Genomic DNA, 113,132 nt, shown 5'->3' with positions numbered 1-113,132 from the left:
GCGTTTGGCCATCTCGACGAGGGGCTGCAAGAAGATGCCGTCGACCTCTTCGAGCGCATTTCGGTGAATGTACTCGTGCCCGCGGTGCAGCGGGTTCGCACCCGTGATGAAGCCTGCAACCGAGTTGAAGCCCTTCTCTTCGTAAAACAGCTTCCACGTATCTTTCGGCTCTTGCCGCAGCCGCTCAAATGGGCCCCAGTCGACCCGGTTGATGAGGGTGAGCGTGCCGCCGAGCGCCGTCTCGCCCATGCGCCGGTAGATCGAGTCGACCCCCGGGTGGTTGCGGTCGGTGGTGCCGAAGAGCTTCTGCGACCGATGCTCCCGGTCGTAGGCAAAGATGTCTTCGATCGCGAGGATCGCGACGGGCTCGCCCTGGTCATCAGAGAGGCAGATCTCGTCGCCCTCGCTGAGCCCCTCAATGATCGTGGCGTTCGTCTTGCCAATCGGTGCGAAGCTCAACGGCACGGGCCACACCACTCCGTTTGCGAGCCTGCCGTTCTCGAGCACCGAGAGGTAGTCAGCCTCGTTCATGAAGCCCTTGTTGGGCGATAGCACCCCAGTCGCGATCATCTCGATCGTAATGATCGCTTCAAGATCAACGCGGATCGTTGCCAGCCCCCGAGCTCGCTCGGTGTACGCGGCACGATCGGCCGCCGCGATGGTCTGGTCAACGAGCACCCCGCCGTGAGGCGTTTGCGGGTAGGTCGAAACGTGCTCAGAACTCATGTCTTGCTCACACTCCCTCGTGTGGTGTCGTACGGTGTGAGCCCATGGTACCCCGCACCTCTGACGCTCGCTGTGCTGGCTGCCTGGAGCCCCCGCACAGGCTCACGCCGAATGCGGCTCCCGAAGACACAAAAACACCCGGTCGAGATGGTCTCGACCGGGTGTTACTGGTGGCGGATGCGTGATTCGAACACGCGAAGCTTACGCGTCTGATTTACAGTCAGATCCCTTTGGCCGCTCGGGCAATCCGCCATTGATTGCGACAACACAACCAAGCAATGATCATACCTGCTCTTGCGGCGCTTCTGCAATTCCTCACGGGGCGATTCGCCGAGGTTGCAGCAAAACATCGTCGAGAACCAGTGCAAAAAGGGGCGCGGATCACTGCCCCTTCAGCTCGTCGAGCCACTCCTCAAGTTCGTCTATGGGCGCTTGAAAACCGTGTCGCGTTCGTTCAATCGAGACAGCTTGCTCCTTCACGAACCCGAGCAGTTCGATGGGCCCAGCCATCGTCACCGGCCTCGCCCACACGCTCACATCGTTTCGAGAACTCAGCCACTCGGTCACGCGAGTTGCCTCACCGCCGATGAGCCGAATACGGGCCGCAGGAACCTCGCCCACGCCAGAAACGGCGGCTCCCTCGAGACTTGCGCGCTCGATCCACGTCTCATCGCCCTCGTACACGTATGAGATCTGGTGCAATTCAAGCAGCGCGACCAATTCTTTTGGCAGGGTGAGACCTGACGAGACCGTGAGCGCCGACGAACTGAGGAGGCCCGCAATGAGCAACCTGATGAGCGCACCAGTGTCACCCGTGGTTGCGAGCCGCAGGTGCACAGCGACCCTCCGATAACGAAGCAAGTTGTGTTCGGTTGAAAGGCCCGAGGCATCGTGCACCGTGCCAAACTGCGTACGCCAAGCAAGCTCATCGGCCAGCGCCGCTCGCCTCAGCACGTCGAACTGCGTGTAGCTCAAGAGCGGCTGCACCGTCTCGATGACGTGCTGAATCACGGGGTCGAGCCCACGCAGGTGCAGGGTATCGCTCTGCGTGCCGCGACGTAGCGTCCATTCACCGAGAGGAATAAGCCGATGGGGGCCGCCCGCGAGGGGCTGCCAGGTGCTCTGGGCGTTATGCCACACCCCAGAGGGAAACCGCTCGACCCGCGCACCGGTCGTGCCACGGTTAACGGCGAGCGCCGCCGCCTTGGTGCTCTCGAGCCAAGAAACGATCTCTTCGCCGTCCAGTGACCAGAGGGCTGCGGTCGCTCTGCCGCCAATTTCACCCTGCTTCACGAGTGCGTCATGCATACTGACGGCACGCACAACGCCAATCACCGGAACCCCAACCGAGTCAGCCCAGAACTCGGCATCTGGGCGCACTCCAACTCGCACGCCGGGCGACCAGAGCAGGCCCTCGCGATCGAGCTGTCGCGGTTGCACGAGCCAGCTCTCACCCTGCGCGAGTGTCGTGAGCGCTCTCAGTCCAGCTGGGCTCGGCGGAGCAGGCAACGGGCCCATCGTGAGTTCCATTGCCGAAGCCTCTGATGCTCCACTGTGCCCGACGACCACCGCATTCACGGCATCGGCAAGCGTGTCGAGAAACGCGTCTGAACGAGCAAGCGTTCCCACGAGCACGATGGCACGCGCCGAGCGGTGGTGGCCACCAGCACCGGCGAACGCCGAGCGCACGATCGTTGGCACTGCGGCGAGCGCGTCGGCGCTCTGCGTCACCGTCACCGTTGCGTGCGAACGCACGCGAATGTCGCGGCGCAACGAAGGTGCACGACGCTGAACCGCCCTCGCGAGTTCACTCGAAACCACATACATGCCCTGCACGAACTCTGACCGCTCGGTCACGCGCAACACGAATTCGTCAAAAGTCTCGCCTGGCCCAGGCGTCATCAGCGTCGTCGTCGCCTCGGGAAGCCCCGCGTGGCTCAGCTCTTCAAGCAGCACGCTCACGGTTCTCGCGAGCGTCGGGTGGGCGGCAATCACGACCCCCGAACCGGCGCTCAACACTGCGAAAACCATCTCTGCGAGCTCACCAAATGCAGTGTGCTCGTCGACTGCAATGAGCGAGAGCCGTTGAGGCGCGAATGTCGCCCCGCGCACAGTGCGCAACCCCTCTGCCCGGCTCGCGAGATACCTCGCACTGTCGATCGCGTACCCAACCTCGCCGTCAATCTCAGGCAACGGGCTGCCGCGCTCAGCGACGAGCACTTCAATGAGACGATCTCTCGCGGCGACGAGCGCGAGCGATCCGCGTCTCACCGTTGTCGCACGGTCAGCGTGTGCCCAGCCAGCCCAGAGCGCTCCCGCCTTCGCGGCGCGCTCGATTACCGTGTCAAGGGCCCAGGCTCCGGTTTGGGCTGCTTCAGCCGCCGCAACGCCAATCTCGCTGTGCTTTGCCCGCGCCACCTGAGCAAGCACCCAGCCGCGGTTGCGCTTCTGAGCCACATCTGTATCTGGTTCGCAGGCAAACCCGGTGTCAGAGGTAAGCGGAACTCGCTGGGGCGCATCGGTGTGCACCCTCGGGCGGGCACCCGCATCACGGTGCAACTGCATGACCTGAGCGGTAAGGCCTCCAGTGTCGAAGCGATGCGCGTCAGCGGGCGGGCGGTACATGAGTGGCGAATCACGCTCACTCGGTTCCCACTCACGTGACCGGTCTTGCAGACGGTGGCTTGCGGGTGCTTCGCCCCCCGCAAGTTCTTGCAGTGTCTCGATGCGCTGCCGCACCTCGGGTGAGATACCCTGCCCTGCTTCGTTCCAGACCCGTTCGGTCGTCGCGAGCGGCGAGTGGTCTGAGGCAACGAGCGAGAGGGTTTCAAGAACCTCAGGCAAAGCGTGAGCAAACTCGGCCGGGGTGACCACCGGGGTCATGACCCGCACGTTGGAGCCGCTTGCTTGAAGCACGGCCTCGAGCTCTGGCACCCTACCCCGGTAGACGGCCACCTGCAGGGTCGATCCAGCGCGGTGCTGTTGGGTGAGCACCTGGGCGACGGCAAGCAGCGCGGCATCTTCGCTCGCGAATACCGGCAAGAGCGCCCCGTCACCAGCTGACGATAAGAGCTCGTCAACCGCACGAAGCCAAGCAGCATCTCGCTCTTCAGGCTCGCTAATGACGGGAACCGCGAGGCCACGCTCAAGGGAGTCAATCGTTGCTTCTCGTGCAATGCTTCGAGTGGTGAGCCTCACCTCGAGCGGTCTTGTAGCCTCGGCCACCTCGGCGAGCTCTCGAATGATGCCAACGCTCTCTGGCAGTTCGGCGAGCACCTCTACCCCAATGAGAGGCGTGCCACAACGCGCGTCAAGGTGCACTGCCCGCACGATACCGGGCATGGCGAGCGCCTCAGCGTAGCTACGAGCGACGAAGGTGACCGCGACGCCATGGTCATCGCACTCGGCAAGGAATGTGTGCAGCGCATCACTAATCGCAGTGGGCAGTTCGTCGAGCAGCCACTCGGCGTTGCCCGTTATAAACCGTGCAGGCGAAACGCTCAATCGCTTCACACCACCGAGTCGCACGAGCGCTCTCAAGCGTTCGACCTCTCGCTGCACGCCGGCGGGGCCCGCGATTGGGGCACCGTGCAGTTCAAGGTCGGCGTTCTCTGGGAGGCCCTTCAGCCCAGCTGGCGCTTTCACCGGCGCACCCGTTTCACCGCTCGCCTCAGGGCCTCCGGGAAGCCCAGGAAGCTCGCTCGCGAGCAATATCTCGTCAAGGTGAGCGTGAAAGCGCTTCTTCACCACCGGAAGGATGCCCCATGGCAGCCCAAACGAAGCGATACCGCCGACACGCAACGCGAGCCGTAACCTCGCGGGCAGCGATTCCGGCGCCTCCTGCGAGAGTTCGTGCAAGCCCAACGCCGCCGCAAAGGCGTCTTGAGGCAGCTCGACATAGTCGAAAATGTCGCGCACGAAGTCGAAGGCACCGGGGTCTTCCCTCACTCCGCTCAAGAGTGTCTTGGGAGCGCCGCCACCCGCCTTCTGGCGTGCAGCGATAACTCTGCCTCGCCAAGATTCGAGGCAGAGCATCGCCGATTCTGTCACCTGCATGGTTCCACTGTATTTCGCGGGCCTCTCGAAACCGCGGTAACACCCTGAAAGAGAGCTTCGGGTTTCATGCAGGCCCGGTGTTAGTCGCCCTGGTACTCACCGGTAGCAACAATGACCGCGCGGGCCAGTGTCACATCACGCATCGTGAACCCCAGAGCCGCGGGAGTTGCTTGAGGGTCGATGTCGATGTGCGGTACCGAGAGTGCGTGCACCGCGAACCAGTAGTGGTGCACGCCAGTGCCCTCCGGAGGCGCGGCACCCGTGAATGCGGGTTCACGCATCTCGTTCGGTAGCGTAATGGCGCCCTCAGGCAGGAGGGTGCTGTCGGGCGCCCCAGCCCCGCTCGGCAGCGAGGTCGTTGTAGCGGGAATATTGGCGACGGCCCAGTGCCAGAAGCCAGAGCCCGTAGGGGCATCAGGATCGTAACAGGTCACCGCAAAGCTCTGTGTCTCGGCGGGAAAGTCGGCCCAGCTCAGCTGAGGTGACGCGTTATCGAAGGCGCCGTACGTCTCTTTAGGCAGGGGCTCACCGTGCTGAATATCGGTGCTTGTGAGCGTAAAACTCGGCACTGCCCGCATGAGGGCATAGGGGTTGATGAGGCCGTGTGCTTTCGGGTCAAAAGTCATCGCTTCTCCTTACACTCGTCGATCGGGGCGGCACCGCCCCTTCAGCAATCACCATAGCGCGAGCAGCTGACACGCCACTCGCAGAGCACGTAGCGTAAAATGTGCACTATGGCCCACTCAAAGATTCTGCTGTACTACGCGTTTGCCCCCGTGGCTGACCCCGAGGCGATGCGCCTGTGGCAACGCGAGCTCTGCGAGCGGCTCGGGCTTCGAGGCCGCATCATCATCTCACGCCACGGCATCAATGGAACCGTTGGCGGCGAGCTCGATGCCTGCAAGATCTACCTTCGCAAAACGCAGGAGCACCCAGCATTCGCTGGCATCGACGTCAAGTGGAGTGACGGCACGGGCTTTGAAGAGCCAGAGCCCGATATTTTTAAGGGCGTCGACCGAAGCGTTCCGTGGCTCACCTCACGCGACTTCCCGAAGCTCAGCGTCAAGGTGCGCGACGAACTCGTCGCCTTCGGCATTCCCGCAGAGACGGTTGTTGACGAGCGTGGTGTCGTTGGCGGCGGATCACGACTGACGCCTCAGGCCGTCAACGATCTCGTCGAGGCCCGTGGCGATGACGTCGTCTTCTTTGACGGCCGCAATGCGTGGGAGGCCGAGATCGGCAAGTTTAAGGGTGCAATCGTGCCCGACGTGCGCACGACGCACGACTTCATTGCCGAGATCGAAAGTGGCGTGTACGACGACATTAAAGATCGCCCAGTGGTGACGTATTGCACCGGAGGGATCCGCTGCGAAATTCTTTCGGCAGCAATGGCCGAGCGCGGTTTCTCAGAGGTGTATCAGATCGACGGCGGCATCGTTCGCTACGGCGAAGCCTTTGGCAACGATGGCCTGTGGGAGGGATCGCTCGCCGTGTTTGACGGGCGGGAGACCATGGATTTCGCGCCCGGTGCTGCCGTCATTGGCGCGTGCCAGGAGTGTGGCACGCCGTCGAAGACCGTCGCAAACTGCACCGATCGTTCATGCCGCACTCGCTTCGTCGTGTGCGAGAAGCACCTTGACGCTTCGTGCCCCGAGCACGCCCGCGTCGCTTAACACCTCACACAGCTGAGAACCTGACGGGGTTCAGGCGTTAGGTCGCTTAGATCGTTACGGGGCTCAGATCGTTACGGGCTCAGAGCCTCACGTCGCTCATCGCCCGATCGCGACGTGCTCTTTGAGCCTTGCGACTGCGCGCAAACATGAATGCCGAGTAGAGCACAACCGCTGCAAGTGCCGCGAGGTAGGGAACAAGCCGCCAGGGTGAACTACTCTCGAGATCCATCACTTTGACGGCGATAAGCGCGAGTGTGAAGAGCCCCAGCAACACGAGAACGTACTGTGTAACGGCTGCGTTCATGAAGCGAGACCCAACCTTCCTGTCTATTCAGCGTCTCAAAGAGGGCAAACGCTCAGGCGCCGCGTGTTTCGCGGTGGTTGCCCTCGCATCGCGACCCCTCTCGTCAGTTTCAACCAAGGCTATGACGGGGTGGCTGCTGATCGAATCACTCGTTTCGGTGATCTTGCCAACGCACCGCCGCGAGGGCGGTAGCAAAGCTCGGCTGTACACTGTCCCTAACGGCCAAAATCACGATGTGCAGGGAGAAGAGTGGCGCTAGGCAAAACGGGCCTGCCCCAACCGAGCTCGTTCTCGCTCGACCCGGGGCGTATCAGAAGAGCGGCTATGAACGATCAAGGCACCTCTGGGCGGATCATGCGTGCCCTACTTGGCAACCGCATCGTCGATATTCCTCTGCGCGCTTTTGCGCTCCTCTTCTTCATCATTGATCTCTTCGGCAGCCCCGAGAGCACCGAGCCGGTGGCACTCATTCTTTTTTATCTCTCGGCCGTACTACTCGCGGTAGCCCCGTTCTTTCCCGTCAGCGTAACCGCGGTCGCGCTCGGTCTGTATGCGGCTCACATGCTGCTCTACCCCGACCTGATCAATCCTTTTCAACTCTCGATCCTGCTGCCCATCACGGTGCTCGTGGCCCACGGCCGCCCGTGGCCAGCGCTGCTGTACACAGGCCTCTTTTTTACTCTCGCGATCGGTGAAGAGTTTTTGCAAGCGAGTCTCGCAACGCCCCTCGCCGAGCTCGCACTCGTGACGGGTGCAGCGTGGATACTCGGCGTTTCGGCTTACTTTCTCGAAAACCGCATTAACCTCGCGATTCATGAGCGTGAGCGACTGGCGATCGCGCACGAACAAGAATTGCAGCGGCTCAGGGTCGCCTTCATCATTGACACGCACGACACCGTCTCGCACAGTCTCGCAACACAGTCTGCGGCCATTCGCGTGATCTCGCACGAAAATACCGACACCAAAGTGGCAAGCATGCTCGATGAGCTCAGTGCTATCAACGAACAGAGTCAGCTTGAACTGCGCTCGCTGCTACTCGGGCTCCGCGAGGGCGCACTCGACCTTTCAACCGAACACCACACGACGCTCAGTCTCGAAGAGGCACTCGCATCAATGATCGCGTCGGCCAAGGCCGGAGGGTACGAGATAGATCTCACCGTCGTGGGCTCCCTGCCCCGATACAGTGCAGCTACCGACCGCCAGCTCCTCTTCATTGCTCGCGAGCTCGTCACGAACATTGTGAAGCACTCGAGCGAGCGTACTGGTTGTTCTATTACGCTCAGCGAAAATCGCGAGGAGCACGGCACTTTCGTTCAGGCGGTCGCAACAAATCCAATTTCGACCCAAAGCCTCGCAAAACCGCAGAGCCTCGCGCGTCGAGCGCAAGAGTTCGGGGGAACCTGCGAGGCGTCAAGCACCGACCGCATCTTTACCGTGACCGTGCGCATTCCCGTCACAAGAAAGCGCCCAACATCGCTTGAATCGGGTATGGCCGGCGGCTCAGCTGTGTGATGAGATACCACTATGAAGATCTTGACGTCGCTCGCCTTGCTCTTGCTGCCCCTCTCGGGGGCACCGTTCTCTTCGGCCGAGGCAGAACCCCTCTCTGACACATCGCAAACAGAGGTACTCGCCGGTGTAGCTGGTGTACTCGCCGCGGAGCCTGTACTGCGGGCGAAGCCTTCTCAGTGCATCGTGTGGCGCATCACTGACGTCAAGAAGTACCGAAAGTACTGTCTGTAATGCTGAAATATGTGCCCACCCTCGACGAGCTGTCGATCTTGATCGTTGACGACGATCACTGGACAACGAGAGGCTTACAGCTGGCTTTTCAGGATGCCAGTTCGGTTGCTATCGCCCATTCAGGCGAGCACGCCGTTACGCTCCACAGCGAGCTCAAGCCCGACATCACGCTCATGGACATCAATTTAGGCCCCGGCATCAGCGGCATCGAAACGATCTACCGAATTCGGGAGACCACCCCAGAGGCCCGAATCGTCGTACTCACGACCATTGCTCCAGGACCGGGTCTCGGGCGCGCGCTCGAAGCAGGAGCGGTCGCGGTGGTGCGCAAGACGACACAGGAGGAGGCGCTGCGTTCAGTCGTGGTGAGCGCCGTCACCTCTGATGATCCACGCTGGCTCAAAACGCTCGCGCAAGACATTGTCATTAGTGGTGACCGACTGCCTGACGCTCCCGTGAAGAACCCCGAACTCACGCGAGCCGAGCTCGATACGCTCATTCTCGTCACTCAGGGCTTCACATACGCCGAGATCGCAATGCAACAGCACGTTTCGGCATGGACCGTGCAGACCCACGTTAAGCACCTGCGCGAAAAACTGCACGCGAGCAACCTTGCACAGCTCGTCGTACGCGCGCTGCAGTACCACTACATTTAAAAGCGGTACAACGACAAGTGGCCGTGACCCACCTCGCAAGAGGAAAGGGGCACGGCCACTTGTCGTTGCTGCGTGCGGTCACCGAGGCGACCGCACCCAGCGGGTACGAACTACACGTCGCTGCGCTGCGTCTTGCGGCGCATCAGCCAGAAACCGGCCCCCAGCGCGGCAGCCGCGGCAAGCACGATCCCTGCGACGTTCAACGCAGAGCCAGTCATAGCAAGACCCTTTGAGTCGGGACCCTTCGGGTCAGAAACGGTCGCGTCGGGACCCTTCGGCTTCTTTGAACCTTCGTCGGTCTTATCGACGGGAACAACAGGCTCGTCCTGCTCAATCGTGTTGGTGAGCGTGAGATCAGCGTTCGCGCCGGCTTCGCCGGTCACGAGAACCGTTGCCTCGGCATTTTCGCCGGCAACAAGCTCCACTTCGTCTTGCTCACTTGCCCACGTTGCACCCTTCCAGTGAAGGTCGCTCGCAAGCTCGGTTTCGCCCTCGACGAGGGTGACGACCGTTCCGAGTGAAACACCATCGATAACGGTGGTTTTGCCGTTCACAACCTCGAGGTCGCGCACCTGCTCTTCACCCATGATGTCGATCCAGGTCGCAGTAACCGGGAAGGCCACGGTGTCAGCAACCGTCTCTGCTCCCGAGCCCTCGAGCTGCTTGGTGATCGAAACCGAGCCGAGCAGCGGGGTCGCGGTGTTGGTGAGCGAGACCTCTGCATGACCAGCTGCCTGCACGACGACAACAGCGTTGCCCTCGTCGTTCACCGTCACGTCACCGCTCCACACCGGTGCCGCCCAGGTCAGACGATCGGTGTTCTCAGGCATGACCTCGGTGAGGGTCACGACGGTGCCGTGTGGCAAGTCGAGCCCAAGCGCGACGTTCGTACCGTCGGTCGGCAGGGTGAGCTCTGAGATCCACTGCTCAAGCTGGTCATCGAACCAGGTTGCCTGCACGGTAACGGTTTCAGGAATGTCAGCGTGATCAGCCGCGATACCGGTGACGGTCTTCGCAATCCCGAACGTTCCTGGAGCCCAGGTTGCCTCGTTGACCACGGTCACGAGAGTCGCGTCGCTCTGCTGAGTCGAAGCGGTCACGGTTGCCGAACCGTCGCCAGCGTCAACGACATCGGTTCCCGAGATGACAATCTCGCCCCAGATCACGGTGTCAAACGCTGGCTGATCGCCCTCGCGAATCGTGACCACGGTGCCAGCGGGCAGCTCCTCGCCAAGCTCGGTCGGAGTGACCGCGTTGATCGTGAGCTCTTTCGACTGAGTGTTACCTGCGGCGTCGATCCACGTCGCGGTGATTGGGAACTCGGTTTCGGGCGCAACCTCGGTCGCTGCCTCGCCGGCGATTCCCTTGATGATGCTGAGACCAGCGGTCGATGTTGCCGCATGGTTCTCGAGTGCGACCTGAGCGTCGGCATCACGAGTCACCGTAACCTTTGCCGATGCACCATCGACCGTGACGCCGGTACCCGACCAGGTCGGTGCACCCCAGGCGATGCTGTCGCCATCGGTGAGTGGTGTCTCGGTGAGGGTGACCTCGGTTCCGACGTAGAGCTCTTCGCCAAACGAAACTGCGGTGCCATCGGTGGGCAGCTGCAACGTCTTCTCATGATCTGCGCCGTCCTGTGACCAGGTCGCAGTCACCGTAACCTCGGCTGGCACAGCAGGATTATCGGCTTGATCGCCCGTCACGCTCTTCGAGAGCGAGAAGGTACCAACCGTGCGCTCGACGTAGTTGGTGATCGAGACCTTGGCGGGAGTAGCCACGTGCTCTGCAGTCACCTCGACGGTTTGCGGATCAATCGTGGGGTCAGCCGACCAGGTCAGCAGGTCGCTGTCGGCGGGTACTGCCTCGCTGAAGGTCACGACCGAGCCGATTGGCAAGTCGCCGAGAGTCACCGGGGTGCCAGCGACGAGCTCGATAGTGCGGTCATCCTGTGCAGGGAAGTCTTCGCCGAGCGCCGACGTGTCAATCTTGGCGGTGACCTGGTACGTCTGTTCGTCCTTCACGAGGCTTGCCGCCCCGCCTTCAACGGCCTTTTCAACCGTGATCTGCCCGAGCTCCGCAGTGTTCACGAGCTCGACCGAGATGTTCGATGCTGGCGTCAGCTCGACGACGGCCTTCGTGCCCTCATCGGTAACGGTCACACCGGTGCTCTCAACAAACTTCGGTGCGGCAAAGACCACACCCGGGTACGAGGGCATGTTGACCTCTGAGAGCTCAATCTTCCAGCCGTTGCCGCGCGGGTTCAGACCACTCACGGCCGAGCCGTCGATGGGCAGCGTGAGGTCATACTCGCTCACAACCCTGTCAGATGGGTCGATCTCTTTCGCGTGAACCGTGAAGGTCGCGTCACTGGGCACGAACGCTGCACCGGGTGTTGATGCAAGCTTCTTGGTAATTGACGCGGTACCGCGAGCAACGCCCTTACCGGTGCCGCTTCCAACACTGTTTTGCGTGATCGAGCGCTCGTACTTCTTTCCGGCTACCGTTGCGCTGTTGCCGTACTTGGTTCCGGGCGTATCCATGCCACCCGTTGCGGTGCACGTCTTGTAATCAAACACGTACTGGTACTCGTGGCTAAAGCCCTCTACATCGCCGCCTTGGGGCGCGGGCAAGGTCGGCACCGGAACACGCATCGTAATAACGTTGCCGTCCAGTTCGGCTGTGACCGTGTCGCTCAGGTCAACCGTTTTCAGGCCGCCCTCGTTTACCTGGTCAACCGCACGCACGCGCAGATCGAGACGCTTCGCGATTTCTTCGCTCGTGCCAAGGCACACGGCCTGTGAATCGCTCAGAGTATCGGTCACAACAAGGTCGCTGTCAACGTCTTTGAGTCGTTCACCCGGTACGGTGATCTTCCATCCGAGGGTGGTCTGCGGCAGGTGCTCGACGCCATCGATGACGACGGGCTTGTCGCCGCCGTTGATCCACCCCTCTTTTTCGTCTTTGTAGCCGGGGGCCTTGACCTCACGCTCGGTATTGAAACCAGCGATGTTTGCTCTGTTCGAGAAGCTTGTTCCTGCCGCGGGCAGGCCATCGGTCGTCGAGAAGCTCGCGTATTCCACCTGGTAGACGTACGGGTGGGCTTTGAATGCAAATTCTGAACCGGCCTTGATCGCAAGGTTCAGATCAAGCTTTGTCGAGCCCTTCACGGTGTTGCCGTTGTCGGTTACCGTGAGTTTGTCGGTAATCTCAGAGCGCTTTGTACCGCTCGGCCCGTATTGCTCGAACACGCGGATGCTGCTCACCGTGTCGTCAGCAAAAGCATGTTCACCTGAAAGCTCGTCGACGAGCGCAAACGAGTCTTTACCAGCGAAGAGATCACCGTCAGCTTCGACAAGCCAGGTCATTTTGCCGTTGCGATCGGCACCGCCACGCACGTGTCCACTCTTGTGGGCCTGGGCCTTAAAGTTCCAGTCTTGAGTCACACCGATAACGCCTGAGGTCTCGCCCCAAACATCAACCGATGCCTCGTTGCCGTATTCGGTGCCTTCTGGATCGATCTGACCGTCGGGCGTACAAGTCGTGTAGGTGATGTAGTAGCTCGACTTCTCGTCCCAGCCGCCCGTGGGTTCGGTGAGCACAAAGGTGAACTCATCATCAGTCGCACCAGGTTCGTGCGCAATTGAAGCCGCCTGATTGGTTGCTGCGTCGCCACGGTATTGCGTAAAACCAACAGATACAGGCTCGCACAGAGCGTGGTTACCCGTAAGCGCCTCGTGAACCTTGACCGTGTCGTGACCTGCAAGGCGATCACCCGGCAGTTCAATCTGCCAACTCATAGACCAGTGGTCCTGGTTCATCTGGCCCCGCTTGCTCCATGGCTCAAGGGGCTTCAGGCCATCATCGATACCGCCACCACCGGGCAAGGCAACGGCTACTTCGACGCCATTAAGCGTGAAGGTAAGGTCTTTTTCTGTGGTCGCCTCAACCGCGGTGATCTCGAAGGTAAAATCGCCCGAGACATCATAGGGCAGCCCCGAGACAACATCGGTCATGGCGCACGTCACGAGTTGCTTTTCAGAATCGACGGTACAGATCGCCCAGTCTGCTTCGTTCCCGGCAGCGTCTTCGCCTTTCAGCGGGAATGAAGTGAGGCCGGTAGCCTTCAGCTGACGCGGCAGAGCGATCGTAAACGTATCGCCTTCTTGAGGGTTTGCATCGGTTGCATCCCATTTTCCAGAAACGATGAGCTTATCGTTCACAACGATCTGCTCCTGGTCTGGGGTGAACTTCAAATCACTCACCTTGATGCCCAGATTGGGCCCCGCCGCCATCGCGACGCTCGGGGCTGAAACCAGACCTGCCCCAATGATTCCTACTATGCCGAGGGTCGCAACGACCCGCCGCACAATGCGGTTGCCAAACTTCACTTTGATAATCCCCTACCCAATATCATTCAGTTGTGAGCAGGCGTGAGTACCTCAATGAACCGACGCTTGATAAACGCAGCGCGGCGCTCAATACGCACCCAAACGCGTATTGAGGGGGTGTTGCACCCCCAGAGAGCAAGAAAAAGTGGCCCCAATGCCGCCTGCCAAGCAGCTAGTCTTGCACGGCACATACTAGAACGCAATTCGAGAACCGCGAGACCCAAACACTCCGCGAAACGATCGACATTTTTGGCCCGACTCAACAAGAGGCCATCACCTGTCTCGTAGGCGGGGGGAGCGCTTTCAGCTTCAGTGCATTCATCTGACTAAGATAAGGATAGCCTTACTTGTGAGGCCCGCCCTATCGATCGAGGTGATGATGACTCTTCTCGCACTACGCGAACCCCGCCCGGCCAAACAGCCTCCGAGCGGCCCACATCCCCTCACCCCTACCCACTCGCGCATCACTCCCACCGACGAGCGCTACGTTAACCCACCCTTCTTACTGACCACCGGCGTATACGAGCCCGACGCGGCGATCGAGTGGCCCAGGCACAGCCACGCCGAGCACGAACTCCTCTGGTCTGATCGCGGAGTCGTCACCATGCACGCGGGCGGCAAGCAGTGGACGGTGACACCGGGAGTTGGCCTGTGGATCCCTGCGGGGTTCGAACACGAGGGCAAGACTCGTGACAATACCGACGTGCGCGCAACCTACTTTGACCCCAACGGCTGGCCAGGCGCGTGGAGCGAGCCCGTCGCCGTGCGGGTCGTTCCCGCGGTGCGTGAGCTACTCATTCACATTAAGCGCGCACGCATGACCGTCGATCAGCGCATCAGGGCACAGCAGGTGTGCATCGACATGCTCGAGGTCACCGAAACGGTGCAACTCGATCTGCCAATTCCCCAGGATTGGCGGCTTTCACGCCTCGTCGAGCAGGTGCTCCGTGACCCCGCCGACGACCGCTCGCTTGAACAGTGGGCAGCGCTTCTCAACATCACGTCGCGCACCCTCACTCGCATTTTTACCGCCGATATCGCCATGAGTTTCGTGCAGTGGCGCAGGCTCGTGCGCATGCGCGCTGCCCTCGGCGAGCTTGCCGAGGGGGCGAGCGTGAAGACGGTCGCCCGCCGCGTCGGCTACAGCACCACCAGCTCCTTCGTGACCGCCTTTCGCAAAACCGTGGGGTGCACCCCGGGCGAGCTTGCCGAAACCTTCTAAGCCTCCTGTCTGAAACGCACAACACCGTGTCTGCCCGCCCCGCCAAAACCTCCGTAGCCTCGTGCCTGTGGTGCGCCCTCTGACGCGCCCTTCGAAACCGGCACACCTGGAGTAAGAACCCGAGCATGTCACACGCCCCCTCAGTTGCCTCGCGGCCAAAACCGCGACCGAAAGAGCCGCCCCGCACCGGCCTTGCGGGCAGCAACAGCACCCGATTCCTCGTCCTTCTCGCGCTTGCCTGCGCGCTGCTCGCCATCGCCGCTCTGAGCATCATGATCGGCTCCCGTGACATTCCCTTCGCGACGGTGTGGCAGGCCATCACGGCTCCCGCCGATATCGAGGAGCACTACGTCGTGCACGATCTGCGCATTCCGCGCACGGTCGTCGCGATCATCGTGGGTGCGGCGCTCGGCATCGCGGGTGCCCTCATTCAGGCGCTCACGAGAAACCCGCTCGCCGACCCCGGCATTCTGGGCGTGAACTCTGGCGCGGCCTTCGCCGTCGCAGTGGGCGTCGGTGCATTCGGTGTCTCGTCGGTCTCGCAGTACCTGTGGTTCGCCTTCGCCGGCGCGCTCATCGTCACCATCGCGGTCTACGCGATCGGCAGCGCGGGCCGCGGCGGAGCCGATCCGCTGAGGCTCGTACTCGCGGGCGTGGCCCTCGGAGCCGCACTGAGCGGGCTCACGAGCGCGATGACCCTGCTCGATCCGCAGGCTTTCGACAAGATGCGTAACTGGGGCGCCGGCACGGTTGTGGGCCGTAGCCTTGATATCGTGTGGCCGGTCTTGCCGTTTCTCGCGCTCGGCCTCGTGCTCGCGTTTCTCGCGGCGAGGCCGCTCAACGCGATCGCGCTCGGTGAAGATCTCGCGGCGGCGCTCGGCGCAAACGTGCTGCGCACCCGCATCATCGTCATCATTGCCGTCACGCTGCTCGCGGGCGGGGCTACAGCGATCGCGGGCCCGATCGGCTTTGTTGGGCTCATGGTTCCGCACGTCGCCAGGTGGATCGTCGGGCCAGACCAGCGCTGGATTCTCGCCTACACGCTCGTGCTCGCGCCGATGCTGCTGCTTACCGCCGACATCGTTGGCCGGCTCATCATGCGCCCGGCCGAGGTGCCCGTTGGCATCGTCACCGCCTTCGTCGGTGCGCCGATGCTCATCGTGCTCATTCGTCGCAGAAAGGCGAGCGGGCTATGAGCGGGGCACTCGGGCAGCCGCAGCTGCCAGCGAAGATTGATTTTGGCCGCACCGTTCGGCGCGTGCACGTGCGGGGCATCTGGATGCGCATCGACGTGCGCGCGCTCGTCATCGGGCTCGTACTCGTTGCCGTGTGTATCGGCATTGGCATCCTGAGCCTGGTGAACGGCGAATACCCCCTCACCCTTCAGGAGGTGTGGCGAGCCCTCTTCGTTGACTCGAGCGGCTTCGATCGCACCGTCGTGTTCGAGTGGCGCATGCCAAGAGCCGTCTCGGCCATCGCCTTCGGCGCAGCCCTCGGGGCGAGTGGCGCCGTGTTCCAGTCGCTCACCCGCAACCCGCTCGCGAGCCCCGATATTCTCGGTTTCTCGGCCGGGGCCTACACGGGTGCCCTCATCGTCATCATCGTGTTTGGCGGCACCTACCTTGATGTCGCGGCCGGCGCACTCGCTGGCGGCATGGCGACCGCGGCCGTGGTGTACCTGCTCGCGTTCAAGGGAGGCGTGCAGGGCTTCAGGCTCATCATCGTCGGCATCGCCATCTCGGCCATGCTCTCGTCGCTCAACACCTGGCTCACCCTCAAGGCCGACCTTGAAACCGCGCTCGTCGCCGCCGTATGGGGCGCTGGCTCGCTCAACGGCATGACCTGGCAGCAGACCGGCGTCGCGAGCGTGCTCGTCGTGGTGCTGCTCGTTGTCACGCTCGCGCTGTCTCGGCCGCTCAGGCAGCTCGAGCTCGGCGACGACGCGGCCAAGGCGCTCGGCGTGCGCGTCGAACCAACCAGGCTCGTCTTGATGCTCGTCTCGGTGGGGCTCATCGCCGTCGTGACCGCAGCCGCAGGCCCCATCGCGTTCATCGCCCTCGCCGCACCCCAGATCGCTCGCCGAGTGGCCGGCACCGCAGGCGTCTCGGTCGCGGCCTCGGCGCTCATGGGCGCGGCCCTGCTCTCGGCCTCAGACTTCGTCGCCCTGCACGCCCTTCCCGCGATGCTGCCCGTCGGCACCGTCACGGTCGTGGTCGGCGGCGGCTACCTCATTTGGCTTCTCATTCACGAATCGAAAAAACGACTCTGACCACCCGCACACCACCCGAAAGAACCCCATGACCCAGCACTCACAAGCGGCAACCGCGGCCCCCGACAGCAGCATGCTGCAGGTTCGCGATGCCACCATCGGCTACGACCACAAGACGATTTCTGAGCACCTCTCGGTCTCGATTCCTGACAACTCGTTCACGGTCATCGTGGGGCCAAACGCATGCGGCAAGTCGACGCTGCTCAGGGCACTCTCGCGGCTGATCCGCCCGTCTCAGGGTGAGGTGTTGCTCGACGGCAAGGTCATCACCTCGTACCGGGCCAAAGAGGTCGCGAAGCGCCTCGGGCTGCTACCGCAAACCTCGCTCGCGCCCGACGGCATCACGGTCGCCGACCTCATCGCGCGCGGCCGCTACCCGCACCAGGGTATCATCAGGCAGTGGAGCGACGCCGACGAGCAGGCCGTGCTCGAGGCCATGCACGCGACCGGGGTGACCGACCTCTCGACCAGGCTCGTCGACGAGCTCTCGGGCGGGCAGCGGCAGCGCGTCTGGGTCGCGATGGTGCTCGCGCAAGAGACGCCGCTGCTGCTGCTCGACGAGCCAACGACCTTTCTCGATATCGCGCACCAGATCGAGCTGCTCGAGCTCTTCACCGACCTGCACCTCGCGGGCAACACCCTCGTCGCCGTGCTGCACGACCTCAACCAGGCGGCTCGCTACGCGACCCACCTCATCGCGATGAAAGACGGGCGCATCGTTGCCGAAGGCACCCCCGACGAGATCGTGACCGAGGCGCTCGTCGAAGAGGTCTTCGGCCTCGCCTGCCGCGTCGTGCCCGACCCCGTCACGGGCACCCCCACCGTCGTGCCGCTCGGCCGCGACCGCAGCGGCACCCGCAAAGTCTGAAACGCGAAGCGGTGAGTCTGCCTCTCGCACCGCCGTGTGCCTAGCGTTGAAGGGGTGGGGCCGGAGCGCCTCACCCCTCACCGTGGCCCGGTTTCTCGGGCCGTTACTACGTTTCAAGGAATGACATGGCTTCTCACCACTCCACCCTGCCCACGAGCGGGGCGCCCCGCCGCCTCGGCCGCCTGACGGCCTGGGTCGCAGCAGCGCTCGCGCTCGGCCTCGTAACCGGTTGCGCAAGCGGCCCCGCCGATGCCGACACGAAGCCCAAGGGCGACGCGAGCAGCAGCGAAACCATCGACTTCTCGTACGAGGGCTACGAGGCGACCCTGCCGGCGAACCCCGAGCGCGTCGTCGTGCTCGACAGCCGCAGCGGCCTCGAGATGGCGCTGCTCGCCGACTACCCGCTCGTCGCGACCGCCTACGGAACCGATAGCCCCCTCTCGCCGCTCATCGACGACGATGTCGCGCACCTCAAGAACACCGCCTTCGACCTCAACCGTGAAGAGATCGCCTCGTACAAGCCCGACCTCATCGTCGTGGGCATCGGCTGGTGGAACTACTACGAGGGCGAAGACTTCAAGCTCGACGAGATCGCCCCCGTGCTCGCGGTCAACGATGGCATCGACGTCGAGGGCGCCTCGGCCAAAAACCCCTTCAAGGCCATGACCGACCAGCTCACCATGCTCGATCGCGCCGACAAGGCTGAAGACGCGATTGCCGACTACGAGGCGACCGTTGCCGCGGCCAAGAAGCAGATCGGCGACTACACCGATGGCAAGACCGCAACGGTCATTCACGCTCCGGTCGACAACTTCACGGTCATGACCGAAGACTCGATTTACCGCGTCATGCTGCCAGCCCTCGGCCTCGACATTCTCGACAACGAACAGATTCGAGAGGCCCCGCGCAACGAGCAGAATCACGGCCACATGCTGAGCTACGAGAGCGCCGTGAGCGCGCTCGGCGATGCCGACATCGTGTTCGTGTACAAGGCCGATGTTGACGCAGACCTTGACCCGCTGCTCGCCCGCGTTCCCGCGGTTGAGCGAGGCACGTGGATCGATGGCAATCTCGCAGAGCGCTTCGGTTTCGCTCTCACCTACAAGAGCTTCGTGAACGGCATCGTCGACGCCGTCACCGAGTTTCCCGATTACGAGGGCTAGCCTGAGCTGAAGCGCGGCAAAACCCCAGCGGGGCGGATCAGGAGAGCACTCGAGGCTCGCCCTGATCCGCCCCGCTTCGTTTCAACCCCGCTCGCCAACCTTTGCCTGAAAAACACCGGCTTGAGGGGTGATTTGCTCGAAAACCCGCCTGAAATCAGGCAATAGTTGCCGGTAAGGGCCCGGCGAGCTGTCGCTCGATCGCTCGAACGGCGTCGCGGCCAGCGCGATTGGCCCCCACCGTCGACTGCGAGGGGCCGAAGCCGATGAGGTGCAGCGCCGGCTCGCCGAGCACCTCGGTGCCGCGCATCGTGATACCGCCGGCGCTCGTGCGAAGCCCGAGACCCTCAAGGTGCGCGAGATCGCCCTTGAACCCCGTGGCCCACACGATCGCGTCGAGGCTCGTGAATGTGCCGTCGGCCTCGCGCACCCCGTGTGGCTCGATCGCGACGAACATGGGGCGCCGCTTGAGCACGCCTCGCGCCTTGGCCGCCCGAACGTACAGGCCGTTCGCTGGGAGCCCCGTGTACGAGACGACGCTGCCCGTGACCCTTCCCGCCTCGACGTCTGAGGTCACGCGCTGAATCACCTCGCGGCCGGCCTGGGTGTCGAACTCGGTGTCCATCCACTCCGGTGGCCTGCGGGTATACCAGAGCACATCGGTCACGCGCGAGATCTCTTCGAGCTGCTGCAGCGCCGAGATGCCTCCGCCGACGACGGCCGTGCGCAGCCCCGCAAAGTCTTCAAGCCGCACGTAGTCTCGCGTGTGCTGCTGCAGGCCGAGAAAGGTGTCGGCGCCGGGGTACTCGGGCTGCACGGGATTGTTCCAGGTGCCGGTCGCGTTGATGAGGTACTCGGCGTGCCAGGTGCCCGCGTCGGTCTCGACCACGTAGCCGCCGCCCGCGGTCCCGGCTTCTGCGGTCCCGGCTTCTGCGCCAGCACGGCGCACCTCGCTCACCCGTACGGGGCGTTCGATGGGCAGCTCGTTCGCCGCCTCGAACTCGGCGAAGTAGCGCGAGACGGCGGTGCTGCTCGGCTCGTCGGGGTTCATGTCGGGCTTGCTCATGCGCGGCAGGTCGAAGATGGCGTTCAGGGTGCGCACCCTGAGGCTCTCCCAGCGGTGCTGCCACGCGCCGCCCGCCGCGGGGTTCGCGTCGAGCATGACGAAGCTGCGGATGTCTGCCGAGCCAGCGCCCGCGCCCGCGCCGTCGAGCGCGCTCGCAAAGCCCGCCCGCTGCAGGTGAAAACCGGCAGAGAGCCCTGCCTGGCCCGCGCCGATCACGACGACGGTTGCGTATCGAAAGTCAGTCACACTCGAGTACAACCGTTGTCGGTCGGCAACTATTCCGCTGCACCGGCCGACGCCTCAGCGCGGCCGGGCCCCGTGAGCTACCAGATCGAGACGCGATCCGCCTTGTCCATCCACAGTTCATCGCCCGGCTTCGTGCCATAGGCCTCGTGGAAGGCGTCAAGGTTCTTGACGATCTGGTTGCAGCGAAACTCGTTGGGCGAGTGCGGGTCAATCGTGAGCAGACGCACCGTCTCTTCGGGCCGTGACTTCTGCTGCCAGGCCTGCGCCCAGGCGAGGAAGAAGCGCTCGGCACCCGTGAGGCCGTCGATCACGGGAGGCTCGGCACCGTCGAGTGAGCGCTGGTACGCCTTCCACGCGATCTCGAGGCCCGAGAGGTCGCCGATGTTCTCGCCAATCGTGAGCTCACCGTTGACCTTCTGGCCGTCGGCGCCTGCGGGCGAGAGGGCGTTGTACTGCTCGATGAGGGCGCCCGTGAGCTTCTCGAAGGCCTCGCGGTCTTCTTCGTGCCACCAGTCGGTGAGCTTGCCGTCGCCGTCGTAGCGCGAGCCCTGGTCGTCGAAGCCGTGACCGATCTCGTGACCGATGACGGCACCGATCGCGCCGAAGTTGGCGGCCGGCTCAGCCTGCTGGTCGAAGAACGGTGGCTGCAAGATGGCCGCGGGAAACACGATCTCGTTGAAACCCGGGTTGTAGTAGGCGTTGACCGTTTGGGGCACCATGAACCACTCATCGCGGTCGATGGGCTTGCCGAGTTTGCCGAGCTCACGATCGAAGTCGTTCACGGCGACGCGACGCGAGTTGCCGATGAGGTCACCAGCATCAACCTCGAGCGACGAGTAGTCGCGCCACTTCACGGGGTAGCCGATCTTCGGCGTGAACTTATCGAGCTTCTCGAGCGCGCGCGTCTTCGTGTCGGCGCTCATCCAGCTGAGCTTCTCGATCGAGTCGCGGTAGGCCTCGATGAGGTGGTCAACGAGCCCGTCCATCGTCACCTTCGCCTGCTCGTCAAAGTGGCGCTCGACGTAGAGGCGCCCGACCGCCTCACCCATCGCACCCTCGACGAACGAGACGCCGCGCTTCCAGCGGTCGCGCTGCTCGGGCGTGCCCGTGAGCTTCGTGCCGTAGAACTCGAAGTTGGCCCGTGAAATCTCGGGCGTCAGCAGCGAGGCCTGGCCAACAACGATGCGCCATGCGAGCCAGGCGCGCCAGTCTGAGAGCCGCTCTTCGGTGAGCAGGGCGATCGTTGACTGAATCGTGTCTGGCATGCCGACGACAACCTCACCGAACTTCGCGGCGTCGATGTTCATCGCCTCAAGGTATGCCTTCCAGCTGAAGCCGGGGGTGAGCTCTTCAAGCTCGGCGAAGCTGTGCAGGTTGTAGAGCTTCTGAATGTCTCTGCTGGCAACCGTGTCCCAGTGCGTCGCGGCGATCTCGGTCTCAAGCCGCATGACCCGCTCGGCAAGTGTCGCGGTCGAGGGGGCACCAACGAGCCCGAACATGCGCTCGATGTGGGCCACGTATGCTGCGCGAATCTCGGCGAACTGCTCTTCGCGGTAGTACGACTCATCAGGCAGCCCGATGCCGGCCTGCATGAGCATCGGAATGTATCGCTCGGGGTTGCCCGGGTCGTTGTCAATGTACATGCCCACAAAACCGCCGAGGCCGCCGTGCTCAAGCTCTGCGAGCAGGCTCACGAACTCGTCAACCGTGGCGACGGTGAGCGCCCGCTCAAGGTCTGCGCGAATGGGCTCGGCGCCGAGCTCATCAAGCTTGTCGGTGTTCATGAAGCTTTCGTAGAGGGCCGCAACCTTCTCGGCCTCGGTCTTCGCCCACGTTCCCGCCTCGGGAGCCGTGGTACCGGTGATGATCTCGCGCACCGCCTCTTCGGCGTTCTCGGCGAGCACCGCAAACGAGCCATAGCGAGCGCGGTCGTCAGGCAGTTCGGTTCGGTCGATCCACTTGCCGTTCACATGACGAAACAGGTCGTCTTGCGGGCGTACGCTCTGATCAAGCTCTGCCAAATCGATACCAGCGGTAAGGGCCTTATTCTGTGAGTCGCTTGTCATGACCCCAGCCTAGTTCACTGACCCCAGGGTCGCGCTAGGGCGGGTATCGTAGATGCGTGAGTACTCAGGGGCGCAATATCGATCGCAGCATCGCGGCTCTTGCCTTCCCTGCGCTCGGCGCGCTCGTCGCCGAGCCCCTCTTCTTAGCGGTCGACTCGGCGCTCGTCGGGCACCTCGGCCAGGCGCCGCTCGCGGGGCTCGCGATCGCCTCGGCCATTCTCACGACCGCGATCGGCCTCATGGTGTTTCTCGCGTATTCGACCACGCCACTCGTTGCCAGAAGACGCGGATCGGGCGATACGCGCGGCGCCGTTCAGGCGGGCGTCGACGGCCTGTGGCTCGCCCTCGGGCTCGGCATCGCGGTGGCCATCGTGATGTGGTTTGGTCGCGAGATGCTCGTCGGCTTCTTCAGCTCATCGGCAGCGGTCGCCGAGCAGGCGGTCATCTACCTTGGCGTCTCGGCGCTCGGCATGCCCGCGATGCTGCTCGTCTTTGCCGCAACCGGACTCTTGCGCGGCATGCTCGACACCGTGACGCCGCTCACGGTCGCGGTGATCGGCTTCGCCGTCAACGCGGGGCTCAACTGGCTGTTCATTTACGGCTTCGGCTGGGGCATCGCCGGCAGCGCCTGGGGCACCGTGATCGCACAGTGGGGCATGGTGCTGTGCTACCTCATCGTCATCGCCAAACACGTGCGCCGCCACGGCGCGGGTTGGCTGCCACAGGCTGAAGGGCTCAAGCACGCCGGCCGCTCGGGCGGTTGGCTCTTCGTGCGCACACTCGGCCTGCGCGTCGCGCTGCTCGCAACCGTCTCGGCGGCTGCCACCCAGGGCGTTGCGACGACAGCTGCCTACCAGATCGTCTTTCTCGTCATCTCGATCACGGCGTTCATGCTCGACGCGCTCGCGATCGCCGCGCAGGCACTCATCGGCGATGCGCTCGGCGCCTCTGACGAACCACGCGTGCGCCTCGTTCTCTCAAGAACCCTGCGCTGGGGTGTGCGCGCCGCGCTCATCATTGGCGTTCCCGTCGCGCTCGTGAGCCCCTTCGTTGGGCGCGTGTTCACGAACGACGCCGCGGTGCTCGGCCTCCTTCCGCCCTCGATCGCCGCGGTCGGGCTCACCCTGCCGCTCGCCGCGATCGTCTACGTGCTCGACGGCGTACTCATGGGGGCGGGCGATGCCCGGTACCTCGCGATCGTAAGCATGGGTGCGCTCGTGATTTACCTCCCCCTCCTCTTCTTCGCAACGCAGCGCGCGCCCGAGGGCGCACCCGCGTTGCTCACCATCACCCTCGCGTTTACCGTCGGGCTCATGGCGCTGCGTGCTCTCACGCTCGCGTTCAGAGCACGCGGCGGGCGCTGGATCGTGCTCGGAGGTGAGCGTTCTTGACCACGGCTTCACAGCCCTCGGCGGCCGAACTCAAGCGGTGGCTCTGGGCGCTCTTCACCATGTTCGCGCTGCTCGGCGCGACCTGGGGCACCCTGCTCACCCGGTTCCCGACGCTGCGCGACGAGCTCGGCTTCTCGTTCTCCATGATGAGCATCATCGTGCTCTGCCCCTCGCTCGGCACGATCGTTGGCCTCTCCTTCGCCGGCCGCCTCGAAACCAAGCTCGGCGCCCGCAAACTGACCATGCTCGGGCTCACCATCATGGCGCTGGCACTGCCACTCGGCAGCTGGCTATTGCTCTCGCACGTTGATCCGCTGTCATACTTCGTGCTCGGCTTTGTTGGCGTCGGCTTCGGCTTTGCCGACGTCGCCGTCAACGTGAGCGGCGCTCAGGCCGAACGAGCGAGCGGCCGGCCCCGCATGTCAACGCTACACGCGGGATTCAGCATCGGCGGCATCACCTCGGTACTGCTCGGCGCGTGGGCCGAGTCAATCAAGCTCGACGTCGTCGCGCACCACGTGAGTGCCGCCATCATCGTCATTGCCGCGATGCTCTTCTTGCAACGCTTCATCGTTGAAACCGTCGAGCCCGGCGAGATTCCCGTGACCACCGGGCCCATCTCGACCGAGGCGCTCACCCACCTCAGCAAAGTGTGGAAAGACCCGCGGGTGCTCCTGCTCGGCTTCATCGCGCTCGCGGGCAGCCTCGCCGACGGGGTCGCGACCGACTGGATGCCGCTCGCGTTCATCGACATTTACAGCCTCGGCAACTCGCACGCAGTGCTCGTGCTCACGCTCATGTACATCGGCGCCCTCACGCTTCGTCTCTCGGGCGATTACCTCGTGACCCGCTTCGGCCGGGTGAGCGCCCTGCGTTTCTCGTTTGGCTGCGCGATCGTGGGCGTTCTGCTCGTGTCGCTCTCGCCCTGGGCGTGGCTTGCGATTCCTGGAGCCCTGCTCTGGGGCATGGGCGACGCCCTCGCGTTTCCCCTCGCGGTCTCAGCCGCCTCAGACCACCCGAAGCTCGCGGCCCGCCGGGTTGCAGCCGTTTCAACCATCGCCTACACCGCCTACGCAGCTGGCCCCGTCACCTTTGGTTTCATGGGCGATCACTTCGGCTTTCGCATCGCCTTCCTCGTCCTCGCGGCAATTCTCGTCGCGGCGTGGATCGCGAGCCCAAAGACGGGTGGCGCGCCCCACACCGCACCCCAAAACTCGTAGACTCTTATACCGTGCGAATTGTTGTTGCTGAATGTTCTGTTGATTACGCCGGTCGGCTGAGTGCCCACCTGCCCCGTGCCAAGCGTGTGCTCATGCTCAAGGGCGACGGCAGCGTGCTCGTGCACTCAGATGGCGGATCATACAAGCCGCTCAACTGGATGAGCCCTCCCTGCGCCTTCACGGTGCTCGAGCCCACCGAAGATCACACCGCAGCCGGCATCGTCGAGCTGTGGGAGGTGCTCAACACGAAGACCAACGACAAGCTCGTCATCTCAATCTACGAGATGCTGCAAGACACCTCGCACGACCTCGGTGTCGACCCTGGCCTGCAAAAAGACGGTGTCGAGGCGCACCTGCAAGAGCTCCTCGCCGCACAGATCGAACTGCTCGGCGACGGCCACACCCTCGTGCGCCGCGAGTACATGACCGCGATCGGCCCCGTCGACATTCTCGCCAAAGACCCCGAGGGTTCGTCGGTGGCCGTCGAGATTAAGCGCCGCGGCGAGATCGACGGCGTCGAGCAGCTCACCCGCTACCTCGAGCTCATGAACCGCGACCCGGTTCTCGCCCCCGTTCAGGGCGTCTTTGCCGCCCAAGAGATCAAGCCTCAGGCCCGCACCCTCGCCGAAGACCGGGGCATTCGCTGCGTCACCCTCGACTACGACGCGATGCGCGGCCTCGAAGACGTCAACGCACTCTTTTAAACTCACCGCGCCAGTTTGGGCGGGGCGTAGCGCCTCGGCGCAGTACACTCTCACCATGAATACCGCGACCGCCGCCTCACCCACCGATGTTCTGAACTGGCGCATGCGCGGGCTCTTGCTCGCCCGAGATACGGCGACCGCTCCCAGCAACACCCCGACGCCCGCACAGGTCGTGCGGCACCTCACCGCGATGCAGGGCCAAGACTGGTATGCCTCGCTCTGGGCCGTCGGGGTTCGTTCAGGTGCCACACGCGCGGCAGTGCACGACGCACTCGCGAGCGGCGAGGTGGTGCGCTCGTGGCCCATGCGCGGCACGGTGCACCTCGTGCCCGCCGAAGACCTGCGCTGGGTTCAGCTACTCACCGAGAAGAAGGTGCTCGCGGGCGTGCAGCGACGGCGTGAGTTCCTAGGGCTCGATGAGCCGACCGTGACGCGCGTGATCGACGCGACGGGTGCTGCGCTCACGGGTGGCAGGGCGCTGTCGCGCGCAGACCTCGCCGAAGTGTGGGCCGCCGCCGGCGTCGAAACCCCGGGCAACTGGCGGTACCACCTGCTGTGGTTCATGAGCCAAACCGGCATCATCGTGCAGGGGCCACTCGCGGCGCCCGGAGCGCTCGGTCGCGTCGCCGAGCCGCTCTTCACCCTCGCTACCGAGTGGATCGCTGCCCCGCGCACCCTGAGCGGCGACGAGGCACTCACCGAGCTCGCCGCTCGCTTTACACGTGGGCGCGGCGTCGTGCAAGAACAGGACTTCGCCTGGTGGGCTGGTCTTGGCAAGCGAGACACCGCGAAAGCCTTCGCGGGCGCGGCTCGGGAGGCGAGCTTCGTGCCGCTTGAGGTTCTCGGTGAACGGTTCTGGGGCGATCCGCAGCTCATTGATTCGAGCGCACAAGCGAATGGCGAGACGCTGCTGCTGCCCGCTTTCGACGAACACCTGCTCGGCTTCACCGACCGCGGCCTGCAGCTCGGCTCGGGCCACCTCGCCCACGTAGTTCCCGGCAACAACGGCATGTTCAGGCCCACGGTCGTGCGCGATGGGCGCACGGTTGCGACGTGGAAGGCGAAGCAGCTCGCGACAAAGGCGAGCATCGAGATCACGACGCTACCGGGAGAGCACGTCGATGCGGCCGAGGTCGCGACAGCGGCCCGGGCATGGGCAACGTTTCACGAGGCGCCCGAGCCCGAGGTTTCCGTTAGCTGATGCCCTTGCGCCACACCCAGAGGCCGACGAGGCACGAGCCGACCGTGAGAATGATGCCACTCACCACCACGGCACCCGCGATGCCAGCAATGCTCCCGAGTACGGCGATGGTGACCCCGCTGAAGGTCATCATGCCGGGCCCGAACATCGTGTAGGCTCCGATGATTCGGCCACGCTCGTGCTCTGGGGCCTCGAGCTGAATGATGCTCATCTCGGTCGACTCAGAGGTGATGCGGGCAAAGCCACCAACGATGAGCGCGAGCACCGAGAGCAGGTAGTTGCCGCTGAGCGCGAAACCAATGGTCGTGAGACCCAGCACGATCGCGCTGATCACCGCGGTCTTGACCGTCGCCGGGACCTTCCCGGTCGCTTCGAGGAGGAAACCACCGACCACTCCGCCAATGCCGTTGGCCACGAGCAGAATGCCGTAGGTGAAATCGCCCTCGCTACCCGCGCCGAGACGCGAGGCGAACTCTGGCATCGCGTTTTGCATCGTGGCGCCGATGGTCATTCCGGCGAGAGCCGTGAGCAGAATCATCGAGAAAATCTTGGGGTTTGCGCGCACCGTGCTGAACACCCCGAAGGCCTCGCGAAAACTGAGTTTCGTTTCGGCCACCTTCGATCTCTCGCGCCGGTGACCCGTCACCTTCGTGCGCCACAGGAACACCGTGAGCGGAATGTAGAGCAGCGCGTTAATGAACATGCCGTATGACGAGCCGACCGCGACGAGCAGCGCTGAGCCGACAACAGGACCGATAAGGAAGCCGAGCGAGCGGAACGTCGAGTTGATGCGCACGGCGCTCGGGAGGTCTTTCGGGCCCGCGAAATCGTAGAGCATGAGCTGCTCGGCCGGCATCCAGATGCACCCGGCGAGACCGTGCAGCACGAGCAGCACGCAGGCGTGCCACAGCTCGAGTGTGCCGGTGATGAAGAGCACGCCCCAGGCGACCGAAACCGCCATGAAGAGGCCCTGCGCAATCTGAATGATGCGGCGGCAGTCGAAGCGCTCGGCGAGTGCGCCGGCGTAGACCGAAAAGAGGAAGAACGGGAGCCAGTGGCTCACAATTTGAAAGCCGACGAGCGCTGGTGACTCAAACGTCACCCAGAGTACCCAGTAAGTGAGTACGTGCTCGATGTTGTCGGCCATCATCGACAGGGCCGCGCCGAAAACGTAATTGCGTGACTCGCGTCGCCGCAAAACGACAAACTTCTGGCTCTTGCCCTCTGGCTCCCGCTCTTCGTGCATCATTACAGTGTATTGCCGAGCCGAACTGAGATACTCTTTCGTGCTCGCTCAGGCAACAGAGGCGCGTTCCAACACTCCTGAGACAATCAAGTTGCGAACGGGCTCTGGTTTATCGGTTTAGCCGCTCTTCAGCAGAAGCAGGCTTTGGAACCTGTGCGACGAAGGAATCAGCGATATCGTCCCGGCGCATAAATGTCACGCCGTCTTGTTCCTGGGCCCAAGCAATAAATTCAGCAAGGCCGTGCGCGCGCGCTGGATTCCCCGTTACGCGGGGATGCAAACCGATCGACATCATACGACCACAATCATCACCATCATCAAGTAGTTGCAGAACGGTCCTCTTCGCTACATCGACGAAGTCGTCGGGCGACCCGAAACCGGTTCCCATGATGTAGCGGCAGTCATTGACCGCAAGTGAATATGGAATCACGAGATGTGGCTCGTTGTTGTGGTACGACCAGTAAGGCAAATCGTCACCGTAATAGTCTGAGTCGTACAGGAAACGGCCGTCTTCCATCAGTAGCTCACGGGTGTTGACCGACATCTCCCTGCAGTACCACCCTCGGGGAGAAAAGCCCAAGCGTTCAAACGTCTCCATTGAGAGATCAATAAGCTGCTTCTCTTCCTCGCGAGTGTATTTGTAGTGATCGATCCATCGGTACCCGTGGCTTACCAGGTCGTCACCGCGCTCGAGCATTTTTGCAGCCACTGCTGGGTTTCTTTCAAGCGCAACAGCGGTACCAAAGACAGTAATTGGAATATCAAATTTATCGAAAACCCTGAAGAGCCTCCAGATCCCCGCTCGAGAACCGTACTCATACATTGACTCTTTGGCGAGATCACGCTGCCCCTCAACATCGAACGGCAGCTCATGCATCCCGTCGTTTTCGCCATCACCCATGGCAAACGTCAGTTCAGAGCCCTCTTCGTAATTGATGACGATGTTAATCGCGACTTTAGCGCCGTTTTGCCACCGAACAACCGGCGGCTTCTCACCGTACCCAACAATTTCCCGCTTTGGACCGGGGATACCCGCAACATCGTTGTTACGAAACCACTGGTTTTTCTTGAGCTGGTTTAATTCGTCCATGGTGTCTCCTTCTTGTACTCGTTTGCGTTCTTTGCACTCTCTGAGTTTCAAGGCGGACAAAGAATTGACTTGCAAACCTGTCTGACAGATTAAATGTATCACCAATGGTCTTTGCAAGCACCCATTCGTGCAAGCCTAGACTTCTTCATGCATCAGCTGATGCAACACTTCTGCCACCGACGTAAGATGATGCTCCATCAACTGAGCGGCAAGATTCGGATCAATATCCATAATCGCTTGAGCAATCGCACGATGCTCCTCATTGGAAGGGCCTCTGCGGTGCGCGACCATATTGATCACATGAGATTGTTGCGAAAGTGCGTTCCGCGTGTCAGCAACAAGCGAGGAGAAAATCGCGTTGCCTGAAGCCGCCGCGACAGAGACGTGGAATAAAGAGTCAAGCTCAACCCACTCGCTCGAGCCAACTTCTTCCTCCATCTTTTGGCAAATCATGAGCAGGTCAGCCGCTTGTTGCGTTGAACGTCTCATTGCAGCCAAACGAGCCGAGGGAATCTCAATAGCGGGCCTTGCCTCCATGAGGTCGCGCGTTGAAAAGTTATCAAAGCTCTGCGGGGCTTTGGGCAGCTGCGAAATCACATAAGTTCCACTGCCCGTGCGAGTTTGCGTAAGCCCCAGGGCCTGCGCAGATCTCAACGCTTCCCGAACAACCGGCCGACTCACCCCATAGTGCTTAGCAAGCTGCAATTCAGAGGGAAGGCGGCTTCCAACGGGCAACACACGCTGAGCGATACCTTCTTGAAGGTCTTCAAGAATAGACTCGGCAGCGTTCAAGCGAACTATTTTTTTCTGTTCGCTAAACCACTCAGTTGTTCCAGACATTCTTCTACTATCTCATCATTTTTCTACAGTTATTTGGCCGCGCATCAGCCGAACAGCCGCAAGGGGTTTCTGGCGCTGCCATGATGGGGAGCTAGCTTTTACACTAACCCGCGAACGCATCGTAAACCTCAAGAGCGAGCACCGTTCCTTACCGTAAACGGCGTGGGTAAAGACGCAAATCCTTCTCATGCTTCCCCTTCAACGCGTTAACGCAATCATTCGCAACTTGTAAATCTGCTAGACAGGTTTTAGGCTTCATGGTAGCGTAACCTACCGGCAGCACAGCTTGGTTACCCATGAAATGAACGGTTTCGAGCTTGCTCAAGCCGCATTTTCCACAATGGAGAGGAATACCAAATGACACTCAGCACAGACAACGTGTCAAGCAAAAAGCCTGCGGTTGATGAGACCAATGAAGAGTTTATGCTCGAACGAGTGCCCCAAAATGCCCGTCGCAGCTGGTGGTCGCAGTTCGCTATCTGGGTCGGTTTCGGCTACGTGCCAACCGGACTCATCGTCGGTGGTCAACTCGCTGGCGTTGGCGGCGAGGGCGGCATGCCTTTTGGCGATGCAATGCTTACCGTGGTTCTCGGCCAGGGCATTCTTCTCATTCTGACGTTCCTGCTGGGTTTTGCTGCAATGAAAACCGGGCTCAACCTTTCCCTTATCTCCCGCTTTTCATACGGGACGAAGGGCATGATTCTTCCGATGCTCATTATGGGGCTCCTCACACTCGGCTGGTTCGCCTCAATCGTCGGCATGGTGGGAGACATCTTTGATGTAGCTTTTGGCAGCCTGACCGGCATCACCATTCTCAACGGACTCAGCCTCGAGTATGTTTTGTTCTCGTTGTTCTGGGGGGCAATCTTCACGTGGTCTGCGTGGAAAGGCATCGTTGCCCTTGAGCGAATCTCTGCTTCTGCTGCCCCTTTTATTCTTCTTGTGGCGGTTGTCGCTGCTGTCATGATGACGAATGAATTCGGTGGCTTCGGTAACGTCCTGGCAGAAGGGTCAACCCGCTCCGGAACTACCGTGGGAACGGGTGTCACACTCCTCATCGGCGCGTGGATCGCCGGAGTGATCATGGGCGTCGATATTTTCCGCTTCGCGAAAAAAGCTTCTCACGTTCTCATTGGCGCGGGGGCCTGCTTTATCCTGACGAACCCTTTGCTCAACATCGTCGGGTACACGGGAAGCATCGCAACTGGAGACGCAAACTTTATCTCGTGGATGGTCACGAAGGGACCGTTCTTTGCGATTATCGGCGTTGTGCTGTGGGTTGTGGCTCTGTGGACGACAAACATGTCAGAGCTCTACTGCAACGCCCTGTATGTGGGTCCCGCAGCGAACGCAATGGGATTCAAGGTTTCACGGCCCAAAATCGTGATCACCGTGGGTATTATCGGCAGCATTCTTGGCGCATTTGGGTTTTACTCGTTCTTCTTCGCCGACTTCATCACGGTACTCGGCGCCGCCTTTGTGCCTTTGGCAGGACCGATCTTGGCGGACTTTTATGTGGTGCGTCGCCGCGAGTACGAAACCGCAAACGTCAATGATCTGCCCAAAGTACGCTGGCCAGGAATCATCTCATTCCTGATCGGAGCAGCGCTTGGCATTGTGTTCCAGTACGCGCTTCCTCTGCCCGGTGATTTCCCCGCAGGTCTCGGCGCTCTCATCGTCACGTTTGCTCTTCATATCGTGCTTTCCAAGGCGATGAAGAACCGCCCCGAGCAGGCGCTCGTTACTTCGTCAAACGCGTAAACAGAAAGGGGCTAGGCAGCAATACATACTTGCTGCCTAGCCCCTTCTTTCATACTCAGAGCGTATTGCCGAGCTTAAAACCCTTGGCCTCGTCACCATCGCGGGTGTACGAGAAGCCGTCGGCGCCGATGGTGACGGCCATCTCTGACGAGTCGGTGCGAGCGACGACGGGCTGCGGGTTACCGTCGAGGTCGAGCACGAGCGAGGCATCGGTGTACCACGACTCGACGACGGGGTTGCCCCACCAGTCGCGTCGCTGGTTATCGTGCACGTCCCACGTCACGACCGGGTTGTCGGGGTCGCCCGTGTAGTAGTCCTGCGTGTACACCTCAACACGGTGCCCGTCGGGATCGCGCAGGTAGAGGTAAAACGCGTTCGAGACGCCGTGGCGACCAGGGCCGCGCTCGATGCGGTCTGAGAGGCGCAGCGCACCGAGCTTGTCGCAGATGGCGAGAATGTTGTGCTTCTCGTGGGTTGCGAAGGCGACGTGGTGCATGCGCGGTCCGTCGCCGCCGGTCGCTGCGGTGTCGTGCACCGTGGGCTTGCGGCGCATCCAGGCGGCGTAGACCGTGCCCTCGCTGTCTTGAATATCTTCGGTGACGCGAAAACCGAGGTCTTGGTAGTGGCGCACCGCGCGGGGCACGTCGGGGGTCACCTGGTTGAAGTGGTCGAGCCGCACGAGCTCGCCCGGGGTCTGCAGGTCATAGCGCCACGAGAGGCGCTCCTGGTGTTCGGTCTGGTAGAAGAACTCGTACGGGAAGCCGAGCGGGTCGACCACGCGCACCGAGTCGCCGATGCCCGTGACGAAGCCCTCGGCCTTGCGACGCACATCGCAGCCAAGCTCGGTGTAAAACGCGACGGCGCGGTCGAGGTCTTCGGGAGTGCGCACGCGGTACGAGAAGGCGGCGACCGCGGCAACCGGCCCCTGGCGCAGCACGAGATTGTGGTGAATGAACTCTTCGGTCGAGCGCAGGTAGATTGCCTCGTCGTCTTCGGTCGTGACGTAGAGCCCGAGCACGTCGACATAGAACTCGCGTGAGACCGCGAGGTCGGTCACCACGAGCTCCATGTAGGCACAACGCAGAATGTCGGGCGGGGTCGCCTTCGGGGTTGCAACGGGGTTATCGCTCACAATCGGGGCCTCTTTGGTCACCCAAAAGCCCGAAGAAGTCTTGTCGCTTTCGTTGAGTTTTGGCATGGTAATTCTTTCTCGGCCTTGAAAAATACTTAGTTGGCTCCGGCGCCAAAACGGGGCGAGTGCGCCTCGTTCAGCGTGATCTGGATGGACTGCGCGGTGGTGTAGAAATCGACTGAGCGGTAGCCTCCCTCGCGGCCGAGGCCTGAGGCCTTCACCCCGCCGAAGGGGGTGCGCAGGTCGCGCACGTTGTTCGAGTTGAGCCAGACCATGCCCGACTCAATACCGTGCGCAAAGTTGTGCGCCCGCTTGAGGTTCGAGGTCCAGACGTATGCCGCGAGGCCGTACTTCGTGTTGTTCGCGAGCTCGAGTGCTTCTTCGTCGGTGTCGAATGGCGTGATCGCCACGACCGGGCCAAAGATCTCTTCCTGGAAGATGCGCGCATCGGGAGCGACGTCGGCAAACACCGTCGGCGCCACGTAGTTGCCCTCGGGGAAGCCCTCGGGTCGGCCGCCGCCAGCAACGAGACGACCCTCGCCCTTCCCGATCTCGACGTAGCTCATGACTTTCTCGAAATGGGTCGGGTGCACGAGCGCGCCAACCTCGGTCGCTGGGTCACTGGGCAGACCGATGACGATGTTCTTGGCGCGCTCGGCGTAGCGAGCAACAAAGTCATCGTAGATCGAGCGCTCGACGAGCACGCGACTCCCCGCCGTGCACCGCTCCCCGTTGAGGCTGAACACACTGAACACGGTTGCGTCGAGCGCCTCTTCGAGATCAGCGTCGGCGAAGACGACCGACGGGCTCTTGCCGCCAAGTTCGAGCGAGAGCCCCTTGAGGTACGGAGCCGCGTTCGTTGAGATCATCGCACCGGTTGAGCTGTCGCCCGTGAACGAGATGAGCGGCACGTCTGGGTGCTTCACGAGAGCGTCACCGGTGACGCTGCCGGAGCCGAACACGAGGTTGAACACCCCGTCTGGCACGCCCGCCTCGCGAAAGATCTCGGGCCAGAGCGCTGCCGAGAGTGGCGTGTAACTCGCTGGCTTGAGCACGACGGTGTTGCCGGTTGCGATCGCTGGAGCGAGCTTCCACGACTCCTGCATGAAGGGCACGTTCCACGGCGTGATGAGGCCAGCGACGCCTTTGGGCTTGCGGTTAACATAGTTGATCTGTCGGCCGGGTACCTTCGTGACGTTGTCTTGCTCGGCAACGATGAGGTCGGCGAAGAAGCGAAAGTTCTCGGCGGCGCGACGCGCCTGCCCCTTGGCCTGGGTGATGGGCAGCCCCGAATCCCAGCTCTCGATGAGTGCGAGCTGCTCGTCACGCGACTCAACGATGTCGGCAACGCGGTGCAAAATGCGTGAGCGCTCGCGCGGCAGCATCGTGGGCCACGGGCCCTCGTCGAAGGCGCGCTTTGCCGCGGCAACGGCGCGGTCGACGTCGCCCTTGCTCGCCGAGGCGGCCTTGATGTATACCTCGTTCGAGACGGGCTCGATGACGTCGAACTGAGCGCCGCCCTCGGCGTCAACGAACTCGCCGTCAATAAAGAGTTGCAGTTTCTCGGGAAGCCCTTCGGGCTTTTTGTATGCCATGGTTTTACCTTCCGTTGTAAACCAAAAGTGGTGGTGTGGTGCGTTTCACGCTCGCAGCGGCTACGCTGTGAGCGCCTCACCCTCGTGATGTTCAGCATTTCTCGCGAGCACCGCGCGCAGGGTCGCGAGACGGTGCTCGCGGGCGCTCTGTTCTACCAGCTCGGCCGCCGATCCACTCTCGATGAGAGCGAGCAGCCGTTCGTGCTCTTCGACCGACTCGTGGGCCCGGCCAGGCACAAACGTGAATGACGAGTTGCGCAACACCCGCATTCTGTTCCAGCCCCGGTGCACGAGTTCGAGCACGTGTGGGTTGGGGCAGCTCTCGAACAGCACGCTGTGAAAATCGAGGTTCAGCTGCGTGAATCGCTGCGGATCGAAGTCGTCGAGCGTTTGCCGCATCGTGTCATTGATTCGACGGGCACGCGCTATCTGTTCAGCGGTCACCTCTGGCGAGGCGAGCGCCGTTGCGAAGCCCTCGACGAGCGCGAGCGTTTGCATCGCGTGCAGGTACTCGGTCTCTTTGACAAGCGCTACCTGCGCACCGACGTTTCGTTCAAAGGTGATGAGCCCCTCTGCTTCAAGGCGGCGGATCGCCTCGCGAATCGGCACGGCCGAGATGCCGAGCTCTTGCGCGATCGGCGCGATTACAAGCCGGTACCCGGGCATATAGGTGCCAGAGTCAATGCGTTCGCGCATGACCCGGTAGGCGAGATCGGTCTTTGACTCTTTCATCATGCCCCGGCGGCCCCGCTACCGGTCTCGGCTTCGAAACGCGCACGCCACTCGGCGTTCATCGGGAAGAGACCGTCAACGGCCTCGCCTTTGGCAACCTGCTCGGCCACCCAGCCCTCCTCGAACTCCTGCGCCGCAGCATCGCGCGCGACCTCTTCGACGAGGTGTGGTGGAATCACGATGACCCCGTCGCGGTCGCCCATGATGACATCGCCCGGTTGCACCGCGGCGCCACCGCACGCGATCGTCACGTCAGTTTCCCAGGGCACGTGCTTACGCCCGAGCACGCTCGGGTGGGCCCCCTGCGAGAACACGGGGAGCGTGAACTCTTGCACCGCCGCGAAATCGCGCACGCCACCATCGGTCACGATGCCCGCGGCACCGCGCACCTGTGCGCGCAAGGCGAGCACGTCACCGACGGTTCCCGTCGACGACAGCCCCCGGGCCTCAACGACGATGACTTCACCCTCGTTGACGGTGTCATACGCGCGCTTCTGGGCATTGAACCCGCCGCCGTACTTCTTGAACAGGTCGGGCCGGAACGGCACAAAGCGCAGTGTGCGAGCCGTGCCAAGAATGCGGTCTCCCTCGTGGTTCGGGTGTACGCCGTCGATGAAGATGTCGACGAAGCCTCGCTTGCGCAGCGCCGTCGAGACGGTGGCGACGGGAAGGCCCTCGAGCAGCGCACGAACCTCGGGGGTGAGCGGGTTCTCGCCCTCGGCCGCGGCGGGCTTGTCGAGCGAAGTTGCGCGGCCAGCTTCAACGGCTGCCGCGTGCTCACTCTCGCTGCCCCAGGCCTCGATGCGCTGTAGGTCGTTCACGCTGGGTCGGTTGCCGTACTCACCAAACGCCGTCGTACCCTGGGTAACCGTCGTCACGAGGCGGCCGGTCGTGGGTGCTCCCTCGACGCCCGGAGCATCGACCTCGACCTCAACGACGTCGCCCGGAACGACGACCGAAGATCCCGCCGGGGTGCCCGTGAGAATCACATCGCCCGGTTCAAGCGTCATGTGCTGCGAGAGGTCGGCAACGAGCTGGCCGAAGGGAAACATGAGCGTGTCACTCGTGTCTTCCTGCACGAGCTCACCGTTCACCCAGGTGCGCACGCGCCAGCCGCCCTGGCCCGCGAGCGAGGCTTCGAGCGCTACCGGGCCTACTGGTGTGTAACCGTCGCCGCCCTTATTACGCACGTTCGAGCCCTTATCGGCAGCGCGCAGGTCATAAAGCCCGAAATCGTTTGCCGCGGTCACGTGCGAGACGTAGCCCCAGCCCTCTTCGGGGCTGACCCAGCGCGCACGCTTGCCGATCACGAGCGCGATCTCGCCCTCGAAGGCCAGGAGCTCGGTGCCCGCTGGCCGCTCGATGGTGCTGCCGGTCGCCGCGAGTGACGAGGCCGGCTTGAAGAAGTACGAGGGAAACTCGGGGGTGCGCCCACGCTGCGCCACCCGAGAAGGATAGTTGAGATGAACGGCAATGATCTTGCCGGGGGTATCGATTCCGTATGACATGACTGCAGTGTCTCCTCTCGGTAATACTCACGATTGTATATGATTTGATATTCGAAATGGAAGAGGTTTCTTGCGGTAAAGAAAAAACGCCCGCCGCGATGATCCGCACCGCCCCGTCTTCACCCCACGCGCGAGCGGGACACCGGCGCATAGCCAGACGGAACGGCTCCCCGCGCATCACTCAGCCGAAACATCGATCCCATTCACGCGCTGCACCTCTCGCTGGTACGGCGCAACAACGCTGCGCGACACCCGACAGTCGAGCACGATCGCTCCACGCGCCCCCGCATCGCGCCACCGCTCAAGCGCGTCGAGATCAGCGAGCGTCTCAACGCGCACACCCTCAGCCCCGAAGGCCTCGCCGAGCGCCGCGAAGTCGACATCGGGAATGAGCATGGGCTCCTGCCCCAGCCCCATCACGCCATACAAGTGCACCTCGGCACCGTAGGCGGCATCGTTGAAACACACGACCACGAGGCTTTGCGCCGTGCGGATCGCGGTCTCGAAGTCGGCGAGCGCCATAAGCCCGCCGCCATCACCCGTCGAGAGCACGATCGTGCGGTCGGGAGCCGCCGCGGCAACGCCCGCGACCGTTCCGAAGCCGAGGCCAATCGTCTGGTACGCCGTGCCCACCATGGTCATGTGCTCAGGCTTCGCGACCGGCAAGAACATGTTGGCCCAAGCGATGAAGTGGCCGCCGTCTTGCGTGATGTGCGCATCCTCTGGCAACAGGGCTGCGATGCGCGAGGCGACCGCACGCGGATCGAGCCTGCCGTCTTCGCACACCCCGCTCTCGGGGCCAGTCTCGCGCACGCGGAGCTCGCCCGACGCGACCCCGCGAGCGACCTCGGCGCCGAACGAGGCGGGCGTTGCGTTCGTCTCGCGCAGCTCACTGTTCAGGGCTTCGAGCACCTCGCGGGCGTCGCCGAGCAACAGGTGCTGGCTCACCCGATGGTTCGTGCGGGGAGCCTGAACCCGCTCTGCGTCGATGCGAATGAGCTGCGCCCCCTCGCCGAGCGCGTCGCCAAAGCGCATCGTGAACTGGTTGAGGCTCGCCCCGACCGCCACGACCACGTCAGCGGTCTCGAGCGTCGCCATCGCGGCCTCCTGACCGAAACCACCCGTCACTCCGAGATCGGCCACGGGGTCGTGAATGCCCCTGGCGAGCGCGGTCGAGGCGGTCGCCGCACCGGTCAGGCCGACGAGCTCTGCGAGCTGCCGCTCGGCACCGGCGAGCACCGCTCCCCTGCCCGCGAGCACCACGGGCCGCTTCGCTGTCGCGAGCAGCCGAGCCGCGGTGGCTGTGTCGACCACATCACCCGTCGAAAGATTCTCACGCGCCGCAACCGGAGCCGAGACGAGGTCGTAGGGCATCGCGAGCACGACGGGCAGGCGCTTCTCGAGGGCGAGGGCTACACTCTCGCGCACCTCGTCGGCGACCCGATCCGCCGTGAGAACAACGTGCTCGGCACCAACCGCACGCGACAGCATTGCCGCATCAACGTCCCACGGCCGCTTGCCCGCGACCGGCTCATCGCCCACGACGACGAGCACGGGCACCCGGGCCTGCGCCGCCTCGGCGAGCGCGGTGAGCGTGTTCGTGAACCCCGCGCCGTAGGTCGTCGTCGCGACCGCGAGCTTGCCAGAGACCCTCGCGTAGGCATCGGCAGAGGCGACCGTCGCGGCCTCGTGGCGCACCGGGGTGAAGGCGAGGCCGAGGTCGCGAAGCGCGTCAATGAGGTGGGCGTTGCCGTTGCCCATGAGGCCAAACACCTGCTCGGCATGCGCCGCGAGGCCCGCCGCGAGATCACGAATAAAGGGCGTTTGGGGTGGGGTGAGTGTCTGCTCTGACATCACAGATCCTTTCGAACGAAACGAAATTACGCTGTGTATGTCTAAACTCCGCCTACGGAGTGGCAGTGCCCCTTTTTCGAACACCTTGCTGGGATAACGAGCTGCGGGTGAGCGCTGGGCGCGCATCCATCAGACCGGACCCTCTTATCGTAGGGCCTCGAGTCTCAAAAACGGTAGTGTGCCCCTAGTGGTAGCTCTGGGTGATGCGCGACGCCGCGAGCAGCAACTGCCCCGCGAGCGCCTCGGGCTCACGGATCGGCGCGAAGTGTGCCAGTGCGAGGGCTGCCGGCGGCTCACCAGCGATGTGCACGGGAACCGCGATCGCCGAAACCCCGCCCATAACCTCGCTCTCACTCACCGCATAGCCGCGGGCCGTGGCCAGCTGAGCCTGCTCGCTCAGTGTTTCGGTGCCGAGCAGTTCGAGGCGGCGTTCGCGGGTGAGCAGGGCCTCGAGCGCGTGCCCCGGGGCGCCGACGAGAATCGAGTGCCTCGTGCCTGGGCGCCTCGCGACCGCAACGTCAACCTTGGTGGGCTCTGCGCTGTGAATCGTGATGACGTCGGCCTCGTCGAGCACGGTCAAGAACGCCGTCATGCCCACCGCGTTCGCGAGGTCTGCCACGGGCTTGGCCGCTGCGGTGCTGAGCCCTGGGGCTACGCCCCGTGCGAGAACCGTGAGCCTCGGCCCGAGCCGAATGAGGCCCTCGCCGTCGCGCAGTACCAGGCGATGCTCTTCGAGCGTGCGAAGCACCCGGTAAGCGTTCGAGCGATGCACCTCGAGGGCTTCGGCGAGCTCGTTGAGGCTCATCGGCCTATCATGCGCCGCGAGAATCTCAAGCGCGGTGAGACCGCGAGAGAGCGTTTGCGAACCAACGGGGGCATTGGCTGCGCTTCGTGTGTGTGCCATGGTGTCTATTGTCGCGCAAACGTTTGACAGTTGCGCGAAACCGGGTTTAATATACGATTACGTGCGGTATTAGAAACCGTTGTTCAATTATTGAACCTATAGGTTCCATTGCAACTCATCGAGGAGACTTGCTGTGCAGTTCCATCACCACGGATACGTGTCAACCGACCCCCGCATCGAGCCAGCCTCGGGCCTCGGCCTCGACCGATCGCCCGAGCTGCCAGACACGATGGACGTGTTGATCGTCGGATCGGGCCCAGCCGGCATCATCACCGCAGCCCAGCTCGCCCAGTTTCCCGGCGTGAACACCCGCATCATCGAGCGCAGGCCCGAACGCCTCGCGATCGGCCAGGCCGACGGTATTCAGGCGCGCAGCGTCGAAACCTTCCAGGCATTCGGCTTCGCCCCGCAGATCATCCAAGAGGCCTACCGCATCACCGAGATGGCGTTCTGGAAGCCAGACCCCGAGCGCCCCGAGAACATCGTGCGCACCGCAATCACGCCCGACGACCCAACGGGCATCTCAGAGTTTCCGCACCTCATCGTCAACCAGGCCCGCGTGATCGACTTCTTCGCCGACTACGCGAAGCACTCGCCGGGCCGCATCGAGGTCGACTACGGCTTCGAGTTCGTCGACCTCGAGATCGACCCCGCCCACGACTACCCCGTCGCCGTTCGCCTGCGCATCACCGCGGGCCCAAGCACAGGCACCGAGCGGATCGTTCGCGCCCGATACGTCGTCGGCGCCGACGGGGCGCGATCGGGAGTGCGCCACGCGATCGGCGGCAGCCTGCAGGGTGACCAGTCGTTTCACGCATGGGGCGTCATGGACGTGCTCGCGACGACCGACTTTCCTGATATTCGCAAGAAATGCGCGATCCAATCGCACGACGGCGGCAACATTCTGCACATTCCTCGCGAGGGCAACCACCTCTTCCGCATGTACGTTGACCTCGGCGAGGTCGACGAGAACGACGGTGGCCAGGTGCGAAACACCCCACTCGAAGAGGTCATCGACCGCGCCAACGCGATCATGCGCCCCTACCGGCTCGACGTCAAGAACGTCGCGTGGAACAGCGTGTACGAGGTCGCCCACCGCCTCACCGACCGCTTCGACGACGCGGCCACCTCGCCCGACGGCACCCCGCGCGTCTTCCTGCTCGGCGACGCCTGCCACACCCACAGCGCCAAAGCCGGTCAGGGCATGAACGTCTCGATGCAAGACGGCTGGAACCTCGCGTGGAAGCTCGGCTACGTGCTCGAGGGGCGCAGCCCCGAGGCCCTGCTCGGCAGCTACTCTGACGAACGCCAGGTCATCGCCAAGAACCTCATCGACTTCGATAAAGAGTGGTCGACCCTCATGGCCAAGAAGCCCGAGGAGTTCGCCTCACCCTCAGAGCTCGAAGACTTCTACGTGCAAACGGCAGAGTTTCCCGCAGGCTTCATGACCCACTACACCCCCTCGATCGTCACCGACGCCGGGGCGCAGCAGCACCTCGCCACCGGCTTCACCATCGGCAAGCGCTTCAAGTCGGTCGAGACCGTGCGCGTCTGCGACGCGGTCACCATGCACCTCGGCCACCACCACCGCGCCGATGGCCGCTACCGCATCTACGCTTTCGCCGACGCCGACGCGAGCGCCATGAACGACTGGGCCGAGTGGCTGCACTCAGACCCGGCCTCGCCCGTGCGCCGCTTCACCCCCGCAGGCACCGACCTCGACTCGGTCTTCGACGTCAAGGCCGTCTACCAGCAGGACCCGCACGAGATCGACCACACGCGCGTGCACCCCATCTTCTTTCCCGAGAGCGGCCCCTTCAAGGTGCGCGACTACGAGAAGGTCTACGCCACCGCACCCCACATCGACATCTTCGCCGAACGTGGCATCAGCCGCTCTGGTGCCGTCGTGCTCGTGCGCCCCGACCACTACGTCGCGGGAGTCTTCTCGTTCGCCGACCGCGAGGCGCTCGCCCGGCACCTGGCGGGGGTCTTCCGCGAGCGATAGCGGGCCGTGGCAGGCGGCAGGCCGGGCCGCGGCACGCGGCATGCCGGGCCGCCTCACCCGTGCTTGCACTAAACGGGTCTACTTGACGAAAAGCAGGGTGTTTGCGCGTCTACACCCTGCTTTTCGTCAAGTAAACCGGAAACTGCCCTGCCGCCCTCACCGAGAGGCCAGCGATAGCGACAGCGGCGGCAGCAGCCTCAGCGGCAGCGGCAGCAGCGGCAGCAGCGGCAGCAGCGACAGCAGCGGCAGCAGCGGCGACAGCTGCAGCGGCAGCTGCAGAACGGTCGCCTCTAGCACTCGTGCACCACGAACACCGCTTCCCAGCGTTCCCTAATCGGTCACCGGGTCAGTCTGCCATGTCAGAGGCGGGGCAACGGTCCAAACAGCTTCAGAGGGTGAATCATCAAGGTTTCTGATGCCATGAGGAATCTTGCTCGCGAATTCGAGGCTATCGCCCTCACCGAGAGTAAAGACCTCTGTTCCTACGGTGATTTCAAGCGTTCCAACAGTGCACAGCACATGCTCCTGGCTGTCACCAATCGAGTACAAATCACCGGTACTCGAGTGAGGTTCAAACGCAACGAGGTACATCTCCAGGTGGCGTACCGGGGGCTTTGTGAGCACATACTTCGTCACGCCACCTTCGGAGGCGATGGCTGTTCGGTCGAGCTTGCGCAGCACGCCTCGGTGATTCATCGGCGTTAGTTCAACAAGTTCAGCCAGCGTCACGCCAAGCGCATGAGCAATACGCTTCAACGTCTCAAGACTTGCCCCAGTTCGACCATTTTCAAGTTGGCTAATAAACCCTGGGCTCAAAGCAATCGCCGAAGCGAGTTGACGCACTGTCATTCCACGAAGCTCGCGAAAAGCCCGCACTTGGTCGCCGAGTGTCATTTCATTTGCGCTTTTGTCTTCAGCGGCGTTTGATCCGCTCTGAGCACTCTCTGAGGTTTTCGTCATTCACATTCCAGTTTCTGTCATTGGACGTGGAGGGCGGGTGGAGGCACTGTTCACATCACCCAATCGCGTAACGTTAGGAACCGAAAAACGTGCCATAAGCCAGAACAAAATAACGCCGTCTGGCCATTGCGTCACAACCCTACCTGATGGGCTCGTGAAGTAGTTTGAAGCCAACGTATATGAACTATTCGCCAGCCGCTTGTCGATCCAGCGATTAAACCGCAAGTGAGACTCTGGCCTCACTTCGACACTCGTCGCCCGTTTTTTCAGCATGTGCCGCAATGCTTTTGCCGCAAACAACGCCTGCTGTTCCATTGCAAATAGAACAGCGTAGCCGTTCGTGTTGGGGCCGTACAGCATGAAAAAATTCGGGAAATCGGGAACCATCGAACCAAGATAAGCCTGCGGCTCCTGGCCCCAGTGCTCTTGCAAACTTCGCCCCCCTCGACCATAAACCGGCAGTGTTGAGAGATACTCTGCTGCTTTGAAACCCGTCGCTGCGACGATCACATCAGCGTGCCGAAACTCGCCAAGCGCATCAACAACACCATTCGGCTTCAACTCTGCGACCGCATGAGGCACGAGCGTCACATGCTCACGCAATAACGTCGGGTAAAAATCGCTCGACTGGATTGGCCTCTTACCGAGGTATGGATAATCTGGTGTTACTGCCTCACGAAGTTCTGGATGCTCAGAAAAGACTGACTCGATGTAAGCCAGCGCCTTTGCCTTTGCCCTGGTGTCGAGTTTGCTTCCAGGCTTCTCGAGCGCACCTCCGATTGACCCTTTTTCTCGTCGCCAAAACTCGCTCAAACGAAGCTTCAAACGGGGCAAAGCTCGACGCAGCTGAGCGCGACGCTCATCGGTATACACATTTTCGGCTTTGGGTATCACCCAACCTGGCTGCCGTTGGTACAGCGTCAGCTCTGCAACCTCATTCGCGAGTTTCGGAACGATCTGAGATGCGGTTGAGCCAGTGCCCACAACCGCAACTCGTTTACCTGACAGGTCCAAGCCCTCTGGCCATTCAATCGAGTGGAACAGGTCACCTTCAAACTCATCTTTACCGGGCCAGTCAGGTATGCGGGGGTCACTCAACATCCCGACTGCACTCATGACAGCATCAAAGCTTTCGACCCCAGCGTCACTTGTCACAACCCACTGATGCTCCCCTTCGATCCATCGCGCCTCATGCACCCGAGTCGATGTCCTTATCGAACGTTCGAGACCGTATCGCGTAACCGTCGCTTCCATATACTCCACAAGCTCAGCCTGGGTTGCGTATGGCCGCGTCCAATCCCATCGATGGAACGAGTACGAATACATGTGCGAAGGGGTGTCTACCTCCGCCCCCGGGAATCGATTTCGGTACCAGGTACCGCCGATATGATCCGCTGCTTCAAAAATAACTACCTCGGCTTTGAGATGTTTTTTCATGTACACCGCCGCGCCGATACCGCCAAGGCCCGCACCAATAATTGCTACCCGAAGCCTGCGACGTGTGCCAGTTGCGTCTGCTGTACCCGTTGTGCCATTCATTAGACAATGACCGCCCCTCCTGAAACATTCATGCTCGCCCCGGTCATATATGCCGCATCGCTAGAGAGCATGAACACGATTGAGCGACTTATCTCTTCTGGCGTAGCCGCACGCTGAAGTGGCACTCCCGCATACTGCTCTTCGAGGGCCCCGTCGCCCGCCCCTTTACTCACGTAAGCGCCACGTAACAGGGGTGTTTCTGTCAGTCCGGGCAACATTGAATTCACTCGAATACCGCTTTGGGCTAGTGCCCTTGCCCATGAACGAGTAATGGACAGCACTGCTGTTTTCGATGCATGGTAATCGGCAGCATCAGTATTTACTGCAGAGATCGCTCCCACCGATGAAACGTTCACAACCGACCCAGTCTGCGGAGTCAGCAGGGGCGCAAGGGCCTGAATAACAAAGAAAAGCCCCCTCGTGTTTACTCCAAACACGGTGTCCCATTCCTCCTCGGTAATCCTTTCAATAGGCCGAGAGCGAATAACCCCTGCAGCGTTCACAAGGTGGTCGACTCGATCAAGCGTTACCGCCCAATCTTTCACCGCTTGGACATCGGCTATGTCAATCCGAACCGGAATACATTGCGGGCTCACGATTCCTTGCTGTTCATGCACATCAAGTGAGTAGACAGTCGCCCCCTCTTCAATGAGTTGCGCGACAACAGCCTTTCCGATCCCTGAGCCACCTCCCGTCACCACGGCAATACGGTCTGCAAACCGCTGTTTCATGCTCTTGCTCCTGTCGTTGTGGGCTTCGAATTACGTGTCATACGCAACCGCCCCTCGGCAATTTCTTCGGCATAGTGGCACGCTACGCGCCGCTCGTCTCCCGCTCCGGTCGCTATGTTTCGAAGCTCTGGGCGCTCAGTAGAGCATCGCTCCTCTTGCGCCCATGGGCAGCGCGTGCGAAATCGACACCCTGACGGCGGTGATGCAGGGCTCGGCAAGTCACCTTGCAAGACGATGCGTTCTTTGCCGCGCTCCAGATGAGGGTCGGGTTCGGGCACCGCAGAGAGCAACGCACGCGTGTAGGGGTGCAGCGGTTCTCGATAGAGGTCGTCGGCACTCGCTTCCTCAACAAGTGACCCAAGGTACATCACACCGATGGTGTCGCTCACGTGGCGCACCACCGCAAGGTCGTGAGCCACAATGAGGTAAGTGAGCGAAAACTCATGCTGCAAGTCCTGGAGCAAGTTGATAACTTGCGCCTGAATAGAAACATCAAGGGCGCTCACCGGTTCATCGGCAACAATGAGATCTGGGCTCACCGAGAGAGCTCTCGCAATCCCAATACGCTGCCGTTGCCCGCCAGAGAATTCGTGCGGGTACTTTTTTCTGGCACTCTTCGGCAGGCCCACCGATTCGAGCAGTTCAAAGAGCCGTTTCTTTGCACGATCACCAGTGATCCCGTGGGCACGCATCCCTTCGTAAAGCAACTGCTCAACGCTCTGTCTTGGGTCCAGGCTTCCCATCGGGTCCTGAAAAACCATTTGCATCCGTGATCTTGCTTGACGCATCGCTTCACCTTTTAACGACGAAATGTCTTCGCCGTCGAAACGAATCACACCCTCAGCGCGATCCTCAAGGTTCAACAGGGCACGACCAAACGTCGATTTACCGCATCCTGACTCTCCTACGAGTCCGTACGTTTCACCGCGTCGAATTCGCAAGCTGAGATCATCAACTGCATGCACATATCCAACGGCTCTTTTCACCAAAGCACCCTTACGAATTGGGTACCTCACACTCACGCCCTCGGCTTCAACGAGGTACGGTTTTGCCGTATCAATGTTCATGATGCCTCCTCTGCGACCGGGTTAAAGCACCGAAAAAGGTGGTCTTCAGACCAGACCGTTGTTTCAGGACTGTTCAAGCGACATGCCTCGGTTGCATTGGCACATCGGGGAGCAAAGGCGCACGCATTCGCCCACGGGAGGTTATCGGCGACCGAGCCTGGTATCGGCCGCAACCGATCACTGCGATCGTCGCTGAGCCGAGGCAAAGAGTCGAGCAGTCCCTGAGTGTACGGGTGCCTCGGTGTAGCGAACAGATCGTGGCACTGAGCGTGCTCGACCATCTTCCCTCCGTAGAGCACGTTGACCTCGTCACACATTCCCGCAACAACCCCAAGATCGTGCGTGATCAGGAGCAACGCGGTACCGTTATCGGTCACGAGGCGTTGCAACAGCTCTAAAATCTGCGCTTGGATCGTCACGTCGAGCGCCGTCGTGGGCTCATCTGCGATAAGGAGTTTGGGCTCACAAGCGAGGGCAATTGCGATCAGGACTCTCTGACGCATGCCACCGGAGAGTTCATGAGGATACTCGCGCATGCGCCGCCTTGGGTCGGGTATTCCGACCTCGGCTAAGAGTTCTTCAGCCCGTTTCGCAGCTACTCTTCGAGACATGCCCTTGTGTCGCTCGAGAACCTCACGCACCTGCACCCCAATAGGAATGACTGGGTTAAGCGAACTCAACGGGTCTTGAAAAACCATCGTCATGTCTTCACCACGAAGATCCCGCAAACGTTGGTCACGTGCCCCAAGAAGCTCTTCACCAGCAAAGCGGATCGATCCGCTACTCTCGTGTGACCGTTGCGGCAATAACCCCATGATTGCGAGCGATGTCACTGATTTGCCACAGCCTGATTCACCGACAAGCCCAACCGCTTTGCCCGCGGGCACAGAGAAAGTAAGGCCATCAACCGCAGTGAATGTGCCGCCATCTTCGAGCCCAAAAGAGACTCGCAAATTTTCAACTTCGAGCAATGCATCACCGCTTCCACGGTGAAGGTGAATGTCATTCACCACGACTACCTCCTCGATTTCGGGTCGATTGCTTGTCTTGCAGATTCACCCATGAACGTGAAACCGAGCGCTGCGACAATAATGCAAGCTGCGGGCAAGAACGCGAGGTGTGGAAAAGAATTGAAATAGCGCTCTGATGCCCCAAGCATCTGCCCCCACTCAGGCACCCGATCATCTGGGTTTCCGAGCCCCAGAAATGACAGCGCAGCAGCATCGATAATTGATGTAGCAAGCGCAATGGTCGCTTGCACGATAACCGGGCTCATCGAATTGGGGAGCATGTGTCGAAAGATGATCGACCGCTGTTTAACCCCCATAGCCTTGGCCGCGAGTACGTGATCGCTCCGACGTTCAACCATCATCGACCCACGCAATAATCGAGCAAAAATAGGCACCTGAACGATCGCAATTGCAAGAATCACCGTCATCTGCGAGGGATGCGCAAATAACGAAGCAATGGTAAATGCGGTGAGAAGCGACGGTATCGAGAGCATCACGTCGACAACACGCATTACAGCGGCATCAACCCAGCCTCCAAATGCACCAGCAAGCGTGCCGAGCACCACACCCCCAAAGAGTCCGCCAAGCGTTGCAAGCACGCCAACAATGAGCGTTTGTCTGGCACCGACCAATAACCGTGACAGTAGATCTCGCCCGGCCCAGTCGGCTCCTAGAGGAAACCCTGGTTGCGGGCCCGGAACAGGATTTGACTGTGGCCGCACCTGGTCAATAAGCAACCGTGCTTCTGGAGCATTTGGGGCGAGGATGGGCCCAAAAATCGCGACGATCACAAAAACTGCGATGATCAATGCCCCCGCAAGGAACATCTTGTCGCGGCGCAGGCGTCGCCAAATCACCTGAGCCTGGCTCACACCATCATCAGTTTCTGCGTTGACCGCTGCGAGGCTGTCAATGCGCTCTTTCTTTCGTGTCAGCATAAGACCCCTCAACTCACCCTTGCGCGTGGGTCAATTGCCCCGTACGCCATATCGACGATGAGATTCACAACGATGTAGACCAGTGCCGACATCAGAATGAGCACCTGCAACACTGCATAATCACGCGTCTCAAACCCTTGAGCAAGTGCATGACCGACTCCCCTAAAAGTAAAGACCTTCTCAGTGAGCACCGCGCCACCGAGAAGCACCCCAACCTGTAAGCCGGTAACGGTTATTACGGGAATAAGCCCGTTACGCAGAACGTGACGACCACGGATCACCCGGGGTGTGAGACCTTTCGCTTCAGCAGTGCGTACATAGTCTTCGTCCATCACCGAAATGACCGAGGCCCTCGTGATGCGAAAAATCACTGCCATTGGTATCGATGAGAGGGCAATCGCTGGCAAAACAAGGTGCTTCAAACCGTCGAGCACCGCGTCCCATTCCCTCGTCATCACGCCGTCAAGAACAACAAATCCAGTAATTGTCGTGCTATCGATACCGACAGATTGTCGGCCCGAGACAGGAAGAACGCCCAGCTTGATCGCAAAAATATATTTCAGTAAGAACGCCAAAAAGAAGACCGGAACGGCAACACCCACGAGCGACACCATGATTGATCCGGTGTCGAGCAGACTCCCGCTACGCTTCGCAGCGATATACCCAAGCGGTATGCCGATGAGCAGTGCGATGATGAGGGCAACGAAACCCAACTCGAGAGTGGCAGGAAAGCGCTCAAGAAAGAGCGACATTGAATCTTGCCCGCTCTGCACGCCTGTTGACTTACCGAACTGCCCTTGTACGGCACGCGTCAAGAACCGCCAGTACTGCACAATGAGGGGGTCTTGGAGGCCAAGAATGCGTTCCATCTCTTGACGCTCCTCGACCGAAGCATTCTCACCGACAAGCGCCGAAACGGGCCCTCCCGGGAGCGACCGCAGCCAAGCAAAGAGCACAATGCTCAGCGCGAAAAGTGTTATCAGCGCCTGAGAAAGGCGCTTCACGAGAAAATCAACCACTGGTTTTTCCTTGCAATAGGAGTGGATCTCGGCTGGCCGCGCAAGAGAGCAACGGCCAGCCGATCAGCCATTTACCGAGTTATCGTGATCTTCGAGAAGTCCTCGTGCGTGACGGGACTTGGAATGATCCCCTGCACATGCTCTCCGACGACGAGGGCGGGAGGCGTGTGCGCAAGAGGCAACATCGGCAGGTATTCCTGCATAAGCTGGCGCTCAATTTCCTGATACTTCTTTTCACGAGTCGCAGGGTCGCCTTCTTCATCTGCACCACGCACATCTGCGGCGAGCTGGTCGCCAAACCCGAGGAGGCCGGTCTGGAAGAAGGTCTCAGAGTTGCCAAAGTATGCACCCATGAACGGATCTGGCGAATCGTAGTGTCCCGTGCCACCAAGCAAGAATGCCGGAGCCTTATTTGCGTAGACGCCATCAATGTACCCACCGTTCCAGGGGTGGCTTACTGGCACAACCTTGATCCCGGCCGCTTCCCAATCGCTGCGAATCGCCTCGAAAACGCGTGATGGGTCTGGCATATACGGGCGCGAAACCTCTGTCGGGTACCACAGCTCAATTTCAAGGCCCTCGTGCCCTGCTTCTTTCAGCAGTGCTTGCGCTTTTGCGGTGTCATAGGGGTAAGGCTCAAGGTCAGGGTTGTATCCCGTAATCGTCTTGGGCAGGAGCTGACTTGCAACATAAGCGCCTTCAGGAAGCTGAGTCTCAACAAGCTGCTCACGGTTAATTGCATACAAGAGGGCTTGACGCACGCGCAGATCGAGAAGCGCATCGTTTTCTTGAGCATTCAAGGCTAGGAACATGATGTTGAACGCGTCTCGAATAAGGACCTGATGCCCCTGCGCTTCAAGGTCGGCCCAGTCAACCGGGTTCGGGAGATCATACCCATCGATGCTGCCTGACTCGAGTTCCTGTCGACGCTCTCCCTCGCCAGGGATCACCTTAAACACCAGCTTTGCGACGCCAGCCTTCTCACCCCAGTAGTCGTCATTTCGAGTGAGCGTCACAACACCATTTGCGGTGTCATAAGAATCGAACACGAACGGGCCGGTGCCTGTAGGGTGCGCCGTCGCGTATTCAGGCCACGAGAACCCATCACCGTCTGCTTCAACCGCATCTGCATCATATTTTTCAAGCGCTTCCGGGCTTGAAAAAGCGAAAGAAGAGTACGCCAGTACGTCAGGCATGTGCGATGACGCACGAGTCAGCCGCAACGTCATTTTAAGTTCATCGGTTACGTCGCAACCCTCGTATAGCGTTGGCACATCTTTTTGGTCGGCGAACCCACCAAAGTCATTGATCCAGGAGTAGCTAACCCCCGAGCTTTGATTCACTCCGGTCTGCTGAAACCAGCGCTCAAAGTTTGCACATACCGCCTCTGCGGTAAACGCTGTTCCGTCATGGAACGTGACTCCATCACGAAGTGTAAAGTCCCACTGGGTTCCAGACTCCCGAGATTCCCACTCTGTGGCCAAGCCCGCTTCGACCTCGACCGAGCCTGGCTTCACACTGAGGAGCCCCTCGTACATTGCATCTGTGACGCGAAAGGTCTCGCCGTCAGAGGCATAAAAGGGATCAAACATTTTTGGCGAGCCCGCCATGCCAAAAGTAAAGACTGCATCTGCATTCGCTGCGTCAGCCCCACCGCTATGTTGCGAATCACGCTGAGACTGCGCACAAGCCGTCATTGCAAGCGACGCAACAAGCGTCACTGCAACGGCGCTCAAACCGGTACGTAACTTCATTGTTTCCTCCACACCAGCCGAAGCTGATGACCCTATGTGTTGAGGCGCTGCCCACGTTAGGTAACACCGTTGTCACTAAGCAGCGTTGCACCAAAACAAGGCTTGACGCACCGAATGCTTGACAGCAGTATACAGATGTTTAGTAAGACAACACACTGCTTAAATAACACCTTGGTAACGAAGGGTGTGGCTACCCTAGACAAAATGCGACACCGCACCCGGCTCGCTCACGATGAGCTTTGAGAGCCGAAGCAACACCCCACACAACAAATCCCGCTCTGCCCTTCCCTACACAGGATGAGAGGCAGAGCCGCCTTTACTTGACGAAAAGCAGGGTGTTTGGGCGGTGAACACCCTGCTTTTCGTCAGGTAACGAGAAAAACCGCCAGGCGCACGCAAAACGGCACATTACGCTTCGAGCTGTTGCCCGTCGACGTAGACCCAGCGGCGCGCGGTGACGCCACCGGCAGCACCGGCAGCCGCCGCCGGCAGGCGCACGAAACGGCTGCGCTCGCGCTGCGCGATGCGGCCCTCGGGGCCCCGAGCGACCGCGGTGAAGGTCACGTAGCCCTCGGTGTCGAAGGGGCCGCCAGCCTCGGTCTGCTCGACCGCGAGGCGCACCCAGCGGTAGCCCTCCTCGAGGCGCACGTCATCGGCGCCGAAGTCGTCGGGCACCGTGTCGGGGTGCCACGAATGGAGCAGGTAGTCGACGAGGCCGAGCGTGAAGGCGCTATAGCGCGAGCGCATCAGGCGCTCGGCGGTGGGAGCGGGCGATCCGCCGTGAATGGGTTCGCAGCACGAGCTGTAGGGTGATCCGCTGCCGCAGGGGCACCGGGTCACCGCTAGAGCTCCCCGCGAAGCGCCTGCTGCAGGGTGTCGAGGCGCACGCCGCCGAGGGCGAGCGCGTCGCGGTGAAAGTCGCGCACGTCAAAGTCGCGGCCCGAGCGTTCGGCACGGGTGCGGGCCTCGTCACGCAGCTCTTCCCAGATGCGCTGACCGACCTTGTATGACGGCGCCTGGCCGCCCCAGCCGAGGTAGCGCAGCACTTCGAAGCGCACGAAGCCGTCGTTCATGTTGACGTTGTCGCGCATGAACGAGAAGGCGTAATCGCCATCCCACACTCCGCCGCCGTCGGGGCGCTGCTTGCCGAGGTGCACGCCGATGTCGAGCACGACGCGGGCCGCGCGCATGCGCTGGCCGTCGAGCATGCCGAAGCGGTCGGCGGGGTCATCGAGGTAACCGAGCTCTTCCATGAGGCGCTCGGCGTAGAGCGCCCAGCCCTCGGCATGGCCCGAGGTGCCCGCGAGCTGGCGGCGCCACTCGTTCAGGGTGCCGCGGTTGACGACGGCCTGACCGATCTGCAAGTGGTGCCCGGGAACGCCCTCGTGGTACACGGTCGTGAGCTCGCGCCAGGTATCAAACTCGGTCACGCCCTGCGGAACCGACCACCACATGCGCCCCGGCCGCGAGAAGTCGTCGCTCGGGCCGGTGTAGTAAATGCCACCCTCTTGCGTGGGCGCGATCATGCACTCGAGGGTGCGAATCTCTTCGGGAATGTCGAACTGGGTCTCGCCGAGCTCGCGCACGGCGCGGTCGCTCGTCTCTTGCATCCACGCTTTGAGGGCGTCGGTGCCGTGCAGCTTGCGCTGGGCGTCCTGTTCGAGGTGCGCGATGGCCTCCTGCACGATGCCGGGGTGCACGCTTGTTCCGAGAATCTCGGCGGCGATCCGCTCCTGCTCATCGCGCATGCGGGCAAGCTCTTCGATGCCCCACTCGTAGGTCTCGTCGAGATCGACGCGGGCGCCCAGGAAGCCCTCTGAGGCGCGTTCGTAGCGTTCCCGCCCGAAGGCGTCTTCGCTCGGCGCTTTCGGCGCAATCTCGGTCTCGAGAAACTCGGCGAACTGCATGTAGGCGGCCGACGCGGCGCAGGCGGCCTCGCCGAGCTCGACCTGCAGGTCGTCAGCGAGCCCCTTTGGCTGCTTCGTCACGAACTGCGCGAAGAAGCCCTCGCCCGCCTCGAGCCCCGTTCCCGCGGTGCGATGGGCCTGGGCGGCGACCTCGGTCACCTGGCGGATCGCTGCGACCTGCTCCTGCCGCACGCCCTCGCGCAGCGTCTCCTGGTAACCGGCGAGCGCCTCGGGAATCGCCCTGAGACGCTCGCGAACCGCTTCCCACTGCTCTGGGGTTTCGGTGGCCATGAGGTCGAAAATGTCGCGAATGCCTTGCGACGGTGACTCGATCACGTTGAGGTCGCGCAGGTGTTCGCCCGCCTCACCCTCGGCGATTGAGAGTTCAAGCTCGGCGCTGAGGTCGGCCTTCGTGACGCGATCGACCGCGTCTACCGGCTGCTCAGCTCTGAGCGCCGAGAGGGTTTCGCGCTGTGCGTCAAGAAACGCTGCGGCGCCCTCGGGTGAATAGTCAGGCAGAAAGGCATCGGCCTCCCAACGACCGATGTAGGTGCCGGTCGTCGGGTCGTGCTCGACGAGGGTTTCAACCCACTGCTCTGCAATCGCGTCAATAGCTGTCTGCGCTCGTGCGGTTTCACTCATGGGGGAATCCTACCGCCTCACTACGCTTCAGCCGAGGATTATCGCGCAGTTTGGCCAGGTCTGTCGCCATTTCCACTCGCCTCACCGAGGTCGCCTCATTCGAAACGGCAGGTGATCGACCCCAGCTCACCGTAATCGGCGTGCACCGTATCACCGCGCTCAACCCACATGGGCCGCGTGAAGGAGCCCGCAAGAATGATCTCGCCCGCCTCAAGCGACTGGCCGTGGTGGGCAAGCTTGTTCGCAAGCCAGGCGACGCCCATGGCCGGGTGGCCGAGCACCGCCCCAGCGACACCAGATTCTTCAATCGTTTCGTTGCGATACAGGAGTGCCGCGGCCCAGCGCAGGTCATGGGCATCAACTTTCACGGGACGGCCGCCGAGCACCATGGCTCCCATCGCGGCGTTATCACTGATCGTGTCGACGATCGTGCGCCCTTGCATCTCAATGTGCGAGTTGAGCACCTCGAGAGCGGGAACGACGTAGTCGGTTGCGTTGAGCACGTCGAAGATCGTGACGTTCGGCCCTTCAAGCCGCTCGCCAAGCACGAATGCGAGTTCAACCTCGATGCGAACATTCGAGAAGCGGTCGAAGGGCAGCACAGCGCCCGATTCAAAGACCATATCGTCGTGGATCACGCCGTAGTCGGGTTCGGTGATGCCCGTTGCCACCTGCATAACTTTTGACGTGAGGCCAATTTTGTGACCCACGAGCCTGGCTCCCTCAGCGATGCGGCGATCAGACCAGCACTTCTGAATCGCATACGAATCTTCAATCGTCATGCCCGCATAACGCGAAGTGAGCAGCGGAACCACCTCCCGGCTTCGATCAGCCTCGGCGAGTTCATCGGCAATTGCTTCAATGGTCTTATCGTCAAGCACGGCGGCGCTCCTTTATGCTGCTCGCGGGGGTTTGGCGTGTGTCACACTCCAGATAAATCGTATATGTTGTCGGGTTTCGCCGCCACCTTAGTGCACTTCCCACATCAATTTCCAGAAAACCGTTAACGAAAGATACATATATGTGTGGGGCGATCTCGCATAATCTGTACTCTTGTGACAGGCGCCCACCCGGCCCTGCTCTTCGCCAACAGCAATGGAGAACTCATGACCCACAGTGAAGCGGGTAGCAACCCGTCGCCCACCAGCGCACGAGCTGCCGCACGAAAAGGCGCCACCACAACCGCCGACATCGCTCTCATCGCGACCTTCGCGGCGCTCATCTCGGTGTGCGCAATTCTGCCGGCCATCACCATCGGCGGCCTCGTACCCATCACCCTGCAGACCTTCGGCGTACTGCTCGCGGGCGCCGTTCTCGGCGCAAAGCGCGGCTTCCTCACCGTACTGCTCTACCTCATGGTCGGCGCTATCGGCATTCCCGTGTTTGCCAACGGTTCTGCCGGTCTCGCACCCTTCGCCGGCGCATCGGCCGGCTACCTCGTCGCGATGCCCTTTGCAGCGGCGCTCACGGGCTACCTCGTGCACCGCTTCTCGCAGAAGAAGGTTGCCGCGCAGGTCGCGTGGATCACAGCCTCTGGCATGATCGCCAACATCGTCTTCATGTACCCGCTCGGCATCGCTGGCCTCGCGTGGCGAGCAGGCATGACGGTTCCCGAAGCATTCATGCTGAACCTCACCTTCACCCCCGGCGACATCATCAAAACCGTGCTCGCCGCCTTCGTCGCGACCGCGGTTCTGCGCGCCTTCCCAGACCTCGCGAGGGGCAAGCGCACTCCCCGCGCCGCAAAGGCGACCCGCGCAACGGCCGAAACCGAGTAGCCTTACCGCGTGATTACGTTCGACAACGTGACGGTGCGGGTGCATGGTGATGAAAAAGTCATCGTGCACCCGTTGTCACTCACACTCAGCGAGCAGCGAGTCTCACTCATCGGAGCCAACGGCTCAGGCAAGTCGACCATCGCGCGCCTCATCAACGGACTCGTGATGCCCACGAGCGGAACCGTGACGCTCACCACCAACGAGGGAACCTTCGAAACCGTGGCCGATGGCCGTGCGGTGCGCAGCCGCGTGGGGTTCATGTTTACCGACCCCCGCGCACAGATCGTCATGCCAACCGTCGCCGAAGACATCGCCCTCTCACTCAAGCGGGTCATCCCGCGCAAGGCCGAGCGCGCCGCAGCGGTCTCGCGAGTGCTCGACGATTACGGCCTTTCCGGTCGCGAAGAACAGAGCGTACACACCCTCTCTGGCGGCCAGCAGCAGCTGCTCGCACTCGCGAGCGTACTCGCGTCAGGCCCAAAAGTTCTCGTCGCAGACGAACCCACAACCTTGCTTGATCTGCGCAACAGCAGGCTCATCGGCAACCGCCTCATGAACCTCGACCAGCAGGTCATCGTCGCCACCCACGAGCTCGAACTCGCGGCGCGCTGCGAGCGCACCCTCGTCATTGATTCGGGCAGGGTCGCTTTCGACGGCGCCCCGGCCGAGGCAATTGATTTCTACCGCGCGAGCATCGACGAGGCAGAGTCGTGACCTGGAGCCCCATCGGCGTTTACCACCCCGGAACCTCGCCGCTGCACCGCATGCGCCCCGGGGCGAAGCTGCTCTCACTCATCGTGCTCGCGGTCGCGCTCATGCTGCTTCACAACGCATGGGCCACGGCAGCTGCCCTCGCGCTCATGATCGCGCTCATCGTGGTCGCACGGCTGCTCTTCGTTGACTTCATGCGCACCATTCGCGGCTTTGCCATCGTTGCCGTGCTCCTGTTCGCCTTCAATACCTGGCAGCGCGGCGTCGAAGAGGCTTTCACGGTGGTGGGTTCCCTCATCGCGCTCATCATCGCGAGCACCATCGTCACCCAGACCACCCGGTCAGACGACATGGTTGCAACGATTACCTGGGCGCTCACCCCACTCACCCCGCTCGGGGTTAACCCCGAGCGCATCGCCCTCGCCTTTTCTCTCACGCTGCGGGCCATTCCCACCCTCTTCGAGATCGCCCACGAGACCCGGGCGGCTGCCCGCGCGCGCGGCCTCGAACGCAACCTGCGGGCGTACGCGACCCCACTCGTGATCCGCTCGGTATTGCACGCGAGGCTGCTCGGCGAGGCGCTCGAGGCCCGCGGAATCGACGAGCCCGCGGCCCGAGATTAGCCCCAGTGTGAACAACTTCGACGACGTCAGCGGCAACGACTAAGCTAGACCCCATGTCTGCACCAGAACTGCCCGACGACGTCTCGGCCGACTACGTCAACGAGCCCGTCGAAACCGCGCACGCGACGCTCATCGAAGCACCCAATTATGACCGTCTCGCGGCCTTCCTCAACACACTTCGCGAGGGCTACCTCTTCGTCGATGTGACCGGTGCTCCGAAGAACTCGAAGAAGCAGGGCATTCGTATTCGCACGACCCGATCGACCAAAGGCCAGCTTGTGCTGCCGCTCTTCACCTCAATGGAGGCGCTGCGCCTGGCCCAGGCCCCGTCGAGCGGTCGCAAGGGCGTCGACCCGAAGGGCGTGCTCACCCCCGCACTCGAGGCGCTGCGCATGATTCGCACCGACCGCTTTATTGCCGCACAAATTAACCCCGGCCCCGACGAGCTCGTCATTTTGCGCAAGTACATTGAGCGCCTCATCGACGGTGACGAGATGACCCCCGAACTGCTCGAAAGCCTCAAGTAGCAAGGTCTCACCCGGCACTTCTTGCCCGTTCACCGGTTTTGTCAGCGAAAACGCTTACACTAGAGGCCATGAAACGAGTTCTCACCTACGGCACCTACGATCTACTGCACTGGGGTCACATCAGGCTGCTGCAGCGCGCAAAAGCTCAGGGCGACTACCTGGTCGTGGCCCTCTCAACCGAAGAGTTCAATGAAGGCAAGGGCAAGCGCACCTACCACGACTTCGAAACGCGCAAGGCAATGCTCGAGGCAGTGCGCTACGTCGACCTTGTGATTCCCGAAGACGCATGGGATCAGAAGATCAACGACGTGCAAAAGTACGAGATCGACATGGTCGTCATGGGTGGCGACTGGGAGGGCGACCCCCGCTTCGAGATTCTCACCGACTACTGCGACGTCATGTACCTCGATCGCACCGAGGGCATCTCGACTACGAAGATCAAGCGCGATCTCGGAGTGAACTCCTAGCGCGTTCGGCTTCGGGCGCCGAAACAGACGAGAGGCGGATCACGCGGCCATCAGGCCAGCGCGATCCGCCTCTCGCTCGTTATTGCCCGCTACAGGACCTTCGAGAGGAACGCCTTCGTACGTTCCCTCTGCGGGTTCGAGAGCACCTCAGCTGGATCGCCTGCCTCAACGACGACGCCGCCATCCATGAAGACGAGTTTGTCGGCGACTTCGCGAGCGAAGCCCATCTCGTGCGTCACGACGATCATCGTCATACCACTCTCGGCGAGACCCTTCATGACGTCGAGCACCTCGCCCACGAGCTCAGGATCGAGCGCCGAAGTGGGCTCATCGAAGAGCATAAGCTTCGGCTCCATCGCGAGGGCACGGGCGATCGCCACGCGCTGCTGCTGCCCGCCAGAGAGGTGCGCCGGGTAGTGATCATAACGATCGGCTAGGCCCACGCGCGCAAGCAGCTCCATCGCCTTGGCCTTGAGCTGTGCCTTGCTGCCCTTGCCGAGGAGGCTCGGCGCGAGCATGACATTCTCAAGGGCGGTCATATGCGGAAACAGGTTGAAGCGCTGAAACACCATGCCGATGTCACGGCGCTGCTTCGCCGCCTCCTTCGGGTGCATCTCGTAGAGCTTGTCGCCCTTCTCGCGATAGCCCACCACCTGGCCATCGACCATGAGCCGACCGGCGTTCACCGTTTCGAGGTGGTTAATGCAGCGCAGAAACGTCGACTTGCCGGAGCCCGAGGGGCCCACGAGGCAGAGAACCTCGCCGCGAGCCACCTCAAGCGAGATTGAACGCAGCACGAGGTTTGAGCCGTAGCTCTTCGAGATGCCCTCGGCCAACACCATGGGAACCGGCTGTTGCTGATTAGCCACGATCGCCACCTTCTCTCTCACCGTGCTTCGGGCCTGCCGAGTCTTCGATGCCGGCCACCGTGATGGTCTGCGTCTCAACCGTCGGCTTCATGACCTCCTGGCGCACGCCGTGCCCCTTCGAATAGTGCCTCTCGAGGAAGTACTGACCAACCATGAGCACCGAGGTGATCACGAGGTACCACACCGAGGCCACGATGAGCATGGGCACCGGCTGATACGTGACGCCCGCGATGTCTCGGGTGCGGGTGTACAGTTCGAGGGTGAAGGGCACCGCCGTCACGAGCGAGGTGGTCTTGAGCATTGAGATCACCTCATTGCCCGTGGGCGGAATGATGACGCGCATTGCCTGGGGCAAAATGACGCGAGTCATCGTGTGCCACCACCCCAGTCCAAGTGCGGTCGAGGCTTCCTCTTGTCCCTTATCGACCGCGAGCAGGCCAGCGCGAACGATCTCGGCCATATACGCCGCTTCGTTCAGCGCGAGCCCAATCACCGCGAGGGTGAAGTAGCTCAGCAGGTCTTTCGTCACGATCTGCGCGAGCGGCTCGGTAAAGGGAATGCCGATGTCAATCGTCTTGTAGATGACGCCGATCATGCCCCAGAACGTCAGCTGCACGTACACCGGTGTACCGCGGAAAATCCAGAGATACACCCACGCCACCGACTTCACGACGGGGTTTGGCGACATACGCATCACGGCGAGGCTCACACCAAGCACGATCGCGATGATCATCGAGTAGATCGTGAGCTGCAGCGTATAGCCGATCGCCGAGACGACTCGGGTATCAAAGAGGTACTTGCCGACCTCTGGCCAGTTATACACGGGCCGGTTAAACGCCGCATCGTAGATGAACAGCCCGACGATGATCACAAGCACGACCGCAAACACGTTGCGCCACGGGTGCTTCAGCTTGATCGCTTCGATCGGTTCGGCCATGGGGATTTCGTCGGGCTGCGAGACCGCTCGTCCCGCAGCCCGAGGAGTCGAGTCAGACATGGTTGCCTAGGGCCTCTTCGGCCTACTCGTTGCCGGCGTTAACGGTCGCCTCGTCACGGGCTCCCGACTCAATACCGGCGTTGGTCAGAATCTTCAGGTACGTGCCGTCATCAATGAGTGACTGCAGCGCGGCCTGAACCGCCTTCGTCATGTCGCTGTCGATCTGCGTCGCGAAGCCGTACGGTGCCGCGTCAAAGAGCTCGCCAACGAGTTCAAGCGCGCCATCGCTCTTCGCAACAGCGTTACCCGTCACGGGTGAGTCAGCCGAGAAAGCGTCAGCCTGGCCGTTGATCACGGCCTGGGTCACCTCGGGCTGACCGTCGTAGGGCAGCACCTCGATCGGATCTTTGCCGTCGGCCTTGCACTGCTCATTACGCTCAACGAGCTCGGTGAGGTGCTGTACCGTTCCGCTCTGAACCGCGACGGTGAGACCGCACGCGTTCTCAGGATCAACGTCAGAGTCAACCGGCGCAGCCCACTGGCTACCGGCATCGAGATAGTTCACAAAGTCAACTGACTTCTGGCGCTCGAGCGTATCGGTGAACGACGAAGAACCGAGGTTCAGCGCGCCCTCCTGAATACGAGGAATGATGCTGTCGAACCCGAGCATCTCCCACTCAGGCTCAAGGCCGAGCTTCGCCGCGACCGCGTTCGCGAGGTCAACGCCCCAGCCCGTGGGCTTACCCTGGGCGTCCTTGTACTCGTTTGGCGGGTACTCGGCGTCGGTGCCGATCGTCAGCACGCCCGAGTCTTTCACGTCGTCTGGCAGCAGCTCAACCGCTGCCTTGTCTGGCTGGATGCCCTCGGCCTGCGGGGCTTTCTCTTCGCCCTCACCTTCAGCGTTGTTAACGCAGCCCGTGAGGGTGAGTAGCAGTGCGGCGGTGATCGCTGGGAGTGCGTAGCGAATCTTCATTGATCGTCGTCCTTTCGACCCGAAAAGGGCATCCTCACCCTTCTCACGTGTGACTTTCATCATAGAAGTTCTTGCCCCGTTTGTATCGCCCCGTGTGAGAATGCAACCGGTCTGTAACAATAGGGAGCATGACACTTTCAGAGCTCACCACCAGTGCTCAAAACTATCTCAAGGTCGTGTGGGCGAGTGCCGAATGGTCAGACGCGCCCATTACCGCGTCTGTGATTGCAGAACGCCTCGGCCTTCGCATGTCGACCGTCAGCGAGGGCATTCGAAAACTCGCCGCCCAGGGGCTCGTGAACCACACCCCTTACGGCTCGGTGCAGCTCACCGAACTCGGCCACGCCTACGCCCTCCAAATGGTGCGCAGGCATCGACTCATCGAGACCTTTCTCGTGCAAGTTCTCGGGTACGGCTGGGACGAAGTTCACGACGAAGCCGAACACCTCGAGCATGCGGTGAGCGACCTCATGATCGAGCGGATCGACGTGCTGCTCGGGCATCCCGTGAGGGATCCGCACGGTGATCCTATTCCCACGGCCGACGGCAAGCTGCTCATGCCGCAGGCGACGCAGCTCAGCATCGTTCCGCTGCCTGCGACCGTGTGCGTCGAGCGCATCGCCGACGACGACCCCGCACTGCTCCTGCACTGCGACGAGTGCAAGATCACGGTGGGCTCGCTCCTGCGTGTGGCCGAGGGCGCTCCTTACTCGAGCACCATCACCGTCACACACGTCGGCGAAGACGGCGAGGAATACGGCGAAACCATCACGCTCGGCAGGCCCGCGACCGACGCCATCTACGTCTCGCAACCCGGACAGGGCGAAACCGGCGAGTAGTCGCGGCGCTGCGGCGGCTTGGCGCGACCGGGCGTTGCGCGGCGGCTGAGCAGGACCGGGTGTTGCGCGGCGGGTCAGCATGACCGAGTGCTGCGCGGCGGCTTGGCGCGGCGAACGCTCACAGAAAACGAAAAGCAGGGCCGAGGTTCACCCCCGGCCCTGCTTTGTACGTGCGGTCTAGAGACCCTTGCCCGTTGGTGAAACGAGAATCTTCACTGCGGTCTCGTTGTGGTTGATGAGGGTGTTGAAGCCCTCGTCAACGAGGCCTTCGAGCGCGATCTTGCCGGTGATGAACGGCTTGAGGTCGATCTTGCCCGACTCGACAAGCGCGATGGTGTCGGGGTGCGAGTTCACGTACCCGATCGTGCCGCGAACGTCGATCTCCTTCATGACGAGCTTGTGCATGTCGAAGGTTGCAGGCTTGCCCCAGATCGAGATGACGACAATGACGCCGGTTGGGCGCACGGCGTCCATGAGCGTGTCGAAAACAACCTGAACCGAGGTGGCCTCGAACGCAACGTCAGCGCCCTTACCATCGGTGAGCTTCTTGACCTCAGCAACAACGTCGACCTCGGCGGGGTTCAGCGCGATGTCGGCGACACCCGCGTCGAGTGCCTTCTGGCGGCGAAGCGATGAGAGCTCTGAGACGATAACCTTCACGCCGAGTGCGTTCAGTACCGCTGCGGTGAGCAGACCGATGGGACCGGCGCCACCAACGAGTGCGGTCTGGCCAGCGGTCACGCCCGAACGCTTGACGGCGTGGTATGCGACCGAAAGCGGCTCGATGAGGGCAGCCTCGTCGAGGGCAACCGACGAATCGATCTTGTGCACCCAGCGCTCTTTCACAACGATGTTCTCTGCGAGGCCACCGCCGCGGCCACCGAGGCCGATGAAGTTCATGTCGTCAGAGAGGTGGTAGTCGTTCGAATCGGGACCGGTGTTGACATCGTCACGAATGATGTACGGCTCGACGACAACGTGATCGCCAACAGCGAGGTCTGAAACGCCCTCGCCGACCTCTGAAATGACGCCCGAGAACTCGTGACCGAGCGTCACGGGAGCCGACTCGCCAGAGATGGGGTGCGGGTGCCCGTGCTCGGGAACGAAGATGGGGCCGTCAAGGTACTCGTGAAGATCGGTACCGCAAATGCCGGTCCAGGCTACGTCAATACGAACCGTACCGGCTTCGAGTGGTTGGGGCTCAATGTCTTCAATGCGAATATCTTCGCGACCGTAGTAGCGTGCAGCTTTCATGGTGTTAAACCCTCTTTCACAGCGCAACTGATCGAGAGGCACCGAGCCTTGTGAGTTCAGCACCAGCAGGTCAGCTGCTGGTTATATGCTTCGCCAAATTACACAGCAACCTAATTGCCTTTAATTGGTACTTCAATCATAGGCACGCCTAATTTGAAGCGTCAACACGGCTTGCGGTGGCTGCCCTACGTTCACAGAGAGTACCCATATTCGGGAGTGAACCCCTCATATTCGGGAGTCTCTTTTCGGGAGTGAACGCCGCCCGGCGCAGAAACCTCAGTGCTTTTGCACGTGCTGCCACTGTGCCCGAGTTGGCGCTCGCTTTTCCCGGGGTTACGGTCGTTTACTTGACGAAAAGCAGGGTGTTTGGCCTATTTCACCCTGCTTTTCGTCAAGTAAACCGAAAAACCGCAAGCAGCGTGAGACGGGAGCGGGAGCGGCGCGGCGGAGGGGTGCCGCCGCGGGAGCGCGGCAGCGGGAGCCGGGAGCGGGAGCGCGGGAGCGCGGCAGCGGGAGCGCGGGAGGCGGGAGCGCGGCAGCGGGAGCGCAGCAGCGAGCGCGCAGCGCGCTGCGGAGCCCGGCGTGGGGCGCACAGCACGCCGGTGTGCCGCGCCCCCACGCCAGGCGGCTGTTACTGCGCGAGACGCAGCAGCATCCTGGCCGCGAGGGCAGCACGCTGCACCATGCCATCAACGCTCACCCACTCGTGACGAGCGTGAGCGCCCTCGCCGACAGCACCGAGGCCGTCAAGCACCGGCAAGCCAAGAGCCGAAGCAAAGTTGCCGTCGCTCGCACCGCCAACGCTAATCTCAGCGAGGTCGAAGCCCAGCGCTCCTGCCTCTTCACGGGCAAGCGTGTAGAGCCGCGCGTTACCCTCGGTACGCGGCATAACGGGCCGGTTCCACTCTCCCGTGACGTGAATGCTCGCGGCAGGGTTATGAGGCTCCAACCCCTCGAGCAGCGCGTCAATGCGGTCGGCCTCGGCTTGTGTCGAGACGCGAACATCGACCTGCCCCTCGGCATGCCCAGCAGTCACGTTCGAACGGCTACCACCCGAGATAAGCCCCACATTAACGCTTGTACCAGCGTTGAGATCAGCGGCGTCGTGCAGACTACGCACCACTCTCGATACCTCGTCGATAGCGCTCACTCCTCGCTCCGGATCAAGCCCTGCGTGGCTCTCAACACCAGCGACCTCAACACGAAACATGCCGACGCCCTTGCGTGCGGTCTTCACGGCGGCATCAGCGCTTGCCTCGAACACGAGAACAGCGTCGGCCTCGCGAGCGACTTGTTCAATGATCGGCCGGGAAGCGGGCGATCCGATCTCTTCGTCACCGTTCAGCACGAGACTCACTCGTGGCACGGGGAGGCCGCTCTCGTACGCGGTCTTGAGACCCCACACGAACTGCACGAGGCCCGCTTTCATATCGAAGCACCCGGGCCCGGTGAGGCGATCACCCTCGATGGTGACGGGCCAGTTCGAGAGCGTTCCTGCAGGCCATACGGTGTCGTAGTGGCACAGCACGGCAACGTTCCCCGTCGCCCCGTTCCGAGCGCCGTAGACGTTCACCCCGACGGGGCCATGCACATCATCTTCGTGACGCTCCGACATCTCGGGGGCCCCGAGCCGCGACTCGAGAAAGTCTTGCACCCAGTCGAAACCACGGCGCAAAAGCTCGAGGTCGTCAGAGGGCGTCTCCTGCTCGATGTACGCGGTCAGGTCTGCCACCATGGTTTCCCGTGCGGTTTCAAGGGTCACGTTCTCGTCACTCATTTATTTCACCTTTGCTAGTTCTTCGATGTGGGTCTCAGCCATTGGTTCGCCCTGCTCAATCGCCTGAATGAGCTCCATCAGTCGCCTGATCTTAGGCATCCTCATGCTGTGCTGTTCGCCAAAAGCCAGCATCGCCCGAAACTGTGCTGGCACCTCGGTTGGGCGTTTCCGTACGGCAAGGTCTCGCCAAATACCAGAGCGGGTTTTGGTTTGCGTTGCGAGCCACGCGACGAGACCGTCGGTCGCCGCGTCGGTTTCGGCCTGATCGGCCGTTGCTCGGTAGGCCGAGGGCACAAACGCGTCAAAGGGCTCGGGATGAATGCCCATAGCGTCAGTCAGCTCGAGTACCTCTGCCGCGAGTTCTGCCATGAGGCCACGGTGTCGATCAATGAGCACCGACATATCTTCATCAGCGAGCGCGGTCGCGATGAGCATGCTGCCAAAGGCGAGCTTCGACCAGAGGAAACCCTCGACGTTGTCAGAGATGACTGGCGTGCCCCAGAGCCGAAGGTCGTGAACGAGGGACTCGATACGCTCGCTCGATCCACCCGTGTATTCCCCGATGGCCATGGCGCCGATGCCTCCGTCTTGAATGACTCCGGGAGCGATGACGTCGGCGAAAAGGTCAACAAAGCAGGCTACGGTACGTTCGGCACCCACGTGCTTCGCGATCGTCGCCTCGTTGAGCCCATTCTGGGCAGAAACAACCCAGCCATGGTCACTGAGCCGCGGAGCGATCCACGCGGCTGCGCTGTCGGTCGCCTGCGCTTTCACCGCGAGAATCACGGCCTCGAGACGCTCTGGCGCCTCATCGAGGTGGTACGCCGTAACGCGAACAACAAGCTCACCGTCTGGGCGTTGAATCGTAATGCCCCGCTCTCGCAACGCCGCAACGTGGTCGTGGTCGGCGTCGATAATCACGACCTCAGCACCGCCCTCGACGAGGTACGCGGCAAGAGTGCCACCGATGGCCCCGCCACCGACGATCGTGTATGCGTTCATCATGATTCCTCTCGTGTGCCCGTGATCACCGGCTCGTGCCAGTGCAGCGGGAGTTGGTTTGTCCCGGTCGATGCGCCACCGTCAACGCGGATCACGGCGCCGGTGACCCACTCAGCAGCGTCGCTCGCAAGCCATCGAACCGCCTGAGCGATATCGCTCGGCTGCCCCTTGCGCCCAAGCGGGTTCACCGAGACCGCTTCGACGTACTCATCGCTCAGTGGGTTTGCTTGCCCCTCGACAACGATGAAGCCAGGGGCGACAACGTTCACCCTTATCCCGTACTCACCAAGCTCAAGCGCCGCGGCCTTCGACGCCGATTCAAGCGCGGCCTTCGACGTCGAGTACGGCGCTGCTCCTGGCCGAGCTCGCAGTGCGGCACCCGATGAGATCGTCACCACGTTCGGCTTCGTGCCCTCTGAGATCGCACGCTTGGCAAGTTCGACCGTGAGCATGATGGGCGCTCGGGTGTTGAGGTCTTGCACGAGGTTCCACGTTGCCGAGTCAAGCTCAAGAAACGGCGTCGCCGGGTACACGCCAGCGGCGCACACGAGCACATCGATGGGAGCGTTACTCCACGCCGCCGCGATAACCCGTTCGGCAGCGCCATCTTCACGAAGGTCGGCAACCACCTGGTGCACCATTCCGGTCGATCCCGCAAGCTCAGCGGCGTGAGCCTCGAGACCTGCGGTATCGCGATCGACGAGGGTCACTCGGAAGCCGTCGGCGGCAAAGCTCGCGGCAATTGCTTTTCCAATACCGGCAGCTGCGCCGGTCACGACAGCGTGCCGCATTAGTCGAGCTCCTTACCCTTGGTCTCGGGCATCGTGAGGTATACCGCGAGCCCGATGAGCGCAGCGATTGAACAGTACACCCACACGAGGTGCCCGTATCCATTCTGATTCATCCAGGTCGTGATGTACGGTGCCGTACCGCCAAACACAGCGACCGCGAGGGCGTACGGTAGGCCAATTCCAGTCGCACGCACCTCGGCGGGAAACTGCTCGGCCATGATCACGGCACAGTTTGCCGAGTAGCCGACAAGGAAGAAAAGGCCGATGAGTTCAATCGCGAGCAGCACCCAAAAGTTGGCCTGTAGCAGCGCAAATGCGGGGTATGAGATGACGAGAAAGCCAGCAGCAAAGCCAGCCATGGTGGGCTTACGGCCGATCTTGTCTGAAAGCAGGCCGCCGAAAGGCAGCAGGCACAGGAAGAAGATCATGCCAATGAAGTTTGCGAGCAACGCCTGATTCAAAGGAATACCCGTTGTGATGTGCGCATAGGTGGGCATGTAGCTCACCCACATGTAATAGAGCAGTGTGCCCGCGATCGTGATGCCGAAGACGCGCAGGGTCGCTGCCGGGTGATAGCGGAACATATCAAACATGGCCCAACGGCGCTTCTTCGTGGCCTTCTCATCTTGCTCGGCGACGCGCTCGAACGACTCGGTCTCTTCAACTGAGCGACGCAGCCAGAGCCCAACGAGGCCGAGCGAGGCAGCAATAATGAAGGCAAGGCGCCAGCCCCAGCCATCGAGCGCTTCAGGCGAAAGTGTCGTGGTGATAACCGTTCCCATGCCCGAGGCAATGAGCACGCCAGCACCCACCGAGACCTGCTGCCATGAGCCAGCGAATGCCCGTCGCTCTGGCGCTGCTGACTCAATGAGAAACGCCGACGATGAGCCGAATTCGCCTCCGGCTGCGAAGCCCTGAACAAGCCTCGCAAAGACGAGAATGATCGGTGCGAGAAGGCCGATCTGGTTGTAGGTCGGAGCGAGGCCAATGAGCAGTGTCGCGGCTGCCATCATGCTGATCGTGAGCACGAGGCCTTTTTTACGCCCGAAACGGTCGGCGTATGAGCCCATTACTGCTGCGCCGATCGGGCGCATGATGAAGCCAACCGCGAAGATGGCCATGGTTGAAAGAAGCGCCGCGAGTTCATTGCCTTCGGGGAAGAAGTGGTGGGCGAACACGGCTGCGAAGGTCGTGTAGACCGCCCAGTCAACCCATTCGACGGCGTTTCCAATGGAACCAGCGATGAGGGCTTTCTTACCCCTCGCGGTGAGCTTTGTGCGATCGACTGATTCAGTCGTTTGCGTGGTCATAGTGTCTCGTTTCTCGGTACGGGTGAGTGACGCGTCTTCGCGTCAAATGAGTGGTGCGACGTGTGAAGCGAGCTGCGCGTGGGTCGCATACCAAACGCGATGCTGTGAGATGTAGCTGAGCAGCTCATCGAGTACGAAAAGCCGCGAGCGATGGCCAATGATGTGCGGGTGCAGCGTGAGGTTGAACACTCCACCTTCGGCAAGCGCACCGTCAAACTCGTCTTTCCACACCTGGAGCAGTTCCCTTGGGGTGTACGTGGGCCGTAGCCCGCCAAAGCGATCCATCATGAGAAATGGTGCGTCGTCGCGAATCCACTCAACGGGAATCTCGATGATGCCCGTCTGCTCGCCCTCGGCAAGCAGCTCGTAGGGCTCATCGTCAGCCATGAGCGACGAGTCATAGTGAAACCCAAGTTCTCGAATGATGTCGAGGGTGTGCGGTGAGAAGTCCCACGAAGGGGTGCGGATCCCTACCGGGCGAACGCCCGCCTGCATCTCGAGCACGTCGGCCGCGCGGGCGAGCAAATCGCGCTCGGCCTCACGCGGGAGCAACGAGTTGCGCTCGTGGATCCACCCGTGCACTCCGACCTCGTGGCCGCGTTCGACGTAACCAGGCACCTCATCTGGGCGTTGCAACGCGCAGACCGCTGGAATGAAGAACGATGCCGGCACGGCGTGACGCTCAAGTAAGGCCAGGATGCGCGGCACTGCGACCCGTGCCCCGTACTCCCCCATTCCCATGGCCGCAGGAGTCACATTCCCGTCACGGAGAAAGGGAGTCTCGTGGTCGGAGTCGAATGAAATAAGCACGGCGGCTTCTGCGCCACCCGGCCAGCGTTCTTCAGGCACCTCGGCGACGAGGCGACGCCCCGCTCGAACGCGGTTAATGTGACCGCGCCACACCGGTTCGGGCCACTGCCATGGTTCTTGGTTCACCGACATCGGCTCCCTTGCCCTCCTTGCACGCCACCGTGCAACTCGTTATCTTTCAGCGATTGTTGCAAGAATAATATGATCGTTCATATTTGTCTATTTCTATTTTGAAATCTTTCACTTGGGGTCACGTTGGCGAGGTGTTGTTTCACAGCTGACACCGCGCGTTATCCTAAACGTATGCATGTGCCCCCTTTTACCCAGCGCACGCAGGGCGCGGTCACTCTTTCTGACACCGACCTCGATATCATCGCCGCCCTGCAGCTGGCACCTCGAGCGTCGTTCACCGCGCTCGCCGAGATTCTCGACACCACCTCGGCAACGCTCGGCAAACGAGTGCAAAATCTTCAGGAGCAGCGCGTCATGAGCGTTATCGGCAGAGTCTCCTGGCCTATCGTGTCGTCGTACAACCCATTCGAACTATGGATTAGGACGCGCCCAGGAGAGAGCCTGTCCGTCGCGCAGAGCCTGCTCCAGTTTCCAGAGGCGCAGTTTGTCATGCAAGCAACCGGCTCAGCCGACGTTTTCGCGACGATCGTGCCGCTGCACGGCACCGATTATTATGAGCTACTCTCTCGTACGATTCCTCAACTCGACGGGATCGTCGCGGTCGAAAGCAACCTCATTCTGCACTCGGAATTTGTCGGCACCTCATGGCGACTCCGTCGTCTCACCGCCGAGCAAGAACTCGCGCTCACAGCACTGACTGAACACGACGAAGAAGCGCCGATCACCTCAGTCACAGACCTCAGCTCTGTCGAATTCGAGGCTCTCAAAATGCTTCGGGTCAACGGCCGAGTCTCGTCGGCAGAGGTCGCTCGCAAACTCGGCATCTCATCATCGACCGCCTTCCGCACAGTTGGCCGCTTACTCGGTTCAGGAGCGGTGACTCCCCGGGTGGAGGTCGCGCCGACGACGGTCGGCTACCCGATGATGGGCGCCGTGGCCATCAGCGCCGATCCACGCCACGTGACAACAATTCTGCGTGAGCTCAGCGTGCACCCAAGCACCCGCATGTTGAGTACCGTCTCTGGCTCGTCGACCATCTCGTTCTTCGGCCAATATCAAGGGCCTCGGGAGTTCGCCGATTTCTTGCAAAGAGACCTCGCAAGCTTCGAGGGCATCACGCAGGTTCGCACGACCATCAACCTGCACGAGCTGCGCCGCCACTGGGTCGACCGTGACAACGGGCTCCTTGGGTCACAGGTCGAACAGATCGTTCGCCGAGACGCCTAGGGCTCTACCTCGCCTGCTGCGAGAAGAGCTCAGCGTAGGCGCCGCCGGTTGCGAGCAACTGCTCGTGCGTGCCCTGCTCGATGAGACGGCCGCGGTCGATGACGAGAATGCGGTCGGCGTCAATGATGGTCGAGAGGCGGTGCGCGATGGCGATCGTGGTGCGGCCCTCGCGGGCACCGTCGAGGGCGCCCTGCACGATTCGCTCGCTCACGGTGTCGAGGGCGCTCGTTGCCTCGTCGAGAATGAGCACCGGCGGGTTTTTGAGCAGTACTCGGGCGATCGCGAGGCGCTGCTTCTCGCCTCCCGAGAGGCGGTAGCCGCGCTCGCCCACGACCGTGTCGTAGCCGCCCGAGAACGAGACGATGGCGTCGTGAATATTGGCCATGCGCGCGGCGGCCTCGAGTTCGGCTTGGGTGGCCTCAGGCTTCGCGTAGCGCAGGTTCTCAGCGATGGTGCCGTGAAAGAGGTAGGACTCCTGGGTGACCATGCCGATCTGATCCATGAGGCCCGAGAGGGTGAGGTCACGCACGTCGGTTCCGCTGAAGCGCACGGCACCGCCACTCACGTCGTAGAGTCTCGGCACGAGCGAGCCAATCGTTGTCTTGCCCGACCCCGAGGGGCCGACGATCGCGACGAACTCGCCAGGCTCAACCGTAAACGAGACATCATCGAGCGTGGGGCGCTCGGTCGGGTTCGTGTCGTCGTAGCGAAAGGTGACGTGGTCGAACTCGACCGATCCGCCGTGGGGTGGGCTCATGTCGGGGGCCGTCGCACCCTCTGCCTCGACAATGCGCGGCGTGAGGTTCAGGTACTCGAAGATGCGTGCGAAGAGCGCTTTTGACGTTTGCAGGTCGAGGGCGATGCGCATGAGCGCCATCATCGGAAAGAGCAGCCGCGACTGCACGGTGGTGAAGGCAACGATCGTTCCGGCGGTGATGCCCGCGTCGAAGCCCTGGCCCTGCGCGTGGGCAATGAGGAAGCCCGAGACGAGGTAGACGATGGCGGGTACCGCCGACATAAAGACCTGCACGAGGGCGAAGAACACCTGGCCGCTCATCGTGAGCTTCACCTGCAAGCCGATCTGGCGATCGTTCTCGGTTGAGTAGCGCTCGGTTTCAGCACCCTGCTGCGAGAACGTCTTCGCGAGTAGCACGCCCGAGATCGAGAGCGTCTCTTGCGTGATCGCTGTCATTTCACTGAGCGACTCCTGCGTGCGGGCCGCGATGCGCGCACGCACCTGACCAACGCGGCGCTGCGCGACGACGAGCACGGGCATGATGAGCACCGCGATGAGGGTGAGCTGCCAGCTGAGCAGCAGCATCGCGACGAAGGCGGCAATCACGGTGACGGTGTTGCCGACGACGTTTGAGACGGTGTTCGTGAGCACGTTGGCGACACCGCCGACATCGTTTTGTAGGCGCGACTGAATGACGCCGGTTTTCGTGCGGGTGAAGAAGCCAAGCTCCATGGCCTGCAGGTGCGTGAAGAGCTTCACGCGCAGGTCGCCCATGACACGGTTGCCGACCTTCGCGGTGATGATCGTTTGCACGATCCCGAGGGCGCTCGAGACGACAAATATAGCGATCATCGCGACGACGAGCCAGGTGAGCAGCGTGAGGCTCGGGTTGCCGCCGGCCGGAAACAGCGCGTCATCGAAGATGCGCTGCGTGATGAGCGGTGGCACAATACCGAGCGCCGCGGTCACGAGCACAAGCACCGCGATAACAATGAGCTGTGACTTGTAGGGCCTGAAGAGCGCCGCAATATGCGAGCCGAGGCCCGGAATCTCTGGGGCGTCTTCGTTCAGTGACTTCTGCTTGGCGACATCGGCCGACGAGATGCGGCCGCCCCCGCCACCACCGCCCCTACCACCAAACGTCATACCTTGATGGTAGCGGCTGAGCGGCCTTTCGCCGGCTACTCCGCCCGTGTGCCGGTGACCGACGCGGGCAAACCAAAGATTGCGTCAAACATCCAAGTGTAAACGACCGTGAACACGAGAAAAAAGACGAGCAGGCTGGCCTCAATAGCGAGCGCCTCGAGGAATGAGACGTGCAGCATGAGTGCGACGATCGGAACGGTCAAGAACAGCACCCCGCCCTCATAACCAATAGCGTGGATCGTACGCGAGAGCACCCCGCGCGAGGTGGCCCCGCGGCGGCGTTCGATGCTCTCGAAGATGGTGTTCCACAGGTAGTTCCAGATGGTCGCTGCGGTCGACACGAGAATCGCAGTGGTGAACGATGAGCCGCCGCCGTGGCCGAGCAGGCCAGAGAGCACGACGGTGGTGAAGAGCACGCCCAGGCCCTCGTAGCCGGCGACGAACGTGACCCGACGAAGCGTCGGGTGCAGCTCGAAATAGCGCGGCTGAAGAGCGGGTAAGGCGATGTTAGCGGTGTGGCCCGAGATGGACACGTTATCACTCCGTTTGAACTGTACCGCGGAAGGCTCTCGTAATGGCCTTCAATCTACGCATTACATAGGCAAAAGTGTATCAAGACAACCCATTCCGTTGTCAAATTGATTATTTGCTACGGAATCAGTTGTTTCGCGACTCACGCAGGTACGCCGTCAACCGAGCCTCATCTTGCAGTCGAGGCTCGGTGCGAAGCTCGGGCTTCACGCCGGTCTTATCGGCGTAAAACTCACGAATGGTCGACATGTCTGCCTCGACATCTCCCGTGAGCCCGATGGTCGGGCCGAGGCCTGCGCTGCGAGTCGCCCCATCGGCGAAGCCCATCGTCACGGGAAGACCGGCGCGATACGCGATGCGATAAAAGCCGCTGCGCCACGACGATCCGCTTCGGGTGCCCTCGGGAGTCACGACGAGGGCGAACTCGGCGTCGCCCTTCGCGAGCGCGACGACCTCGCCCACGATCCCCTCGGGGCGCGAGCGGTCGACGGGAATGCCGCCGAGACCACGCATGATCGGGCCAGCAATGCCCTTAAAGAGTTCTTGTTTACCGAGCCAGCGAACCTTGAGGCCTGCCCGCCAAGCGATTGCGAGCATGAGCACAAAATCGAAGTTCGAGGTGTGGGGTGCGCCGAGCATCAGCCTCGGGCCATGGTGCGGGTTTGCCTCTGGCACGAGACGCCACCGCGAGAAGAGCCAAAAGATTCTCGCGACCTGACGCCGAACCCAAACACCCATGCTGAACCCTCTCTCACGAGCAGGTCGCTCGCACTCGCCACTAAGCGTGACACGCTTAGCCCCAGATCGCGAACTCAGTAAGCGATCGTATACAAGGCAAACACTCAGGATGCGCGGCGTGGCGTGACGGCATCGGTCGAACGTGGTTCGCGAAAGACCGCCGGGGTAAGCCCCTCGAGCAGCACGCCGGGGTGCACATCGAGCGCATCGGCAACACGAACGAGAGACTGCACATTCGGCATCGAACGGCCACGCTCGTAGGCGCGAATGTTCGATGAGTCAATGCCACTCACGGACGCAACCTCGTCTTGAGTCATGCCCCGCATGCGCCGTTGTTCGAGCATCAGCTGACCGATGTGCTCGGCAGCGCGTGAAGGAACCCTGGGCATACCTAACAGTGTCTCGGCACCCGGATACTTGAGCCAGGGTGTTAGACACCGGGTACCAGTACACTATCGGTATGTCTAGTCGCCGATGACCCGAGAAAGAACGCCATGATTTGCTCCAGCCAAGACCCGAGCGCAATGCCCCCGGCAAGCCTGGTCCATATGCTGTGGAATGCACCCCAGCCAAACCACTGCACGACCACCCGCGTGGCCCAGGTCACCTCAGCCCACGGGGCCGAACAGCGCCGCCTCACCGAGTTCGCCGCCATCATGAACGACCCCTGCACTCAAAATATCGTGCAGAAAACCCTCACGTTGCCCTACCCCTCATTCGAGCACCGCGTCAGCCCGCTCAACCCCTTCGGCCTCGCAGCCGACTACCTCGGCGAACCAGAACCGGGGCCCGAACACCCGATCGTGCTGCACAGCTCGCTCGGTGTCGCGTGGATCGCGCGAGACGAGGTCAACGCGCACTCCGGGTGGATCGACCGCTGGAAGGTACTCATCCAGGCAACAAGCGGCGGCGATCGCTGGTTGCCGCGCCTGATCTGGAGCGACCCCGGCCCCTTCGTCTCGCCACCCGGCGAAGCCTGCACCGGGAGCTACCTCGTCGCAGCACTCTGCGATTCAGCGGCCGAGGCACGCGCCCTCGTGACGTACATGCGAACACGCTTCTTTCGCTTTCTCGTGGCTCGGCGACGAGTCACGCAGCGCAATACCCCGTCGGTGTTTCGATTCGTACCAGACCTGCCGCTCGACCGTTTCTGGAGCGACGCTGCCCTGGAGTCGCACTTCGATCTCGACCCAGCCGAGAAAGCGACGATTGAACGCTTCGTGAGGGGCTGGCCTGCTCCGCTACGCTAGAACCTGAATCACCAAAGGGGGTAGCGTGCCCGAAGCACAGAGTTATTTCACGAGAGTCTCAGACCGTGAGTTCGCCGCAACACCACTCGTTGGCGGCGCATGGAAGTCAGACGAGCAGCACATCGCAGCCCCCATGGGCCTCCTCGCCCACCTCATCGAGCAGGATCACGCGAGGCGCGGCGGCTCGCTCGCTCTCTCGCGGGTGACCTACGACATTCTCGGCGTGATCCCCCTCGACGTCTGCGAGGTCGACGTGCGCGTCGTGCGCCCGGGCCGCACCATCGAACTCGTCGAGGCGACCCTCTCGCACGGGGGCCGCGCCGCGCTCGTCGCCAGGGCCTGGATGCTCTCGGCGAGCGACACGAGCGCGCTCGAGGGCACCGCGCTCGATGCGCTGCCGGGGCGCGACACCATGGAGCCCTGGGCCTACTCGAACGATTGGAAGGGCGAGTTCGTGCGGTCAATCGAGACCTACCGCGACCAGGAAGAACCCGGTCGCGCGAGGGGCTGGGCGCGTGCAGGCTTTGCGATTCTTGACTCAGAACCTTCGTCGTTCACAGCGAGAATGCTCGGCGTTATCGACACCGCGAACGGGCTCACCCCGCGTGAAGACCCCGCAGCCGTCATGTTCCCGAACCTCGACCTCACCGTGAGCCTCGTTCGCGAGCCCGTGAGCGAGTGGGCCGGCTACGACACGAGGGTCACCTTTGGCGCGGGCGGCCGCGGCCTCACCCAGACGATTCTGCACGACGAGGCGGGCCCCATAGGCCAGGTATCGCAGACCCTCACCGTGCGGCCGATGCCGCAATGACGCCGGGACCGCACCGCTCCCCCACGAGCCTGTCGCTGCCCGAGGCCCGCGCACTCGCCCTCGCAGCCCAGGGCTTCGGCCGGGGCCGCACGAGATCGCTCGACGACGTCATGGGCCACCTGCACGTGCTGCAGATCGACTCGGTCAACGTCTTCTCGCGCAGCCACTACATGCCGGCGTTCTCAAGGCTCGGCGTCTATTCACACGACACCCTCGACCAGCGGCTCTGGCGCGACGACGACTTCACCGAGTACTGGGCGCACGAGGCCGCCTTCATTCCCGTCGCCGACCGCCACCTCTTCGCGTGGCGCATGCACGACTTTCGCGAACGCTTTCACACCCGCGGCCGGCTGGACTCGCTCGCGGCGAGCGCCGACTTCGTGCGGGAGCGCCTCACCGCCGAGGGCCCCTTACTCGTGAACGAACTCGAGCCCCAGGGCCGCGCGAACCGCGGCGAGTGGTGGGACTGGTCAGAAACCAAGCAGGCCGTCGAGATGCTCTTTGCCACAGGCGAGGTGGTGAGCGCCGGCCGCGAGCGCTTCATGCGCCGCTACGCGCTCGCGAGCGAACAGCTGCCGACCCACGCCCTCGCAGAGACCCCGCGTGACGATGCACAGACCGAGCTCGTCGAGATCGCCTCGCGGGCCCTCGGCGTCGGCACGCTCGCCGACCTCGCCGATTATCACCGCCTGCCACTCAAAGACGCTCGCGCCGCTGTCGCCCGTCTCGAGGCCGAGGGCACGCTCGTACCCGCCACGGTCGATGGGTGGATCGACTCACGCGACAAGCCAATCGCCGCCTGGATGCACCGCGACACCCAGCCGGTGGGGCGCATTGCGCCAGATGCGTTGCTCACCCCGTTCGATCCGCTCAGCTGGTTTCGACCGCGCGCCGAACGCCTCTTCGACTTTCACTACCGCATCGAGATTTACACCCCCAAAGAGAAACGGCAGTACGGCTACTACTGCCTGCCACTCATGGTGGGCGGCAGGCTCGCGGGCCGCATCGACCTCAAGGCCGACCGCGCCCGCAGCACCCTCATGGTGCAGGCCGCATGGCAAGAGCCCCGCGCCCCGAAACGCACGCCAGAGGCCGCGGTCACGCTGCTTCGCCGCGCCGCCGCGTGGCAGGGCCTCGAACACCTCGAGTTCACGGGAGTCGGCAACCTGCCGCTCGTACTGTAACCAGGCGCGAGGAAGGCCGCCCGGCACCGTAGAATATGGTGGTGCCCCTGAGTCTCTGGATCTCGCTCGTTACCGCCTGCCTCGTCATTAGCCTGACGCCCGGCGCCGGTGCGATCAACACCATGTCGAACTCGCTCGCCGTGGGCTGGCGCCGCTCAGGCTGGGGCGTGCTCGGGCAGCAGCTCGCACTCGTCGCCCACGTCATCATCGTTGCCGCTGGCGTCGGCGTCATCGTGCAACGATCGCCGCTCATCTTCGAAATCATTCGCTATGCGGGCGCGGCCTACCTCGCCTACCTCGGCCTGCGCATGTTCTTCGCGCCCGTGAAGGCCGAGCAGCCCGTGCCGGTTCCCGCGGGTGCGGCCGGGGCCGATCCGCATGAAATCACCGCCGATACCCCCGTGCCAGCTCCCGCCGCACCGGCCAGCTCGCCCGCGGGCATGATCAGCCGCGGCTTCTGGGTCAATATGCTGAACCCGAAAGCGATTCTCTTCTTTCTCGCGTTCCTGCCGCAGTTCATCGTGCCCGGCGAACCGATCGCACGCCAGTACCTCTTTCTTATCACGACCGTCATGGCGATCGACACCGTCGTCATGTGGGGATTCTTCGCCGGGGCCGCACAGCCCTTTCAGCGCTTCAGCCGCACCGCCCGTGGCGAGCGCACCATGAACCGCGTGTTCGGCACCCTCTTCATCGCGGTTGCGGGCCTGCTGCTCTTCATTCGCTAAGCCCGGGCGCGCTACCATAGAGGGAGCACGTTGAGGAGGAAACCATGTCTCAAGGCCCAATTTTTCCCGCGGGTGATCCGTCTGGCATGCCAGGCCCCCGCATCGCAGTGCGTCAGGTCTCGTGGTGGATCTTTCTCGTGGTCGGCATTCTCTGCTGTCTCACCGCGGTCGGCCTCATGGCGTTCCCGTGGGCACCGGTGAACCTGCTCGCTTTCATCATCGGCGCGAGCTTCATCGCGTCTGGTGCGAGCGCGTTTCTCTTGCAGCGCGGCCCGGCCGGCACCATCGGCGGCCTGCTGCTCGTCGTGGGCGGCGTGCTCTCGATCGTCTTCGCTCAGTTCACGAGCGCCGTGATCGTCAACATTTTGGGCTTCGGCCTGCTCTTCATGGGCGCCCTCGGCCTACTCATCGCGGTGCGAGCGGGCGGATCGGCCGTGGTGCTGCTGCCCTCAATCGTTACGATCGCCGCTGGCGTCGTCACTCTCGTCTGGCCCACGGTCGCGCTCACGGTCGTGGCCGTGTTCATCGGCCTCGTGCTCTTCGCGATCGGCGTCTTCACCATCGTGCAGGCCTTCGCGCTGCGCAAACAACCACTCACGATCACGAGCATTTAGGAGTATCACGTTCCATGGCAACGACGCACGGCGAAACGCAACTCGACAACGAGCACTTCAGGGTCATCAAGTGGACCATTGAGCCCGGCGGAGTGATCGACATGCACACGCACGAGTACGAGTACGTGGTGGTTCCGCTCGTCACGGCATCGATGCACGTCGTGCAGGCTGACGGCCAGGAGCTCGTTGCGCAGCTCGTTGAGGGTGTCTCGTACACGCGCCCGGCCGGCTCGCGCCACCGTGTCGAAAACCGCGGGGCGACCGACACGATCGTGTTCGTCGAGGTTGAGAAAAAGCCAGGGGCGTAGGTTCCGGGAGTTCCGGGGGTTCCGGGGGTTCCGGGGGCAAATTGTTTGCACTTTTGGGGCTAAAAGCACCCAAAATGGCCGAAAAGTGCAAACAATTTGGGTGAGGTGAGCGCGCGGGCCGGCGGGAACCGGGCCGGCAGGCCGGCCGATCCGCACCCGGTTAGGGCAGGAGTGCGCGACGCGAGTCGAGCCAGGCGCGCGGCGACTGACCCTCGCGCTGGGCGAAGACCCTAGAGAAAGAGCTGCCCGTGTAGCCCACCTCGGCGGCGACCTGTGCCACCGAGTAGTCGCGCATGAGCAACTGCTTGCCCACCGTCATGCGCCAGTCGATGAGGTAGTCGTGCGGAGGCACAGCGACAAGCTCGCGGAACCTGGCCGAGAAGGCGCTGCGCGACATGTGGGCGGTCTCGGCGAGGGAATCGAGACTCCACTCGGCGCCGGGCTGCTCATGCACGGCGGTGAGGGCGCGGGCGATCTGGGGGTCGGAAAACCCTCGTATGAGACCGACCGGGGCCTCGGCGAGCTCTGGCTGGTCGAGCAGGTGGCGCAGCAGTTTCAGCAGCACGATCTCGAACACCCGGTCGACGACGTGGCGGTGACCGCACTTCACCTCGCCGGCCTCTTGTGAGAGCAGCTCGAGCGAGAGCTCGAGGCCCTGCACCTCAGCGGTGGGCACCGTGACGAGAGGGGGCATGGTGGCGACGAGCGGGTGGGTGGAAGCTCCGTCGAACTCGAGCGTCGCGCAGGCGAGATCGACCCCGCCAGGCTCTCGCGAGACGAACGTGTGTTCATGCGCCCGCGGGTAGAAGAGCAAGGTCGGCTCGGTGATCGTGCGCGCCTCGCGGCCAGACCCGTCGACGAGCGTCAGCTGCCCGGCTCGCAGCACATGCAAAAACCCCTGCCCCGGCCGCGGATCGAACCGGCGAGTGCCCCACATCGGCCCCACGTGAAACTGCTGCGCCCGAACCGAGAAGCGCCGAAGCATGGCGTCGAGGCGATCGATCGGTTGCTCGCCGCTGGGCTCGGAGGCGGGGGCCAGGCCTGGGGCGGCGATGCGCGGGGCGGCGATGCGTTGCCCGGCGGGGCTTGGCGCGGAGGCCCGGCCCAGCTCGGCAGCCGGGCGAGGGATCGCGGCTGGCTGTGGCGGGCTGGGATGATCCGCATTGGGGGCAAGGGGCGGGCGCATGTGACCAGAATACCCACATCGAGACGATCGGGCAAGAAATACGGGTGATATGACACGAATCATCCACGCGGGGCTGTGAGACTGGAGTCACCGCTGCAAAAGCGGTGTTCACGTCATGAAGGAGAAGCAATGGCACGAATACCCGTTGTTCCAGTGGCCGAGGCGAGCGCCGCGGTCAAGTCAAACCTTACGAAGATCGAGGGGGCGTTCGGGACGGTTCCGAATATGTTCGGCGTTGTCGCCAACTCACCCGCCGCCCTGCAGTCGATGTGGGGCTCATTCGGAGCCTTCTCGACCGGCTCGCTCGGCGCTGCCCTCACCGAGCAGATCGCCGTCGCAGTGGCCAACCGCAACAGCTGCAGCTACTGCCTCGCGGCCCACACCGCCCTCGGCACGCAGGCCGGTCTCACCGAAGAGCAGCTCAAAACGGCGCAGCGGGCACACTCCGATGAACCCCGCGTCGACGCACTGCTGCAGTTCGTGCACACACTCGTCGCAAACCAAGGCGAGGTGGGCGACGACGCCATCCCGGCGCTTCGCGAGCACGGATGGAGCGACGAGCAAATCGTCGAAACCATCGCCCAGGTCGGCCTCAACCTCTTTACGAACTACATCAACATCGCGCTCGACGTTCCCGTCGATTTTCCCGCGGTCCAGTTCGAACAGTAGCGAGCCGCCCATTCTGAACAGCTGATTACTCTCGTGTGGATGAGGGGTGGTGGCCCATGGTCTGGGCTGCCGCCCCTCTTTTTGGTGTTGGGCGGGGGTGGCGGTTTCGGGGGTCGGGTTTCGGTCGCGCGGGGGTTTACTTGACGAAAAGCAGGGTGTTGACGCGAAAACACCCTGCTTTTCGTCAAGTAGACGCGAATTCGGCGTGCAACGGCGTGCAGCAGCGAGGCCGCGACCGAGACAGCGACCCAAGCAGCCGCACGCCAGCAACGTAAGCAGCCGCGCGCCAGCAGCCGCACACCAGCAGCGCGCGCCCTCACCCGAGCAGCACGCAGCAGCTCACCGCGCCGAGCACCAGGCTCACCGCGCCGACGATGACGAGCATCGTGCCCTGCAGCGCGCGCGCCTCGCCGGGCACGAGCGCGAGGCGCGCGGCGAGCTCGACGCGAGCGGGGGCCGACATCATGGCGGCGGCGCTTGCGGCGTTATGCACGCCGACCGCGAGCGTCACGTCGGCTCCGAGCAGCCTGGCGACATCGGCCTGGGCCCCGGCGGCGAGGGCGTTGGCGCCCGAGTTTGAGCCGGTGATGAAGCCGATGAGGGTCGAGAAGACGGGCAGCGCGAAGAAGTAGCCCGAGCCGAGGTGGGCGAGCTGCTGAGCGACTTCCTGGGACATTCCGCTGACGCCCATGAGCGCACCGAGCGCGATGAAGAGTGCCGTCGAGGGAGCGGTCTGTAGCCACGTTTCGAGGGCGCGCGCGGTGACTGTGCGGGCATGGCCACGGTGTACGACGAGCAGCACGATGGTCGCGGCGAAGAGCCAGAAGGCCGGCGAGGTGAGGCAGGCGACAAGGGTGCGGATCGCGGGGCCGGGATCCGCCGCGGCAGCCGAGGCACCGCCAGCCGTATCAGCCGAGGCGACCGGGCCAGCCGCCGCCGTGCCAGCCGCCGCCGGGTCAGCCGCCGCCGGGCCAGCCGCCAGCGGCGCCACGAGCAGCGTCGCGGCGAGCATGCCCGCGAGCACGAAGGCGTAGGGCAGCAGGGCGCGGGCGACGGGAGCCGGGAAGGTGAGGGGGTGGCCGCGCAGGCGGCGGGCGGCGAGGTGAACGATGAGCACGAGGGCGCCGCCCATGGCTCCGGCGGGGGCGGTTCCGATGAGCAGGTTCGTACCGAGCACGCCGGCAAAGAGCACGAGGGCCGAGGCGAGGCCAGCGGCGACCGCGCGGAGGCGGCGGCCAGGGGGCGAGGCGATGAGGGCGGCGGCAACGCCAACGCCTGCGACCACGACGCCGTTGAAGAGGGCCGTCGCGACGCCGAGTTCGTCGAAGCCGACGCCGGTGAGGTGTGAGGCGATGAGGGTTCCGGGGCCCATTGACCCCCAGGGCACGGCGCACAGGCCGAGCAGCCCGAGGGCGGCGGCCTTGCGGCCCGGCAGCCCGAGGCCGAGCAGGAGCGGGATCGCGAGGGCGGCACCGATGCCGTAGCCCGTGAGTGACTCGGTGAGTGGGGTGAAGCCGTGCACGATAGCGAGCACCGGGACGATGCCCTGGCCGAGCGAGCGGGTGATCCACGTCGCGATCGTGTCTTGGTTGCCGGTGAGCCTGCCCGCCTCGGCGAAGGCGATGCCGCCGGCGAGAATGAGCATGACGTTCAGCATCACGGGCGCCCACTCGATGGCCGAGGCGCCGAGCTCGCTCGCGGGGGTCGCGAAGCGCGTGAGTATGAGGGCGACGGCAACGCCGATGCCGATGAGGGCTGCGGTGCGGCTCGAACGGCCGAGCACAAGGCCCGCGACGACCGCGACGAGCGGCAGCGCCGCGAGCATCGCACTCATCGTTCTCCTTCTCGCGCTGTAGAGGTGGGGGCAGGATTCGAACCTGCATACACAGCGTTGCGCACTGTGACCTCGCCTTTCGGTCACCCCACCGGGTGGGCCGCCGCTCCCCCGGCAGCCCGCGGCCTGAGCCGCTAGTTGGCGTCGCGCGAAGCGAGCGCCTCTCGAATCACCCCGAGGGCAAATTCAAGCTGTTCATTCGTGACCGTGAGTGACGGCAGGAATCGAATGACGTTTCCGTAGCTGCCCGCGGTGAGCAGCAGCACGCCGCTCTCGGCAGCCTTGGCCGCGATCTCGCTCGCGAGGCCATTCAGCGGATCGCCGGTAGCCGGGTCGAGCAGCTCAAAGGCCACCATCGCTCCGTGCCCGCGAATGTCGCCGATGACGGCCTGATCGTTGGCGAGTTCTTCGAGGCCACGCTTGAGGGCGGCTTCGATGCGTGCCGCCTCGGCGAAGGGCTGGCCGGTCTCGAGCAGGTCGAACACGGCGTGCGCCGCCGCGATCGAGACGGGGTTGCCGCCGAAGGTGCCGCCGAGGCCGCCGGGGTGAGCACCGTCCATGATCTCGGCGCGGCCCGTGACGCCAGCGAGCGGCAGGCCGTCGGCGATGCCCTTCGCGGTGAGCACGAGGTCGGGCACGAGGCCGAAGATCTCGCTCGCGAACCAGGTACCGGTGCGGCCGAGGCCCGACTGGATCTCGTCGGCGATGAAGACGACGCCGTTGGCGGTCGCCCACTCCTGGAGCGCCGGGAGGTAACCCTCGGCCGGCACGACGAAGCCGCCCTCACCCTGAATCGGCTCGGCGATGATCGCGGCCAGGTCGCTCGCGCCGATGCGCTGCTCAAGGTACTCGATCGTGCGGGCTGCGGCCTGCGCACCGGTCAAGCCGTCGCGCAGCGGGTACGAGTTGGGCACGCGCTGCACATCGGGCGCGAAGGGGCCGAAGTTCGTGCCGTAGGGCGCGACCCGGTGGTTCATCGCCATCGTGAGGCTCGTGCGGCCGTGGAAGGCGTGATCGAGGGCTGCGACGACGCGGCGGCCGGTGTAGGCCCTCGCAATCTTCACGGCGTTCTCAACGGCCTCAGCGCCAGAGTTCACGAAGAAGGTCTTCTTCTGGTGGTTGCCCGGCGTGTGCTCGGCGAGCCGCTCGGCGAGGCGCACGTAGTTCTCGTAGGGCGTCACCGTGAAGAGCGTGTGGCTCAGTTTGTCGAGCTGGTCTTTCGCGGCCTGCACCACGGCTGGCTGCGTGTGGCCGAGGGTCGTGACCCCGATGCCCGAGCCCAGGTCGAGTAGGCGGTTGCCGTCGACGTCGGTGATCCACGCGCCGTCGGCGTGATCGACGTAGATCGGCAGGGCACAGCCCACCCCTCGGGGAATGACCTGCTCTCGGCGCGCCTGGATCGCGAGGCTCGCGGGGCCGGGAATCGCGGTGCGCAGCTCTGGTCGCTGCAGCGTCGCGGGGGCGGCGGTTGGTGCGGTGATCGACATGTTCATTCCCTTCGATGGATATTCAGGTGGTGGGAGCTATGGGGCCTGACAGCGGGTGCTCTACCTGCGGCTCAGACTGCCGGGCTTCGCTGCCGCGAGGGCAGCCTCCTGGCTGGACTCGGCAAGGTCACCCACGAGCCGGCGCATCTCGCTGTCGCTCAGCTCGTGAACGGTGAAGCGCAGGCAGTGTTCGTGGTCGCCGGCGAGGGCGAAGGCCGCGCCGTCGCGCGCGATCCACCCCCTCGTCATGAGGGCTGCGAGCACGGCCTTCGCACTCGCGCCGGTGTCGACCCAGATGTTCAGGCCGTCGTGGCTCGGCGAGGCGAACCCGGCATCGCGCAGCTCGGCGACGAAGGCGGCGTTGCGCGCCGCGTAGTGGGCGCTCGCCTCGTGAATCTGCTGCATCGCGTCGCTCGACGAGAGCATCGCGTGCGTGATGCGCTGCAAGAGGTGGCTCACCCAGGTGATACCGCCGCTGATGCGGGCCGCGAGCCGCTCGGCCGTCGTCGCGTCACTCGCCACGAAGGCGATGCGCATGTCGGGGCCGAGGGCCTTCGACATCGAGCGAACGAGCGCCCAGCGTTCACGCTCGGGGCTAATGATGGTCGAGTACTCGTTCGTTGCGAGCAGGGCGAAGTGGTCGTCTTCGATGACCATGACCTGCGGGTAGTCGGCGAGCACCCCGCGCAACTGTGCGGCGCGCTCGGGCGTGAGGCTCACGCCGGTCGGGTTGTGGGCGCGGGGCGTACACACGACGGCACGCACACCCGCCTCGAGTGCTTCACGCAGGCTCTCGGGCACCATGCCCTCTGAGTCCATCGCGACCGGAACCGGCTGAAAACCGTTCTGGTGCATCGTGCTGATGCTCGTCAAGAAGCAGGGATCTTCGAGCGCGACCTGATCGCCACGCGTGAGCGCCTGCGAGAGCAGCCGCTCGATCGCGTCGACCGCACCCGCGGTAACCGTGAGCCTGAAGGGGCGGTCTTGGTGCTCTTCGATCCACCTCGTTGCCCACTGGGCAAGATCAGGGTCAATCGTGGGCTCGCCGTACAGCGTCGGGGTGACTCGGCCGAGCGTTACCTCGCTCGGGTCGGGCAAAAGCTCTGGCGCGGGGTTGCCGTCGCCGACGTCGAGCAGCACGCTGTCTCTCGCGAAGCCCTCTTCGGCAAACTCATGGTACGGGTCGGCGATCACGGTGCCAGCCCGGCCGCGGCTCTCGGCGATGTTCACCTGCACGAGCAGGCGGTAGGCCGTCATCGCGGTGTTGCGGTTGACCCCGAGCCGCTCGGCAAGCGCGCGGTATGGCGGCAGCGTATCGCCGGCCTTCAGCGACCCGTCGTGAATGAGGGCGCGAATGCTGCCCACGATCTCTTCAGCGGTACTTCCAGAGATGCGATCGCTGACATTCATGCCTTGGTTTTGGTCAGTCATACCGTGTCTCCTTTCTGGTTTCTCACTGAGTGTATCTGGCCTGTTGGGGCCGACATCATTCATGGTACACTTTGACCTATGTCAAATCAAGTCGAACCCGAACTCCCCATCCACGACTTCCCCACCGCGACCTCTGTCGCCGAGTTTGAGCGCAATATTCACGACGTGCGCGCGAAGATCGACGCGGCCGCGAGAAGCGTCGACCGAGACCCCGCCGACGTGCGGCTCTTGCCCGTGAGCAAGACGGTGCCCGAAGATCGCGTGCGCCTCGCCGTCGCCGCGGGCTGCCACCAGCTCGGCGAGAACAAGGTGCAAGAGGCCAAGCGCAAATCTGAAAACCTCGCCGACCTCGGCGTCGAGTGGTCGGTCATCGGCCACCTGCAAACGAACAAGGCGCGCGACGTCGCCGCCTTCGCGAGCGAGTTTCAGGCGCTCGACAACCTTCGTGCGGCCGCCGCGCTCGACCGCAGGCTGCAGGCCGCGGGCCGATCGCTCGACGTGTACGTGCAGGTCAACACCTCGGCTGAGCCGCAAAAGTACGGCCTGCCGCCCGAAGAGCTCGAGGCCTTCTTGCGCGAAATGCCAAACTTCCAGTCGCTGCAGGTGCGTGGGCTCATGACGCTCGCCATTTTCAGCAGCGATATTCCCCGCGTGCGCACCTGCTTCACCCTGCTGCGCACCCTGCGCGATCAGCTGCGCGACACCGACCCCGAACTCGTGGGCGACGGCGGGCTCTCGATGGGCATGTCTGGCGACTACGAGGTCGCGATCGAAGAGGGAGCCACCTGCGTGCGCGTGGGTCAGGCCATCTTCGGGGCACGGCAGGTGCCCGACAGCCACTACTGGCCCTCGGCGTTTCCTGAGGCGTGACCCGTGCGCGGCCACGAGACGCTCTTTCCTGACCTTGCGAGGCAGGTGCGTCACGCGCGGGCGTCGAGCGAGGCCGCGAAACGCGATCCGCTCGCCGACCGCGTGCTCTTGATGCGTGACGGCCACTACTCGTCGGCCTTCGCCCGCTTCGCCGAAGACCCTGGCGCGCGGCTGAACGTCTCGCTCGCCGGGGCCGAGACGATCGCGCGCGTGCTGGGCATCGGCGTGCCAGAGCCAGAGCGCTTCTTTGCCGCGGGGCTCAGCCCTGCCGCCCCCAATGACGGCGACATGGGCCCGCTCGTTCCCGTGCTCGCCCCGCACGGCCTCGGCCTCGCGAGGTGGCGGCGCGTGCTCGCGGCGAGCAGCGCCGAGGCCCCACTCGCGCTCGAGTGCTCGACCGAGGCCGAGCGCTGGTTCGCGGCGCTCGATGTGGCGCCCGGCAGGCCTGGCGAGACCGTCACGGTGCGCGAGCGCCACGGCCGTGTCGACTGGAGCCTGCGCTGGTTGCCCGCGGCGGCCGCTCCCCCGCTCGTCGACGTCGAGCATTCTGCCGCGACGAGCCACCCGAGCATCGCAGAGCTGCTGACGCTCGCCGTGAGGGCCGCGGCTACTGGCGCGCCGCAGCTCGACCAACACCATTTCACGTGGATCGCGGGCACCCTGCCCGGCCCGGCCCTCGCCGCCCGCTACACCTTTGACGCCCCCTGCAACACCATTCGGGTGGGCACCCGTGTTCGGGCCGATCGCGGCCGTCACGTGGGCATTCGGCCCGCGAGCGTCGCCTGAGCGTCGGCGGCGACGACCCGGGCGAGCAGCCCTGGCAGCTCACGCAGGGTGTCGATGCGTTCGAAGGCCGGGGCAAACACCTCGATGCCGGGTGAGCGCCCCACCCCAATCGCGTGCACCTCGGCGCCGAGCGCGTCGAGGCCCGCGATCGCCCCCTTGAGCGAGGCCACGTCGTCAAGGTCACCATCGGTCACGCAGAGCACGACGCGGCGGGGCCGTTCGCCCTGCGCCTCGGGCCCGAAGAGCGCGGCCGCTGCGTCGAGCGCGGCGGCACCCCTCGTCGACCCTCGCGCGCCGCGCACCGCAGCGTGCAGCGAGGCCCGTACCTCGTCATCGACCGGGGTGTCCAGCCCCTTCACGACGACGGGTTCGTCACCGAACGCGATGATACCCGCGCGCAATCGCACGTCGAGCGCCCGCGCGGCCCGTTCGTCACGGCCTTGCAGATCGCGGGACACGGCCGCGAGCGACTCAACCATGACCATCGCCGCGTCGGCGCAGAGCTCGGCCGCGGCACCCTGCATCGAGCCAGAGCGGTCGAGCAGCAGCACGTAGTCGGTGCTGCGCAGCCCGTCACCGTGGCGAGGCCGGCGCTCATACTGCTGATACGCGGCGGGCCTGGGAACTCCAGCGGCGACCTCGGTGACGGTTGCAGCGAGTCGCTCACGAAACAGCTCTGCTCCCTCGACCGCCCCGCGCTGCAGCCCGATCTGCCGCAGCCGCAGCTGCTCACTCACCGCGAGGCGCCACACCTCGCGCGTGGCTGTGACCTCTCGGCGGTAGCGCTCGAGGCGGGCACGATACTCGGCAACCGCCGCGCGCTGCACCCCCGGGTGCGGCGCTGGTGCCAGCCGGGGGCCCCGCGGGTCGTCACGTGCCACGCGCTCGTGATCTGCTTCGCTGAGCGGCCTCGACTCGTCTCCTGGCACGTCGAGCGGTGCGAGACTCGCACGAGTCGCCGAGAGTGGGGTCTCAAGAAACGCCGTAGGGGCAACCGCCGACTGCGACTCGACGAGCAGCCGCTCGTCGACACTCGGCTCGTCACCGCCCTCGGCATCTTGAGGCGCCGCTGTATCGAGCGCCTGCACCTGCGAGGCACCGCTGCCCTGCGCCTCGGCGTCAGTGCCATCGTCGCTCTCGCCGCTTCGAGGGCCGCGCCCCTCGTCGCCCCCGAGCCCCTCATCGTCGCCATCGGCAGGCCTTGCGTGCAGCGACGCCCCCGGGGTCGCAAGCCCCTGCCCCGCACCGCGAAGCAGCTCGAGATAGGGCGGCGCGATGAGCGCGAGCACCCGGTCAAGGCGGTCGACCCCCGTAGGCGCGCTTGCCTCACGAAAGGCGAGCGCGTTGCAGGCGTCATGCAGCGGCCCACAGTGCGCCGCACGCTCGAGCAGCATCGCAAAACCGCCGAGCTGGCGACGAACCTGCGGCGCGACAACGGGCAGGGCTGCGCCCGAAAAACTCCTCGTGACCGCCGCGAGCCACTGAGCCTCGAGGGAGAGCTCGCTCACGTCGTCGGCAATGCTGCGCGCGGTCGCTTGCCGCAGGTCGCTTGCGATGCCGGGCAGCGCCACCTCGATCGCCGCCATCGCATCGAGCCGATCGGCCGTGGCGAGCAGCGGCGCGAGCTCGGGCTGCGCGGCCTCGATCGCCTCACGCCGGTAGGCGCGGCCCGGTTCAAGGAGCGGCAGGCGAACACCGACCCAGAAGTCGCGCAGGGCAAGAGCCATGACGTCGCCCTCAGCGATGCCCCGGTCGCGATAAAAGCCGAGGCCTACGCGCACGCTTTCGGGGGCAATGATCCACTCGCTCTCATCGGTGACGACCACCGTGATGCCGAGCAGCCGACCGAGGCTCGTCAGCTGCTCGGCAAGGCGATCGTCGCCGGCGCCCGTCATAACGCGATGCCCTGGCCCTCGAAGATGAGCGCGAGCACCCTCCGGTCGTGGGCGTTCATGACCCCGTCAAGAAAGCGCGCAAGGGCCTCGTGCAGTGACCGCGTGGTCGCCGTGAGGGCGACCTGTTCGAGTATCGCCGCCAGGGTGCGCGGTGCGATCACCGTCTCGATGAGGCCCGGCTCGCGATCGTACTCGCGATCGCTCGTCACGAAGCCGCGAAAGCCCTCGCCGTAGTTACCTGAGAACACCTGCTGGCTCACAAAGGCCGCCCGGGCCACGGGCTCGAGGTCGGCGAGCGTGATCGTTCCCGGCAGCTCTCCGCTCTCGTCGGCGAGCGAGGCCGCGGCAAGCAGCATGTTCTCGTGCGGGTAATCGTCGTATGCGACGTGCTCATCGGGATAGTGCACCCGGTGCACGTTGGCGCCGAAGCGGTTACTCAGCTCGGCGCTCAACGGCTCGATACCGCGATACCTGCCGGGCGCGTGCTCGTTTGCCGTCGCGATGATCGAGAAGCCTCGGGCGATCGTGACGGTGAGCCCGGCCTGCTCTTGCACCGCGAACCTGGCGCCGGGGCGCAGCTGCAAGATGCGGTTGAGCCGCTTCAAGAACTCGGGAGGCATCGCGTTCACCTCGTCGAGAATGAGCGGCTTGCCCTCGGTCATCGCCCGCAACAGCGGCCCTGGCTCAAACGCCGTCACGGTGGCCCCGCCCTCGGCCCGCAGCTCGTGGGTTCCGACGAGCTGCGCCGAAGTAATGTCGCCGTAGCCCGAAACGAACTCGGCCTCGGGCGCCACCCTGGCGGCGAGGTGCTCGGCAAGCGCCGTCTTGGCCCCACCCGTCTCGCCGATGAGCAGCAGCGGTGCGCCCGCGGCGAGCGCCGGGAGCGCGGCGCGAATGACCCCCCGCATTTGCGGCGAGACCCAGAGCCCCTCCTGAAGTTGCGCACGGGTTTCGCGCACCCGCATGGCGGCGAGTGCCTCGGCAGCTCCGGTCACGAGGGTGGCCGAGGCCGCCTCTGGCAGGGCACGCTCGAGAGCGGTCTCGGCGCGCTCTGGTGTGACCTCAAGAAAACGGCGCTCGTCGTCGGTGAGCCTTCGCCCCGTGGCAGCCGCGTGGGCGATGAGCTCGTCGCCTTCTTCCCAGCGCCTCCGCGCCTCGGCCTCAAAGCGGTGCGCGGTGATCGCGACGCGAAGCACCGCCGCCCGCTCGTCGAGTGCCCGGCACGCGCCTTCCAGAACCTCGGGGTCGGCGAGCAACGCGTCGAGCTCCCGTTCGAGCCGGCTCACGCTCTCGGCCGCGAGCCTCGCATGACCCACGGGCTCACCGCCACATGCCAGGTCGGCCGCGAGCGCACGGCGTGCGTGCCGCAGCTCACGACGAACGGCCTCGGCCCTCGCCACGCCCTCTGCCGCCCGAGTCGCAGGGTGCTCAAGCAACCCGAGCCCTCCCGTATCACTCATCACGCACCCGCTCCCACAACGCTCGTCACCCCGCGCACGATGCGCTCAAGATCGGCCTCGCTGAGCGACGGGTGCACGGGCAGCGACATCACCTCGACCGCCGCGAGATCGGTCTCGGGCAGGTGAACCCCCTCGGCATAGCGGGTGAGCGAGGGCAGCCGGTGGCACGGCGTCGGGTAATACACCCCGGTCATGATGCCCCACTCCTCACGAAGCGCCTCGCGAATGCGGTCGCGCTCGGCCCCATCAACCCGCACGGTGTACTGGTGGTACACGTGGGTCGCAAGCGGCGAGGTCTGCGGGGTGCGAAGGCCCGCGAGCGAGCCAAGCTCACGCTCGTAGAACGCGGCGTTGCGCTGCCTCGTCTCAGTCCACGCTTCAAGCCTGCCGAGCTGCACCCGACCGACCGCAGCGTGCACGTCGCTCATGCGGGCGTTGAAGCCAACGATCTCGTTCGCATACTGCGTCTCCATGCCCTGGTTGCGCAGGAGCCTCACGCCCCGCGCGATCGCTTCGGTGCGGCAGGCCACCATGCCGCCCTCGATCGCGGTCATGTTTTTCGTCGGGTACAGGCTAAACATCGCGAACTCACCGAAGGTGCCGACGGGTTCACCCTGCCACGTCGCGCCGTGCGCCTGGGCCGCGTCTTCGTACACCGTGAGCTCGTATTCTTTGGCAACAGAGAGCATAGCGTCGGCCTTGAAGGGATGCCCGTAGAGGTGCACGGGCATGATGCCCTTCGTACGCTCGGTCACTGCCTGAGCCACCTTGGCAGGGTTTAGCGTGAAGTAGCGCGGCTCGATATCGACGAACACCGGGGTTGCCCCCGCGAGCACGACCGAGTTCGCGACCGCGGCGAAGGTAAACGAGGGCACGATGATCTCGTCGCCCGGCCCGACCCCGCTCGCGAGCAAACCGAGGTGCTGCCCGCTCGTGCCTGAGTTCACGGCGACGGTGGGCCTGCCGCCCACGAGTTGCCGCGAAAACTCCGCTTCGAACGCGGCGACCTCTGGGCCCTGGGCCAGGCCGCCCGAGGCGAGCACCCGATCAACCGCGCTTCGTTCTTCGTGCCCGATGAGTGGCTTTGCCGAGGGAATCATCTCGTATTGCTCGTTCATATCTGTCGCTTCTCGGCCCGGTTGAGCCGCTCGAACTGTTCCAACATCAACCATGCTAGCATTTGACCTATGTCAATAAGAACCAGCAATGACACACCTGCTTCAGAAGCACCCGTCGGCCGCATCGCCCGCGAGGTGGCGGGTGCCGCGCGCCTTGAGCTCGCCACCCCCAGACCCCGCATTCTCGGCTTCGGGTCGCGGCTCCTGTACGGCTCGGTCGGGCTCAATGGTTCTGAACGCGTGTACGCCGAGCACGACATCGCGGCCATCGGCATCGCCACGATCATGCTGAGCGTCATGCCGCACTACCCCCGCTCGCACCACCTCGACGTGCCGCCCGAGTACCTCAGCGAGGCGCTCACCGACCTCGACGCGGCGGGCGCCCTCGGCGGCCTCCAGCTCGTGACCTCTGGCTATCTCGCCGCCCCCGAGCAGGTCACCCCCATCGCTTCCTGGTGCGCTGCGCACTCGGTACCCCTGGTACTCGACCCCACCCTCGGCGATGTCGAACTCGGCTTCTATACGAACCCCGCGGTCACCCGCCCCATGCGCGACGAGCTCGTGCCGCTCGCCACGGGTCTCACCCCGAACCTCTTCGAACTCGCGACGCTCACCGAAACGCCTCTCGACGCGCTCAGCTCGACCGCGGCGATCGAGCGCGCCGCGAGGTCGCTCATGACCCCCAATACCGAGTGGATCATCGTCACCGGAGTCACGAGCGAATCCCACCGCGGCAGGCCCCACATCGCCGAGATGCTCGTGACGCAGCGCGAAACGCACGTGCACCGGCACCCGGCGGTGCCTACCGAGGCCAAAGGGCTCGGCGACATGTTTACTGCCGAGCTCAACGCGGCTCTGCTGGGCGGAGCACGCCTCAAAGACGCCGTCTCGGCAGCCGGAGCACGCGTGCGCACCACCCTGACCCAGCTCAACCACACCGCATCACCCCAGTCACTCGCGAGGAGCGCCCAGTGAACACCGCAACCCCCATCGTCACCCTTGCCGCCGAGATGCTGCCCTCTGACGGCAGGTTTGGGAGCGGGCCGTCGCGCCTTCGCCCCGAACAGCTCACGAGCCTCACGACGACCTATCGTGACCTGCTCGGCACCTCGCACCGGCAGGCTCCCGTCAAAGCGCTCGTCGGCTCGGTGCAGCGCCAACTGCTCGACCTCTTCGATGCCCCTGACGGCTACGAGGTGGTCATGGGCAACGGCGGCGCTGCCATGTTCTGGGACGTTGCGGCAGCGAGCCTCATCGAACACCGCGCCCAGTGCCTGAACTTTGGCGCCTTCGGCAAGAAGTTTGCGCGTGCCGCGGGTGCCCCCTGGCTCGAGACCCCGTCGGTGCGAAGCGCGCCGCACGGAACTCTCGCCGCCCCCGTCGCCGAGGCCGGAATCGACGTGTACGCGTGGCCCCACAACGACACCTCGACCGGCGTCGTCGCACCCGTCGAACGCGTCGTTCCCGCGAGCGAGGCGCTCACCCTCATCGACGCGACGAGCGCCGCGGGCGGCATCACCTTCGACGCGGCAAACGCCGACGTCTACTACTTCGCGCCCCAAAAGAACCTCGGCTCTGACGGCGGCCTCTGGGTCGCGCTGCTCTCACCGGCGGCAATCGAGCGCGCCGAGCGCATCGCGGCAAGCGGCCGCCACATTCCCGACTCGCTCAACCTGCATCTCGCGATCACGAACTCGAGATCGCAGCAAACCGTCAACACCCCGTCGCTCGTCACCCTGGCCCTGCTCGAGACACAACTCCAGTGGATCATCGCGAGCGGCGGCCTCGCCTGGGCCGAGTCTCGCGCCCGCGAGAGCTCGGAGATGCTGTACCGTTGGGCCGAGCGCAGCGACTACGCGACGCCTTTCGTGGTCGACCCCGCGCACCGCTCGCCCGTCAACGCAACCATTGAATTCGCGGGCAACGTCGGCGCACACGAGCTCTCGCGTCAGCTTCGCGCGCACGGCATCGTTGATGTTGACGCTTACAGTGGCATCGGCCAGAACCAGCTGCGCATTGCCACCTACGTCTCGGTCGAGCCCGATGACGTGCGGAGACTCACCGAGTGCATCGATGCGGTTGTGTGCGGGCTGCGGGGGCAGTGAGCATTGCTCAGTAACCCAATGTTGCACGAACACACACCTATCCTTTAGTTCCAAAATACGGTGTATCGAGGAAGCACAAAGCTGACAAAACAATGCTTTAGGAAGCTTTCTGGAGATTTAGCGGACTCGAATTTTATTGGCAACCAAGTTGTACTCGATCTACGCGGGTGGGCCACTCGTAAAGAGTTACGGATCGCAAACGGGACCGGTATCGAACGAAGCAATCCTCGGAGCCTGTAGCAGTTAGGTTTGAGGAGATTGACACCGGTAAAGTCCGAGGTCATCATGAACACGTCTGTCGCTCTCGCAGCGTGACGCATTAAGTGTCACCAATTCCTACAGTAAACCCCAGTGATCCTCCGACGAAGCAGAAGTAATTACCACCTCAGCGAGAAACTATCGATAGCCTTGGACTATGAAAGAGCCTCAGTCCAAGGCCTGGGCGGAGACTACGCCAGGTATCATCACCGTCAACGGTATTATTGCCGCTGTAGTTGGTTCGCTCACCAATTGGCTCGTCAAACAGCTGGGGGAAATCCCTCCTGCTTGGATCCTGGGGAGCACAGCCATTGCCGCCGCGGGAGTTTTCCTCCTCCTCTCTTTGACGAGAAGGCGCCTTCGAGAGATGATGTGGGTGGAGCCATTCAAGTTCCTGCGAGGCCTGCGGCTACTCACGGCTCAACAGCGAGCGACGCTCGAACAGGTCGGCTATGAGCGCAGGAAAGCCGAGGACCAGTCCACGCTCTCAGATGCTTCAAAGAGTTCACGGCTCTCCAATCTTCCTGCGCCGCTGCCGCGCTGGACACTCACGCGGGTTAACCATAATATTTGGACAGGCACCTATGAGCTCAAGAACAGCATTCCCGGGGCTGTTGCCTATAACGCTCGACTTGATGTGAAGTGGGATTCTGTTGATCTTGAGTTCCAGTCACCCGCTTTCTGGCAGGCCTTCACAGGTGTTCACAGTGAAACCTTCGACCTCGACCATGCGGACGATCCGTATAGTTTCAGTGCTCTCGTGCTCAGTTGGCTTGACAGCGACTTCAAAGAGTGCAGCAAGGAATTTAACCTCCCGCCGCTGGAGGATGCCCCATTCTAGGGGATTTCATTCCGCCGAAAAGGGACCCTATTCGAGAGCTGCGGGTGCCGTAGGTCACGCTGCACAGCGGCTAGCACTCGACAGTGCAACACCAAGTCGCGTGAGAGCCTGCCCGTCGGGTTTTTGACCCCGGTTAGCGCAAGTGGTCGAGCCGCACGCGCTCGGTCGTGGGCGTCGCCACCGTCTGGCCGTGCGGCGTCGCGGTGCCGTGTTCGTCGACCGACACGAAGATGATGCTGTCGAGCGTGAGAATGTCGGCGCCAGTGACCGAGTTGGTGACCCGGCAGTCGAGGGTGATCGAAGTGCGGCCAAAGGCATTCACGCCGTAGACGATCTCGAGCAGGTCACCGCGGTCGGCGCGCGAGAGAAAGTTGATCTCAGACATGTGGCGCGTCACGAGGTCGGTCGTGCCAAGCTGCGTGATCGCGATGATCGCGGCCTCTTCATCGACCCACTGCAGCAGCCGGCCACCGAACAGGGCCCCGTGCTGGTTGAGGTCTTCGGGCTTAACCCACTTGCGCACGGTGTAACGAACATCAGTCATGGTCAAAACTCTACAAGAGCCGTCGCGACAGCGCCCACGCGGTGAGCTCGTGGCGGTTCGAGAGCTGCAGCTTTCGCAGCACGTTCGACACGTGCGTCTCGATCGTCTTGACCGAGAGAAACAGCTCGGCCGCCACCTCTTTGTAGGCGTAGCCGCGGGCGATCATGCGCATGACCTCTTGCTCGCGGGCGCTCAGCCGGTCGAGCTCGTCGTCATGATCGGCCGTCTCGCCGCCGCCTGCCCCAAAGGCGTCGAGCACAAACCCCGCGAGCTTTGGTGAGAACACCGCGTCGCCCTCGTGCACGCGCAGGGCCGCGTTCGTAACCTCGGCACCCGACGAGGTTTTCGTGAGGTAGCCCCTGGCTCCGGCACGAATAACGCTCACGACGTCGTCGGCCGCGTCTGAAACGCTGAGGGCCAGCACGCGGGTCGCCGCACACTCGGGCAGGCCGAGTACGGTGCGGGCAACCTCGGCTCCGCCGCCGCCAGCGCCACCGGGCAGGTGCACGTCGAGCAACACCACGTCGGGTGCTTCACGCCGAATGAGTTCGACCGCTTCATCGACCGTCGCCGCCTCGCCGAGCACGCGCAGTTCGGGGCCGAGCGACGAGCGCAACCCCGCGCGAAAGATCTCGTGGTCGTCGACAATCACGACCGTGATGCCGCGCTGCTCGCCTACCGTGTTCGTCATGGGGTTTCTGCCGCCTTCGGGGGTTCGGGTGCGGCCTGGGCTGCCGCCTGATCGTTGCTGTTCTCGGGCGCCGGGGCCTGCCCTGCGCGCGCCTGTTCGAGCCGCACCGAGGTGCCACGGCCACCGGGGCCTGGCACGATGCGCGCGCTTGCACCGGCTCGTTCCATGCGGCCAATGATCGACTCGCGCACGCCGAGTCGCTGCTCGCCGATGCGCTCGAGGTCGAAGCCCGGGCCACGGTCGTTAATCTCGACGCGCATGAGCTCTGGCGTGGTTTCAAGATACACGGTCACCTCGCCGCCGGCGTGCCTCGCGGCGTTCAGCATGGCCTCGCGCGCCGCCGCGATGAGCGCTTCGGGGCCAACAACGCGCTCGCCCACCACCACGACGTCAAAGCGCACCTGGTGGTTGGCCTCGAGGCTCGCGGCGTGAGCGCTCAGCTCGGCCTCGGCGGTCTCGCGGTCGGGCACCGGCGCCCCGTCGGCCGCGCGAAAGAGCCATTCCCGCAGCTCCCGCTCCTGGCCCCTCGCGAGCCGAGCGACGTCTGAGCCGGGGGTCGACTGCTGCTGAATGAGCGCGAGCGTTTGCAAAACCGAGTCGTGCAGGTGGGCCGCGATATCGGCTCGCTCGGCCTCCCGCGCGCGGGCCGCTCGTTCGGCGCCAAGCTGCCGGTTTTGTCGCAGCAGCCAGGGCGCGACCGCGAGGCCAACGCCCGCGAGTACGGCGAGCGCCGCACCAATGACGGTGAGCACGCTCGGCTCGCGGGCCGTGATGAAGAACATGAGCACGCCGACCGCGACGAGCGCGAGCGCCGCGAGCACGCGGGGCAGCTGATGCTTCTCTGGGCGATCCCGATCGGCGATGAGCCACCACGTGAGGCCGACACCGCCGAGCACGGCAAGCGCGGGCAAAATCGTGTTGAGGCGCAGCTGCACGCCGAGCTGCACGAGCACGAGCGCGATGCCCGCGAGCAGCAGCACGCCTCCAAGTAAGAGTTCGGCGATCGGCCACCTGCTGCCCTGCTCAGTCTGCGGGGTTTCGCCCTCGCGGTGCTGCTCACCGGTTTCCCGTGAGGCACGCCGTTCGCGCTGCTCACGCACGCGCGGTTTTGGCTCCCTCGGGTGCTCGGGGCCGCCACCCCCGAACCACCGACCGAGGCCCGCGGATCGCGGATCGCCCTCGGCGGCTTGCGATGCTTCCCCGGGCGCCGTGAGCGCGCTGCGAAGCGGAGCAACCCCCCGCGACTCGCCCTCTTCGGGAACCGTGAGCGCGAGAAACACGTACACGACCACCCCCGCACCGCCGATCCCGGCAAAGAGCACCATGCCGACCCGCACCCAGAAGAGGGGCAGCCCGAGGTGCTGCGCGAGCCCAGCGCACACCCCCATGAGCATGCGCTCACTGCGGGGCCGCATGAGGGGCGGGCGGGGTTCGGGGCTCGACATACCTCTATCCAAGCACCTGCCGGGCGTTCAGGGGAACACCGCAGGGGGTCTCTCGGGGTTCGTTCAGGGCAAACCCTGATGGCGGGGCCGCACCCACCCGCGGCAAGGTAGAAGCATGAACGAATCATCATCTCAGCAGCCAGGGCCCGAGGCGCCCGGCAACCCCGGCGGGTTTTTCCCGTGGGTCCGAGGCTTGGGCGTCGTGCGCGACCCCAACAACCGCTGGTTCGCGGGTGTCGCCTCGGGTATTGCGCGACGAGCTCGCGTCGATCCGCTCGTTATTCGTGCCGTGTTCGTCGTGCTCGCGGTGCTCGGCGGCCCGGGCATTCTGCTCTACATCATCGGCTGGCTCTTCTTGCCCGACGTGCGCGGCAAGATTCACGTTGAGGAGCTGTTGCGGGGGCGATCAACGCCCGGTGTAACGATCGCGGCGGTCATTCTCGCCGTGTGGCTTGTCATCGGGCTCTTCGGGGGCGTCTCACCCTTCTCGCACTGGGACCTCTGGCGCGTCGCAGGCGTGCCGAACTGGATCAGCGTCACCTTCACGGTGCTCTTCTGGATCGCCTTCACCGTGGTCGCGATTATCGTCGTGCAGCGCCTCATCGTGCGCCACGGCAAGGCCCGTGGGACGAAGCAGCCACCGGCCGGAACGCCAGGTTACGACCAAGCGGCCCAGGGCGGCGCTGCGGCACAGCCGGGCACTCCGCCACAGCCGGGTGCCCAGCCGGGCGCCCAGCCAAGCGCGCACCAGAGCGCGGCCTTTCACGAGACCCCGCCTGCCGGGCACGCCCAAGGCCAGGAGCCTCACAGCACCGAGCCCTCGTTTGAAGAGAGCATGCGCACCCTCGGCAACACCGTCTCGGCGCAGGCCGGCGAGTTCGGCCAGAAGGTGTCGTCGAAGGCCACCGAGTGGGGCCAGACGGTCGCTGACACGACCGGCACCTGGAGCAGCCAGTACGCCGAGCACTACGAGAAGACCCGCATGCCCACCGGGCAAAAGATCATCACCCTCGCGATGATGCTGCTCGCTTCTGGCGGCGCACTCCTGTGGGCCGCAACGGGCAATGCCGTACCGAACCCACCGCTGCCGTGGGAAGGTTCTGGCGCGCTCCTCATCGCGATCATCGCGGCAACCGTGACCCTCGCCATCTCGATCATCATCGCTGGCGTGCGCGGCAAGCACACGGGCGGCATCGGCTTTCTCGGGTTTCTCGGCGTCGCGTCGCTGCTCGTGATCGCGGTGCTGCCGTGGGGGTCACGCTACTTCTTCATTGGCACGCAGGACGTGGGCGTCGAATCGACCGGTGTCGTCGCCGCGATCGGCACCACCAACGTCGACCTCGGCGACCTCGACTCAGCGCCGCACACCACAGAGTTCACGGTCACGCAGGCCATCGGCAACGTGACGGTCGACCTGCCCCGCACCCGCCCGATCGAGCTGACCGTGAGGGTTGGCGCTGGCAAGATCACCGAGCTGCAGCCGCGCGCACAGGGCTCGGCCCGCGAGGTGACCCGCGACTCGGGCCTCTTCGCCCACCGCACCTTTCTCGTGAACGGCGACAACCCGGGCACCCCGGTGAACGTGACCGTGACGGTCGGGGCGGGCGACGCTTCGATCAGCCCGTCGAGCTCAGAACGCAGCCTGAAACCCCTGGAGATCACGCGATGAATATCACTCCCAACGACGATCAGCAGCCCCTCGAAACCGAAGGCTTCGAGACGATGCCGCTTGAGACGAACGCGTTCGATCCGCAGCCGGGGAGCGCGCAGGCGGGCGTCACGCCTCCGCCGCCAGCGCAGCCACAGCCGGCACCAGCGGCATCGCAGCCAACGGCGCCTGCACCAACGCCGGCACCAGCACCACAGCCGCCCGCCAAGTCGCGACCCCGCAGCGGCCCCATCGTCTGGGGCACGCTCATGCTCGCCTTTTGCGCGTGGGTCACGCAGCGCGCGCTCTTTCCCGACATCGTGCAAACAGGATTGTGGATCGCGCTCACCGTGCTCGGCCTCGGTGCGCTGCTGCTCATCGTCGGGGTCTCAGTCGCCATGCGCGGCAAGCGTAGCCCCGAAGCGCCCACTTCTGCGCGACACGAGCGGTAGGCCTCCCGCCCACCACGCTCGCGCGATCTAGCGGCCCACGAGGGTGGGTTTTGGCGAGAACGCTGGCGAGACACCGAGGCCCTGCGAACGGAAGGGGCCTCGGTGCGTTGCCGCGGTGTTCTCGACCACGAACGACGACATGCTCGGCAGGTAGCGATCGTCGGCGGTCTCGAGCACAGTGCCGTGTTCGTCGTACGCGAGGCGACGCACGCGCAGCAGCGGCGTGCCGAGCGATACCTGTAGTTGCTCAGCCTCGAGGGCCGGCGCCGCGATCGCGTCAATGACGTGGCGGGCGCGAACCGGTGCCCAGCCGAACGCCCCGAGCGTCTGGTAAATCGTATTGTTGTGCAGGTCGGCGCCCAGCAGGTCTTTGCCCGACTCATAGGGGTAGAGCGAGCGCTCGAGCATCGCGGGGCGCTCGTCGAGCAGGCGCAACCGAATGACCTGCACGAGTGGCGCGTCAGGCAGCACCTGCAGCTCACGCGCCTGCGCCTCGGTCGCCTGAATGGTGTCGAGGTGCAGCAGCCTCTGGCCCGGGTCGTAGCCAAGATGCCTCGCCCACTCGGTGAACGACATGAAGGTGTCGAACGACTGCGCGGGCGCCGTGTGCTGCACCCTGGGCGGCGCTCCCCTGCCGCCAATGATCATGCCCTCGGCCCGAAGCGCGGCAAAGGCCTGGCGCACGGGGCCGCGCGAGGTGCCGAACTCTTCGGTGAGCGACTTCTCGCTCGGCACCTTGTCACCGGCACGCCACTCGCCCGTTCTGATGCGTCGAATCATCTCCTCATACAGCTGCACGTGAAGCGGTGGCGTCTGGTTCATGCTGTGAGAGTACCCCGCGAACCCACACCGCAGGCCTACCGAAAGGTAGCCAAAACGTGAATAATCGCTGGCCGAATGGTGACACGGTGAAAAAATGCTGAATGTAGTTGACTATCATCAACCATTGCAATACAGTTGATGTTCGTCAACCATTGCGTGCCAGGGCTCTGGTTCTTCACGCGGCCCGCTTCGAAGCCAGCTCACGGCCAGCCCGATACCGAGATATCGAGTGCTCCCGGGCCACCTCACCCTGACGCGCGCAATACACCGCTCACAACGTCTGAAAGACCCGAATGTCTCAAACCCCGCAATCGAGCACACAACCAGGGGTGCTCACCGGCCGCGCCAAAAACATGGCGCTCGCAGGCCTCTTTCTCGCGAACTTTGTCTCGATGCTCGCCATGAACGTGGTGGGCACCTCGATGCCCATCATCATCGCCGACATCGGCGGCACCCAGGCCGCCTTCACCTGGGTTGTTACCGCGACCATGCTCGCGAGTGCCATCTCAACCCCGGTATGGGGCAAGCTCGCCGACCTCACGAGCAAGAAGGCGCTGCTGCAAATCGCCCTCATCGTGTTTATTCTCGCCTCGGCGCTCGCTGGCTTCGCGCAAGACCCAACCTGGCTCATCACCTGCCGCATCTTCCAGGGCATCGGCGTCGGCGGCCTCGGCGCCCTCGGCCAGATCGTGCTCGCCGAGATCGTCAGCCCCCTTGAGCGCGGCAAGTACATGGGCATTCTCGGCGCCATCATGGCCGTCGCAACCGTGGGCGGCCCGCTGCTCGGCGGTCTGCTCACCGATACCGTCGGCTGGCGCTGGAACTTCTATGTCGCTGCCCCCATCGCGATCGTCGCGATCATCATGCTGCAGCGCACCCTGCACCTGCCCGTGCGCAAGCAGAAAATCACGATTGACTACTGGGGCACCGCGTTCATCTCGCTCGGCTTCTCGAGCCTGCTCATTTGGGTGACCCTTGCGGGCCAGAACTTTGACTGGTGGTCGTGGGAGACCGCGGCAATGGTGGGCGGCGGCATCGCGGCCCTCGTCATCGCCGTGTTCATCGAACTCAAGGTCGAAGAACCGCTCATTCCCCTCACCCTCTTTCTCAACCGCACCTTCACGATGGCCTCGATCGCCTCGATCGCCGTTGGCCTCGCCATGATGGGCACCGCCGTGTTTCTCGGCCAGTACATGCAGCTCGCTCGCGGCCGTTCGGTCATCGAATCGAGCCTGCTCACCCTGCCCATGATGGCGGGCGTGCTCATCGCTTCAACCATCGTGGGCCAGATCATTACCCGCACGGGCAAGTGGAAGCGCTACCTCGTCGCGGGCGCACTCGCCCTCATCGTCGGCATGATCATGATGGGCCAGCTACGCTACGACACCGAATACTGGTACGTGGGCATCTCAATGGCCATTATGGGCACCGGCGTGGGCATGACCATGCAAAACCTCGTGCTCGTCGTGCAAAACACCGTCGAACCAACCGAGATGGGCGTTGCCTCATCGGGCGTCACCTTCTTTCGCACCATCGGCGGCACCGCTGGCATCTCGGTCATGGGAGCCATGCTCGCCTCGCAGGTCGCCGACTACATCGTCGAGGGCATCGAAAAACTGCCGCTCAAGCAGCGCGCGGGGGCCGAGGCTCTCGCGGGCGGCCAGGTTCCAAAGATTGCCGACTTGCCTGGCCCGATCCGCGATGTCGTCGAATCGGCCTACGGGCACGCGATCGGCAATATCTTCTTGGTCGCCTCGCCGATTGCGGTCGTCGCACTCATCGCGATTATCTTCCTGCCGAACATTCCGCTCAGCACGAAGAGCAACGCCGAACGCATGGCCGAGCTCGAGGCCGAAGAGGCAGCGGGAGGCCCTGCGGCGCACCTGCAAGAACGCGCAGCCGATCGTGTCATGATTGACCCGACGGGCCCCATCACCCTTCCGACGAGCCACCGCCGTGGCTCGAGCGAGACACCGACCGCCTAGGTACCCCCATGCACGAAGAACAGCACGCACCGCGCCACGAACACCCCGAGGGAAGCATCGCTGCATACATCACCGACATCATCAGCGAATTCTCTGAGGTGTTCGCCTCGGCGCGCACCAACTGGTCGCGGTACGCCGAGACGGTGCACCCCGAGCTGAGCGGCGGCGGGCTCATGGTGCTGCAGTTCATCTTGCGCAAGGGACCCGTCACCGCCACGGGCATCAGCCAGGTACTCGACATGGACAAGGCGCTCGTGAGCAGGCAAATCGCTAGGCTTCGCGAGTTCAACCTCGTCGAGGCACGCCCCGCACCCGACGACCGCCGCGTGCAGCTGCTCACCGGCACGGCCGAGTCAGAAGAGATCATGGCCGAGGTGCGCACCCGCTGGGCCCACTCGTACCACGAGCGATTCGAGGGGTGGAACGCGAGCGAGCTGCTCGTCTTGCGCGACGCCCTGCACCGCTTCAACGCGGGCACCGTGCCACCCAACGACGGCCCGGCGACCCGCTGCGCGCAGGGCCACCGGGAGGCCGCGGCCGAGTAGCCGGGCTGGCTACTTTGCAGGGTCGCGTTGTGGCTGGCTGCCAGGAAGCGCCGCCCATGCCATGTAGCCGCCCTCGACCTCGGCCACATCGTAGCCGGCGAGACGAAGCCCGCTCGCCGCGACCGCGCTTCGCACCCCGCTGCGGCAGTACATCACGACGGGGCCGGCCTCGGGCGCTGGCAGTTCGTCGAGGTGCCACAGGAGCCTTCCACTCGAGAGCTGCTGGGCGCCCGGCAGGTGACCCGCCGCAAACTCGGTCTTGTTGCGCACGTCGAGCAGGAACCCCCGAGCCTCACCCGGCTTCACGACGGCCGGCTGCACGAGCGGGAGCCCCTCGAACGAGGTAACAAAGCCAGCGAGCGTGTCGATGCCCACCCGAACGAGATGGTCGCCAAACTGCTCGGCGGCCTCACGCGACTCGGCAAGCACGACGAGGGGTCGCCGCTCGGCCTCTGGGTTCACAACCCAGGCTCCGTAGCTCGCAGCCTTCGCTGAGCCTGGCACGGCGAGCGCTCCCGCGAGGGTTCCCTCGTGCACGGCCGCGTGGTGGCGGGTGTCAATCACGACCACCTCGTCGCGCTTGATGAGCTGCGCGAGCTCACGGGCCTCGTACTCGCGAAGCGGTGGCCGCTCGCCCATCACCTCGGGGCCGAGCTTGTTCTGCCGTTTCATGCGCTCAAAGTAGGCGTGGGCGTCTGGCTGCCCGTCGAGCAATGCCGCGACAAAACCCTGCTCGTCGTCTTCGCGCAGGTACTCGGCCCACCACGAAAAGTTGCGCTCGTAGCCCACCGTCGTGGCGGCGATCGAGCCGAGGGCCTTGCCGCAGGCCGAGCCAGAGCCGTGCCCCGGCAGCACCTGCACGTAGTCGGGCAACGTCACAAAGTGCCGTTTGAGACTCTCGAAAAGTTGCGCCGCGCCCGCAAAGCGGGTGTCGGTGAAGCCCGCGGCCTCGTCGAGCAAGTCGGGCCTGCCAAGGTCACCAACGAACACGAAGTCTCCCGTGAGCATGAACCCCGGCTCGGGCGACTGCGCGCCGTCGGTCACGAGAAACGAGAGGTGCTCTGGGGTGTGCCCCGGCGTGTGCACCGCCTCAAGCGAGATGTTGCCGAGCTCGATGCGGTGCCCGTGCTTCATGCGCACGGCCCCGTCAAACCGCTCGCCGTAGGTCCATTCGGGCCCGCCCTCGTCAGAGACGTACACGCGAGCGCCCGTCTTGGCCGCGAGCTCGCGGGTGCCCGAGAGGTAGTCGGCGTGAATGTGCGTCTCGGTGACGGCGACAATGGTCATGCCGTTTGCCGAGGCAATGCGCTCGTACACCCCGGTGTCGCGCCGGGCGTCAACGACAATCGCCTCGCCCTGCGCCTGGCAGCCGATGAGGTAACTCGCCTGTGCGAGATCTTCGTCATAGATACGTTCGAGAAGCATGTGCGACCCCGCCCCTAGCGCCCAAACAGCCGCGCAAAGAAGCCACCGCCGGAGGTCTCTTTTGCCGCCTGCATCTCAGCCTGCGAGTGCTTGCCCCCGCACCATTCACCGCTCGGCACCGTGGCCTTCACCATCGCAACGTGCTGGCCGCAGCCTGCCCAGGTGGTCTTGCCGCAGGTGCGGCACTTTGCTGGTCGACACATGATTCGTCTCCTGTCGTGGGTCATCGGTTTGACGCGTTTAGAAATACCCCCGGGGGTATTCTTGAGCAACTATACCCCAGGGGGTATGATCGATGTCAAGCACGAACCCGAGAAAGGCCCAAGGCATGACCGAAGCACACCCCACCGAGGCCGGCACCACGAACGCCGCATCGCCGCGCGATGCCGACGCAAAGCGCAAGGTCGTCAACCGACTGCGCAGGGCCCACGGTCAGCTCGCCGCCGTCATCACGGCGGTTGAAGACGACGCGCACTGCCGCGACGTCGTGCAGCAGCTCTCGGCCGTCTCGAAGGCGCTCGACCGCGCGGGCTTTCTCGTCATCTCGAGCGCCCTGCAAGAGTGCATCGCCGACCCCGACAATGCCGAGAACACCGACCCTCAAGAGCTCGAGAAGCTCTTTCTCTCACTCGCCTAAGCGAGCATTAGAGCCGCGGATCATAGGTCGGGTCCCGGTACGGCTCAGGGCATCCCTCGGCGACCGCTTCGGGCACGAGCTCGAAGTGCCACGCCTCATTCGCATACGTTTGGCAGAGGCCGTAGGCGGAGCCCTCCCGCTGCAACCAGGAGGTCGCCTCGAAGTCGCCGATATCGACGGCCTGGCCCGAAACGTGTGACGAGGTTTCGGCGGGGGCGACCCAACGCTGCGCCTCTTCACGCGAGCCATAGGTGGCAATCGCATCGTCGATGAGGCGCTCCTGCAGGCCGACCGATCGCCAGCCCGAGTTCACGAAGAACTCGATGCCCTCGGCCCGCGCATCGCTCGCCGCGTACTGAATCGCAGCGAGAAGCTCCGGGTCCAAGTGCGCGACCGCGGGGTGCTGCTCGTCAAACACCGAGGGGCGACGGTTCTCATCGACCTCACCCGTTTCACCCGAGGTCGCCCCTGGGCCGCCCATGACCTCGTCAGAGCTCGTGAAGGCCGCGTCGCCGCTCCCTCGAAACGGCGCGAGCACCATGCCTGCGGCCGCCTGAATGCCATGGGCGGCGAGCATGGCGATGAGCGTTGCGATGACCGCGAGCACGATCATGAGGCCGGCCCTGCGCAGGCGGTAGTCGTGCTGAGTGTCGTTGCGTTGTTCGTTCATGCCTCAAGAACACCAGGCAACGCGTTGCCAGGGCGTATCGAAATTTGCATATGTTTTCGATACACCCGGGTGTGTACGATCACAGTATGCGCGTGCTGATTCTTGAAGATGAGCCCCTGCTCGCAGCGGCGATCAAAGACGGGCTGCGTCTCGAAGCGATCGCGGCCGACATTGCCGGCGACGGCGATACCGCCCTCGAACTGCTCAGCATCAACGACTACGACATGGCGGTACTCGACCGCGACGTTCCCGGCCCCTCTGGCGACGAGGTTGCCCAGCACATTGTCGCGGGCGGCACGGGCACCCCGATCATCATGCTCACGGCGGCGAATCGCATCGACGACAAGGCGAGCGGCTTTGAGCTGGGCGCCGACGACTACCTCACGAAGCCGTTCGAGTTTCGCGAGCTCGTCATGCGCATTCGAGCGCTCGATCGTAGGCGCTCCCGGGCAGAGCCTCCCGTGCGCGAGATCGCGGGCATCACGCTCGACCCGTTTCGCCGCGAGGTGTACCGTGACGGGCGCTACATCGCGCTCACCCGCAAGCAGTTCGCGGTGCTCGAGGTGCTCGTCGAGGCGGCGGGCGGTGTTGTGAGTGCTGAGCAGCTGCTCGAGCGGGCGTGGGACGAGAATGCCGACCCCTTCACGAACGCCGTGCGCATCACGGTCTCGACGCTGCGCAAGCGGCTCGGCGAGCCCTGGGCCATCGCGACGGTCGCGGGGGTTGGCTACCGCATCGACACGGGAGAGCCCGGCCGTGCATAGCGAGACGCGAGAGGCACGCAGGCCTGGCCTCAGCGCGCGGGTCAAGCTCACGCTCAGCTACGCGGGATTTCTCACGATCGCGAGCGCGCTGCTGCTCGCGGTGGTGTGGCTCTTTCTCTTGCGGTACGTGCCCGACGCCCCCATTTTTGCCGACGGCATGCACGTGCCCAACCGCACCGACCTCGAGCGGGCCTTCGCCCCGAAAATCATCTGGGCGCTGCTCGGCATCATCGCTTTCGGCCTCGTTGGCGGCTGGTGGCTCGCGGGCCGCATGCTCGCGCCCCTCACCCAGATCACCGAGGCCGCGAAGCTCGCAAGCGGCGGATCGCTCACGCACCGCATCGCGATGCCCGGGCCAAGAGACGAGTTTCGCGACCTCGCCGATACCTTCGACGAGATGCTCGCCGAGATCGAAACGCACGTCGCCGAGCAAGAGCGCTTCACGGCGGCCGCCTCGCACGAGCTGCGCACGCCGCTCGCGATCACGCGCACCATGATCGAGGTCGCGCGCGAAGATGAGCATGCCGACCTGCGGGCGCTGCTCGAGAGCCTGCACCTCGTCAATTCGAGGGCGATCGATCTGGCCGACGCGCTGCTCCTGCTGCACTCGTCGAGCCACCGCCTCACGAACCCCTCACCCGTTGACGTGTCACTGCTCGTCGAAGAGGCAGCCGAGAGCCTCCTGCCGCTCGCCGAGAAGCGGGGCATCTCGCTCGAGGTTGTGGGCGAAAAGGCGCTCGTGCTCGGTGCCGAGTCGCTTCTGCAACCCCTCGTGCTGAATCTCGTGCACAACGCCATCGTGCACAACCGCCCGAGTGGCGGCGGCAGCGTCACCGTTAAGACCCACGACACCCCTCACGGTGCTCGCCTCACGGTCGTGAACACGGGGACGCCCGTGAGCGGAGCCACGGCCGACGTGCTGCTCGAGCCGTTTCAACGTGCCGCGGGGCGCGTTCGCGGCACCGACGACGATCACGCGGGCGCGGGCCTCGGCCTCAGCATCGTGCGCAACATCGTGCGCGTGCACGGCGGCACGCTCAACTTCACCCTCCTGTCAGAGGGCGGCGCGCGGGTGGTCGTTGACTTTGCCCCTTGTGTTCCAAGCCAGGGCGCGTAGCCTGGGGGCACCACGTCACCGGTGAACAGGAGGGGCCATGAGCCACGATCACTTTGTTGTACGCCACCTGCCCGACGAGCAGCGTTACGCGCTCATTGATACCGCCGAGGGCGACCGCGAGGTCGGCCAGGAGGGCTACATCGACCTCGAGGTCGATGGCCGCACGCACCGCATGCTCGTGCACACGGGCGTGAGCGAAGAATACGGCGGCCAGGGCCTCGCTTCATTTCTCGTGCGCCAGGTGATCGACGACATCGTCTCGCAGGGCCACCTCATCGTGCCCATTTGCCCCTACGTCGTCGCCTGGTTGCCGAAGCACCCCGAATACGCCGAGCACGTCGTCAAGGCGACGCCCGCGCACCTGCAGGCGATGAACGAGCGCCGCGTCGAGTAGCTTTTCTCGACGAGCTCGCGCCGATCCGCGGCTCAGGGGTGCACGAGCAGAATGCCCGCGAGCGAGAGACTCGCGACGACGAGCGTTGAGCCGGTCGCGAGCACGAAGGGCTTCGCGCCGACGCTCATGAGCGAACGCACCTTGACCCCGCAGCCGAGGCCGAACATTGCGGCCGAGAGGAGCGCGGTTTGGGCGATGCCGCCCGCTTGCACGATGCCCTCTGGCAGCCAACCGCTCGACCGCAGGGCAACCATCGCGAGAAACCCGATGATGAAGAGCGGCACGATGGGCGGGCGTTTGGCGCCGGGAGCGAGCGTTCCGAGGCGGCGCTGCCTGATGCTGAGCACGGCGACAATGGGGGCGAGCAGCAGCACGCGCGCGAGCTTCACGACGACGGCGACCGCGAGTGCCCCACCCCCGATGAGTCCGCCCGCTGCGACCACCTGAGCGATCTCGTGAATCGAGGCACCGGCCCACATGCCCGCGAGCTCGGGCCCGAGGCCGAAGAGCGAGGAGAGAAAGGGGATCACCGCGATCATGAGGGTGCCAAAAATCACGACGAGGGCGACCGCCGTCACGACCTCTTCTTCGTCGGCGTCGGTGACCCCCTCGACGCCCGCAACGGCCGCGGCCCCGCAAATCGAGAAGCCGCACGCGATGAGCAGGGTCTGGGCCGGTTTCATGCCGAGCAGCCGCCCCATGCCGAGCGTCGCAAAGACCCCGCCCGCGACCACGACCACGATGACGACGAGCATCGGCGCACCGAGCGAGAGAATGTCGCCCATGACGAGCTGCAGACCGAGCAGCACGATGCCCGCGCGAAGCAGTTTCTTTGCCGCGAAGGTGATGCCTGGCCCCGTGGCTTCTGGCAGGGCCACGACGTTCGTGAGCACGATGCCGAGCACGATCGCGATGATGAGCGGGCTCACGCTCGGCACGCCCACGCGTTGCAGCAGGTCGCTCACGAGCATCGAGAGGCCGGCGGCCCCCGCGGCGAGCGCGAGGCCGGGCACGAAGCGGGTGAGGTGGGCGGCACGCTCAGGCGAGCGGCTGGGAGCGTTGGTGGTCATGACACCCATTGTTGTGCGCGGCGAAACCGTCCGGTAGCCCGCCATCCAGCATGGCGGCATATGCTTTTGATATGAAGCAAGCGTGGCCCAACCTGCAGGTGCTCGAACTCTTTGTCGCCGTCGTGCAGCACGGCAGCCTCGGCGCGGGCGCGCGCGCCGTTGGCATGGCGCAGCCCAACGCGAGCCGCGCGATCGCCGAGCTCGAAACGCGCGTCGGATCGCCGCTACTCGTTCGCCACCCCCGCGGATCGCGCGCCACCCCGCTCGGCCTCGCCCTCGCCGACCGCGCCCGAACGCTCGTCGATGGCGCGAGCGAGCTCACCGAGTGGATCGATCACGCCCATCACGCCGGCCCAAGCACCTGCCGCGTGGGCGCGAGCATGACGATCGCCGAGAGCCTCCTTCCCGCCTGGATCGCCGAGGTGAAGCGGCGAGCGCCCCGCGCGGTGCTGCACATCGAGGTCGCGAACTCGCGCGACGTGCTCGCCGACCTGCAGCAAGGGCACATTGACCTCGGGTTCGTCGAGACGCCTGAGGTGCCGGTGCGCGTGAATACCCACGTCGTGCACGAAGACGAGCTCGTCATCGCGGCACCTCCGGGGCACGAGCTCACCACTCACGGCGGCACCGTCACGCTCGCCGACCTTGCCCGCACCCCGCTCGTCGTGCGGGAGCCCGGCTCGGGCACGCGCGACGCCCTCGAGGCCCTCTTCGCCGGCCACCCGCAGCACGCCATCGCGCAGGAGCTCGGCAGCAACGCCGCCGTGCGCGTCGCCGCCCTCTCAGGCGCGGGCCCCGCGGCCCTCAGCGAGCTCGCCCTGCAGCGGCACCTCGACGACGGCTCTCTCGTGCGCATCGCTCACGAGGGCGAGGGCGTGCGCCGCCCACTCACGGCGGTGTGGGCGGGCCCGCAGCGCCTCACGGGTCTCGCGGCCGAACTCGTGCACGTCGCGGCGGCGACAACGGCGACAGCGACAACGGCGACGACGACGACAAGCAAGGCTCAGGACAGCGCCTCGTAGCGCGCAAGAGCGGCAAGGCGGCTCTCGCGCAGGTCGACAATCGGTGGGATCAGCAGGCTGTCGGGCGCCCACCGCTCGACGTACTCGCCGTCGGGGTCGAAGCGTTCGGCCTGCCGCTCGGGGTTAAACACCCGAAAGTATGGTGCCGCGTCGGCTCCGCTGCCCGCGACCCACTGCCAGTTGAACGGGTTGCTCGCCTGGTCGGCGTCGACGAGTGTGTCCCAGAACCAGGCCTCGCCCACGCGCCAGTCAATGCCGAGGTTTTTCGTGAGCAGCGAGGCGGCGGTCATGCGCACCCGGTTGTGCATCGTTCCCGTGGCCCACAACTCGCGCATGCCCGCATCGACGAGCCCAAAGCCGGTGCGGCCCTCGCGCCAGGCCTGAAGGAGCTCGGCCTCGGGGCCGGTTTGGGCGTCGCTGGCGGTGATCCACCCCAAGGCCTCGTAGCGGGGGTTGAGATTCGCGGTCGCGAGATCGGGTGCCGCGTAGAGGGTGTGCCAGGCGAACTCGCGCCAGATAATTTCTGAGAGAAATTTCTCGGGGTCGAGGCCCTGCTTCGCCGCTGCGGCGTGCGTCGCGTGCCACACTTCGCGGGGGCTCAGCTCGCCGAAACGCAGGTGCGGCGAGAGGCCCGAGGTCGCATCGCTGGCCGGCAGGTCGCGGCCCTCGGCGTAGCCCTCGAGGCCGTCTTCGAGAAAGGCACGCAGGCGCTCGTGGGCGTGGGCGGTGCCTGGGCTCCAGCGGCGGGCGAGGCCCCCGGCCCACGCCGGTTCGCGGTCGAGCACGCTGATATTGTCGGCGAGGAGGGCGTCGAGCGAGGCTGGCCGAGAGCTTGCTGGCGGCGCCGGGAGCGGCAGGTCGGGGCGGAGCCTTTCGCCGAGCGCACGGCGAAACGCCCCGTACACCCGGTACGGAGTGCCGGCCTGCGTGGTCACGTGCCACGGCTCAATGAGCAGGTTCGCGAAGAACGAGTGGGCCGCGACGCCGCGCTCGCGCAGCTCGTGCTTGAGTCTGGCATCGATGTCGCGCTCGGGGCCGCCGTACCGCCGGTTCCACAGCACGGTGCTGCTGCCGGTGGCCTCGACAACCTCTCGCACGACCCGGTTCGCAGGCCCCTCGCGCACGAGAAGCTCGACGCCGAGCGCCAAAAGCTCACCCGCGAGGTGCTCGAGCGAGTGGTGCAGCCACCAGCGCGCGGCACCGCCAAGCGGCCTCACCCCTGGCGAAACCTCGTCGAGCACGTAGAGCGCGACGGTGTGCGAGCCCTCGCCCGCCTGCATTGCCTCGTGCAACGCGGGGTGATCGTGCACCCGCAGATCGTCACGAAACCAGACGAGCGTGGTCACCCGAGCACTGCCTCAATCGCCGCTTCTGGCGTGCAGTGCGTGAACTCGTAGCCGCTCGCGATGAGCACCTCTGGCACGACCGTCGCATCGGCCGTGAGCAACGACTCGGTCGCGTCGCGCCCAAGAGCGAGCCGAAGAGCAAACTCGGGAGCCGGAAGCCAGAACGGGCGGCCGAGGCTCCGCGCGAGCGCGCGGCCAATCTCGGCGTTCGTCGCGGGGGTCGGGCCCGCGAGATTAACGGGGCCCTCGATGTCCCGGTCGATGATGTGCGTGATCGCGCCGACCTCGTCGCTGAGCGAGATCCACGGCCATACCTGCCTGCCAGAGCCGAGCGGGCCGCCGAGGCCGAGCTTCGTGAGCAGCACCATGGGCTTCAGCACGCCGAGCGGGTGCAAGACGGGCGAGGTGCGCAGGGTCGTGACGCGCGTGAACGAGGCTGCGCGCATCGCCTCGGCCTCCCACGCGGCGCAGAGTCTCGCCAAGAAGGTGTCGCCGGCCGGCGCGGTCTCGGTGCACTCGCCGCCTCCCGGCGACCCGTAAAAGCCACTCGCCGAGCCCGAGAGCAGGGCGGGCTTCGGCCCCTCCACCCGCTCGAGCGCGGCAACGATCGTGCGGGTGCTGTCGATGCGCGAGTTCCAGAGTTCGCGTCGGTAGCGCTTGCTCCACGGAAGCTTGCCCACGCTCGCGCCGCTCAGCGACACCACCGCGTCGGCTCGCTCAAGCACCGCCGGGTCGAGCTCGCCTCGCGCGGGGCTCCATGCCGCTTCGCCCGGGCCGGTCGCATTGCCACGCACGAGCCGCACGACCTCGTCGCCGCGGGCCCGCAGCCGCTCGGTCAGTTCGCTGCCGATGAGCCCAGAGGCCCCCGCAATGACGATACGTTTCATGCCGCGCCTCCTTGCGCCCACCCCTCACCCGAAACGTCGAGCTGCTGTGCGGTGTCGAGCAAGAAGCGGGTGACGACCTCTCGTTCCGCGGGGCTCAGCCGCGCAGCCGCCTCAAAACGTTTGGCGTGCTGCCGCCCCACCGTCTGCATCGCGGCCTCGCGCGTCTCGGCCGTGATCTCGATGGCGAAGGCCCTGCGGTCAAGCGGATGAATAGACCTCGTCACGTGCCCGCCTCGCTCAAGCCGGTCGAGCAGCTTCGTGGTCGAGGCCGTCGAGATGCGCAGGTGCGCGGCGATTGCCCCGGGGGTCACGATCGTGCCCTTGTTGGCCATGACGATGAGAAAGTGCAGGGCCCGCATATCGGTGCGGCCGAGCTTCATGTACGCGAGCGATGCCTCCGAGAGCTTATCCTCGCTCTCGCGCAGGCTGCCCATCGCCGCCATGACCTCGCTGATTTGTTTGAGGTCGCCCTCGCTCAGGTGCGCGCGCGTGACGAGCCGACCGTCGGGGTCGTTGGCCTCGACGTCGTAGATGCTGATACGGGGTTGCTCGTTCGGGCCCGCCCCTTGGCTTGGCGACGACATGGTGCTATGTTAACGCATAGAATATTTCAACCTAGGGTTATTAGATAACCTGGCTAGCTAAATCTATTCGAGCGGGAGGCAGCGGTGACCGAGAACGAAACGCGCGCAACGACAGAGGTTACCTCGGCGCCACCCGCCGAGCACGGGAGTGCGGGGCGCCACTCTCGGGGGCGTGGCCAGCGCCGATCCGCACCAGCTCGACTGCTTCGGGTGCTCGTACCCGCGCTGCTCATCATCGTGTGGGTCGGCGTTGGCGGCATCGGCGGCCCCTACTTCGGCAAGGTGTCAGAGGTCTCGTCGAACGACCAGACGACCTACCTGCCGAGCTCGGCCGAGGCAACGCTCGTGCAGGAGCGGCTCGCCGACTTTCGCGACTCCGACGCGATTCCCGCCGTCGTGGTCGCAACGAAAGACACCGCGTTCAGCGACGCCGAACTCGAGACCCTCGCCGACGCACTCGACTCACTGCCCGGCTCGGTCGAGGGCGTGAGCGACGACATCTCGCCGTTCATCCCCTCAGAAGACGGGCTCGCGGCCCAGGCGTTCGTTCCGCTCGACAGCGGCGAAAACCTCAGCGACCATGTCAACGCACTCGGCGACCACCTGCGCGACGCGGCCCCCTCTGGCGTCACCGTGTACGTCACGGGCCCCGCCGGCTTCACCGCCGATCTCGTCAACGGGTTCGCGGGCATCGACGGGCTGCTGCTCGGCGTCGCCCTCATCGCCGTGTTCATCATTCTCGTCATCGTCTACCGCTCGCTCCTTCTGCCCGTCGCCGTGCTCGGCACGAGCATGATGGCGCTCACCGTCGCGCTGCTCGTCAACTGGTGGCTCGCGAAGTGGGGCGTGTTCATGCTCTCGGGCCAAACCCAGGGCATCCTCTTCATTCTCGTCATCGGCGCCGCCACCGACTACTCGCTGCTCTACGTCTCGCGCTACCGCGAACAGCTGCGCCTCACCCACGACAAGGGCGAGGCCACCATGCGCGCCATTCGCGGCTCGATCGAACCCATTCTCGCCTCAGGGTTCACCGTCATCGCGGGCCTGCTCTGCCTGCTGCTCTCAGACCTCAAGTCGAACAGCTCACTCGGCCCCGTCGCCGCCGTTGGCATCGTCTTCTCGATGCTCGCGGCCCTCACGCTGCTGCCCGCGATCCTCTTCGCCTTCGGTCGTGCCGCGTTCTGGCCCCGCCGCCCCCGCTACGAACCCGAGGTCGTCGCCGAAGAGCACGGCATGCCCCGCGGTGTCTGGGCCCGGCTCGCCGCGTGGATCCGCAGCCACCACCGCCCCATCTGGATCGTCACGACCCTCGCCCTCGTCGCCGGGCTCTTCGGCGCGACCCACCTCGACGCGTCGGGCGTCGCGCAATCAGAGCTCGTGCTCGGCGTGAGCGAGGCACGCGATGGCCAAGCGGCCCTCGGCGAACATTTTCCCGGCGGATCGGGCAGCCCCGCCATGGTCGTCACCCCCTCAGGCTCGCTGCAGCGCACCGCCGACGCCTTGCTCGATAACCCGGGCGTCGACTCGGTTGCGGTCGTCGCCCTCGACGCGCCGAGCGGCACCGCCCCCGTGACCGCCGACGGTATCACGGCGTTCGGCCCTCCCGGCACCGAGCCCCCTGCCCCGACGGTCTCGCGCGGCGACGTGCTGCTGCAGGCCACCCTCACCGACGCCGCCGACTCCGACGCGGCGCAGCAGACGGTGCGGGAGCTGCGCGAGGCGCTGGCCTCGGGTGGGGCTGGGGCTGGCTCCGGGGGTACTGGTTCCGGGAGCGCGGGCTCCGGCGACGCGCTGGACCAGGCGACGCTCGTGGGAGGCGTCACCGCAACCGCGATTGATACGAACGATGCCTCGATCCACGATCGCGCCCTCATC

Annotated in this window: 104 protein-coding genes and 2 tRNA genes (2 of these 106 cut by a window edge); 45 read left to right on the top strand and 61 right to left on the bottom strand. The window is 63.9% G+C overall.

Annotated features, from left to right (window positions below):
* From KTJ78_RS05865 to KTJ78_RS05850, 4 genes are all read right to left on the bottom strand, one after another.
* Positions 1–726, bottom strand: the 5' portion of a protein-coding gene (locus tag KTJ78_RS05865; protein ID WP_217133531.1) for a hypothetical protein. 981 nt of this gene lie to the left of the window's left edge; 726 of the gene's 1,707 nt are visible here — the first part of the coding sequence; it begins with the start codon at positions 724–726; its stop codon lies beyond the left edge, outside the window.
* A gap of 168 nt (positions 727–894) precedes the next feature.
* Positions 895–978 (bottom strand) — tRNA-Tyr (locus KTJ78_RS05860).
* A 129-nt stretch (positions 979–1,107) separates the two neighbouring features.
* Positions 1,108–4,782: an aldehyde dehydrogenase family protein gene (locus KTJ78_RS05855; RefSeq protein ID WP_217133530.1), complete on the bottom strand. Its 3,675-nt coding sequence runs from the start codon at positions 4,780–4,782 to the stop codon at positions 1,108–1,110.
* A gap of 80 nt (positions 4,783–4,862) precedes the next feature.
* Complete coding sequence (locus tag KTJ78_RS05850) at positions 4,863–5,408, bottom strand: YbhB/YbcL family Raf kinase inhibitor-like protein (protein WP_217133529.1); 546 nt, start codon at positions 5,406–5,408, stop codon at positions 4,863–4,865.
* Between the two features lie 108 nt (positions 5,409–5,516).
* Between KTJ78_RS05850 and KTJ78_RS05845 the strand changes: the two genes are divergently transcribed.
* Positions 5,517–6,455: a tRNA uridine(34) hydroxylase gene (locus tag KTJ78_RS05845; RefSeq protein WP_217133521.1), complete on the top strand. Its 939-nt coding sequence runs from the start codon at positions 5,517–5,519 to the stop codon at positions 6,453–6,455.
* A 79-nt stretch (positions 6,456–6,534) separates the two neighbouring features.
* On the opposite strand, the gene KTJ78_RS05840 is transcribed toward KTJ78_RS05845, so the two are convergent.
* A complete protein-coding gene (locus KTJ78_RS05840; RefSeq protein WP_217133518.1) occupies positions 6,535–6,759 on the bottom strand; it encodes a hypothetical protein in 225 nt (74 codons plus the stop codon).
* On the opposite strand from KTJ78_RS05840, the gene KTJ78_RS05835 reads away from it, so the two are divergent.
* The 4 genes from KTJ78_RS05835 to KTJ78_RS05820 all read left to right on the top strand — a co-directional run bounded on the left by KTJ78_RS05835 (position 6,758) and on the right by KTJ78_RS05820 (position 9,158).
* The gene (locus tag KTJ78_RS05835) at positions 6,758–7,018 is read left to right on the top strand and encodes a hypothetical protein (protein ID WP_217133516.1); all 261 of its coding nucleotides are present in this window, start codon (positions 6,758–6,760) and stop codon (positions 7,016–7,018) included. The two genes, KTJ78_RS05840 and KTJ78_RS05835, sit on opposite strands and share 2 nt — an antisense overlap.
* A 65-nt stretch (positions 7,019–7,083) precedes the next feature.
* The gene (locus KTJ78_RS05830) at positions 7,084–8,271 is read left to right on the top strand and encodes a sensor histidine kinase (protein WP_217133514.1); all 1,188 of its coding nucleotides are present in this window, start codon (positions 7,084–7,086) and stop codon (positions 8,269–8,271) included.
* 12 nt (positions 8,272–8,283) lie between these two features.
* Positions 8,284–8,502 (top strand): hypothetical protein, encoded by a 219-nt coding sequence (locus KTJ78_RS05825; protein WP_217133513.1) that lies wholly within the window; start codon positions 8,284–8,286, stop codon positions 8,500–8,502.
* Positions 8,502–9,158: a response regulator gene (locus tag KTJ78_RS05820; protein ID WP_217133512.1), complete on the top strand. Its 657-nt coding sequence runs from the start codon at positions 8,502–8,504 to the stop codon at positions 9,156–9,158. The genes KTJ78_RS05825 and KTJ78_RS05820 overlap by 1 nt, the downstream gene beginning before the upstream one ends.
* A gap of 110 nt (positions 9,159–9,268) precedes the next feature.
* Here the strand turns inward: KTJ78_RS05820 and KTJ78_RS13890 are convergent, their stop codons facing one another.
* Positions 9,269–13,549: a DUF5979 domain-containing protein gene (locus tag KTJ78_RS13890; RefSeq protein WP_217133511.1), complete on the bottom strand. Its 4,281-nt coding sequence runs from the start codon at positions 13,547–13,549 to the stop codon at positions 9,269–9,271.
* Positions 13,550–13,898: 349 nt separating this feature from the next.
* On the opposite strand from KTJ78_RS13890, the gene KTJ78_RS05810 reads away from it, so the two are divergent.
* The 5 genes from KTJ78_RS05810 to KTJ78_RS05790 all read left to right on the top strand — a co-directional run bounded on the left by KTJ78_RS05810 (position 13,899) and on the right by KTJ78_RS05790 (position 19,071).
* Positions 13,899–14,771: a helix-turn-helix domain-containing protein gene (locus KTJ78_RS05810; protein ID WP_217133510.1), complete on the top strand. Its 873-nt coding sequence runs from the start codon at positions 13,899–13,901 to the stop codon at positions 14,769–14,771.
* Positions 14,772–14,896: 125 nt separating this feature from the next.
* The gene (locus tag KTJ78_RS05805) at positions 14,897–15,967 is read left to right on the top strand and encodes a FecCD family ABC transporter permease (protein ID WP_217133508.1); all 1,071 of its coding nucleotides are present in this window, start codon (positions 14,897–14,899) and stop codon (positions 15,965–15,967) included.
* Complete coding sequence (locus KTJ78_RS05800) at positions 15,964–17,040, top strand: FecCD family ABC transporter permease (RefSeq protein WP_217133506.1); 1,077 nt, start codon at positions 15,964–15,966, stop codon at positions 17,038–17,040. The genes KTJ78_RS05805 and KTJ78_RS05800 overlap by 4 nt, the downstream gene beginning before the upstream one ends.
* Positions 17,041–17,068: 28 nt before the next feature.
* Positions 17,069–17,908 (top strand): ABC transporter ATP-binding protein, encoded by an 840-nt coding sequence (locus KTJ78_RS05795; RefSeq protein ID WP_217133504.1) that lies wholly within the window; start codon positions 17,069–17,071, stop codon positions 17,906–17,908.
* 125 nt (positions 17,909–18,033) lie between these two features.
* Complete coding sequence (locus KTJ78_RS05790) at positions 18,034–19,071, top strand: ABC transporter substrate-binding protein (protein WP_217133502.1); 1,038 nt, start codon at positions 18,034–18,036, stop codon at positions 19,069–19,071.
* 154 nt (positions 19,072–19,225) lie between these two features.
* Here the strand turns inward: KTJ78_RS05790 and KTJ78_RS05785 are convergent, their stop codons facing one another.
* Together KTJ78_RS05785 and KTJ78_RS05780 are read right to left on the bottom strand one after the other, a co-directional pair.
* Positions 19,226–20,380: a flavin-containing monooxygenase gene (locus KTJ78_RS05785; RefSeq protein WP_217133500.1), complete on the bottom strand. Its 1,155-nt coding sequence runs from the start codon at positions 20,378–20,380 to the stop codon at positions 19,226–19,228.
* 77 nt (positions 20,381–20,457) lie between these two features.
* Positions 20,458–22,446, bottom strand: coding sequence for a M13 family metallopeptidase (locus tag KTJ78_RS05780; RefSeq protein ID WP_217133499.1), 1,989 nt, complete (start codon positions 22,444–22,446; stop codon positions 20,458–20,460).
* 56 nt (positions 22,447–22,502) lie between these two features.
* Between KTJ78_RS05780 and KTJ78_RS05775 the strand changes: the two genes are divergently transcribed.
* From KTJ78_RS05775 to KTJ78_RS05760, 4 genes are read left to right on the top strand one after another with little or no spacing between them, the layout of a single operon-like run.
* Positions 22,503–23,837, top strand: a complete 1,335-nt coding sequence (locus tag KTJ78_RS05775; RefSeq protein WP_217133498.1) for an MATE family efflux transporter — start codon at positions 22,503–22,505, stop codon at positions 23,835–23,837.
* A complete protein-coding gene (locus KTJ78_RS05770; protein ID WP_217133497.1) occupies positions 23,834–25,057 on the top strand; it encodes an MFS transporter in 1,224 nt (407 codons plus the stop codon). Before KTJ78_RS05775 ends, KTJ78_RS05770 begins: the two co-directional genes overlap by 4 nt.
* 11 nt (positions 25,058–25,068) lie before the next feature.
* Entirely contained in the window at positions 25,069–25,761 is a 693-nt protein-coding gene (nucS, locus tag KTJ78_RS05765) for an endonuclease NucS (protein ID WP_217133496.1), read from the top strand.
* 55 nt (positions 25,762–25,816) lie between these two features.
* Positions 25,817–26,962: a winged helix DNA-binding domain-containing protein gene (locus KTJ78_RS05760; RefSeq protein WP_217133495.1), complete on the top strand. Its 1,146-nt coding sequence runs from the start codon at positions 25,817–25,819 to the stop codon at positions 26,960–26,962.
* Here KTJ78_RS05760 and KTJ78_RS05755 read toward each other — a convergent pair.
* The 3 genes from KTJ78_RS05755 to KTJ78_RS05745 all read right to left on the bottom strand — a co-directional run bounded on the left by KTJ78_RS05755 (position 26,955) and on the right by KTJ78_RS05745 (position 30,138).
* A complete protein-coding gene (locus KTJ78_RS05755) occupies positions 26,955–28,211 on the bottom strand; it encodes an MFS transporter (RefSeq protein WP_217133494.1) in 1,257 nt (418 codons plus the stop codon). The genes KTJ78_RS05760 and KTJ78_RS05755 overlap by 8 nt on opposite strands.
* Positions 28,212–28,317: 106 nt before the next feature.
* Complete coding sequence (locus tag KTJ78_RS05750; protein WP_217133492.1) at positions 28,318–29,298, bottom strand: polysaccharide deacetylase family protein; 981 nt, start codon at positions 29,296–29,298, stop codon at positions 28,318–28,320.
* A gap of 135 nt (positions 29,299–29,433) precedes the next feature.
* Positions 29,434–30,138: a FadR/GntR family transcriptional regulator gene (locus KTJ78_RS05745; protein WP_217133490.1), complete on the bottom strand. Its 705-nt coding sequence runs from the start codon at positions 30,136–30,138 to the stop codon at positions 29,434–29,436.
* Between the two features lie 357 nt (positions 30,139–30,495).
* Between KTJ78_RS05745 and KTJ78_RS05740 the strand changes: the two genes are divergently transcribed.
* Positions 30,496–31,899: a purine-cytosine permease family protein gene (locus tag KTJ78_RS05740; RefSeq protein WP_217133489.1), complete on the top strand. Its 1,404-nt coding sequence runs from the start codon at positions 30,496–30,498 to the stop codon at positions 31,897–31,899.
* 55 nt (positions 31,900–31,954) lie between these two features.
* On the opposite strand, the gene hpaD is transcribed toward KTJ78_RS05740, so the two are convergent.
* The 6 genes from hpaD to KTJ78_RS05710 all read right to left on the bottom strand — a co-directional run bounded on the left by hpaD (position 31,955) and on the right by KTJ78_RS05710 (position 39,624).
* Positions 31,955–33,097 (bottom strand): 3,4-dihydroxyphenylacetate 2,3-dioxygenase, encoded by a 1,143-nt coding sequence (hpaD, locus tag KTJ78_RS05735; RefSeq protein ID WP_217133487.1) that lies wholly within the window; start codon positions 33,095–33,097, stop codon positions 31,955–31,957.
* A gap of 29 nt (positions 33,098–33,126) precedes the next feature.
* Complete coding sequence (locus tag KTJ78_RS05730; protein WP_217133485.1) at positions 33,127–34,626, bottom strand: aldehyde dehydrogenase; 1,500 nt, start codon at positions 34,624–34,626, stop codon at positions 33,127–33,129.
* Positions 34,627–34,686: 60 nt separating this feature from the next.
* Entirely contained in the window at positions 34,687–35,361 is a 675-nt protein-coding gene (locus KTJ78_RS05725; protein ID WP_217133483.1) for a GntR family transcriptional regulator, read from the bottom strand.
* Positions 35,358–36,866: a fumarylacetoacetate hydrolase family protein gene (locus KTJ78_RS05720; protein ID WP_217133481.1), complete on the bottom strand. Its 1,509-nt coding sequence runs from the start codon at positions 36,864–36,866 to the stop codon at positions 35,358–35,360. Before KTJ78_RS05720 ends, KTJ78_RS05725 begins: the two co-directional genes overlap by 4 nt.
* 177 nt (positions 36,867–37,043) lie before the next feature.
* A complete protein-coding gene (locus KTJ78_RS05715; RefSeq protein ID WP_217133479.1) occupies positions 37,044–38,720 on the bottom strand; it encodes a thiamine pyrophosphate-binding protein in 1,677 nt (558 codons plus the stop codon).
* Between the two features lie 184 nt (positions 38,721–38,904).
* Positions 38,905–39,624 (bottom strand): IclR family transcriptional regulator, encoded by a 720-nt coding sequence (locus KTJ78_RS05710; protein ID WP_217133478.1) that lies wholly within the window; start codon positions 39,622–39,624, stop codon positions 38,905–38,907.
* Between the two features lie 133 nt (positions 39,625–39,757).
* On the opposite strand from KTJ78_RS05710, the gene KTJ78_RS05705 reads away from it, so the two are divergent.
* On the top strand, positions 39,758–41,629 hold the full coding sequence (locus KTJ78_RS05705) for an FAD-binding monooxygenase (RefSeq protein ID WP_217133476.1): 1,872 nt from the start codon (positions 39,758–39,760) through the stop codon (positions 41,627–41,629).
* Between the two features lie 156 nt (positions 41,630–41,785).
* On the opposite strand, the gene KTJ78_RS05700 is transcribed toward KTJ78_RS05705, so the two are convergent.
* The 12 genes from KTJ78_RS05700 to hpaH all read right to left on the bottom strand — a co-directional run bounded on the left by KTJ78_RS05700 (position 41,786) and on the right by hpaH (position 54,077).
* The gene (locus KTJ78_RS05700) at positions 41,786–41,926 is read right to left on the bottom strand and encodes a hypothetical protein (protein WP_217133474.1); all 141 of its coding nucleotides are present in this window, start codon (positions 41,924–41,926) and stop codon (positions 41,786–41,788) included.
* A gap of 33 nt (positions 41,927–41,959) precedes the next feature.
* Positions 41,960–42,589: a helix-turn-helix domain-containing protein gene (locus tag KTJ78_RS05695; protein ID WP_217133473.1), complete on the bottom strand. Its 630-nt coding sequence runs from the start codon at positions 42,587–42,589 to the stop codon at positions 41,960–41,962.
* Positions 42,590–44,128 (bottom strand): flavin-containing monooxygenase, encoded by a 1,539-nt coding sequence (locus tag KTJ78_RS05690; protein WP_217133471.1) that lies wholly within the window; start codon positions 44,126–44,128, stop codon positions 42,590–42,592.
* Positions 44,128–44,859, bottom strand: a complete 732-nt coding sequence (locus KTJ78_RS05685; RefSeq protein ID WP_217133469.1) for an SDR family NAD(P)-dependent oxidoreductase — start codon at positions 44,857–44,859, stop codon at positions 44,128–44,130. Before KTJ78_RS05685 ends, KTJ78_RS05690 begins: the two co-directional genes overlap by 1 nt.
* On the bottom strand, positions 44,856–45,926 hold the full coding sequence (locus KTJ78_RS05680) for an ABC transporter ATP-binding protein (RefSeq protein WP_217133468.1): 1,071 nt from the start codon (positions 45,924–45,926) through the stop codon (positions 44,856–44,858). Before KTJ78_RS05680 ends, KTJ78_RS05685 begins: the two co-directional genes overlap by 4 nt.
* Positions 45,923–46,939, bottom strand: coding sequence for an ABC transporter ATP-binding protein (locus KTJ78_RS05675; RefSeq protein WP_217133466.1), 1,017 nt, complete (start codon positions 46,937–46,939; stop codon positions 45,923–45,925). Before KTJ78_RS05675 ends, KTJ78_RS05680 begins: the two co-directional genes overlap by 4 nt.
* 2 nt (positions 46,940–46,941) lie before the next feature.
* Positions 46,942–47,874: an ABC transporter permease gene (locus KTJ78_RS05670; protein ID WP_217133465.1), complete on the bottom strand. Its 933-nt coding sequence runs from the start codon at positions 47,872–47,874 to the stop codon at positions 46,942–46,944.
* An 8-nt stretch (positions 47,875–47,882) separates the two neighbouring features.
* Positions 47,883–48,893 (bottom strand): ABC transporter permease, encoded by a 1,011-nt coding sequence (locus KTJ78_RS05665; RefSeq protein ID WP_217133464.1) that lies wholly within the window; start codon positions 48,891–48,893, stop codon positions 47,883–47,885.
* A gap of 71 nt (positions 48,894–48,964) precedes the next feature.
* Complete coding sequence (locus KTJ78_RS05660; protein WP_217133463.1) at positions 48,965–50,647, bottom strand: ABC transporter substrate-binding protein; 1,683 nt, start codon at positions 50,645–50,647, stop codon at positions 48,965–48,967.
* Between the two features lie 408 nt (positions 50,648–51,055).
* Positions 51,056–51,487: a YchJ family protein gene (locus tag KTJ78_RS05655; protein WP_369807991.1), complete on the bottom strand. Its 432-nt coding sequence runs from the start codon at positions 51,485–51,487 to the stop codon at positions 51,056–51,058.
* 2 nt (positions 51,488–51,489) lie between these two features.
* On the bottom strand, positions 51,490–53,196 hold the full coding sequence (locus KTJ78_RS05650) for a DUF885 domain-containing protein (RefSeq protein ID WP_217133461.1): 1,707 nt from the start codon (positions 53,194–53,196) through the stop codon (positions 51,490–51,492).
* A 95-nt stretch (positions 53,197–53,291) separates the two neighbouring features.
* A complete protein-coding gene (gene hpaH / locus KTJ78_RS05645; protein WP_217133459.1) occupies positions 53,292–54,077 on the bottom strand; it encodes a 2-oxo-hept-4-ene-1,7-dioate hydratase in 786 nt (261 codons plus the stop codon).
* Positions 54,078–54,302: 225 nt separating this feature from the next.
* Between hpaH and KTJ78_RS05640 the strand changes: the two genes are divergently transcribed.
* From KTJ78_RS05640 to tagD, 5 genes are all read left to right on the top strand, one after another.
* A complete protein-coding gene (locus tag KTJ78_RS05640; protein ID WP_217133457.1) occupies positions 54,303–54,974 on the top strand; it encodes a biotin transporter BioY in 672 nt (223 codons plus the stop codon).
* A gap of 9 nt (positions 54,975–54,983) precedes the next feature.
* On the top strand, positions 54,984–55,688 hold the full coding sequence (locus KTJ78_RS05635; RefSeq protein ID WP_217133455.1) for an energy-coupling factor ABC transporter ATP-binding protein: 705 nt from the start codon (positions 54,984–54,986) through the stop codon (positions 55,686–55,688).
* Positions 55,685–56,308 (top strand): energy-coupling factor transporter transmembrane component T family protein, encoded by a 624-nt coding sequence (locus KTJ78_RS05630; RefSeq protein WP_369807990.1) that lies wholly within the window; start codon positions 55,685–55,687, stop codon positions 56,306–56,308. The genes KTJ78_RS05635 and KTJ78_RS05630 overlap by 4 nt, the downstream gene beginning before the upstream one ends.
* A 53-nt stretch (positions 56,309–56,361) precedes the next feature.
* Positions 56,362–56,835, top strand: a complete 474-nt coding sequence (locus KTJ78_RS05625; RefSeq protein ID WP_217133453.1) for an SseB family protein — start codon at positions 56,362–56,364, stop codon at positions 56,833–56,835.
* Between the two features lie 68 nt (positions 56,836–56,903).
* Positions 56,904–57,302: a glycerol-3-phosphate cytidylyltransferase gene (tagD, locus tag KTJ78_RS05620; RefSeq protein WP_217133451.1), complete on the top strand. Its 399-nt coding sequence runs from the start codon at positions 56,904–56,906 to the stop codon at positions 57,300–57,302.
* An 89-nt stretch (positions 57,303–57,391) separates the two neighbouring features.
* Here the strand turns inward: tagD and KTJ78_RS05615 are convergent, their stop codons facing one another.
* Genes KTJ78_RS05615 through KTJ78_RS05605 form a run of 3 tightly spaced genes read right to left on the bottom strand, consistent with a single transcriptional unit; the run spans position 57,392 to position 60,081 of the window.
* The gene (locus KTJ78_RS05615; RefSeq protein WP_217133599.1) at positions 57,392–58,144 is read right to left on the bottom strand and encodes an amino acid ABC transporter ATP-binding protein; all 753 of its coding nucleotides are present in this window, start codon (positions 58,142–58,144) and stop codon (positions 57,392–57,394) included.
* Positions 58,145–58,163: 19 nt separating this feature from the next.
* Positions 58,164–59,168 (bottom strand): amino acid ABC transporter permease, encoded by a 1,005-nt coding sequence (locus tag KTJ78_RS05610; RefSeq protein ID WP_217133448.1) that lies wholly within the window; start codon positions 59,166–59,168, stop codon positions 58,164–58,166.
* A gap of 22 nt (positions 59,169–59,190) precedes the next feature.
* Complete coding sequence (locus KTJ78_RS05605) at positions 59,191–60,081, bottom strand: ABC transporter substrate-binding protein (RefSeq protein WP_217133446.1); 891 nt, start codon at positions 60,079–60,081, stop codon at positions 59,191–59,193.
* Positions 60,082–60,209: 128 nt separating this feature from the next.
* Between KTJ78_RS05605 and KTJ78_RS05600 the strand changes: the two genes are divergently transcribed.
* Positions 60,210–60,920 (top strand): metal-dependent transcriptional regulator, encoded by a 711-nt coding sequence (locus tag KTJ78_RS05600; protein ID WP_217133443.1) that lies wholly within the window; start codon positions 60,210–60,212, stop codon positions 60,918–60,920.
* 177 nt (positions 60,921–61,097) lie between these two features.
* On the opposite strand, the gene KTJ78_RS05595 is transcribed toward KTJ78_RS05600, so the two are convergent.
* The 6 genes from KTJ78_RS05595 to KTJ78_RS05570 all read right to left on the bottom strand — a co-directional run bounded on the left by KTJ78_RS05595 (position 61,098) and on the right by KTJ78_RS05570 (position 67,996).
* A complete protein-coding gene (locus tag KTJ78_RS05595) occupies positions 61,098–62,174 on the bottom strand; it encodes a 2,3-butanediol dehydrogenase (protein ID WP_217133441.1) in 1,077 nt (358 codons plus the stop codon).
* A gap of 631 nt (positions 62,175–62,805) precedes the next feature.
* Positions 62,806–63,951, bottom strand: coding sequence for a M20 family metallopeptidase (locus KTJ78_RS05590; protein WP_217133439.1), 1,146 nt, complete (start codon positions 63,949–63,951; stop codon positions 62,806–62,808).
* Positions 63,952–64,956 carry a ketopantoate reductase family protein gene (locus KTJ78_RS05585; RefSeq protein ID WP_217133437.1) on the bottom strand — a complete coding sequence of 335 codons (1,005 nt, stop codon included), beginning with the start codon at positions 64,954–64,956 and terminating at the stop codon, positions 63,952–63,954.
* A complete protein-coding gene (locus KTJ78_RS05580; protein WP_217133435.1) occupies positions 64,953–65,744 on the bottom strand; it encodes an SDR family NAD(P)-dependent oxidoreductase in 792 nt (263 codons plus the stop codon). The genes KTJ78_RS05585 and KTJ78_RS05580 overlap by 4 nt, the downstream gene beginning before the upstream one ends.
* Positions 65,744–67,054: an MFS transporter gene (locus tag KTJ78_RS05575; protein WP_217133433.1), complete on the bottom strand. Its 1,311-nt coding sequence runs from the start codon at positions 67,052–67,054 to the stop codon at positions 65,744–65,746. Before KTJ78_RS05575 ends, KTJ78_RS05580 begins: the two co-directional genes overlap by 1 nt.
* A 42-nt stretch (positions 67,055–67,096) precedes the next feature.
* A complete protein-coding gene (locus KTJ78_RS05570) occupies positions 67,097–67,996 on the bottom strand; it encodes a polysaccharide deacetylase family protein (protein ID WP_217133431.1) in 900 nt (299 codons plus the stop codon).
* Between the two features lie 171 nt (positions 67,997–68,167).
* Between KTJ78_RS05570 and KTJ78_RS05565 the strand changes: the two genes are divergently transcribed.
* Positions 68,168–69,223, top strand: coding sequence for an Lrp/AsnC family transcriptional regulator (locus tag KTJ78_RS05565; protein WP_217133429.1), 1,056 nt, complete (start codon positions 68,168–68,170; stop codon positions 69,221–69,223).
* A gap of 4 nt (positions 69,224–69,227) precedes the next feature.
* On the opposite strand, the gene KTJ78_RS05560 is transcribed toward KTJ78_RS05565, so the two are convergent.
* From KTJ78_RS05560 to KTJ78_RS05545, 4 genes are all read right to left on the bottom strand, one after another.
* Entirely contained in the window at positions 69,228–71,105 is a 1,878-nt protein-coding gene (locus tag KTJ78_RS05560) for an ABC transporter ATP-binding protein (RefSeq protein ID WP_217133427.1), read from the bottom strand.
* A gap of 35 nt (positions 71,106–71,140) precedes the next feature.
* The gene (locus KTJ78_RS05555; protein ID WP_217133425.1) at positions 71,141–71,638 is read right to left on the bottom strand and encodes a PACE efflux transporter; all 498 of its coding nucleotides are present in this window, start codon (positions 71,636–71,638) and stop codon (positions 71,141–71,143) included.
* 124 nt (positions 71,639–71,762) lie between these two features.
* Positions 71,763–72,374, bottom strand: coding sequence for a 1-acyl-sn-glycerol-3-phosphate acyltransferase (locus tag KTJ78_RS05550; protein ID WP_217133420.1), 612 nt, complete (start codon positions 72,372–72,374; stop codon positions 71,763–71,765).
* A gap of 104 nt (positions 72,375–72,478) precedes the next feature.
* Complete coding sequence (locus KTJ78_RS05545) at positions 72,479–72,763, bottom strand: helix-turn-helix domain-containing protein (RefSeq protein ID WP_217133419.1); 285 nt, start codon at positions 72,761–72,763, stop codon at positions 72,479–72,481.
* Between the two features lie 159 nt (positions 72,764–72,922).
* On the opposite strand from KTJ78_RS05545, the gene KTJ78_RS05540 reads away from it, so the two are divergent.
* The 6 genes from KTJ78_RS05540 to KTJ78_RS05515 are packed head-to-tail and all read left to right on the top strand — an operon-like array spanning position 72,923 to position 77,269.
* Positions 72,923–73,624 (top strand): hypothetical protein, encoded by a 702-nt coding sequence (locus KTJ78_RS05540; RefSeq protein WP_217133418.1) that lies wholly within the window; start codon positions 72,923–72,925, stop codon positions 73,622–73,624.
* 25 nt (positions 73,625–73,649) lie between these two features.
* Positions 73,650–74,435, top strand: a complete 786-nt coding sequence (locus tag KTJ78_RS05535; protein ID WP_369807989.1) for a thioesterase family protein — start codon at positions 73,650–73,652, stop codon at positions 74,433–74,435.
* Positions 74,432–75,619, top strand: a complete 1,188-nt coding sequence (locus tag KTJ78_RS05530) for a winged helix-turn-helix domain-containing protein (RefSeq protein WP_217133416.1) — start codon at positions 74,432–74,434, stop codon at positions 75,617–75,619. Before KTJ78_RS05535 ends, KTJ78_RS05530 begins: the two co-directional genes overlap by 4 nt.
* 41 nt (positions 75,620–75,660) lie before the next feature.
* Positions 75,661–76,347, top strand: coding sequence for a LysE family translocator (locus tag KTJ78_RS05525; protein ID WP_217133414.1), 687 nt, complete (start codon positions 75,661–75,663; stop codon positions 76,345–76,347).
* Positions 76,348–76,391: 44 nt separating this feature from the next.
* Entirely contained in the window at positions 76,392–76,961 is a 570-nt protein-coding gene (locus tag KTJ78_RS05520) for a DUF308 domain-containing protein (RefSeq protein ID WP_217133412.1), read from the top strand.
* 14 nt (positions 76,962–76,975) lie between these two features.
* On the top strand, positions 76,976–77,269 hold the full coding sequence (locus tag KTJ78_RS05515) for a cupin domain-containing protein (RefSeq protein ID WP_217133410.1): 294 nt from the start codon (positions 76,976–76,978) through the stop codon (positions 77,267–77,269).
* Positions 77,270–77,429: 160 nt separating this feature from the next.
* On the opposite strand, the gene KTJ78_RS05510 is transcribed toward KTJ78_RS05515, so the two are convergent.
* Entirely contained in the window at positions 77,430–78,455 is a 1,026-nt protein-coding gene (locus tag KTJ78_RS05510) for a helix-turn-helix transcriptional regulator (protein WP_217133408.1), read from the bottom strand.
* A 129-nt stretch (positions 78,456–78,584) separates the two neighbouring features.
* On the opposite strand from KTJ78_RS05510, the gene KTJ78_RS05505 reads away from it, so the two are divergent.
* On the top strand, positions 78,585–79,124 hold the full coding sequence (locus KTJ78_RS05505; RefSeq protein WP_217133406.1) for a carboxymuconolactone decarboxylase family protein: 540 nt from the start codon (positions 78,585–78,587) through the stop codon (positions 79,122–79,124).
* A gap of 316 nt (positions 79,125–79,440) precedes the next feature.
* Here the strand turns inward: KTJ78_RS05505 and KTJ78_RS05500 are convergent, their stop codons facing one another.
* The 4 genes from KTJ78_RS05500 to KTJ78_RS05485 all read right to left on the bottom strand — a co-directional run bounded on the left by KTJ78_RS05500 (position 79,441) and on the right by KTJ78_RS05485 (position 83,876).
* A complete protein-coding gene (locus tag KTJ78_RS05500) occupies positions 79,441–80,958 on the bottom strand; it encodes an L-lactate permease (protein ID WP_217133405.1) in 1,518 nt (505 codons plus the stop codon).
* A gap of 22 nt (positions 80,959–80,980) precedes the next feature.
* A tRNA-Cys gene (locus tag KTJ78_RS05495) sits at positions 80,981–81,051 on the bottom strand.
* A 41-nt stretch (positions 81,052–81,092) separates the two neighbouring features.
* Positions 81,093–82,445, bottom strand: a complete 1,353-nt coding sequence (gene gabT, locus KTJ78_RS05490; RefSeq protein ID WP_369807988.1) for a 4-aminobutyrate--2-oxoglutarate transaminase — start codon at positions 82,443–82,445, stop codon at positions 81,093–81,095.
* A 60-nt stretch (positions 82,446–82,505) separates the two neighbouring features.
* The gene (locus KTJ78_RS05485; protein ID WP_254259423.1) at positions 82,506–83,876 is read right to left on the bottom strand and encodes an aminotransferase class I/II-fold pyridoxal phosphate-dependent enzyme; all 1,371 of its coding nucleotides are present in this window, start codon (positions 83,874–83,876) and stop codon (positions 82,506–82,508) included.
* A 78-nt stretch (positions 83,877–83,954) separates the two neighbouring features.
* Between KTJ78_RS05485 and KTJ78_RS05480 the strand changes: the two genes are divergently transcribed.
* Together KTJ78_RS05480 and KTJ78_RS05475 are read left to right on the top strand one after the other, a co-directional pair.
* A complete protein-coding gene (locus KTJ78_RS05480; RefSeq protein WP_217133402.1) occupies positions 83,955–84,746 on the top strand; it encodes a YggS family pyridoxal phosphate-dependent enzyme in 792 nt (263 codons plus the stop codon).
* Positions 84,747–84,749: 3 nt separating this feature from the next.
* Positions 84,750–85,532, top strand: coding sequence for a hypothetical protein (locus KTJ78_RS05475; RefSeq protein WP_217133399.1), 783 nt, complete (start codon positions 84,750–84,752; stop codon positions 85,530–85,532).
* On the opposite strand, the gene KTJ78_RS05470 is transcribed toward KTJ78_RS05475, so the two are convergent.
* From KTJ78_RS05470 to KTJ78_RS05460, 3 genes are read right to left on the bottom strand one after another with little or no spacing between them, the layout of a single operon-like run.
* Positions 85,499–87,427 (bottom strand): vWA domain-containing protein, encoded by a 1,929-nt coding sequence (locus KTJ78_RS05470; RefSeq protein ID WP_217133396.1) that lies wholly within the window; start codon positions 87,425–87,427, stop codon positions 85,499–85,501. The two genes, KTJ78_RS05475 and KTJ78_RS05470, sit on opposite strands and share 34 nt — an antisense overlap.
* Positions 87,424–88,887 carry an AAA family ATPase gene (locus KTJ78_RS05465; RefSeq protein WP_217133393.1) on the bottom strand — a complete coding sequence of 488 codons (1,464 nt, stop codon included), beginning with the start codon at positions 88,885–88,887 and terminating at the stop codon, positions 87,424–87,426. Before KTJ78_RS05465 ends, KTJ78_RS05470 begins: the two co-directional genes overlap by 4 nt.
* Positions 88,887–90,005, bottom strand: coding sequence for a DegT/DnrJ/EryC1/StrS family aminotransferase (locus tag KTJ78_RS05460; protein ID WP_217133390.1), 1,119 nt, complete (start codon positions 90,003–90,005; stop codon positions 88,887–88,889). The genes KTJ78_RS05465 and KTJ78_RS05460 overlap by 1 nt, the downstream gene beginning before the upstream one ends.
* A 69-nt stretch (positions 90,006–90,074) precedes the next feature.
* Between KTJ78_RS05460 and KTJ78_RS05455 the strand changes: the two genes are divergently transcribed.
* From KTJ78_RS05455 to KTJ78_RS05445, 3 genes are all read left to right on the top strand, one after another.
* Entirely contained in the window at positions 90,075–90,980 is a 906-nt protein-coding gene (locus tag KTJ78_RS05455; protein WP_217133388.1) for a bifunctional hydroxymethylpyrimidine kinase/phosphomethylpyrimidine kinase, read from the top strand.
* Positions 90,981–91,015: 35 nt separating this feature from the next.
* Positions 91,016–92,110, top strand: coding sequence for a phosphoserine transaminase (serC, locus tag KTJ78_RS05450; RefSeq protein ID WP_217133593.1), 1,095 nt, complete (start codon positions 91,016–91,018; stop codon positions 92,108–92,110).
* Between the two features lie 415 nt (positions 92,111–92,525).
* Complete coding sequence (locus tag KTJ78_RS05445) at positions 92,526–93,209, top strand: hypothetical protein (RefSeq protein WP_217133387.1); 684 nt, start codon at positions 92,526–92,528, stop codon at positions 93,207–93,209.
* 133 nt (positions 93,210–93,342) lie between these two features.
* Here KTJ78_RS05445 and KTJ78_RS05440 read toward each other — a convergent pair whose 3' ends face one another.
* Genes KTJ78_RS05440 through KTJ78_RS05430 form a run of 3 tightly spaced genes read right to left on the bottom strand, consistent with a single transcriptional unit; the run spans position 93,343 to position 95,889 of the window.
* Positions 93,343–93,753 (bottom strand): acyl-CoA thioesterase, encoded by a 411-nt coding sequence (locus tag KTJ78_RS05440; RefSeq protein WP_217133385.1) that lies wholly within the window; start codon positions 93,751–93,753, stop codon positions 93,343–93,345.
* Between the two features lie 10 nt (positions 93,754–93,763).
* A complete protein-coding gene (locus tag KTJ78_RS05435) occupies positions 93,764–94,444 on the bottom strand; it encodes a LuxR C-terminal-related transcriptional regulator (protein ID WP_217133382.1) in 681 nt (226 codons plus the stop codon).
* Positions 94,441–95,889, bottom strand: coding sequence for an ATP-binding protein (locus tag KTJ78_RS05430; protein WP_217133380.1), 1,449 nt, complete (start codon positions 95,887–95,889; stop codon positions 94,441–94,443). Before KTJ78_RS05430 ends, KTJ78_RS05435 begins: the two co-directional genes overlap by 4 nt.
* Positions 95,890–96,004: 115 nt before the next feature.
* Here KTJ78_RS05430 and KTJ78_RS05425 point away from each other — a divergent pair, with 115 nt between their 5' ends.
* The gene (locus KTJ78_RS05425) at positions 96,005–97,558 is read left to right on the top strand and encodes a PspC domain-containing protein (protein WP_217133378.1); all 1,554 of its coding nucleotides are present in this window, start codon (positions 96,005–96,007) and stop codon (positions 97,556–97,558) included.
* Entirely contained in the window at positions 97,555–97,989 is a 435-nt protein-coding gene (locus KTJ78_RS05420; RefSeq protein ID WP_217133375.1) for a hypothetical protein, read from the top strand. Before KTJ78_RS05425 ends, KTJ78_RS05420 begins: the two co-directional genes overlap by 4 nt.
* A 27-nt stretch (positions 97,990–98,016) precedes the next feature.
* Here KTJ78_RS05420 and KTJ78_RS05415 read toward each other — a convergent pair whose 3' ends face one another.
* Positions 98,017–98,811, bottom strand: a complete 795-nt coding sequence (locus tag KTJ78_RS05415) for a GntR family transcriptional regulator (protein WP_217133367.1) — start codon at positions 98,809–98,811, stop codon at positions 98,017–98,019.
* Positions 98,812–99,104: 293 nt separating this feature from the next.
* Here KTJ78_RS05415 and KTJ78_RS05410 point away from each other — a divergent pair, with 293 nt between their 5' ends.
* A complete protein-coding gene (locus tag KTJ78_RS05410) occupies positions 99,105–100,796 on the top strand; it encodes a DHA2 family efflux MFS transporter permease subunit (protein ID WP_217133365.1) in 1,692 nt (563 codons plus the stop codon).
* An 8-nt stretch (positions 100,797–100,804) separates the two neighbouring features.
* On the top strand, positions 100,805–101,341 hold the full coding sequence (locus KTJ78_RS05405) for a MarR family winged helix-turn-helix transcriptional regulator (RefSeq protein ID WP_217133360.1): 537 nt from the start codon (positions 100,805–100,807) through the stop codon (positions 101,339–101,341).
* Positions 101,342–101,350: 9 nt separating this feature from the next.
* Here KTJ78_RS05405 and KTJ78_RS05400 read toward each other — a convergent pair whose 3' ends face one another.
* Both KTJ78_RS05400 and KTJ78_RS05395 read right to left on the bottom strand, forming a co-directional pair.
* On the bottom strand, positions 101,351–102,766 hold the full coding sequence (locus KTJ78_RS05400; protein ID WP_217133359.1) for an MBL fold metallo-hydrolase: 1,416 nt from the start codon (positions 102,764–102,766) through the stop codon (positions 101,351–101,353).
* Between the two features lie 14 nt (positions 102,767–102,780).
* Positions 102,781–102,969 (bottom strand): DUF8730 family Cys-rich protein, encoded by a 189-nt coding sequence (locus KTJ78_RS05395; protein ID WP_217133358.1) that lies wholly within the window; start codon positions 102,967–102,969, stop codon positions 102,781–102,783.
* A 125-nt stretch (positions 102,970–103,094) separates the two neighbouring features.
* Between KTJ78_RS05395 and KTJ78_RS05390 the strand changes: the two genes are divergently transcribed.
* The gene (locus tag KTJ78_RS05390; RefSeq protein WP_217133357.1) at positions 103,095–103,403 is read left to right on the top strand and encodes a metal-sensitive transcriptional regulator; all 309 of its coding nucleotides are present in this window, start codon (positions 103,095–103,097) and stop codon (positions 103,401–103,403) included.
* Between the two features lie 7 nt (positions 103,404–103,410).
* Here the strand turns inward: KTJ78_RS05390 and KTJ78_RS05385 are convergent, their stop codons facing one another.
* Positions 103,411–104,073, bottom strand: coding sequence for a M15 family metallopeptidase (locus KTJ78_RS05385; RefSeq protein WP_254259422.1), 663 nt, complete (start codon positions 104,071–104,073; stop codon positions 103,411–103,413).
* A gap of 86 nt (positions 104,074–104,159) precedes the next feature.
* On the opposite strand from KTJ78_RS05385, the gene KTJ78_RS05380 reads away from it, so the two are divergent.
* Genes KTJ78_RS05380 through KTJ78_RS05370 form a run of 3 tightly spaced genes read left to right on the top strand, consistent with a single transcriptional unit; the run spans position 104,160 to position 106,348 of the window.
* Positions 104,160–104,837, top strand: coding sequence for a response regulator transcription factor (locus KTJ78_RS05380; protein WP_217133356.1), 678 nt, complete (start codon positions 104,160–104,162; stop codon positions 104,835–104,837).
* Positions 104,830–105,954 carry a sensor histidine kinase gene (locus KTJ78_RS05375; RefSeq protein ID WP_217133613.1) on the top strand — a complete coding sequence of 375 codons (1,125 nt, stop codon included), beginning with the start codon at positions 104,830–104,832 and terminating at the stop codon, positions 105,952–105,954. The genes KTJ78_RS05380 and KTJ78_RS05375 overlap by 8 nt, the downstream gene beginning before the upstream one ends.
* A 37-nt stretch (positions 105,955–105,991) precedes the next feature.
* The gene (locus tag KTJ78_RS05370; protein WP_217133354.1) at positions 105,992–106,348 is read left to right on the top strand and encodes a GNAT family N-acetyltransferase; all 357 of its coding nucleotides are present in this window, start codon (positions 105,992–105,994) and stop codon (positions 106,346–106,348) included.
* 32 nt (positions 106,349–106,380) lie between these two features.
* Here KTJ78_RS05370 and KTJ78_RS05365 read toward each other — a convergent pair whose 3' ends face one another.
* Entirely contained in the window at positions 106,381–107,418 is a 1,038-nt protein-coding gene (locus tag KTJ78_RS05365) for a YeiH family protein (RefSeq protein ID WP_254259421.1), read from the bottom strand.
* 71 nt (positions 107,419–107,489) lie between these two features.
* Here KTJ78_RS05365 and KTJ78_RS05360 point away from each other — a divergent pair, with 71 nt between their 5' ends.
* Positions 107,490–108,440 (top strand): LysR family transcriptional regulator, encoded by a 951-nt coding sequence (locus KTJ78_RS05360; RefSeq protein WP_217133351.1) that lies wholly within the window; start codon positions 107,490–107,492, stop codon positions 108,438–108,440.
* Here the strand turns inward: KTJ78_RS05360 and KTJ78_RS05355 are convergent.
* Genes KTJ78_RS05355 through KTJ78_RS05345 form a run of 3 tightly spaced genes read right to left on the bottom strand, consistent with a single transcriptional unit; the run spans position 108,422 to position 111,257 of the window.
* Positions 108,422–109,786 (bottom strand): cryptochrome/photolyase family protein, encoded by a 1,365-nt coding sequence (locus KTJ78_RS05355; RefSeq protein WP_217133344.1) that lies wholly within the window; start codon positions 109,784–109,786, stop codon positions 108,422–108,424. The genes KTJ78_RS05360 and KTJ78_RS05355 overlap by 19 nt on opposite strands.
* Positions 109,783–110,673: a TIGR01777 family oxidoreductase gene (locus tag KTJ78_RS05350; RefSeq protein ID WP_217133343.1), complete on the bottom strand. Its 891-nt coding sequence runs from the start codon at positions 110,671–110,673 to the stop codon at positions 109,783–109,785. Before KTJ78_RS05350 ends, KTJ78_RS05355 begins: the two co-directional genes overlap by 4 nt.
* Complete coding sequence (locus KTJ78_RS05345) at positions 110,670–111,257, bottom strand: MarR family winged helix-turn-helix transcriptional regulator (RefSeq protein WP_217133341.1); 588 nt, start codon at positions 111,255–111,257, stop codon at positions 110,670–110,672. The genes KTJ78_RS05350 and KTJ78_RS05345 overlap by 4 nt, the downstream gene beginning before the upstream one ends.
* A gap of 210 nt (positions 111,258–111,467) precedes the next feature.
* Here KTJ78_RS05345 and KTJ78_RS05340 point away from each other — a divergent pair, with 210 nt between their 5' ends.
* A protein-coding gene (locus KTJ78_RS05340; protein ID WP_369807996.1) for an MMPL family transporter crosses the window boundary here: on the top strand, positions 111,468–113,132 show its 5' portion. The gene runs 555 nt beyond the window's last position; the window shows 1,665 of its 2,220 coding nt (coding positions 1–1,665); its start codon is at positions 111,468–111,470; the stop codon falls past the right edge of the window.

The sequence above is a fragment of the Leucobacter chinensis genome (genome assembly GCF_019049105.1).
In the GTDB taxonomy this organism is placed as follows: Bacteria; Actinomycetota; Actinomycetes; order Actinomycetales; family Microbacteriaceae; genus Leucobacter_A; species Leucobacter_A chinensis.
This window is presented reverse-complemented; position numbering and strand designations above follow the sequence as displayed.

Bases quoted from the DNA above. Each gene is read 5' to 3' on its own strand.
- KTJ78_RS05825 (WP_217133513.1), top strand. From the start codon at position 8,284: ATGAAGATCTTGACGTCGCTCGCCTTGCTCTTGCTGCCCCTCTCGGGG.
- KTJ78_RS05480 (WP_217133402.1), top strand. From the start codon at position 83,955: ATGTCAAATCAAGTCGAACCCGAACTCCCCATCCACGACTTCCCCACC.
- KTJ78_RS05760 (WP_217133495.1), top strand. From the start codon at position 25,817: ATGAATACCGCGACCGCCGCCTCACCCACCGATGTTCTGAACTGGCGC.
- KTJ78_RS05745 (WP_217133490.1), bottom strand. From the start codon at position 30,138: ATGTCTGGAACAACTGAGTGGTTTAGCGAACAGAAAAAAATAGTTCGC.
- KTJ78_RS05360 (WP_217133351.1), top strand. From the start codon at position 107,490: ATGAAGCAAGCGTGGCCCAACCTGCAGGTGCTCGAACTCTTTGTCGCC.
- KTJ78_RS05725 (WP_217133483.1), bottom strand. From the start codon at position 35,361: ATGATGAAAGAGTCAAAGACCGATCTCGCCTACCGGGTCATGCGCGAA.
- KTJ78_RS05835 (WP_217133516.1), top strand. From the start codon at position 6,758: ATGAAGCGAGACCCAACCTTCCTGTCTATTCAGCGTCTCAAAGAGGGC.
- KTJ78_RS05515 (WP_217133410.1), top strand. From the start codon at position 76,976: ATGGCAACGACGCACGGCGAAACGCAACTCGACAACGAGCACTTCAGG.
- KTJ78_RS05570 (WP_217133431.1), bottom strand. From the start codon at position 67,996: ATGTCGGTGAACCAAGAACCATGGCAGTGGCCCGAACCGGTGTGGCGC.
- KTJ78_RS05430 (WP_217133380.1), bottom strand. From the start codon at position 95,889: ATGTCGAGCCCCGAACCCCGCCCGCCCCTCATGCGGCCCCGCAGTGAG.
- KTJ78_RS05610 (WP_217133448.1), bottom strand. From the start codon at position 59,168: ATGTCTGACTCGACTCCTCGGGCTGCGGGACGAGCGGTCTCGCAGCCC.
- KTJ78_RS05750 (WP_217133492.1), bottom strand. From the start codon at position 29,298: ATGGACGAATTAAACCAGCTCAAGAAAAACCAGTGGTTTCGTAACAAC.
- gabT (WP_369807988.1), bottom strand. From the start codon at position 82,445: ATGTCGATCACCGCACCAACCGCCGCCCCCGCGACGCTGCAGCGACCA.
- hpaD (WP_217133487.1), bottom strand. From the start codon at position 33,097: ATGCCAAAACTCAACGAAAGCGACAAGACTTCTTCGGGCTTTTGGGTG.
- KTJ78_RS05400 (WP_217133359.1), bottom strand. From the start codon at position 102,766: ATGCTTCTCGAACGTATCTATGACGAAGATCTCGCACAGGCGAGTTAC.
- KTJ78_RS05590 (WP_217133439.1), bottom strand. From the start codon at position 63,951: ATGAGTGACGAGAACGTGACCCTTGAAACCGCACGGGAAACCATGGTG.
- KTJ78_RS05530 (WP_217133416.1), top strand. From the start codon at position 74,432: ATGACGCCGGGACCGCACCGCTCCCCCACGAGCCTGTCGCTGCCCGAG.
- KTJ78_RS05585 (WP_217133437.1), bottom strand. From the start codon at position 64,956: ATGATGAACGCATACACGATCGTCGGTGGCGGGGCCATCGGTGGCACT.
- KTJ78_RS05440 (WP_217133385.1), bottom strand. From the start codon at position 93,753: ATGACTGATGTTCGTTACACCGTGCGCAAGTGGGTTAAGCCCGAAGAC.
- KTJ78_RS05845 (WP_217133521.1), top strand. From the start codon at position 5,517: ATGGCCCACTCAAAGATTCTGCTGTACTACGCGTTTGCCCCCGTGGCT.
- KTJ78_RS05640 (WP_217133457.1), top strand. From the start codon at position 54,303: ATGACCCACAGTGAAGCGGGTAGCAACCCGTCGCCCACCAGCGCACGA.
- KTJ78_RS05850 (WP_217133529.1), bottom strand. From the start codon at position 5,408: ATGACTTTTGACCCGAAAGCACACGGCCTCATCAACCCCTATGCCCTC.
- KTJ78_RS05755 (WP_217133494.1), bottom strand. From the start codon at position 28,211: ATGATGCACGAAGAGCGGGAGCCAGAGGGCAAGAGCCAGAAGTTTGTC.
- KTJ78_RS05505 (WP_217133406.1), top strand. From the start codon at position 78,585: ATGGCACGAATACCCGTTGTTCCAGTGGCCGAGGCGAGCGCCGCGGTC.
- KTJ78_RS05575 (WP_217133433.1), bottom strand. From the start codon at position 67,054: ATGACCACGCAAACGACTGAATCAGTCGATCGCACAAAGCTCACCGCG.
- tagD (WP_217133451.1), top strand. From the start codon at position 56,904: ATGAAACGAGTTCTCACCTACGGCACCTACGATCTACTGCACTGGGGT.
- serC (WP_217133593.1), top strand. From the start codon at position 91,016: ATGCTGCCCTCTGACGGCAGGTTTGGGAGCGGGCCGTCGCGCCTTCGC.
- KTJ78_RS05455 (WP_217133388.1), top strand. From the start codon at position 90,075: ATGTCAATAAGAACCAGCAATGACACACCTGCTTCAGAAGCACCCGTC.
- KTJ78_RS05425 (WP_217133378.1), top strand. From the start codon at position 96,005: ATGAACGAATCATCATCTCAGCAGCCAGGGCCCGAGGCGCCCGGCAAC.
- KTJ78_RS05670 (WP_217133465.1), bottom strand. From the start codon at position 47,874: ATGCTGACACGAAAGAAAGAGCGCATTGACAGCCTCGCAGCGGTCAAC.
- KTJ78_RS05605 (WP_217133446.1), bottom strand. From the start codon at position 60,081: ATGAAGATTCGCTACGCACTCCCAGCGATCACCGCCGCACTGCTACTC.
- KTJ78_RS05445 (WP_217133387.1), top strand. From the start codon at position 92,526: ATGAAAGAGCCTCAGTCCAAGGCCTGGGCGGAGACTACGCCAGGTATC.
- KTJ78_RS05540 (WP_217133418.1), top strand. From the start codon at position 72,923: ATGCTGTGGAATGCACCCCAGCCAAACCACTGCACGACCACCCGCGTG.
- KTJ78_RS05660 (WP_217133463.1), bottom strand. From the start codon at position 50,647: ATGAAGTTACGTACCGGTTTGAGCGCCGTTGCAGTGACGCTTGTTGCG.
- KTJ78_RS05550 (WP_217133420.1), bottom strand. From the start codon at position 72,374: ATGGGTGTTTGGGTTCGGCGTCAGGTCGCGAGAATCTTTTGGCTCTTC.
- KTJ78_RS05805 (WP_217133508.1), top strand. From the start codon at position 14,897: ATGTCACACGCCCCCTCAGTTGCCTCGCGGCCAAAACCGCGACCGAAA.
- KTJ78_RS05370 (WP_217133354.1), top strand. From the start codon at position 105,992: ATGAGCCACGATCACTTTGTTGTACGCCACCTGCCCGACGAGCAGCGT.
- KTJ78_RS05420 (WP_217133375.1), top strand. From the start codon at position 97,555: ATGAATATCACTCCCAACGACGATCAGCAGCCCCTCGAAACCGAAGGC.
- KTJ78_RS05545 (WP_217133419.1), bottom strand. From the start codon at position 72,763: ATGCCCAGGGTTCCTTCACGCGCTGCCGAGCACATCGGTCAGCTGATG.
- KTJ78_RS05385 (WP_254259422.1), bottom strand. From the start codon at position 104,073: ATGAACGAACAACGCAACGACACTCAGCACGACTACCGCCTGCGCAGG.
- KTJ78_RS05470 (WP_217133396.1), bottom strand. From the start codon at position 87,427: ATGACGGGCGCCGGCGACGATCGCCTTGCCGAGCAGCTGACGAGCCTC.
- KTJ78_RS05600 (WP_217133443.1), top strand. From the start codon at position 60,210: ATGACACTTTCAGAGCTCACCACCAGTGCTCAAAACTATCTCAAGGTC.
- KTJ78_RS05830 (WP_217133514.1), top strand. From the start codon at position 7,084: ATGAACGATCAAGGCACCTCTGGGCGGATCATGCGTGCCCTACTTGGC.
- KTJ78_RS05510 (WP_217133408.1), bottom strand. From the start codon at position 78,455: ATGCGCCCGCCCCTTGCCCCCAATGCGGATCATCCCAGCCCGCCACAG.
- KTJ78_RS05840 (WP_217133518.1), bottom strand. From the start codon at position 6,759: ATGAACGCAGCCGTTACACAGTACGTTCTCGTGTTGCTGGGGCTCTTC.
- KTJ78_RS05685 (WP_217133469.1), bottom strand. From the start codon at position 44,859: ATGAAACAGCGGTTTGCAGACCGTATTGCCGTGGTGACGGGAGGTGGC.
- KTJ78_RS05690 (WP_217133471.1), bottom strand. From the start codon at position 44,128: ATGAATGGCACAACGGGTACAGCAGACGCAACTGGCACACGTCGCAGG.
- KTJ78_RS05595 (WP_217133441.1), bottom strand. From the start codon at position 62,174: ATGAAAGCTGCACGCTACTACGGTCGCGAAGATATTCGCATTGAAGAC.
- KTJ78_RS05345 (WP_217133341.1), bottom strand. From the start codon at position 111,257: ATGTCGTCGCCAAGCCAAGGGGCGGGCCCGAACGAGCAACCCCGTATC.
- KTJ78_RS05680 (WP_217133468.1), bottom strand. From the start codon at position 45,926: ATGAACATTGATACGGCAAAACCGTACCTCGTTGAAGCCGAGGGCGTG.
- KTJ78_RS05800 (WP_217133506.1), top strand. From the start codon at position 15,964: ATGAGCGGGGCACTCGGGCAGCCGCAGCTGCCAGCGAAGATTGATTTT.
- KTJ78_RS05405 (WP_217133360.1), top strand. From the start codon at position 100,805: ATGCACGAAGAACAGCACGCACCGCGCCACGAACACCCCGAGGGAAGC.
- KTJ78_RS05720 (WP_217133481.1), bottom strand. From the start codon at position 36,866: ATGTCATACGGAATCGATACCCCCGGCAAGATCATTGCCGTTCATCTC.
- KTJ78_RS05780 (WP_217133499.1), bottom strand. From the start codon at position 22,446: ATGACAAGCGACTCACAGAATAAGGCCCTTACCGCTGGTATCGATTTG.
- KTJ78_RS05365 (WP_254259421.1), bottom strand. From the start codon at position 107,418: ATGACCACCAACGCTCCCAGCCGCTCGCCTGAGCGTGCCGCCCACCTC.
- KTJ78_RS05730 (WP_217133485.1), bottom strand. From the start codon at position 34,626: ATGGCATACAAAAAGCCCGAAGGGCTTCCCGAGAAACTGCAACTCTTT.
- KTJ78_RS05710 (WP_217133478.1), bottom strand. From the start codon at position 39,624: ATGGCACACACACGAAGCGCAGCCAATGCCCCCGTTGGTTCGCAAACG.
- KTJ78_RS05820 (WP_217133512.1), top strand. From the start codon at position 8,502: ATGCTGAAATATGTGCCCACCCTCGACGAGCTGTCGATCTTGATCGTT.
- KTJ78_RS05380 (WP_217133356.1), top strand. From the start codon at position 104,160: ATGCGCGTGCTGATTCTTGAAGATGAGCCCCTGCTCGCAGCGGCGATC.
- KTJ78_RS05395 (WP_217133358.1), bottom strand. From the start codon at position 102,969: ATGTGTCGACCAGCAAAGTGCCGCACCTGCGGCAAGACCACCTGGGCA.
- KTJ78_RS05460 (WP_217133390.1), bottom strand. From the start codon at position 90,005: ATGAACGAGCAATACGAGATGATTCCCTCGGCAAAGCCACTCATCGGG.
- KTJ78_RS05565 (WP_217133429.1), top strand. From the start codon at position 68,168: ATGCATGTGCCCCCTTTTACCCAGCGCACGCAGGGCGCGGTCACTCTT.
- KTJ78_RS05715 (WP_217133479.1), bottom strand. From the start codon at position 38,720: ATGTCAGAGCAGACACTCACCCCACCCCAAACGCCCTTTATTCGTGAT.
- KTJ78_RS05580 (WP_217133435.1), bottom strand. From the start codon at position 65,744: ATGCGGCACGCTGTCGTGACCGGCGCAGCTGCCGGTATTGGAAAAGCA.
- KTJ78_RS05390 (WP_217133357.1), top strand. From the start codon at position 103,095: ATGACCGAAGCACACCCCACCGAGGCCGGCACCACGAACGCCGCATCG.
- KTJ78_RS05520 (WP_217133412.1), top strand. From the start codon at position 76,392: ATGTCTCAAGGCCCAATTTTTCCCGCGGGTGATCCGTCTGGCATGCCA.
- KTJ78_RS05410 (WP_217133365.1), top strand. From the start codon at position 99,105: ATGTCTCAAACCCCGCAATCGAGCACACAACCAGGGGTGCTCACCGGC.
- KTJ78_RS05560 (WP_217133427.1), bottom strand. From the start codon at position 71,105: ATGACGTTTGGTGGTAGGGGCGGTGGTGGCGGGGGCGGCCGCATCTCG.
- KTJ78_RS05740 (WP_217133489.1), top strand. From the start codon at position 30,496: ATGACACTCAGCACAGACAACGTGTCAAGCAAAAAGCCTGCGGTTGAT.
- KTJ78_RS05625 (WP_217133453.1), top strand. From the start codon at position 56,362: ATGTCTGCACCAGAACTGCCCGACGACGTCTCGGCCGACTACGTCAAC.
- KTJ78_RS05650 (WP_217133461.1), bottom strand. From the start codon at position 53,196: ATGAGTGAAACCGCACGAGCGCAGACAGCTATTGACGCGATTGCAGAG.
- KTJ78_RS05465 (WP_217133393.1), bottom strand. From the start codon at position 88,887: ATGAGTGATACGGGAGGGCTCGGGTTGCTTGAGCACCCTGCGACTCGG.
- KTJ78_RS05615 (WP_217133599.1), bottom strand. From the start codon at position 58,144: ATGGTGTTGGCCGAGGGCATCTCGAAGAGCTACGGCTCAAACCTCGTG.
- KTJ78_RS05350 (WP_217133343.1), bottom strand. From the start codon at position 110,673: ATGAAACGTATCGTCATTGCGGGGGCCTCTGGGCTCATCGGCAGCGAA.
- KTJ78_RS05795 (WP_217133504.1), top strand. From the start codon at position 17,069: ATGACCCAGCACTCACAAGCGGCAACCGCGGCCCCCGACAGCAGCATG.
- KTJ78_RS05500 (WP_217133405.1), bottom strand. From the start codon at position 80,958: ATGAGTGCGATGCTCGCGGCGCTGCCGCTCGTCGCGGTCGTCGCGGGC.
- KTJ78_RS05695 (WP_217133473.1), bottom strand. From the start codon at position 42,589: ATGACGAAAACCTCAGAGAGTGCTCAGAGCGGATCAAACGCCGCTGAA.
- KTJ78_RS05415 (WP_217133367.1), bottom strand. From the start codon at position 98,811: ATGAACCAGACGCCACCGCTTCACGTGCAGCTGTATGAGGAGATGATT.
- KTJ78_RS05855 (WP_217133530.1), bottom strand. From the start codon at position 4,782: ATGCAGGTGACAGAATCGGCGATGCTCTGCCTCGAATCTTGGCGAGGC.
- KTJ78_RS05485 (WP_254259423.1), bottom strand. From the start codon at position 83,876: ATGACTGACCAAAACCAAGGCATGAATGTCAGCGATCGCATCTCTGGA.
- KTJ78_RS05435 (WP_217133382.1), bottom strand. From the start codon at position 94,444: ATGACGAACACGGTAGGCGAGCAGCGCGGCATCACGGTCGTGATTGTC.
- KTJ78_RS05790 (WP_217133502.1), top strand. From the start codon at position 18,034: ATGGCTTCTCACCACTCCACCCTGCCCACGAGCGGGGCGCCCCGCCGC.